Annotated in this window: 111 protein-coding genes, 3 tRNA genes, 1 pseudogene and 1 riboswitch (1 of these 116 only partly in view); of the genes and pseudogenes, 42 read left to right on the top strand and 73 right to left on the bottom strand. The window is 70.8% G+C overall.

The window, feature by feature from the left end; all coding sequences use genetic code 11:
• A protein-coding gene (locus SACE_RS07695) for a saccharopine dehydrogenase family protein (RefSeq protein WP_009948169.1) crosses the window boundary here: on the bottom strand, window positions 1-453 show its beginning. 597 nt of this gene lie to the left of the window's left edge; only the first 453 of its 1,050 coding nucleotides appear in the window; it begins with the start codon at window positions 451-453; its stop codon lies beyond the left edge, outside the window.
• A gap of 611 nt (window positions 454-1,064) precedes the next feature.
• Window positions 1,065-1,811: an IclR family transcriptional regulator gene (locus tag SACE_RS07690; RefSeq protein WP_009948170.1), complete on the bottom strand. Its 747-nt coding sequence runs from the start codon at window positions 1,809-1,811 to the stop codon at window positions 1,065-1,067.
• A gap of 424 nt (window positions 1,812-2,235) precedes the next feature.
• Here SACE_RS07690 and SACE_RS07685 point away from each other — a divergent pair, with 424 nt between their 5' ends.
• The 6 genes from SACE_RS07685 to SACE_RS07660 all read left to right on the top strand — a co-directional run bounded on the left by SACE_RS07685 (window position 2,236) and on the right by SACE_RS07660 (window position 11,588).
• Window positions 2,236-3,738 (top strand): ATP-binding protein, encoded by a 1,503-nt coding sequence (locus SACE_RS07685; RefSeq protein ID WP_009948171.1) that lies wholly within the window; start codon window positions 2,236-2,238, stop codon window positions 3,736-3,738.
• A gap of 86 nt (window positions 3,739-3,824) precedes the next feature.
• Window positions 3,825-4,715, top strand: coding sequence for a PD-(D/E)XK motif protein (locus SACE_RS07680; protein ID WP_009948172.1), 891 nt, complete (start codon window positions 3,825-3,827; stop codon window positions 4,713-4,715).
• On the top strand, window positions 4,712-7,612 hold the full coding sequence (locus SACE_RS07675; protein ID WP_011873399.1) for a Z1 domain-containing protein: 2,901 nt from the start codon (window positions 4,712-4,714) through the stop codon (window positions 7,610-7,612). Before SACE_RS07680 ends, SACE_RS07675 begins: the two co-directional genes overlap by 4 nt.
• 81 nt (window positions 7,613-7,693) lie before the next feature.
• The gene (locus SACE_RS07670) at window positions 7,694-9,760 is read left to right on the top strand and encodes a helix-turn-helix domain-containing protein (protein ID WP_009948174.1); all 2,067 of its coding nucleotides are present in this window, start codon (window positions 7,694-7,696) and stop codon (window positions 9,758-9,760) included.
• 56 nt (window positions 9,761-9,816) lie between these two features.
• Window positions 9,817-10,704, top strand: a complete 888-nt coding sequence (locus SACE_RS07665; protein WP_011873398.1) for a hypothetical protein — start codon at window positions 9,817-9,819, stop codon at window positions 10,702-10,704.
• Window positions 10,701-11,588 carry a DUF6339 family protein gene (locus tag SACE_RS07660; protein WP_011873397.1) on the top strand — a complete coding sequence of 296 codons (888 nt, stop codon included), beginning with the start codon at window positions 10,701-10,703 and terminating at the stop codon, window positions 11,586-11,588. The genes SACE_RS07665 and SACE_RS07660 overlap by 4 nt, the downstream gene beginning before the upstream one ends.
• A gap of 5 nt (window positions 11,589-11,593) precedes the next feature.
• On the opposite strand, the gene SACE_RS07655 is transcribed toward SACE_RS07660, so the two are convergent.
• Window positions 11,594-12,850 carry a DNA cytosine methyltransferase gene (locus SACE_RS07655; protein WP_009948178.1) on the bottom strand — a complete coding sequence of 419 codons (1,257 nt, stop codon included), beginning with the start codon at window positions 12,848-12,850 and terminating at the stop codon, window positions 11,594-11,596.
• Window positions 12,851-12,927: 77 nt separating this feature from the next.
• Window positions 12,928-13,959, bottom strand: coding sequence for a DNA cytosine methyltransferase (locus tag SACE_RS07650; protein WP_081468348.1), 1,032 nt, complete (start codon window positions 13,957-13,959; stop codon window positions 12,928-12,930).
• A 41-nt stretch (window positions 13,960-14,000) separates the two neighbouring features.
• Between SACE_RS07650 and SACE_RS07645 the strand changes: the two genes are divergently transcribed.
• A complete protein-coding gene (locus tag SACE_RS07645) occupies window positions 14,001-14,426 on the top strand; it encodes a very short patch repair endonuclease (RefSeq protein WP_081468349.1) in 426 nt (141 codons plus the stop codon).
• Window positions 14,427-14,916: 490 nt separating this feature from the next.
• On the opposite strand, the gene SACE_RS07640 is transcribed toward SACE_RS07645, so the two are convergent.
• The 7 genes from SACE_RS07640 to SACE_RS07610 all read right to left on the bottom strand — a co-directional run bounded on the left by SACE_RS07640 (window position 14,917) and on the right by SACE_RS07610 (window position 21,577).
• Complete coding sequence (locus SACE_RS07640) at window positions 14,917-15,495, bottom strand: TMEM165/GDT1 family protein (protein WP_009948182.1); 579 nt, start codon at window positions 15,493-15,495, stop codon at window positions 14,917-14,919.
• Between the two features lie 394 nt (window positions 15,496-15,889).
• Window positions 15,890-16,615 carry a RodZ family helix-turn-helix domain-containing protein gene (locus SACE_RS07635; RefSeq protein ID WP_011873393.1) on the bottom strand — a complete coding sequence of 242 codons (726 nt, stop codon included), beginning with the start codon at window positions 16,613-16,615 and terminating at the stop codon, window positions 15,890-15,892.
• Window positions 16,616-17,172: 557 nt separating this feature from the next.
• Window positions 17,173-18,003 carry a putative hydro-lyase gene (locus SACE_RS07630; RefSeq protein WP_269453543.1) on the bottom strand — a complete coding sequence of 277 codons (831 nt, stop codon included), beginning with the start codon at window positions 18,001-18,003 and terminating at the stop codon, window positions 17,173-17,175.
• 86 nt (window positions 18,004-18,089) lie between these two features.
• Window positions 18,090-18,959: a 5-oxoprolinase subunit C family protein gene (locus SACE_RS07625; RefSeq protein ID WP_009948186.1), complete on the bottom strand. Its 870-nt coding sequence runs from the start codon at window positions 18,957-18,959 to the stop codon at window positions 18,090-18,092.
• 2 nt (window positions 18,960-18,961) lie between these two features.
• Window positions 18,962-19,573, bottom strand: coding sequence for a 5-oxoprolinase subunit B family protein (locus SACE_RS07620; RefSeq protein ID WP_009948187.1), 612 nt, complete (start codon window positions 19,571-19,573; stop codon window positions 18,962-18,964).
• 6 nt (window positions 19,574-19,579) lie between these two features.
• A complete protein-coding gene (locus SACE_RS07615) occupies window positions 19,580-20,344 on the bottom strand; it encodes a LamB/YcsF family protein (protein WP_009948188.1) in 765 nt (254 codons plus the stop codon).
• Between the two features lie 12 nt (window positions 20,345-20,356).
• Window positions 20,357-21,577 carry an NRAMP family divalent metal transporter gene (locus SACE_RS07610; RefSeq protein ID WP_009948189.1) on the bottom strand — a complete coding sequence of 407 codons (1,221 nt, stop codon included), beginning with the start codon at window positions 21,575-21,577 and terminating at the stop codon, window positions 20,357-20,359.
• Window positions 21,578-21,737: 160 nt separating this feature from the next.
• On the opposite strand from SACE_RS07610, the gene SACE_RS07605 reads away from it, so the two are divergent.
• Complete coding sequence (locus SACE_RS07605) at window positions 21,738-22,460, top strand: GntR family transcriptional regulator (RefSeq protein WP_009948191.1); 723 nt, start codon at window positions 21,738-21,740, stop codon at window positions 22,458-22,460.
• Window positions 22,461-22,496: 36 nt separating this feature from the next.
• Here the strand turns inward: SACE_RS07605 and SACE_RS07600 are convergent, their stop codons facing one another.
• Complete coding sequence (locus SACE_RS07600; protein WP_009948192.1) at window positions 22,497-22,709, bottom strand: hypothetical protein; 213 nt, start codon at window positions 22,707-22,709, stop codon at window positions 22,497-22,499.
• Window positions 22,710-22,881: 172 nt separating this feature from the next.
• Here SACE_RS07600 and SACE_RS07595 point away from each other — a divergent pair, with 172 nt between their 5' ends.
• On the top strand, window positions 22,882-23,712 hold the full coding sequence (locus SACE_RS07595) for a helix-turn-helix domain-containing protein (RefSeq protein ID WP_009948193.1): 831 nt from the start codon (window positions 22,882-22,884) through the stop codon (window positions 23,710-23,712).
• Between the two features lie 17 nt (window positions 23,713-23,729).
• Complete coding sequence (locus SACE_RS07590) at window positions 23,730-23,915, top strand: DUF397 domain-containing protein (RefSeq protein WP_009948194.1); 186 nt, start codon at window positions 23,730-23,732, stop codon at window positions 23,913-23,915.
• Here the strand turns inward: SACE_RS07590 and SACE_RS07585 are convergent.
• Window positions 23,905-24,717 carry a phosphatidylinositol-specific phospholipase C/glycerophosphodiester phosphodiesterase family protein gene (locus SACE_RS07585; RefSeq protein ID WP_009948196.1) on the bottom strand — a complete coding sequence of 271 codons (813 nt, stop codon included), beginning with the start codon at window positions 24,715-24,717 and terminating at the stop codon, window positions 23,905-23,907. The genes SACE_RS07590 and SACE_RS07585 overlap by 11 nt on opposite strands.
• 143 nt (window positions 24,718-24,860) lie before the next feature.
• Window positions 24,861-25,685, bottom strand: a complete 825-nt coding sequence (gene mshB / locus SACE_RS07580; protein WP_009948198.1) for an N-acetyl-1-D-myo-inositol-2-amino-2-deoxy-alpha-D-glucopyranoside deacetylase — start codon at window positions 25,683-25,685, stop codon at window positions 24,861-24,863.
• A gap of 164 nt (window positions 25,686-25,849) precedes the next feature.
• Between mshB and SACE_RS07575 the strand changes: the two genes are divergently transcribed.
• Together SACE_RS07575 and SACE_RS07570 are read left to right on the top strand one after the other, a co-directional pair.
• On the top strand, window positions 25,850-26,752 hold the full coding sequence (locus SACE_RS07575; protein WP_231849941.1) for an endonuclease/exonuclease/phosphatase family protein: 903 nt from the start codon (window positions 25,850-25,852) through the stop codon (window positions 26,750-26,752).
• 49 nt (window positions 26,753-26,801) lie between these two features.
• Window positions 26,802-28,349: pseudogene (locus SACE_RS07570) on the top strand (amidohydrolase).
• Window positions 28,350-28,497: 148 nt separating this feature from the next.
• On the opposite strand, the gene SACE_RS07560 reads toward SACE_RS07570, so the two are convergent.
• From SACE_RS07560 to SACE_RS07550, 3 genes are all read right to left on the bottom strand, one after another.
• A complete protein-coding gene (locus SACE_RS07560) occupies window positions 28,498-29,445 on the bottom strand; it encodes a DUF3048 domain-containing protein (RefSeq protein ID WP_011873390.1) in 948 nt (315 codons plus the stop codon).
• A gap of 369 nt (window positions 29,446-29,814) precedes the next feature.
• Window positions 29,815-30,387 carry an NADPH-dependent FMN reductase gene (locus SACE_RS07555; protein ID WP_009947978.1) on the bottom strand — a complete coding sequence of 191 codons (573 nt, stop codon included), beginning with the start codon at window positions 30,385-30,387 and terminating at the stop codon, window positions 29,815-29,817.
• A 121-nt stretch (window positions 30,388-30,508) separates the two neighbouring features.
• Window positions 30,509-31,435: an NAD-dependent epimerase/dehydratase family protein gene (locus SACE_RS07550; RefSeq protein ID WP_029621775.1), complete on the bottom strand. Its 927-nt coding sequence runs from the start codon at window positions 31,433-31,435 to the stop codon at window positions 30,509-30,511.
• 203 nt (window positions 31,436-31,638) lie between these two features.
• Between SACE_RS07550 and SACE_RS07545 the strand changes: the two genes are divergently transcribed.
• Window positions 31,639-31,941 carry a putative quinol monooxygenase gene (locus tag SACE_RS07545; protein WP_009947980.1) on the top strand — a complete coding sequence of 101 codons (303 nt, stop codon included), beginning with the start codon at window positions 31,639-31,641 and terminating at the stop codon, window positions 31,939-31,941.
• Window positions 31,941-33,065: a zinc-dependent alcohol dehydrogenase family protein gene (locus SACE_RS07540; protein WP_143538089.1), complete on the top strand. Its 1,125-nt coding sequence runs from the start codon at window positions 31,941-31,943 to the stop codon at window positions 33,063-33,065. Before SACE_RS07545 ends, SACE_RS07540 begins: the two co-directional genes overlap by 1 nt.
• Before the next feature lie 65 nt (window positions 33,066-33,130).
• Here the strand turns inward: SACE_RS07540 and SACE_RS07535 are convergent, their stop codons facing one another.
• From SACE_RS07535 to SACE_RS07520, 4 genes are all read right to left on the bottom strand, one after another.
• Window positions 33,131-33,292, bottom strand: a complete 162-nt coding sequence (locus tag SACE_RS07535) for a hypothetical protein (protein WP_157355948.1) — start codon at window positions 33,290-33,292, stop codon at window positions 33,131-33,133.
• A gap of 258 nt (window positions 33,293-33,550) precedes the next feature.
• A tRNA-Val gene (locus SACE_RS07530) sits at window positions 33,551-33,625 on the bottom strand.
• Between the two features lie 103 nt (window positions 33,626-33,728).
• Window positions 33,729-34,193: a peroxiredoxin gene (locus tag SACE_RS07525; protein ID WP_009947983.1), complete on the bottom strand. Its 465-nt coding sequence runs from the start codon at window positions 34,191-34,193 to the stop codon at window positions 33,729-33,731.
• A gap of 102 nt (window positions 34,194-34,295) precedes the next feature.
• A complete protein-coding gene (locus SACE_RS07520; protein ID WP_009947984.1) occupies window positions 34,296-34,730 on the bottom strand; it encodes a DUF3052 domain-containing protein in 435 nt (144 codons plus the stop codon).
• 237 nt (window positions 34,731-34,967) lie between these two features.
• On the opposite strand from SACE_RS07520, the gene aceE reads away from it, so the two are divergent.
• Window positions 34,968-37,808 carry a pyruvate dehydrogenase (acetyl-transferring), homodimeric type gene (gene aceE, locus SACE_RS07515; protein WP_009947985.1) on the top strand — a complete coding sequence of 947 codons (2,841 nt, stop codon included), beginning with the start codon at window positions 34,968-34,970 and terminating at the stop codon, window positions 37,806-37,808.
• Between the two features lie 286 nt (window positions 37,809-38,094).
• Here the strand turns inward: aceE and SACE_RS07510 are convergent, their stop codons facing one another.
• Together SACE_RS07510 and SACE_RS07505 are read right to left on the bottom strand one after the other, a co-directional pair.
• Window positions 38,095-39,348 (bottom strand): M14 family metallopeptidase, encoded by a 1,254-nt coding sequence (locus SACE_RS07510; protein ID WP_011873387.1) that lies wholly within the window; start codon window positions 39,346-39,348, stop codon window positions 38,095-38,097.
• Between the two features lie 55 nt (window positions 39,349-39,403).
• Window positions 39,404-40,051 carry a nicotinamide mononucleotide transporter family protein gene (locus SACE_RS07505; RefSeq protein ID WP_009947987.1) on the bottom strand — a complete coding sequence of 216 codons (648 nt, stop codon included), beginning with the start codon at window positions 40,049-40,051 and terminating at the stop codon, window positions 39,404-39,406.
• A 106-nt stretch (window positions 40,052-40,157) separates the two neighbouring features.
• Window positions 40,158-40,293, bottom strand: a riboswitch (FMN riboswitch).
• Between the two features lie 164 nt (window positions 40,294-40,457).
• Between SACE_RS07505 and SACE_RS07500 the strand changes: the two genes are divergently transcribed.
• Window positions 40,458-40,694 carry a DUF3263 domain-containing protein gene (locus tag SACE_RS07500; RefSeq protein WP_009947988.1) on the top strand — a complete coding sequence of 79 codons (237 nt, stop codon included), beginning with the start codon at window positions 40,458-40,460 and terminating at the stop codon, window positions 40,692-40,694.
• A gap of 9 nt (window positions 40,695-40,703) precedes the next feature.
• On the opposite strand, the gene SACE_RS07495 is transcribed toward SACE_RS07500, so the two are convergent.
• Window positions 40,704-41,666, bottom strand: coding sequence for a peptidoglycan recognition protein family protein (locus SACE_RS07495; RefSeq protein ID WP_031334513.1), 963 nt, complete (start codon window positions 41,664-41,666; stop codon window positions 40,704-40,706).
• Window positions 41,667-42,007: 341 nt separating this feature from the next.
• Here SACE_RS07495 and SACE_RS07490 point away from each other — a divergent pair, with 341 nt between their 5' ends.
• The 5 genes from SACE_RS07490 (at window position 42,008) to SACE_RS07470 (ending at window position 47,029) form a co-directional block, all read left to right on the top strand.
• Complete coding sequence (locus tag SACE_RS07490; RefSeq protein ID WP_029621777.1) at window positions 42,008-43,210, top strand: PucR family transcriptional regulator; 1,203 nt, start codon at window positions 42,008-42,010, stop codon at window positions 43,208-43,210.
• A 366-nt stretch (window positions 43,211-43,576) separates the two neighbouring features.
• On the top strand, window positions 43,577-44,506 hold the full coding sequence (locus SACE_RS07485; RefSeq protein WP_009947993.1) for an ACP S-malonyltransferase: 930 nt from the start codon (window positions 43,577-43,579) through the stop codon (window positions 44,504-44,506).
• The gene (locus SACE_RS07480; RefSeq protein WP_009947994.1) at window positions 44,503-45,486 is read left to right on the top strand and encodes a beta-ketoacyl-ACP synthase III; all 984 of its coding nucleotides are present in this window, start codon (window positions 44,503-44,505) and stop codon (window positions 45,484-45,486) included. Before SACE_RS07485 ends, SACE_RS07480 begins: the two co-directional genes overlap by 4 nt.
• 62 nt (window positions 45,487-45,548) lie before the next feature.
• Window positions 45,549-45,788: an acyl carrier protein gene (locus tag SACE_RS07475; protein WP_009947996.1), complete on the top strand. Its 240-nt coding sequence runs from the start codon at window positions 45,549-45,551 to the stop codon at window positions 45,786-45,788.
• Window positions 45,785-47,029, top strand: a complete 1,245-nt coding sequence (locus SACE_RS07470) for a beta-ketoacyl-[acyl-carrier-protein] synthase family protein (protein WP_011873384.1) — start codon at window positions 45,785-45,787, stop codon at window positions 47,027-47,029. Before SACE_RS07475 ends, SACE_RS07470 begins: the two co-directional genes overlap by 4 nt.
• Window positions 47,030-47,412: 383 nt before the next feature.
• Here the strand turns inward: SACE_RS07470 and SACE_RS07465 are convergent, their stop codons facing one another.
• Window positions 47,413-48,000: a hypothetical protein gene (locus SACE_RS07465; RefSeq protein ID WP_009948000.1), complete on the bottom strand. Its 588-nt coding sequence runs from the start codon at window positions 47,998-48,000 to the stop codon at window positions 47,413-47,415.
• 132 nt (window positions 48,001-48,132) lie between these two features.
• Window positions 48,133-48,621, bottom strand: coding sequence for a DUF3145 domain-containing protein (locus SACE_RS07460; RefSeq protein WP_029621779.1), 489 nt, complete (start codon window positions 48,619-48,621; stop codon window positions 48,133-48,135).
• A gap of 425 nt (window positions 48,622-49,046) precedes the next feature.
• Here SACE_RS07460 and SACE_RS07455 point away from each other — a divergent pair, with 425 nt between their 5' ends.
• Window positions 49,047-50,315, top strand: a complete 1,269-nt coding sequence (locus tag SACE_RS07455; RefSeq protein WP_009948002.1) for a hypothetical protein — start codon at window positions 49,047-49,049, stop codon at window positions 50,313-50,315.
• On the opposite strand, the gene SACE_RS07450 is transcribed toward SACE_RS07455, so the two are convergent.
• The 3 genes from SACE_RS07450 to SACE_RS07440 form a co-directional block, all read right to left on the bottom strand.
• Window positions 50,312-51,016, bottom strand: a complete 705-nt coding sequence (locus tag SACE_RS07450) for a hypothetical protein (RefSeq protein ID WP_009948003.1) — start codon at window positions 51,014-51,016, stop codon at window positions 50,312-50,314. The two genes, SACE_RS07455 and SACE_RS07450, sit on opposite strands and share 4 nt — an antisense overlap.
• A gap of 152 nt (window positions 51,017-51,168) precedes the next feature.
• Window positions 51,169-52,197, bottom strand: coding sequence for a hypothetical protein (locus SACE_RS07445; protein ID WP_009948005.1), 1,029 nt, complete (start codon window positions 52,195-52,197; stop codon window positions 51,169-51,171).
• Complete coding sequence (locus SACE_RS07440; RefSeq protein WP_009948007.1) at window positions 52,194-52,742, bottom strand: SigE family RNA polymerase sigma factor; 549 nt, start codon at window positions 52,740-52,742, stop codon at window positions 52,194-52,196. The genes SACE_RS07445 and SACE_RS07440 overlap by 4 nt, the downstream gene beginning before the upstream one ends.
• Before the next feature lie 330 nt (window positions 52,743-53,072).
• Here SACE_RS07440 and SACE_RS07435 point away from each other — a divergent pair, with 330 nt between their 5' ends.
• Both SACE_RS07435 and SACE_RS07430 read left to right on the top strand, forming a co-directional pair.
• A complete protein-coding gene (locus SACE_RS07435) occupies window positions 53,073-55,214 on the top strand; it encodes a carbon starvation CstA family protein (protein WP_037304125.1) in 2,142 nt (713 codons plus the stop codon).
• A complete protein-coding gene (locus tag SACE_RS07430; protein ID WP_009948009.1) occupies window positions 55,211-55,411 on the top strand; it encodes a YbdD/YjiX family protein in 201 nt (66 codons plus the stop codon). Before SACE_RS07435 ends, SACE_RS07430 begins: the two co-directional genes overlap by 4 nt.
• A 54-nt stretch (window positions 55,412-55,465) precedes the next feature.
• Here the strand turns inward: SACE_RS07430 and SACE_RS07425 are convergent, their stop codons facing one another.
• Together SACE_RS07425 and SACE_RS07420 are read right to left on the bottom strand one after the other, a co-directional pair.
• Window positions 55,466-56,428 (bottom strand): adenosine deaminase, encoded by a 963-nt coding sequence (locus SACE_RS07425; RefSeq protein ID WP_009948011.1) that lies wholly within the window; start codon window positions 56,426-56,428, stop codon window positions 55,466-55,468.
• 181 nt (window positions 56,429-56,609) lie between these two features.
• Window positions 56,610-57,512 (bottom strand): GNAT family N-acetyltransferase, encoded by a 903-nt coding sequence (locus SACE_RS07420; protein ID WP_009948013.1) that lies wholly within the window; start codon window positions 57,510-57,512, stop codon window positions 56,610-56,612.
• Window positions 57,513-57,886: 374 nt separating this feature from the next.
• Between SACE_RS07420 and SACE_RS07415 the strand changes: the two genes are divergently transcribed.
• A tRNA-Ile gene (locus SACE_RS07415) sits at window positions 57,887-57,964 on the top strand.
• Window positions 57,965-58,082: 118 nt separating this feature from the next.
• Here SACE_RS07415 and SACE_RS07410 read toward each other — a convergent pair.
• From SACE_RS07410 to dnaG, 7 genes are all read right to left on the bottom strand, one after another.
• The gene (locus SACE_RS07410; protein WP_197537727.1) at window positions 58,083-58,424 is read right to left on the bottom strand and encodes a hypothetical protein; all 342 of its coding nucleotides are present in this window, start codon (window positions 58,422-58,424) and stop codon (window positions 58,083-58,085) included.
• A 553-nt stretch (window positions 58,425-58,977) separates the two neighbouring features.
• The gene (locus SACE_RS07405) at window positions 58,978-59,172 is read right to left on the bottom strand and encodes a hypothetical protein (protein WP_011873378.1); all 195 of its coding nucleotides are present in this window, start codon (window positions 59,170-59,172) and stop codon (window positions 58,978-58,980) included.
• 477 nt (window positions 59,173-59,649) lie between these two features.
• Window positions 59,650-60,081 (bottom strand): hypothetical protein, encoded by a 432-nt coding sequence (locus SACE_RS07400; protein ID WP_009948018.1) that lies wholly within the window; start codon window positions 60,079-60,081, stop codon window positions 59,650-59,652.
• A 176-nt stretch (window positions 60,082-60,257) separates the two neighbouring features.
• A tRNA-Asn gene (locus SACE_RS07395) sits at window positions 60,258-60,330 on the bottom strand.
• Between the two features lie 121 nt (window positions 60,331-60,451).
• The gene (locus tag SACE_RS07390; protein ID WP_009948019.1) at window positions 60,452-61,213 is read right to left on the bottom strand and encodes a trans-aconitate 2-methyltransferase; all 762 of its coding nucleotides are present in this window, start codon (window positions 61,211-61,213) and stop codon (window positions 60,452-60,454) included.
• Window positions 61,214-61,243: 30 nt separating this feature from the next.
• On the bottom strand, window positions 61,244-61,765 hold the full coding sequence (locus tag SACE_RS07385; RefSeq protein WP_011873377.1) for a hypothetical protein: 522 nt from the start codon (window positions 61,763-61,765) through the stop codon (window positions 61,244-61,246).
• 20 nt (window positions 61,766-61,785) lie between these two features.
• Complete coding sequence (dnaG, locus tag SACE_RS07380; RefSeq protein WP_009948021.1) at window positions 61,786-63,678, bottom strand: DNA primase; 1,893 nt, start codon at window positions 63,676-63,678, stop codon at window positions 61,786-61,788.
• 117 nt (window positions 63,679-63,795) lie between these two features.
• Between dnaG and SACE_RS07375 the strand changes: the two genes are divergently transcribed.
• The gene (locus tag SACE_RS07375) at window positions 63,796-64,683 is read left to right on the top strand and encodes a sigma-70 family RNA polymerase sigma factor (RefSeq protein WP_011873376.1); all 888 of its coding nucleotides are present in this window, start codon (window positions 63,796-63,798) and stop codon (window positions 64,681-64,683) included.
• 10 nt (window positions 64,684-64,693) lie between these two features.
• Here SACE_RS07375 and SACE_RS07370 read toward each other — a convergent pair whose 3' ends face one another.
• The 5 genes from SACE_RS07370 to SACE_RS07350 form a co-directional block, all read right to left on the bottom strand.
• The gene (locus SACE_RS07370) at window positions 64,694-65,800 is read right to left on the bottom strand and encodes a serpin family protein (protein WP_009948023.1); all 1,107 of its coding nucleotides are present in this window, start codon (window positions 65,798-65,800) and stop codon (window positions 64,694-64,696) included.
• Between the two features lie 90 nt (window positions 65,801-65,890).
• The gene (locus SACE_RS07365) at window positions 65,891-66,076 is read right to left on the bottom strand and encodes a hypothetical protein (protein ID WP_009948025.1); all 186 of its coding nucleotides are present in this window, start codon (window positions 66,074-66,076) and stop codon (window positions 65,891-65,893) included.
• Between the two features lie 227 nt (window positions 66,077-66,303).
• Entirely contained in the window at window positions 66,304-67,611 is a 1,308-nt protein-coding gene (locus SACE_RS07360; RefSeq protein WP_011873375.1) for a deoxyguanosinetriphosphate triphosphohydrolase, read from the bottom strand.
• 77 nt (window positions 67,612-67,688) lie between these two features.
• The gene (locus SACE_RS07355) at window positions 67,689-68,303 is read right to left on the bottom strand and encodes a YdcF family protein (RefSeq protein ID WP_009948028.1); all 615 of its coding nucleotides are present in this window, start codon (window positions 68,301-68,303) and stop codon (window positions 67,689-67,691) included.
• 136 nt (window positions 68,304-68,439) lie between these two features.
• On the bottom strand, window positions 68,440-69,825 hold the full coding sequence (locus SACE_RS07350; RefSeq protein WP_009948029.1) for a glycine--tRNA ligase: 1,386 nt from the start codon (window positions 69,823-69,825) through the stop codon (window positions 68,440-68,442).
• A 276-nt stretch (window positions 69,826-70,101) separates the two neighbouring features.
• Between SACE_RS07350 and SACE_RS07345 the strand changes: the two genes are divergently transcribed.
• Window positions 70,102-70,584: an ArsR/SmtB family transcription factor gene (locus tag SACE_RS07345; protein ID WP_009948030.1), complete on the top strand. Its 483-nt coding sequence runs from the start codon at window positions 70,102-70,104 to the stop codon at window positions 70,582-70,584.
• Window positions 70,581-71,003 (top strand): Fur family transcriptional regulator, encoded by a 423-nt coding sequence (locus tag SACE_RS07340; protein ID WP_009948031.1) that lies wholly within the window; start codon window positions 70,581-70,583, stop codon window positions 71,001-71,003. The genes SACE_RS07345 and SACE_RS07340 overlap by 4 nt, the downstream gene beginning before the upstream one ends.
• An 81-nt stretch (window positions 71,004-71,084) precedes the next feature.
• Here the strand turns inward: SACE_RS07340 and SACE_RS07335 are convergent, their stop codons facing one another.
• From SACE_RS07335 to recO, 6 genes are all read right to left on the bottom strand, one after another.
• The gene (locus SACE_RS07335; protein WP_009948032.1) at window positions 71,085-71,801 is read right to left on the bottom strand and encodes a TIGR03943 family putative permease subunit; all 717 of its coding nucleotides are present in this window, start codon (window positions 71,799-71,801) and stop codon (window positions 71,085-71,087) included.
• Window positions 71,801-72,811 carry a permease gene (locus SACE_RS07330; protein WP_009948033.1) on the bottom strand — a complete coding sequence of 337 codons (1,011 nt, stop codon included), beginning with the start codon at window positions 72,809-72,811 and terminating at the stop codon, window positions 71,801-71,803. The genes SACE_RS07335 and SACE_RS07330 overlap by 1 nt, the downstream gene beginning before the upstream one ends.
• 285 nt (window positions 72,812-73,096) lie before the next feature.
• Entirely contained in the window at window positions 73,097-73,528 is a 432-nt protein-coding gene (locus tag SACE_RS07325; RefSeq protein WP_009948034.1) for a hypothetical protein, read from the bottom strand.
• Window positions 73,525-74,397 (bottom strand): isoprenyl transferase, encoded by an 873-nt coding sequence (locus SACE_RS07320; protein ID WP_009948035.1) that lies wholly within the window; start codon window positions 74,395-74,397, stop codon window positions 73,525-73,527. Before SACE_RS07320 ends, SACE_RS07325 begins: the two co-directional genes overlap by 4 nt.
• Window positions 74,398-74,501: 104 nt before the next feature.
• Entirely contained in the window at window positions 74,502-75,107 is a 606-nt protein-coding gene (locus tag SACE_RS07315) for a GNAT family N-acetyltransferase (RefSeq protein ID WP_231849940.1), read from the bottom strand.
• Window positions 75,104-75,925 carry a DNA repair protein RecO gene (gene recO, locus SACE_RS07310; RefSeq protein WP_009948039.1) on the bottom strand — a complete coding sequence of 274 codons (822 nt, stop codon included), beginning with the start codon at window positions 75,923-75,925 and terminating at the stop codon, window positions 75,104-75,106. Before recO ends, SACE_RS07315 begins: the two co-directional genes overlap by 4 nt.
• Window positions 75,926-76,132: 207 nt before the next feature.
• Here recO and SACE_RS07305 point away from each other — a divergent pair, with 207 nt between their 5' ends.
• Window positions 76,133-76,534: a DUF4190 domain-containing protein gene (locus tag SACE_RS07305; protein ID WP_009948040.1), complete on the top strand. Its 402-nt coding sequence runs from the start codon at window positions 76,133-76,135 to the stop codon at window positions 76,532-76,534.
• 37 nt (window positions 76,535-76,571) lie between these two features.
• On the opposite strand, the gene SACE_RS07300 is transcribed toward SACE_RS07305, so the two are convergent.
• From SACE_RS07300 to hrcA, 12 genes are all read right to left on the bottom strand, one after another.
• Entirely contained in the window at window positions 76,572-77,015 is a 444-nt protein-coding gene (locus tag SACE_RS07300; protein WP_011873374.1) for a DUF2752 domain-containing protein, read from the bottom strand.
• Window positions 77,016-77,022: 7 nt separating this feature from the next.
• On the bottom strand, window positions 77,023-77,556 hold the full coding sequence (locus SACE_RS07295) for a CD225/dispanin family protein (protein ID WP_009948042.1): 534 nt from the start codon (window positions 77,554-77,556) through the stop codon (window positions 77,023-77,025).
• Window positions 77,557-77,654: 98 nt separating this feature from the next.
• Window positions 77,655-78,080, bottom strand: coding sequence for a CD225/dispanin family protein (locus SACE_RS07290; protein WP_009948043.1), 426 nt, complete (start codon window positions 78,078-78,080; stop codon window positions 77,655-77,657).
• Between the two features lie 128 nt (window positions 78,081-78,208).
• Window positions 78,209-79,114, bottom strand: a complete 906-nt coding sequence (gene era, locus SACE_RS07285; RefSeq protein WP_009948045.1) for a GTPase Era — start codon at window positions 79,112-79,114, stop codon at window positions 78,209-78,211.
• A 255-nt stretch (window positions 79,115-79,369) separates the two neighbouring features.
• The gene (locus SACE_RS07280; protein ID WP_009948046.1) at window positions 79,370-79,735 is read right to left on the bottom strand and encodes a cytidine/deoxycytidylate deaminase family protein; all 366 of its coding nucleotides are present in this window, start codon (window positions 79,733-79,735) and stop codon (window positions 79,370-79,372) included.
• 57 nt (window positions 79,736-79,792) lie between these two features.
• Window positions 79,793-81,100: a hemolysin family protein gene (locus SACE_RS07275; protein WP_009948047.1), complete on the bottom strand. Its 1,308-nt coding sequence runs from the start codon at window positions 81,098-81,100 to the stop codon at window positions 79,793-79,795.
• A gap of 84 nt (window positions 81,101-81,184) precedes the next feature.
• Complete coding sequence (ybeY, locus tag SACE_RS07270) at window positions 81,185-81,736, bottom strand: rRNA maturation RNase YbeY (RefSeq protein ID WP_009948048.1); 552 nt, start codon at window positions 81,734-81,736, stop codon at window positions 81,185-81,187.
• Window positions 81,733-82,797 carry a PhoH family protein gene (locus SACE_RS07265; RefSeq protein ID WP_009948050.1) on the bottom strand — a complete coding sequence of 355 codons (1,065 nt, stop codon included), beginning with the start codon at window positions 82,795-82,797 and terminating at the stop codon, window positions 81,733-81,735. The genes ybeY and SACE_RS07265 overlap by 4 nt, the downstream gene beginning before the upstream one ends.
• A 168-nt stretch (window positions 82,798-82,965) precedes the next feature.
• Window positions 82,966-83,337, bottom strand: a complete 372-nt coding sequence (locus SACE_RS07260; protein ID WP_009948052.1) for a histidine triad nucleotide-binding protein — start codon at window positions 83,335-83,337, stop codon at window positions 82,966-82,968.
• Between the two features lie 281 nt (window positions 83,338-83,618).
• Window positions 83,619-84,356 carry a 16S rRNA (uracil(1498)-N(3))-methyltransferase gene (locus SACE_RS07255; RefSeq protein ID WP_009948053.1) on the bottom strand — a complete coding sequence of 246 codons (738 nt, stop codon included), beginning with the start codon at window positions 84,354-84,356 and terminating at the stop codon, window positions 83,619-83,621.
• 1 nt (window position 84,357) lies between these two features.
• Window positions 84,358-85,527, bottom strand: a complete 1,170-nt coding sequence (gene dnaJ / locus SACE_RS07250) for a molecular chaperone DnaJ (protein WP_009948055.1) — start codon at window positions 85,525-85,527, stop codon at window positions 84,358-84,360.
• Between the two features lie 54 nt (window positions 85,528-85,581).
• On the bottom strand, window positions 85,582-86,613 hold the full coding sequence (gene hrcA / locus SACE_RS07245) for a heat-inducible transcriptional repressor HrcA (protein WP_009948056.1): 1,032 nt from the start codon (window positions 86,611-86,613) through the stop codon (window positions 85,582-85,584).
• A gap of 179 nt (window positions 86,614-86,792) precedes the next feature.
• Here hrcA and SACE_RS07240 point away from each other — a divergent pair, with 179 nt between their 5' ends.
• The gene (locus tag SACE_RS07240) at window positions 86,793-87,098 is read left to right on the top strand and encodes a type II toxin-antitoxin system VapB family antitoxin (RefSeq protein WP_009948057.1); all 306 of its coding nucleotides are present in this window, start codon (window positions 86,793-86,795) and stop codon (window positions 87,096-87,098) included.
• A gap of 78 nt (window positions 87,099-87,176) precedes the next feature.
• On the opposite strand, the gene hemW is transcribed toward SACE_RS07240, so the two are convergent.
• Entirely contained in the window at window positions 87,177-88,406 is a 1,230-nt protein-coding gene (gene hemW / locus SACE_RS07235; RefSeq protein ID WP_011873371.1) for a radical SAM family heme chaperone HemW, read from the bottom strand.
• Window positions 88,407-88,551: 145 nt separating this feature from the next.
• Here hemW and SACE_RS39900 point away from each other — a divergent pair, with 145 nt between their 5' ends.
• The 11 genes from SACE_RS39900 (at window position 88,552) to SACE_RS07185 (ending at window position 103,580) form a co-directional block, all read left to right on the top strand.
• Complete coding sequence (locus SACE_RS39900) at window positions 88,552-88,641, top strand: putative leader peptide (protein ID WP_021341786.1); 90 nt, start codon at window positions 88,552-88,554, stop codon at window positions 88,639-88,641.
• Between the two features lie 123 nt (window positions 88,642-88,764).
• Window positions 88,765-90,477 (top strand): nitrite/sulfite reductase, encoded by a 1,713-nt coding sequence (locus tag SACE_RS07230; protein WP_009948061.1) that lies wholly within the window; start codon window positions 88,765-88,767, stop codon window positions 90,475-90,477.
• A gap of 160 nt (window positions 90,478-90,637) precedes the next feature.
• Window positions 90,638-91,363, top strand: coding sequence for a phosphoadenylyl-sulfate reductase (locus SACE_RS07225; protein ID WP_009948062.1), 726 nt, complete (start codon window positions 90,638-90,640; stop codon window positions 91,361-91,363).
• A gap of 37 nt (window positions 91,364-91,400) precedes the next feature.
• Window positions 91,401-92,351, top strand: coding sequence for a sulfate adenylyltransferase subunit CysD (cysD, locus tag SACE_RS07220; RefSeq protein ID WP_009948063.1), 951 nt, complete (start codon window positions 91,401-91,403; stop codon window positions 92,349-92,351).
• A gap of 2 nt (window positions 92,352-92,353) precedes the next feature.
• Window positions 92,354-93,700: a sulfate adenylyltransferase subunit 1 gene (locus SACE_RS07215; protein ID WP_009948064.1), complete on the top strand. Its 1,347-nt coding sequence runs from the start codon at window positions 92,354-92,356 to the stop codon at window positions 93,698-93,700.
• Between the two features lie 147 nt (window positions 93,701-93,847).
• A complete protein-coding gene (locus SACE_RS07210; RefSeq protein WP_011873370.1) occupies window positions 93,848-94,612 on the top strand; it encodes a sirohydrochlorin chelatase in 765 nt (254 codons plus the stop codon).
• Window positions 94,613-94,626: 14 nt separating this feature from the next.
• Window positions 94,627-94,860: a hypothetical protein gene (locus SACE_RS07205; protein ID WP_009947682.1), complete on the top strand. Its 234-nt coding sequence runs from the start codon at window positions 94,627-94,629 to the stop codon at window positions 94,858-94,860.
• Entirely contained in the window at window positions 94,844-95,266 is a 423-nt protein-coding gene (locus tag SACE_RS36180; RefSeq protein WP_081468338.1) for a type II toxin-antitoxin system VapC family toxin, read from the top strand. Before SACE_RS07205 ends, SACE_RS36180 begins: the two co-directional genes overlap by 17 nt.
• A gap of 270 nt (window positions 95,267-95,536) precedes the next feature.
• Window positions 95,537-95,761 (top strand): hypothetical protein, encoded by a 225-nt coding sequence (locus SACE_RS07195; protein ID WP_009947685.1) that lies wholly within the window; start codon window positions 95,537-95,539, stop codon window positions 95,759-95,761.
• A 217-nt stretch (window positions 95,762-95,978) separates the two neighbouring features.
• The gene (locus SACE_RS07190) at window positions 95,979-101,171 is read left to right on the top strand and encodes a type VII secretion system-associated protein (RefSeq protein ID WP_009947686.1); all 5,193 of its coding nucleotides are present in this window, start codon (window positions 95,979-95,981) and stop codon (window positions 101,169-101,171) included.
• Window positions 101,172-101,177: 6 nt separating this feature from the next.
• Complete coding sequence (locus SACE_RS07185) at window positions 101,178-103,580, top strand: ADP-ribosylglycohydrolase family protein (RefSeq protein WP_009947687.1); 2,403 nt, start codon at window positions 101,178-101,180, stop codon at window positions 103,578-103,580.
• A 22-nt stretch (window positions 103,581-103,602) separates the two neighbouring features.
• On the opposite strand, the gene SACE_RS07180 is transcribed toward SACE_RS07185, so the two are convergent.
• The gene (locus tag SACE_RS07180; RefSeq protein ID WP_009947688.1) at window positions 103,603-104,166 is read right to left on the bottom strand and encodes a TetR/AcrR family transcriptional regulator; all 564 of its coding nucleotides are present in this window, start codon (window positions 104,164-104,166) and stop codon (window positions 103,603-103,605) included.
• A complete protein-coding gene (locus SACE_RS07175) occupies window positions 104,163-104,486 on the bottom strand; it encodes a DMT family transporter (RefSeq protein ID WP_009947689.1) in 324 nt (107 codons plus the stop codon). Before SACE_RS07175 ends, SACE_RS07180 begins: the two co-directional genes overlap by 4 nt.
• A gap of 128 nt (window positions 104,487-104,614) precedes the next feature.
• Here SACE_RS07175 and SACE_RS07170 point away from each other — a divergent pair, with 128 nt between their 5' ends.
• Complete coding sequence (locus SACE_RS07170) at window positions 104,615-105,388, top strand: enoyl-CoA hydratase-related protein (RefSeq protein ID WP_009947690.1); 774 nt, start codon at window positions 104,615-104,617, stop codon at window positions 105,386-105,388.
• A 100-nt stretch (window positions 105,389-105,488) separates the two neighbouring features.
• Here SACE_RS07170 and SACE_RS07165 read toward each other — a convergent pair whose 3' ends face one another.
• The 9 genes from SACE_RS07165 to SACE_RS07130 form a co-directional block, all read right to left on the bottom strand.
• Window positions 105,489-106,097 carry a Uma2 family endonuclease gene (locus SACE_RS07165; RefSeq protein WP_011873368.1) on the bottom strand — a complete coding sequence of 203 codons (609 nt, stop codon included), beginning with the start codon at window positions 106,095-106,097 and terminating at the stop codon, window positions 105,489-105,491.
• Between the two features lie 57 nt (window positions 106,098-106,154).
• Complete coding sequence (locus SACE_RS07160) at window positions 106,155-106,523, bottom strand: barstar family protein (protein WP_011873367.1); 369 nt, start codon at window positions 106,521-106,523, stop codon at window positions 106,155-106,157.
• 53 nt (window positions 106,524-106,576) lie between these two features.
• On the bottom strand, window positions 106,577-106,987 hold the full coding sequence (locus SACE_RS07155) for a guanyl-specific ribonuclease (protein ID WP_009947693.1): 411 nt from the start codon (window positions 106,985-106,987) through the stop codon (window positions 106,577-106,579).
• A 21-nt stretch (window positions 106,988-107,008) separates the two neighbouring features.
• Window positions 107,009-107,239, bottom strand: a complete 231-nt coding sequence (locus tag SACE_RS07150; RefSeq protein WP_037303737.1) for a hypothetical protein — start codon at window positions 107,237-107,239, stop codon at window positions 107,009-107,011.
• 156 nt (window positions 107,240-107,395) lie between these two features.
• Window positions 107,396-108,289 (bottom strand): 3-hydroxyisobutyrate dehydrogenase, encoded by an 894-nt coding sequence (gene mmsB, locus SACE_RS07145; protein ID WP_308196704.1) that lies wholly within the window; start codon window positions 108,287-108,289, stop codon window positions 107,396-107,398.
• Window positions 108,290-108,379: 90 nt separating this feature from the next.
• The gene (locus SACE_RS07140) at window positions 108,380-109,420 is read right to left on the bottom strand and encodes an enoyl-CoA hydratase/isomerase family protein (protein WP_009947696.1); all 1,041 of its coding nucleotides are present in this window, start codon (window positions 109,418-109,420) and stop codon (window positions 108,380-108,382) included.
• Window positions 109,417-109,542 carry a hypothetical protein gene (locus SACE_RS39685; protein WP_269453532.1) on the bottom strand — a complete coding sequence of 42 codons (126 nt, stop codon included), beginning with the start codon at window positions 109,540-109,542 and terminating at the stop codon, window positions 109,417-109,419. The genes SACE_RS07140 and SACE_RS39685 overlap by 4 nt, the downstream gene beginning before the upstream one ends.
• A complete protein-coding gene (locus SACE_RS07135; RefSeq protein WP_009947697.1) occupies window positions 109,539-110,708 on the bottom strand; it encodes an isobutyryl-CoA dehydrogenase in 1,170 nt (389 codons plus the stop codon). Before SACE_RS07135 ends, SACE_RS39685 begins: the two co-directional genes overlap by 4 nt.
• Window positions 110,709-110,925: 217 nt before the next feature.
• Entirely contained in the window at window positions 110,926-112,425 is a 1,500-nt protein-coding gene (locus SACE_RS07130; RefSeq protein ID WP_009947698.1) for a CoA-acylating methylmalonate-semialdehyde dehydrogenase, read from the bottom strand.
• Window positions 112,426-112,660 lie beyond the last annotated feature (235 nt).

Raw genomic sequence — 112,660 nt, 5'->3', positions numbered from 1 at the left:
CAGGTCGAGCTGCGTGGCGTCGGGCAGTGCCGCGGCGACCATGGCCGCGAGGCAGTCGGTCGGCACGACGTCGAAGCCCGCGCCCGGCAACAGCACGACCCCCGCGCGCCGCGCGTCTTCGTGCCTGGCGAACACGGCTTCGAAGACGTCGATCTCACCGGTGATGTCGACGTAGTGCACGCCACCGCGCAGGCACCCTTCGACCACCGGCGCGGAGGTCGCGGAGAAGGGACCGGCGCAGTGCGCCACCACCTCGATGTCGCGCAGCCCGGCGTCAACGGCGTCAGGGTCGCTCAGATCGAACGTCCGATACGGCAGGCCGCGCGGAGTGGCGAACGCGGCGATCTTCTCCGCGTCGCGACCCGCGAGCACGGGCCGCTCCCCACGGCTGAGCGCGAGCTCCGCGACGAGCCGCCCCGTGTAGCCGTTCGCGCCGTAGATCATCCAGGCCATCGCGATCCTCCTCGTCCGCCGCGGTCCGAGAGCGTCTTCGGTCTCCACCCCGTCCAGGCCCCTGCACGAACCCCGCCCGGGCCCTGCGCGGTCCAGGGCCCTGGGCGCTGGACCCGCACGCATGGGTGCACATCCACGTGCAGCGGCGGCACACCCGGACGTCGGCGAGACACCCTAGTAACGAAAACCGCCGGCACCGGTCACGGGTTGCCCCGCCAAGCCGATCAACCCCCGCCTCCCTCGGTTGGAGGAGCGATCAGCTTCGGACAGCCTCCCACCGGAAGCGAGGCGGCACCGCGCGGACTCCCGGAACGGGCGTACGCCGCTGACCACACCTGCCGCTCGCCGGCCGTCCTCCGCACCCTCGCCTTCCGCTCCCCGCACCCGCCACTCCCGCGCCCTCCGCTCTCCGCTCTCCGCTCTCCGGTCGTCGGCCGTCGGCCGTCGGCCGTCAGCCTTCGGTCGTCGGTCGTCGACACCGAGCGCCAGTCGTTGTCAGGCGCTGAGCGCCCGTCGCGCGTCGCTAATCGCTCGTCGGTAGTCGCTCACCGGTCGGCGCTAGTCGCTCATGGCTCCTCGGCCATCGGCAACCTAGGGGCGGCCTGCCCAGGTCAAGATGGCTGGTGGCCCAGGTCGGCGGCGATCGCCATGGCGGTGTTGCGCACGTGCGGTGCGAGTCGTCGGAGTTCGCCTGGCTCGCGGGATGCCCGGACCGTCGTGAGCGATACCGCCGCGCCGACTCGTCCGCTGATGTCCGGGATTCCGACGCCGACGCAGTGCACCAGCGGCTCGAACTCCGCCTCGTCGGTGGCGTAACCACGGCGCGCGACCTCGGCCAGGCACTCGTCGAGCTGATCCGGGTCGGTGATCGTGTGCTCGGTGTAGCGGGTGAACTCGTGCCCGGCGAGCAGCCGCTTGCGGCGCTCCGGCGGCAAGGCCGCCATGATCACCTTGCCGGCCGCCGCGGTGTGCAACGGCACCGATCGTCCGATCCGCGAGTACGTGCGGATCGTCGCCGCTCCCTCGATCTTGTCGACGTAGACGATCCGGTCGTCGACGAGCTGCGAGAGGTGCACGGTCGCCCGGGTCGCCTCCGCGAGCGCGATCAGGTGCGGGCGCGCGATCGACCGCAGGTCGATGCCCTCCAGCACCTGCTGCCCCAGCTCCGCGAGCCGAAGCCCGAGGCGGTACCGCCCGTCGGAACCCCGCGCGAGCAGCCCGGCGTCGAGCATCGGTTGCAGCATCCGTAGCGCGGTCGACGCGTGCACCCCGAGCCCGCGCGCCAGCTCCGAGACGGTTCGCGGTCCTTCGGCGACGGTGTCGAGCACCTGCACAGCCTTGGCGACGGTCTTCGACATCGGCCCCTCGTCCCGGACGACAGCAACACTGCGCGCGCGACGTTAACAGCTCACTTGCACATGTTGCATGCCTCCAGGCACTGCCGGTGTCGGCGATGGGATATCAGCCTTCGCGATGAGCTGAAGAGCGCCGCCTGCGGATATCTCCGCCACCACGCGCATGCGGCCCACTGATAACTGAACGTGTCTATGGTGCTTCACTCGTAACCCGATCACATCAGAGCCAATCGGCCATTCGGAGCTGCCTATCGGCGGTCTACATCAAAAACGAGCGCCAAGATCGGCCTGGGCCCTAGACTCACGAACAATGTCGCCTCGTCCTTCCCAGCCCTTCGACTCGATGTCGCAAGCAGCAGCGCGCAGCCGCACCGGAACAGGCGCGGAACGACTGGGACCGCACCCCCGCGCATCGGGCGAGCGTGGGATGCCGGGCTGGGCCGAGGACATCCCGACCGTCGGCACAGTGCCTCTCAGCCCCGACCCACGGGCGTTGGAAAGCCTCGGCCGCAACCATTCGCTCGCCACCGCGCTCTCCGATCTGGTCGACAACTCCGTGGACGCGGGCGCCGACCACGTGCTGATCCGATTCATCCGCCACCGCGGGCGGATCTGCTCGCTGTACGTGGTCGACGACGGACGCGGGATGTCGGCGGCCGCCATCGACAATGCCATGACCATCGGCGGGCGTCGCACCTACCACGAGCGTGATCTCGGGCATTTCGGAATGGGACTACAGAGCGCGTCCTTCAGCCAGGCAAGGACACTCACGGTGTTCTCGAGGGCGGTCGGGTGCGAAGCGGTCGGCAGACGGCTCGCCCTGCACCGGCGTTCGGACTTCCACGCCGACATGGTGCCCAGCGACTTCGCGGGGCACGAACTGGGCCGAGACTGGTCTATGAACCTCGCAAGGCACGGCACCGTAATCAGGTGGGACGAGGTCACCGGATTCCCTGTGACGACCGACGATGCCCGCGTCGAGGAATTCATCTCAGAGGCCCTGCGCTCCGTTAGCGGCCACCTCGGGCTCATCTTCCATCGCATCCTCGCAGCGAACCGGGTCACTATCCACCTGGATGTCGAAGACGTGGACACCCAGCAGGTCGGCGGTCGGTTCGAGGTGAGCCCTCTGGACCCGTTCGGCTACCGCAGAACGGGTCGTTCCGGATACCCCAAGGAGATCACTGCGACGGATTTCAGCACGCGGCTCACCTTCCGCTGCCACATCTGGCCGGGCCGATCCGCAATGCCGCAATTCCGACTTTCTTCCGATCCCGCACACCACCAGGGCCTCTACATCTACCGGCGGGAGCGGCTGATCCAGGCGGGCGGTGAGTGGGGCGGGCTCGCGATTCTGGGAAGGCGGCTGCAACTGGCCCGGGTCGAGGTCGACATCGACGACGACGTCTCCGGGCTCCTCCGCATGAACCCCGAGAAGTCGAAGGTGCAAGCGGGCCCCGAATTCGTCCGGCTGGTCGAGACGGCGAGGGCCGCGGACGGCACTACCTTCGCGGATTACCTCGAAACTGCGGAACAGGCTTTCCGCGAATCGCGCAAGCGCACGCGGGCTCGACGCCCGATGCTCCCGCCGGGAAGAGGATTCACGCCCGCCTTGCGCCGGACTCTCGGTGCGGAGGTTCCGTTCACCGACGACGACCGCCCCATCGAGATCCGGTGGCGTAGGTTCGAGGACGACGACTTCTTCGAGGTCGACCGCGACAACCGCACGCTGTGGCTGAACGACCTCTACCGGTCCCGAGTACTCGGCGGCAGGCGCGGCGGGCTCAACGACTCCCCGATCCTGAAGGCGACGTTGTACCTGCTCGTCGAAGAGGTGTTCCAGGGCGAATACCTCGGCCCCCGTGACAAGGACAACATCAACCTTTGGCAAGAGGTCCTGACCGCTGCCGCCAAGAGCGAGAAGGAATGACGGGAAGACATCTAAGCACGGCCGCGTTCGACGAATACCTTCGACAGGCCGTCCCGGTCGAGTACACGATCGACGGGAAACCACCCTTGTCGCTGTTCATCGACCCGGCGCGACCGGCGATCGGCATCCGGATGCCGATCGCGGAGGCATCCGGGCTTACCGACAGCGGCTGGCGGAACATCTCGCTCCGGCGGATCTACCGGGACGGACGTCGGCAGGCCGAAATCTACGTCGACGATGACCCCCTCTTCCTCGACGCCTATCCGGTGCTGCTGTCGATCGCGGACCGCATGCAGCTCGACGGGCGATCCCTCGAGGAGGCGCTGGCGATCACCATGCGAGTGCTCGGGCGGCTGCTGCTGCGTCAGGATGCGCTCCCGATCGAGCGTGAGATCGGGCTCTTCGGCGAGTTGCTTCTGTTCGCTGGCCTCTGCGACACGCTCGGACCAACAGCCGCGCTGGCGTCCTGGCTCGGACCGACCGGCGGGGAGCACGACTTCGTCCTCCCAACCTTCGACCTCGAGGTGAAGACGACCGCCGCGGAACGCCGCAGACACCACATCGGTTCGACCGAGCAGCTACAGCCCTCCCCGGAACGTCCGCTGCTGCTCGTGTCCTACCAGTTGACCGGGACCGCACACGGCGGACGAACGTTGCCGGACCAGATTCAATACGTCCGGGAAAAGGTCAAGACCTCCGAGCGAGGGCGGTTCGACTCGCTTCTGGAGCAGGCGGGTTGGTTGGAACCGCGGTCTGGGGCCTACCCGACACAGTGGCGAAAGCGCTCGGCCGGACTGGCCTTGGAGGTCGGCGGCGCGGATTTCCCGGCCATCACCACGGATGCCCTGATCAGGGCCGAGGTCGATCTCAGTCGCATTTCGAACGTCCGCTACGAGATCGACCTCACCGGTCTGTCCTCATCGGACGGACTCCCCAACTTCCTCACCGACGCACTTGGCACGAAGGGCTTCGCATGAGCAGTTCCGCCTTCACGGACGCCTACCTCGCAGCGCTCTCGGCGATGGAGGGCAAGCGACGTCCAGTGCCGCTGCACGACACGGCGCGCTTTATGGGCGCTGACGAGGGTGTGATGGCGACCGACGACACGCTGCGCGCCCACCTCGAGACCGTTGACCGGGAGGACCCGCTGCGCAAACGCCTGCACCAGGCGCTACTCACCTGGGACGCAGTCGACAAGGCCGCGTGGACGGAGGACACGGAGCGACAAAGCGAGGAACGACGTGCACTCGTGCTGCAGCTGTTGAAGGTCGATAAGGAGATGGCCGCGTTCCTTTCGGACAAGTTTCGCGTGGTGGCGAGAGACGAGGTGCTGATCGCGGATGATGACGACTGGCAGCCTTGGTACACCCCTGAGATCCGCGCGTCGCGGGACTTCTACTGGAGCAGCTACAAGACGCTGCTCACGGGCAAGGGCTGGGACGCCGATGCCGTCACCGCGTTGGACCGGACGACCGACCAGGTGATCGAGCGGCTGTCGGACCCATCGCGCCCGGAGGCGTTCCAGGCGAAGGGACTCGTCGTCGGACACGTGCAGAGCGGGAAAACAGCCAACTTCACCGGCGTGGTCGCAAAGGCGATCGATGCGGGCTACCGGCTGATCATCGTGCTGACCGGCACCACCGACATGCTGCGCAGCCAGACCCAACGGCGGCTGGACATGGAACTGATCGGGGTCGAGAACATCCTAGGCGGGATCGATCCCGATGACGCCGACTTGCTCGACGAAGTCGACTACCAGGACGACCCGGACTGGATCGAGGGCAAGTTCCTCAGCCACGGAGTGCAGCCGAACGACATGGACCGCCCGGCGATCCATCGGCTCACCACGTACGCCGGCGACTACAAAAGTCTCAAGCAGGGGATCGAGGCACTCAACTTTCCCAAGGCGGACCGGCGGAAGCGCTTCTTCGAACTGGAGAACCTGCTCCCGGCGGATACCAAGGTGGCGATAGTGAAGAAGAACGGCACGGTGCTGAGGAAGCTGGCGTCGGACCTGCACCGGATCAAGAAGAAGACCAACCTCGGCGAGATTCCCACACTGATCGTCGACGACGAGTCCGACCAGGCCTCCGTGAATACCAGCAATCCGAAGAACTGGACGAACGGTGAAGTTGAGCGCACGGCGATCAACGGTCTCATCTCGGATCTGCTGGACGCCCTTCCGCGCGCTCAGTACGTCGGCTACAGCGCAACACCGTTCGCCAACGTGTTCATCGATCCGAGTGATACTGAAGACATCTTCCCGAAGGACTTCATCCTCTCCCTTGACCCGCCGCCTGGTTACACCGGAGCCGCCGCCTTCCACGATCTCGAAAGTGATCTCGATGAGGCGGACCGCACATACGCCAACTCGAACCGAAATTCCTTTATCAGGTTCGTGCGCGAACCGAGCGGTGAGGACGACGAGACACTTCGCAAGGCGATCGATACGTTCGTACTGACCGGAGCCATAAAGCTGTACAGGCAGGAACACGGCGCGCGCACGTTCCGGCACCACACCATGCTCGTGCACGAGACCATGCGCACGGCCGACCACAGCATGCAGGCCGGACGTATACGTGCCATGTGGAAGAGTGCCGGCTACTACTCGACGGGCTCGGAGCAGCGACTTCACCGGGTGTTCGAGGGGGACGTCAAGCCGGTGTCGTTGGCCCGCTCGGAAAGCTCAGCCGCGGTTCCCGAGTTCGACGAGCTCCGGCCGTACATCGCGAAAGCCGTATCTCGCGTGGGACGGTTCGACCCGGTCCTGGTCGTGAACAGCGACAAGGACGCCGTAACCGAGCAGCTGGACTTCGACCGCGACGACGTGTGGCGAATCCTGGTCGGCGGCAACAAGTTGGCACGAGGGTTCACCGTCGAAGGACTCACCGTTGCCTACTTCCTCCGCAAGACCAAGATGGCCGATGCCATGATGCAGATGGGACGCTGGTTCGGATTTCGCCGCTCCTACGCCGACCTCATGCGCCTGTTCCTCACCGAGGAGCTGTACGAGGCGTTCGAAGCGATCGCGCTCGACGAGCAGTACTTCCGGAAAGAGCTCAAGCGCTACGCGAGGCCGGTCCACGGACAGAAGCAGATCACTCCGAAACAGGTGCCCCCGCTGGTGGCACAGCGCCTTCCCTGGTTGAAACCGACCTCAGCGAACAAGATGTACAACGCCCGCCTGGTCGAACGCCGTTCTCCAGGTGGAGCGGTCGAGCCTGGGGCTTATCCGGCGAAGAAGGACCTTCGAGCTCTCCGCGTCAACACCGAAGCCATGCTGCCCATCCTGGACTGCGCCACAGAGCTGGTGCCGATGCGGACCGAAAAGCAGTCGTTCATCGCCTACTTCGGCGCCGCCTCGCACTCGCTCGTCATCGGTTCACTGGCGCAACTCAAATGGAAGGTGCCCGAAAGCTTCCTACCCGATCTTCGCTGGCTCGAAGGCTTGAATCGGGACCAAGTCCCACTATGGCACATCGTTCTTCCGCAACGCGGCCGTGACGCGAGCTCAGTCGCGACGATCTTGGGGCGTGGACCGTTCAGCCTCTTCGGCCGTACGCGCCGCCCTGACCGTGACGATCATTACGGTTTCATCAGCGATCCGAAGCACCGCGAATGTCGACCGGCGGCGAACGCCGATGAGACCGCCACGCCGACAGCCCGCATGCTGATCTACCCGATTCCGCAGTGTGATATCAATTCCGTGCCGAAGGGGGCTGCGATCGATCCGGAGCAGGTGGTACTCGCTTTCCGGCTGGAACTGCCGATGACGGCCGCACCCACCGACGGACGTCTCATCACCTTCACCACGATCAACCGACAGCAGCAGAAAAGGGCGATCATCGAGAGGACTCAGGCGGAAGTCGACTGACCTACGCCGTATGCTGCCTGCGCGAACCGCGGGCACTGATCTCCCAATCGACCGCAGACAACGAACGGACAGGTTTCGTCGATGTGTTCCACCAAGGACTTCGGCTCGACGCTGGAGGCCCGTATGCGGATCCGCGGGTTGAGTCGGAAGCAGTTCGCCGATCTCGTCGGTGTCACTGCAGCCGCCGTCTCGTCATGGACGACGGGCCGGGTGACACCAGGCACCGAGACGATGCGGAGGATCGAGGAAGTCCTGGGGAGTTCGAACGAATCGGATGGCGCCGACGGTGGAACGCTCACCGCCGGCCCCGGAACCCTGGCGTGGTACCACCGCCCGGCGCACCGGGATGGTGGCCGGGAACTCGGGAACGCCGCTGCGTTCGCTTTCGACACCGACCTCGCCGTGCTCGCCAGGGAGGCGACGCAGAACAGCTTGGACGAGCGGTTCGACGGGTCCGAGCCGGTGCGGGTCCGCTACGCGCTGCACGAGATCACCGACGAGCGACTGCGGAGCTTCCTGGAAGCGCTGCGTTGGGACGAGATTGAACCGCACGTCGAAGCCGCTGCATCCCCCTCCAACAAGGTCGGCCGAATCCTCGAGCGAGGTCTGGCGGACCTACGTGAGAACGATCGCTTGGTCCTGCTACGCATCGACGACCACAACGCGTGCGGGTTGACCGGCCCGGATTACGACGACGGGCGGTTCTCCGCAGTCATCCGGCGCCAGCTGGACAGCCGGAAGGAGTCCCCGAACGCAGGCGGGTCTTACGGCCTGGGTAAAGCGGTGCTGTGGGCCACGAGCAAGCTCGGGCTCGTGCTGGTCAACAGCCATCTCTCCGAGCCGCACGAGGGACTGCGGGGCAACCGCATGATCGGGCGCTTGGAACTGCCGTGGCGGCGCGCCGAAGGTGGGGAGTGGGCAGGCCCAGCATGGTTCGGCGAACCCGACCCGGAGCGGGGCGGAGCCACCCGGTCGTGGTGGGGGGACACCGCCACGGCACGGCGGCTTCACCTCGAGCGGACCGACGAGTCGCCAGGTACGTCCTTCCTTATCGTCGGCGCCCACGATCCAAGCGGCGAGGCCGACGCATTGGAGGAAATGCACGACGCGCTGGTCAAGGCCCTGGCGAACAACTTTTGGGCCTCGATGGTCGCGCGCACCAGTCAGGCTCCGATGCTCGAAGCGTCCGTAGTGGCAGAAAGGGACGGCGAGGTGGTGGTCCCCGAACAGCGCGTCGACCCGTACCTGTTCGAGCCCACGATGACGCGGGCATTGCAAGCCTTCCTCGACGGCCGGACGACGTCTGAGCTCACCGCGAAGCACGACGTGGCTCGGGTGGATGTGCCGCTCGCCGTTCCGCGGCGGAAGGACGAGGACAGCGGCTCTGCGCACTCTCACGCGGCCGTGCTGCTGGTCGCTCTCGCCGACGTCGTCGGCGGGACACCGAACCGCCTCGTCGGCATGCGTGGAAACCGGATGGTCGTCGTCGAGGGCAAGATTCCGGATATGCCGCTTGGCGCGCCTCCGGTGCAGGCCGTGCTCCTCGCCGGCCGGGCAGCGGGCGGAGAGGGCGCCGACGCCGCCGAGGGCTTCCTCCGCGCCGCGGAACCTCCCGAGCACAACGACTGGAAGCGCACCGACGACCTGACCTCCACCTATGCGCGCGGTGCCGCCACCCGAATTACCGAGTTCCGCAGGGCATGGAAAGAGGCCGTCCACCGGCTGATCCGGCCAACGGAGGAAGCCAAGGACGACGTTCCCCCTGCGTTGGCCGGCCTCCTCGATCTGGACGCCCCGCCAGCGCGGCGGAGTCCCGGGTACCCGACCGTCAACGACATTGACGGCGCGGTACAGAGGGACGGCTCCTGGCGCATCCAGGTGGACGTCCAGCTACCCGTGCGCGAGGACTCGTGGGTTCTCGAACCGATTCTGCGGTTTGCCACCCGCTCGGGGCCGAAACCCGTGGTGAAGTGGTTGCTGGAGCCGACGCTCAACTGCGAGCTGGCGGAGTCCGGTGCGCTCGTTTTCAGCAAGGGCGCGCGCCACGCCGGCTTCGTCGGTACCAGCGACCCATCCTCGCACCCGGTGACCGCGGATATGGCTGTCGTGGAGGTTGAACTGCGTCGAACGAGCGAGGTTTCGCCGTGAACAGGCTTTTCCCGTACCCGACCTTGGTCGGCAGGAGCGAGCTGGAGGTTGTCGGGGTGCGACTCGACGGCAGGCCCCTGCCTGCGCCCCTGATCTCCGCGAGCAACCGCGTCATCGCGCTCAACCAGGCCGAACGTCCGGATTGGGAGGAGGTGAAGATCGAGGTCAGGTTCAGGACGCCGCGTGAGCTGCGCACCGGCGGGTGGCAGGTCGTCGGCTGTTACTCCTCTCTTTCCGAACGGCGCACAAACACCCGCTCGTTGACACGACTGGTACAGGAGTCCGACGACGTCTGGGCCGGCGTCGTCCTCGCTCACCACGACGACCACCGAAGGCGTATCGACCTCGATGCGCTGATCACCGCCACCGTTCGGGAGGTTCCCGGCCGGATCATCGGGCGCGCGGCGGACATGTGGACCATCGATCTGGAGGCCAGGACTCCCGCCCGCAAGAACACCGTGAAGGCGGTCTGGTCCGACTTCACCGCTGCGGACAAGCCCTTCCTGAATCCTTACCGGGACGATCCTTGGACGATCGAGGCTTCCGGCGAGGAACCGACCCTCTACCTCAACTCCGCTTTCGAAGGACTGCGGCAACTTATGAGGACGAGTGATCGGACGACCCGCGATGTGGTCGGCGCCCAAGTTGCCTCGGACATGTGGGTCGCGCTGTTCAACGCCGCTGCCGCCTCCGTCGAAACCGACGCGGACGGTCAGCCGGAGTGGCCGTCCGGGTGGCGCGCGGCCGTGCTGCGGCGAATGCTGCCGGACGTCTTCCCGGAGCACTCACCGGACGACGCCCTCATCGAGATCCACTCGCGCCGAGAGCAGGGCGAGGAATCCGATCTACAAGCCCGATTGCTGCATGCCGCAAGCCGGCAGGCACAACTGCCCAAGCGCCTCAGCGGTTTCATCAGGATCTTGGCGAAGAAGGAGAACTTATGAGCGAGCCGATCCTCCCGCCACCCCCACCATCTGTGCTCGGTTCGTTGCCCGACACCGAGGTGGGCAAACACCTGAACGCGGACCTGCTGGCGGGACAAGCCTACCCTCCTGCCGAGGCGATCGATGCGAGCGCGACATTGCTCAGCGATCACGAGCGCCACCAGGCGGACGATGTCCGCGATCTCATCGAGGAGGCGATGGAGCGGTTCGCCGACACGCGGACAGCGTCCGATGCGTGGCTAGCACCGCGGTTGCACGCCACGCTGCGGCTGACCAGGCGCGAGGCGGCCGACTCCGGGATATGGAACTACCTCGCGCTACGGCTCGCACCGGACTACGTACTGTGGCGCTTCCCACCTCGGAAGGCGAAGGAGCCCTCCAAAGAAGAGGTCAACGCGGCCCGGTTCAGCGGCCAGTACCACACGCAGGCATTCGCACGGCTGTGGTGGGCGGCCGAGCTTTTCCGCGATGGTCCGGATTACAGGCCCGTCGAAATATTCTGCAGCAACCAGGACATGCTGGGAACGACACTGCGCCTGGACATCGCGCTGCACCGGGCCACTGCGCAGGCCCTGACTCTGCTGCTCGAGCGCGGAGTCGTGCATACCGGTCGTGAGGTGAACGCCCTGGCGAAGGCCGTCAACTCGGCGGGCACCACATTGCTTTTCGAGGTACTGGCCGAGACCGCACCGTCGGAGACGGGTGCCTACCGCGACTGGGTCGACCGGGTCGGCGTACACGTCCCGTACGAACGGCTCCCGGAAGGACCACCGGACGGATCGGTGCCGCCGGAGTCCGTCGAGCGCCTTCTGGTGCTCTTCGAGAAGCTGTTCAAGGAGGCCCCGGTGCGCGGCAAAGCGAGCAGCGACGAGGGGGTGGCCTGAACTGGTCAGGCCGTGTCCCGGAGTCCCCGCTCGGCTTGCTGACCGGACACCTCGAGAAGGTAGCGGTAGACCTGCCCCGCGATGGCCCGCGCCAGCCCGACCGGGACTGCGTTGCCGATCTGACGCGCGATCTCGATCTTGCTGCCGCACCACTTGAAATCCATGGGGAAGTCCTGCAGGAGTGCCGCCTCCATGTGCGTGATGGGACGGTCTGCCTCCGGGTGCAGGTACCGACCCTTCTCCGGCTTGTAGAACTCGGTGCGGATCGTCACGGCGGGCCGGTCCCAGTGCAGCCGTCCCATAACATCAGCCGAGCCGCTGCGGTGCCGCATCCAGCTTTCCGTGGAAAGCCACTCCGGCAAGTCGTGGCGGTTGCCGCCCGGTGGAATGGCCGCATATCGATCCAACGAATGTTGCGTCGGCTGTCGACCGATGTGCAGCTGCTGGGTTAGAAATACTCCGGGAAGCTCTTTACCCAGCAGGTTCTCGCGGTCTTTCGGAAGGCTCGTGTCCTCCACCTCCCGATCTCGCTGGAAGAGAACATCGCGCACTGAAACCCACGGCTTGAGCACCGCTTCCCGTGACGGGAGCGGAAGATCAAGAGTGTGGACCGCGTTCCTGACGTGCGTCGGCTCAGGGTACTGCACACCGACGCGCTCCGGGTGTTCACTGATCAGATCCCGACGGGTGGCGAGGATGATGGCCCGTCGACGCGCCTGTGGGACACCGTAGTCCGCAGCGTTGAGGATTCTTGGTGGCTCCAACACGTAATCCCGGAGCTCGCCCCCTCGCTTGGTAGCGCCTTGGAGACTCGTATAGAAATCCTGGTAGGCGCGCGAGGTGAGAAAGCGGTCGACGTTCTCAATGACGAAGACCTTCGGATTCAGGACGTTGACCACCCGCATGTATTGCTGCCAAAGCGTATTCCGCGGGTCGTCGGAGTCTTCTTTGCCCAGGCTAGAAAACCCCTGGCACGGCGGACCGCCGAGGATGACATCGACATCATCCTTGATCTGCCCCGGGTTCCAGTGGATGATATCACCATCCTCCCGGCCAGCGTAAATATGGTCCGTGCCACCAGCCTCTTCCGCGAAATTGGCTGCATAGGTCGAGGCTGCGGCGATGTCCCACTCGACAGCTCCCACCGTCCGGAAGGGGGACGTCGTGCCACCAGGTGGGCGGAACTCCCGGAACCCCTGCGTGAATCCACCACAACCGGCGAAGAGGTCGATCATGTTGATGCGGTCGGGGTTCGCGGTCATGGCGATCACTTTATCGAGTGGCCGGGTCCGGTCGGGCCGCACATGCCGAGATCCGCACGACATTTCCCGGCGTCAGGTCATGCGGTGGCCAAGGCGACCGCGATCGACTTCCCGACCGCCTCCGCGAGGGCGGGCGGCACGGCATGCCCGACCTGCCGGAAGCGGGACGTCTTCCGCCCGGAGAAGGACCACTCGGCGGGGAATCCCTGTAGGTCCGCAGCCTGCTCCACCGTCAGTTTCGGGAAGGTCTTGCGGTCGTTCGGGTCGACGATGTGGTCGGGCCCTGGGGGTTGGTCCGCGACGCTCGCACCGTTCACACACAGGCGCGCCCAGATGTCCTTCGTCCGAGAGGGCCCTAGATCGGCGCCGCCTCTCCCTTTGGCGCCTCCGACGATCGTCGGAGCGATCTCGTTCGCCTGCCTGCCCCACTCCTCGGCGCCGGGCCATCCACGACTCGCCATGGATTTCCGGAGCACATCGCCGACCGTCGGAGCTCCGTGATCATTGCCGACCGGCCATGAGAAGCGGGCGAGATGCTCCGGTGCCATTCCCACGATCAGACCGTGCGGCCTGCGCTGCGGAACGCCGAACCGCTGGGCGTCGAGGACCACCCATTCCACCTCGTATCCGCAGTTCCCCAGTTCGTCACGGATGAAGTCGCGCTCGCCCCGAAAAGCATCCTCTTTGACCAACGCGGGCACGTTGTCCAGCAGGATCGCCTTCGGTTGAATTTCCGCCGCAAGCCAGACCGCTGCGCGGAAGGGGTCACGTGTCCGCTCCACCGCCCGCCGGTTTCCCGCCACCGAGTACGGAACTCTGGGCGGTGCACCGGCAAAGAGGTCAACGTCCAGGACCTGGGGGTGATCGTTACCGATGAACTCAAACAGATCGTACTCTCGCACGTCCCAGGTCGGACGATTGATCCGAAGAGTGGCGCAGGCATCGGTGTCCTCATCGAAGAGCATGACCGGATCGAAACCCGCTGCCTCCAGTCCGATCGCCATGCCACCGGCACCCGCGCAGATGTTCAGACTCGTGAAACGCCTCAACGATCCTCCGATCGGCCTGGCTGTGCAAAGACGACGGAATACCCACCCGCGTTCAGCCATCCGATTAAACTACGCATGGCCTGTGACGTACAGTAGCGACCATGGCTTCGAGGCGGCCGGTGGGGGCTTCCAGCGAGGGCGTGCGGAAGAGTATGCAGGCCAACAAGGGGCGGGACACGAAGCCGGAGTTGGCGCTCCGGCGCGCCGTGCACGCGCTGGGGTTGCGCTACCGGGTGTCGACGCGCCCGCTCCCCGCGATCCGCCGAACCGCCGACCTTACGTTCAGCCGGGCCAAGGTCGCGGTGTTCCTGGACGGGTGCTTTTGGCACGGCTGTCCGGAGCACCACACGCAGTCGGCGACGAACGCCGAATTTTGGGCGGAGAAGGTGCGGCGCAACCGCGAGCGCGACCGGGAGATCGACCGTCTACTGGCCGAGGCGGGTTGGTCGGTCATTCGGATCTGGGAACACGAGGACCCGCAGGTCGGCGCAGCCCTCGTCGCGCAAGAGGTCCGGTCCCGTCGGTAACAAGCGCAGATGGCGGGTGTCCCGAACAGGGCGGAGGCCGTCTTGTCTTCGTAGGGGGTTTCGAAAGGAGGAGCCCCAGAATCAAGTCTCACCGCAAAGCCACCGCCCACATCGGCACCCTTCCGATGTCGCGTATTGAAAAACGACCCTTTTCGCGCGATGAGCCTCCTTGCTTCGGGCGGCTGCGAGACTGCCAGGCGTCCAGTAGCGTGGGCACAGACATTCGATAGCAGTGCCCGCTCAGGGAGACCCGAGGCTTGGCCGCCCGATCACATCCGACATCGACAAGTGCTGTTTTTGGTTTAACCGCCAGGGCGCGAGCCGAGACCTTCACAGAACCGAAAACCTGCCGACGGTAGTCGAACCCGACTGGGGCAAGCCCTGTTGAAAACCATCGCTGAAGGGCCGCCTTTGGCACAGTCCTCGGCGCTGGCCAAGCTATGCGTCAGCGCAGGCCGACCAGACCGCACAGCGAGGTCGGCCCAGCGGGTCAGAACAGGTCGAGCAGGGCGTCGACGGTGAGCCAGAGACCGAACACCGCGAACAGCGTCGCCGCGCCGTAGCGGATGAGCCGTTCGGGCAGGTGCTTTCCCAGCATCAGGCCGACGCCGATCGCGAGCGCGTCCGCCAGGACCATGCCGATGGTCGAGCCGATCCACGTGCCGAGCCAGTCGTGCTGCGCTGCCAGCGTGACGGTGGCGAGCATCGTCTTGTCGCCGAGCTCGGCGAGGAAGAACGCCACGGTCACGGCCAGCACCGCGGAGCCGGCCAGGCGCCCGGCCTTGCTCTTCTCCTTCTCGGTGAGGTGGTCTCCGCGCAGGGTCCACGCGGCGAAGCCGAGGAACGCCAAGCCCGCGACCAACCCGATCCAGTCGGTGGGCAGCGCGCTGCCCATACCGAACCCGAGCAGGACCGAGACCGCGTGCACGACGGTGGTCGCCAGCGTGATGCCGAGCAGGACCTGCCATGCCCGGTACCGGGTCGCGAAGGTCATCGCCATCAACTGGGACTTGTCGCCCAGCTCAGCCACGAAGATCGCAGCGGAACTCACCGCGAAACCGGTCAACATTCTTCTGGTCACCTCTCGGTCACGGCCGGACCGGAAGCGCGCAGCCTTCGGCCCGGCTACGGATGCCGGGTCCGAAGGTCTCGCCCACCCCGGAACCGAGGCTCCGCGACCGGGTTCCGGGCAACGCCGGAACCAGTGTGTCGACCGCGAAATTGAGGACTACTCCCCTTCTGCCACCAAACCATACCGCCTTTCATCCGGTTATCAACAACCATGTGCTTCGCCGCACATTTCACTTCGGAAATGCGGAAGATCCAAACACTCCTTTCGGTGCGCCACAATCCCACCATTCGCCTTTGCGGAAGAATGGTATTCAGCGCACGAATTCCCAATAGCCGATCGCGGAAACCCGCCCACCGGCCACCCGTCCAGGTGGTTGCCGACCGATGCTTGTTCAGGTGTCGGGCGCGGTGACCGGGACTGAGGCAGCGTCAGCCGTTGCCGGCGTTGCCATCTCGGACCCCGAGGTACCAGCGCGGGCAGCGGGGGAAGCACTGCCCGAACCGGCGCCCGAAGGTGCGGGTACCGCGGGAAAGCCAACGGCGGAGCGGCCACCGCCAGCGGTTGGTTCGCCGTCAGTGGCGCGTCCGCCAGCGCTGGAGGGGCCGCCGGAGAGGGCGTGACCGTCGTCGGGGGCTGGGTCCGGCGTCGGTCTGAGCGCCAGGACGCGGCCGGGCACGTCGGGGTCGCACTCGAGTCTTGCGAGCTGCGCCCGGATGGCGCTTCGGGTGCGGCCGAGTTCGGCTGCGAGGTCGCCGGTCAGCTCGCTGCCGGAGGTGGCGCCGCTTCCGTTGTGCATCCAGGTGGTCCGGAGGCGTTCGTTGTCCTGCTCCGTCCACGGCTGGCCCGCATTGGGTGCTCGCGCCGAACGGCCTCGCGGTGCGCGTTTCGGCTTGCCGTGCAGGGTCGCCAGGCCCTCCAGGGTCCGCCCGAGGAAGGCTGCCGTGTCGGCGAGTCCGCCCACCGCCACCAGGAGGTTGCCCTCGGCGACGATCGTGCCGTCCTGGTCGGCACCGGTGAACTCGACGGCCACCGACGCCGGTTGGTCGTCGTCGGCCGAGCTCATGGCGTTGATGCCGTAGATGTGCTTGCCCACTCGTACTTCGTCGCGAAAGTCCATGGCGGTGACGCTAGAGGTGGGCGAGAAGGATCACGGGTAGTCAAGCACCGCTTGCGCACCTGTGTCGGGCAACTCGAACGGGTGATGTTGATACGACACCGGGAGCTGTCAGGGGTGGCGGCCTGCGGCAAGGGGAGGCGATGGTCGCAGACGGGGGCGGGTGGTGCGTGACACAAGGCCGGGGCGGGCGCCCAACGCAGGGGCGGGCGGCGCAGACAGACGGCCTGATGGCGCAAGGCAGGTCCGGTGGCTCATGTCACCGGCGGAGGCGGAAGAGTGCGGGGTCCTCGTGGCGTTGGAGGAACTGGTCGATGCGCCCCGTGTCCCCCGGGCCGCAACTATTCGCCTTCGCGGAATACCGTCCGGCTGGAGCCGCGTCGCGCCATTCGCCGAGAGGCGACCGGGCGCATCGATCCGGACGCCGATCCCCACCCTTCTCCTCGGGTGGGGATCGTCCTGTACCAGAGCTGCGGGCGGAAAAGCGCAGCGGTGACGAACCCTCGTACCTGGGCGGAACCCGCTCGGGGCACCAAGAACCTCAGGGCATCAAGAATCGCTCAGGGCACCAGGAACTCGCTGTCGCGGGCGTCGGTGATGGCCATGTGGCCTGGCGCGTGGCCGATGGCGAAGGGCGGCCTGGACTGCATCACAGCCGCCTGCGGGGTCACGCCGCAGGCCCAGAACACGGGGATCTCACCAGGCCTGATCTCCACCGGCTCACCGAAGTCCGGGCTGTCGATGTCGCCGATGCCCAGGTCCGCGGGCTCGCCGATGTGCACCGGTGCGCCGTGGACCGCCGGGTAGCGGGACGTGATCCGCACGGCCGTCGCCACCATAGAAGCCGGCACCGGACGCATGGACACGACCAGCGGACCGGACATCCTGCCCGCCGGCCTGCAATCGCGGTTCGTCCGGTACATCGGCACGTTGCCGCCGGTCTCGATGTGCCGCACCGGCACGCCCGCCTCCAGCAGCGCGGCTTCGAAGGTGAAGCTGCATCCGACGAGGAACGACACGAGGTCGTCGCGCCAGAGCCCCGTCACGTCGCCGACCTCCTCGACCAGCTCCCCATCGCGGTAGACGCGGTATGCGGGCAGGTCGGTGCGGAGGTCGCCGGCGAAGATCGAGGCGCTGGTCTCGCCGGGTTCGGTCACGTCCAGCACCGGGCACGACTTCGGGTTGCGTTGGGCGAACAGCAGGAAGTCGTAGGCGTAGTCGCGCGGCAGCGCGATCAGGTTGGCCTGCGTCCATCCGGCGCTGTATCCGGAGGTGGGGACTCGCAGGCCCGCGCGGAACGCGGCACGGGCGGCGGCGGGTGACATGGCAGAGGTGGGATTTCGCTGCTCAGCGGCGGTGTTCCCGGCGGTATCGGGGCTCGCGCAGGCGATGCCGGGCGCAGGAGCGTCACCCGACGCACCCACCGCGTCCGGGCCGCCTGCAGCGTGGACGTGGGGAAGGGACTCGGAAGAACCGCTCATCGCTTCGCACTCCTGTCCTGGGCGCGGCGGAACCGGACGCGCTGTCCGGGCCTGGCCTGCGCCGCCCTGTCGACGTCCGCCGAGGTCACCACCGCGATGACGGGATACCCGCCGGTGACGGGGTGGTCGGCGAGGAACAGCGTCGGCCTGCTCGCCGGCGGCACCTGCAACGCACCGGCGACCATGCCCTCGCTCGGCAACTCCTCGTTCCTGCGGCGGGTCAGCGCGGGGCCGTCCAGCCGCATGCCGACCCGGTTGCTCTCCGTCGTGACCTCGTAAACCGAGGTCAGCAGCACGTCGAGCGCTTCGTCGGTGAACCAGTCGTCCCGGGGCCCTGGCACGACCTCGAGCATCAGCTCCTCCGGCGGCTGGGCCACCGGCGCGAGCTCGATCACCGGGAACGCCGCGGGTGCCGGTCCCACCGGCAGCGTGTCGCCGACCCGCAGCGGCGCGGGGCCGAGACCCGCCATGACGTCGGTGGACCGCGATCCCAGCACGGGTTCGACGGAGATCCCGCCGCGCACCGCCAAGTAGCTGCGCAGGCCGCACGGCGGGGTGCCGAGCCGCACCTCCACTCCCGCCGCGACCCGCAGCACCGCGTGGGCCCCCTCCCCGCGTCCGCCCACGGTGATCGGGCACGGTGCCCCGGTTACGGCGATGGTCAGCTCGCGCCCGGCCCGCACCGCCAGGCCGCCGAAGGTGACCTCGATCGCCGCCGCACCCTCGGCGTTGCCCAGCAGCCGGTTCGCCAGCCGCAGCGAGCCCCGGTCGGCGGCACCCGACACGCCGACGCCGATGTCGGCGAGCCCGGGCCTGCCGAGGTCCTGGACCGTGGCCAGCGGACCGGTTTCCAGCACTTCCAGCACGGCTACCCGACCTCCTCGAACCGCACCCGCACCCCGGGTCGCAGCAGTGCGGGCGGATCGCGGTCGACCCGCCAGATCTCCAGGTCGGTGCGACCGATCAACTGCCACCCGCCGGGCGACTCGCGCGGGTAGACGCCGCTGAACTCGCCCGCCAGCCCGACGGCACCGGCGGGTACGCGAGTCCGGGATTCCGACCGCCTGGGCACCTCGAGCTTCGGCGAGCCGCCCGAGAGGTAGCCGAAGCCCGGCGCGAAGCCGCCGAACGCGACGGTCCACTCCGACGAGGTGTGCTCGTGCACGACCTCGCGTTCGGAAAGCCCGGTCAGCTTCGCGACCGCGGCCAAGTCCTCGCCGTTGTAGACCACCGGCACGCGCACCAGCCCCCCACGTCGCCGCGAGTTGCGCCCCGGACGCGTCGAGCGGACCACGCGCTCGACCTCGGCCGGGTCGGTCCGCGTCGGATCCAGCCGCAGCAGCAGCGTCCGCGCCGCGGGCACCAGGTCGGTGACGCCCTCCGGCAGCGACGACGACAGCGCGGCGTAGAGCGCCTGGACGGCGTCGAGGTCGTCGAGCTCGACGAGCAGTCCCGAGTCGCCGCAGTACAGCACCCGCATCACCGATCACCCGCTCCGCGGCGCGGCGAACGCCGCCAGCCGCACTCCCTCGGCGGTGAGCCGGTCGCGCACCGCCTCCGCAACGCGCACCGCCCCGGGGCTGTCGCCGTGCACGCAGATCGAGTCCGCGCGCACGGTGATGAGCGATCCGTCCACGGCTTCGATGGGCTCGCCGCGCGCGATGCGCACGCACCGGTCGGCGATGGTCTGCTCGTCGTGCACCATCGCGCCCGGTTCCCGGCGCGGCACCAGCGTCCCCTCCGAGGTGTAGGCGCGGTCTGCGAACGCCTCGCGGAAGGTCCGCAGCCCCGCTTTCTCAGCCAGTTCCAGCCACGCCGAATCGGGAAGGCCGAGTACCACCAGGTCCGGGTCGTAGTCGCGCACCGCCTCGACGACCGCAGCGGCCTGCTCGCGATGGTGCACGATCGCGTTGTACAGGGCACCGTGCGGTTTGACGTAGCTGACGTCGGCGCCCGCTGTGCGCGCCAGCGCCCGCAGCGCACCGATCTGGTAGATCACGTCGTTGGTCAGCTCGCGCGGGGCGATGTCGATGAACCGCCGCCCGAAGCCCGCCAGGTCGTTGTAGCCGACCTGTGCGCCGACGGCCACGCCCCGCGTGGCGGCGTGCTCGCACGCGTCGCGGATGACGGTGGCGTCTCCGGCGTGGTAGCCGCAGGCGACGTTGGCGCTGGTGACGATGCCCAGCAGGGCGGCATCGTCACCCAGTTCCCACCGGCCGAAGCCTTCCGCCAGGTCCGAGTTGAGATCCACCGCAAACCCTCCTCACTGCCACAGAGCGACGATGCCGCTCACCGAGTTCACCCCTAGGTAGAGCGTGAGCAGCCAGGCGACCACGCCGATCAAGAGCAGCCAGCGCGGGTAGCGGTACCCGCCGAGCAGGTCCCGGCGGCGCAGCGCCACCCACAGCAGCACGCCGAACCCGACCGGCAGGATCAGGCCGTTGAGCGCGCCGGCCAGCACCAGCAGCGTCGTCGGCGCCTGGTCCAGCAGCAGGAACACCGCCGCCGAGACCGCCACGAAGGCCACGACCAGCCAGTTGCGCGAGCGCTCCAGCTTCGGCGAGAACGTCACCAGGAACGACACCGACGTGTAGGCGGCTCCGACGACCGAGGTGATGCTGGCGGCCCACAGGATGAATCCGAACATCCGCAGGCCGATCTCGCCCGCCGCGTGCTGGAACGCGTCGGCGGTCGGATTCGCACCCGAAAGGGCGACACCACCCGCGACGACGCCGAGGACCGCGAGGAACAGCACCAGCCGCATCACGCCGGTCACCAGCAACGACAGCACGGAGCTGTTGCTGACCGACTTCACCTGCTCGGGGCCGGTGATACCGGCGTCCACCAGACGATGGGCACCCGCGTAGGTGATGTAGCCACCGACGGTGCCGCCGATCAGCGTGGTGATCGCCAGGAAGTCGATCGTGTCCGGCCAGACCATCTGGCGCATGGCGTTGCCGACCGGCGGCCCGGAGACGACCGCGACGTAGAGGGTCAGTCCGATCATGACCACGCCGAGCACGACGACGATCCGGTCCATCGCCACCCCGGCCCGCTTGCTCAGGAAGATCCCGATGGCGATCAGCGCCGAGACGGTGCCGCCGATCTTGGCGTCCAGCCCCACCAGCGCGTCCAGGCCGAGCGAGGTGCCTGCGACGTTGCCGATGTTGAACACCAGCCCACCGAACAGCACCAGCGCGGCCATCACGTAGCCGAGGCCGGGCAACACCTTGTTGCCGAGATCCTGGGCCCGCATGCCGGAGACGCCGATGACCCGCCAGACGTTGAGCTGGACGGCGATGTCGATCAGGATCGACAGCAGGATCGCGAAGGCGAAGGCAGCGCCGAGCTGCACCGTGAACTGCGTCGTCTGCGTGATGAAGCCCGGCCCGATGGCGCTGGTGGCCATCAGGAACACCGCGCCCAGCAGGGCGCCCCGCTTGGCCGTTCCGGATCTGGGCACTTGCTCGGTCTGCTCCGCCATTGGAACTCCGCTCCCTCATCAACCAGCACCTTCGCCGGTGCTGTGGCCTACCTCCCACCGCGGTTCTGGCAAAGATAGGAATTGTTGAACAATCCTGCAATACCCTTCGCCGAACTTTCTCGTTAAGCTGCTCCGGAGAGACCAACCACCAGGGAGCTCGATGACCGCCACGGACCAGTGGACCGACCTGCTCGCCGCCGACCGGGGGCTGCTGGACCGGACGAGCGCGGCGGAGCAGGTGGCCGGCGTGCTGCGGCAGCGGATCATCGAGGGCAAGCTCGAACCCGGCACCCAGCTCTCGGAGAAGGGCGCCGCCGAGGCGCTGGCGGTCTCGCGCAACACGCTGCGCGAGGCGTTCCGGCTGCTGGTGCACGAGAGGCTGCTGGTGCACGAGTTCAACCGCGGCGTGTTCGTCCGGGTGCCGTCGGTGGACGACGTCGAGGACCTCTACCGCTCGCGCCGCATCCTCGAGGTGGGCGCCGTCCGCCGCGCCTCGGACGCCCCGGACGAACTCGTCGCCGACATCGACGCGGCGGTCTCGGAGGGCGAGCGGGCGGCGCGACGGCAGCGCTGGAAGGATGTCGGCACCGCGAACATGCACTTCCACCGCGCCCTGGCGGCGCTGGAAGGGAGCACGCGCCTCAACGAGACGATGGACCAGCTGCTCGCCGAACTCCGGCTGGCGTTCCACGTCATGGAGCACCCCCGCGAGTTCTACGAGCCGTACCTGGAGCTGAACCGCGACATCGCCGACCTGATCGCGGAAGGCCGGCTGGAGACGGCGGTCGTGCGGCTGGACGACTACTTCGACAAGGCGCAGACGCAGCTCGTCCACGCCTACACGCTCAAGCACCGGCAGCGGACGCACGTCGCCGAGGGATGACGCCGGTAGCGGCAACACCCCTCGGGTCGCGTGCCGTCAGGGGCGGTGCAGAACCAGGTTGAAGGCGCGGCCGTAGCGGGCGGCCGCCCTCTCGACGGACTCGAAAACGGCGAACTGGCTGCGCCCGTTGTCGTCCTGCCAGTACAGGACGGCGCTCTCGGGCAGCTCCATGCCCCAGATGCAAACGTTGTCGGCGTCCGGTTCGCCGTTCTCGTCCGGCCACGCCAGTCCGAAGACGCGCGGTGTCATCGGCAAAACCTCCCTGGAATCGGTAGCGGTACCGGCGAGTGTCCACACGGGAACCCAGAAGCGGGAACACGGAATCGGGAACGGTCCGATCGGGAACACCGGAATCGGGAATCCCGATCCTGGTTTCCCGCGTGGATCATTGGACGATCACCGTTGATCGGAGGTCGGTCCCGTGGTCACGACGACCATCCCGTTCCGGCGCCGTCGCCTGGCGCGCCGCATCCGCCGGCTCCGCGAGGCCGCCGGGATGACGCAGGAGCAGGCCGCGGCCGGACTGGACATGTCCACCAGCGCTCTGAGCCGCAAGGAAACCGGGGAGGTGGCCACGTCGGTGCACGAAGTGCGCTCGATGATGGACCTCTACGACACCTACGACGAGGACCTGCTCGAACTGGCCCGCGCGGCCAAGGAGAAACCCTGGTGGCACGCGTATGGGATCAAGAACAGGGGGTACTTCGACCTGGAGGAGGACGCCATCTCCATCCGGGAGTGGCAACTGTCGTACGTGCCAGGACTGTTGCAGGCCGAGGAATACACGCGGGCGATCTTCAAGAACAGCAAGGAACTGACCGCCGCGGAAGTCGAGAATGCCATCGCAGCGCGGATGCGGCGGGGGCAACGCCTGACCGACGCGGAGTCACCACTCGGTCTCACCGCGATCGTGGAGGAACGGGTGTTGACCCGGCCGGTGGGCGGAGCGGAGGTCATGCGGCGGCAGCTCCGCAAGATCCTGGAGATCAACGAGCTGCCCAACGTCTCGTTTCAGGTCGTCCCGCACGCGAGGGAGTCGCATCACGGTCTGGAAGGCTCGTTCACGCTGCTCAGCTACCCAGAGCATGACGAGCCTGACATCCTGTACATCGAGCACACGGTCGGTGCCATGCACGTCGAGAAGGACCACGCCATCTCCATGGCTACCCGGGTTTTCGAACGACTGCGTGCCGAGGCACTGAACACCAGTGACTCCGCCAAGCTGGTGCATCGCCTGGCTGGCGGGCACTAGGCGAAGGGATGGCAGGTATGGATCTCGCTGACGCCCACTGGCGGAAGAGCAGCCGGACCGGTGTCGGGGGCAACGGCAACTGCGTCGAGGTCGCCTTCGTCGGGGCCGCTGTCGCCGTCCGGGACTCCAAGGACCCGGACGGCGCAGCGTTGGCGTTCACGCACGAGGCGTGGGCGGCGTTCCTCGACCGCCTCAGCTCTTGAGGAACTTCGCCAGGCCGTCGAGGTCGTCGGTGTTGATGTGGTCGACACCCGCGTCGACCAGCTCGCGCCACACCGCTTCGCGGTTGGGCAGCGCCGCGTCCGGCGTCGCCCAGAACCGCACGCGCTGACCGGCGGCGTGCGCGTCGTCGACGATCTTGTGCAGCTTCGCGCGCTGGTCCTCGGGCATGCCGCCGATGCCGACCCACGAGAACTCGTTCGTCCAGTTCTGCGAGACCAGCGGCACCAGCTTCGCGTCCGCGCCGATGCCGAGATCGCCGTCGGCATTGATGCGGCCGTCGTAGAACGCGTAGCGGTCGTCCTGGCCTTCCATGACGTCGCGCGGGCGGTCGCCGGAGAGCACGATCGTCACCGGCCCCCGCTTGACCTCGCCCCCGGCGTAGTGGGTGAAAACACCTGCATACGCCGGGTCGCGCACGATCTTGTCCAGCAGCTCGTACGCCGCCGCGCCATCGGCCTTGATGTCGACGAGGAGCTGGAACCCGCCTTCGTAGCCGGGGAAGACCGATCCGCCGTTGGCCTTGACCAGGTCGCGCAGCGGGTCCAGGTAGAGCGCCCGGAGGTTGCGCTCGGGCGTGGTGTCGGGGCGGTCGTGGGCGACCAGCAGCGCGCCGTCGACCAGGTGGATGTCGGCTTCGACGCTGGTGAAACCGCGGTCGAGGGCGTCGAAGAGCGGCCGGTCGTGCTCGTAGTCGTTGTGCGCGTGCGCCTGCGGCAGCGGTGTGACGGCGCTCGGCGCGCCCGCCGACGCCGGTAGCGCGCCGACCAGCAAGGCCAGCGACATGGCTAACAGGGGGACAATCCGGCGCACGGCAAACCTCCCGGCGGATCGGGGTGATCAACGCCGGGAGGTTATCCGCGGTCGGCTACTCGTGGGTGAACTTCGGCCGTCCGCCGATGACCTCTGAGGCGAACGGCGCAGCCGGGTCAGTCCAGACCGGCGAAGAGGTCGTTCTCCCAGTTGTGCGGCCCGGAACCGGGGCCGCGTTCACCGCGCACGAGCACGTAGTGCTCGATGGCGAAGCGCGGGTCCTGCACCAACGTGGCGAAGAAGTCGCCGTCGTCGAGGCTGACCTGGCTGCGGTAGGTGCGCAGCGCGGCGAGCTTCTTCGCGTGGTGGTCGCGGCCGTCGAGCACGGCGGTGATGTCCTCGTCCGGGACGGTGAAGGGCTCGAAGCCCTCGATCCCGGCCGCCTGGACGTCCTTGACGAACGAGCGCGGCAGGGTCATCCAGTAGACCTTCGGCACGTCCCAGGGTTCGCCGAGCTCGGGCAGGTAGGCGGGGTCGGCGGCCGGGCCCAGCGCGTACATCAGCGCGTGGTTGGCGGCGATGTGGTCGGGGTGGCCGTAGCCGCCGGTGTCGTCGTAGGTGACCACGACGTGCGGGCGTTCGGCGCGCAGGATCTCGACCATCGCGCGGGTCACGTCGTCGCGGTCGGCCTTGGCGAAGCACTCGGCCGCGTCGTTGGTGTCCTCACCGGCCATGCCGCTGTCGCGGAAGCGTCCGGGGCCGCCCAGCCAGTGGTGCCGGATGTCGCCCAGCTCGCGCAGCGCCTCGGCGATCTCGCCGCGCCGGTGCTCGCCGAGCGCGTCGGGATTTCCGCGCAGGTGCGCGAGATCGTCGGCCACGACCTCTCCCAGCTCGCCGCTGGTGCAGGTCACCAGGGACACCGTCGCGCCCTCGTTCGCGTAGCGCGCCATCGTGGCGCCGGTCCCGGTCGACTCGTCGTCGGGGTGGGCGTGGACCAGCAAAAGGCGCCGTTCACTCATATGTACGAGCGTAGCGAAGTTCCGCCTGCTGCTCCGGAGTTTTCCGCCACTGTTCCCCTCGGCGTCAACGCCGGGCACGCTGGTGCGGCGAGACTCCGCCGGTGAGTTCGCAGGACTGGAGGGAGACGTTGTTGTCCCGATCTCGGGTGACCAGACGAGGTGTGCTCGGCATGGCGGGCCTGGCGGGCGTCGCCGGGGTCGTCGGCGCCGGGCACGCGATGGCCCGCGCGAAGGGCCCGCTCATCGGCCCCGCCCAGGGCGAGCGGCTGCACGTTATGAGCTTCAACATCCGCTACGACTCCAAGGCCGTGCCGCCCAGCCCCGACGCGTGGAGCACGCGCCGCCCGATCCTGGCCGAGCTGCTCAACGCCGAGTCGCCGACGCTGCTCGGCGTGCAGGAAGCGCTTTACCGCCAGGTCAAGCAGGTCCACGCCGACATCCCGGCGCACTACGACTGGATCGGGCTCGGCCGCGAGGGCGGCGGGCGCGGCGAGTTCATGTCGATCTACTACGACACCCGCCGCGTGGAGCCGCTGGACTACGACCACTTCTGGCTCTCGGACACGCCGAACGTCATCGGGTCGGCGAGCTGGGGCAACACCGTGGTCCGGATGGTCACCTGGGTGCGGTTCCGCGACCTGCGCACCGGTCGCGAGTTCACCCACGTCAACACGCACTTCGACCACCAGTCGGAGAACTCGCGGCAGCGCAGCGCGGCCCTGGTCCGCGACCGCATCGCGGGTTTCGACGCCGGGCTGCCGGTGCTGCTGACGGGCGACTTCAACACGCGGGCCGGGGACTCGGAGTCCTACCGGATCCTCACCTCGGGCGGGCTCGCCGACGGCTGGGAGACGGCGGCCGAGCGGCTGACGCCGGCGTGGGGCACCTTCGGCGGGTACGAGGAGCCGGTCGAGGGCGGCGACCGGATCGACTGGCTGCTCGCCAACGACCGGGTGCGGGTGCTCAAGGCCGCGATCAACCCGTTCCGCAAGGACGGCTGGTTCCCGTCGGACCACCTGCCGGTCCACGCGCTGGTCGAGCTCGCGTGAGGCTGCCGTGAACGACGAACTGGTCCTCACCGGCGGACCGATCGTCACCATGGACCCGGCGAACCCCACCGCCGAAGCCGTCGCCGTCTCCGGCGGCGTGATCACGGCGGTGGGGACGCGGGCGGCGGTCCTCGGCCTCGCGGGCCCGTCGGCGGAGGTCGTCGACCTCGGCGGGAACGCGCTGCTGCCCGGCTTCGTGGAGGCGCACGGGCATCCGAGCCTGGGCATGTCGTTCCGCGGTCGCGGTGTCATCGACGTCCGGGCGCCGGTCTGCCCGACCTCGGAGCAGGTGCTGGCCAAGGTGCGAGCGGCCGTCGCGACGGCCCAACCCGGCGAGGCGCTGACCATCGTCGGGTGGGAGGAACTGCTGCGGCCGGAACTGCCGGAGCCGACGCGCGAGTACCTGGATCACCTCGCACCGCGCAACCCGCTGGCCGTCCTGCACAACAGCGCCCACTCCGCCTGGGGCAACACGCTCGCCATGGCGGCAGCCGGCATCAACCGCGACACACCCGACCCGGCGGGCTCGTGGTTCGTGCGCGACGAGAACGGCGATCCGACCGGCCGCGCCGAGGAGATCCCGGCGACGATCATGATGGCCGGTGCGCCGCTGGCGGTGACGCCGGAGGAGGTACCGGTGCTGCTCGCCCGCGAGTACGCCGCCTACGCCGCGGCGGGCGTGACGACGGTCGGCGAGCTCGCGCTCGACCCGTCGAGCCGCCCGCTCTTCCACGCGCAAGCTCACCCGGCGGTGCGGGTGCGGGCCTACCGGATGTCCAATTGGCCGGACGTGGACGGACCGGCCGGTGGGCCGCTGTTCCGGGACGTCGGGGTGAAGCTGTGGGCGGACGGCTCGCCGTGGGTGGGCACGTTCGCGGCGTCGTTCCCGTACCAGGACACCGAGGTCTCGCGGCGGCTCGGCGTCGCCGGCAAGCGCGGCTGCTGCAACTACACGCAGGCGCAGGTGCGCGCGCTGTGCCTCGAAGCGCTGGCCGCCGGAGAGCAGATCGCCGTGCACGCCCAGGGCGACACCGCGATCGACCTGGTGCTCGACGCGATCGAAGCGGCGCTGCGGGAGGTGCCGCGCGAGGACCACCGGACCCGGCTGGAGCACTGCTGCCTCATGACCGGCCGGCAGTACCGGCGGGCGGCGGAGCTGGGCGTGACGTGCAGCCTCTTCCTCGCCCACGTGCGGTATTGGGGCGATGTGATGGGCGAGCTTTTCGGGGAACGCGCGCAGGGGTGGACGGCCGCCCGCAGCGCGCTGGACGCCGGAATCCGGGTCTCGCTGCACAACGACGTCCCGGTCACACCCAGCTAGCCGCTGCGCAACATCGAGGTCGCGGTGACGCGGCGCACCGCCGGCCGCGGGGTGGTGCTGGGCGCGGCGGAGCGCATCACGGTCGAGGAGGCTCTGCGGGCGGTGACGATCGACGCGGCGTGGCAGCTCCGGTCCGAGCACGAGGTCGGATCGGTGGAGGTGGGCAAGCAGGCCGACTTCGTCGTCCTGAGCGCCGACCCGCGAGCCGTCGAGCCGGAGGAGATCGGCGACATCGAGGTCCTGCGCACCTACCTCTCCGGCCGCCCGACCTCGTAGGAGGCGAGTTTGCGGCTCCACTCGCCGGTCAGCTATTTCTGCCTTTGCAGACACCAAATCTCCACGATCCCACACCGTCTGCGAGTTCAGCAGCGTGCGTTCTGGCGCGCGTTGGGATCCGCCATTGGTCGTTCGCCCGGCGGCCCCGTCAGGCTGGGACGAGCACGATCCAGACCTGCCCCGGGGCGAGCGGAATCGGCTCGCCGGTCGGCGTGGTGTACGTGGTGCCGACATCGGGCGCCGGACGCGACCACGTCGCCTCCCACGCCATGCCGTCACGCAGCACCGTCGCCCGGTCGGCACCGACGGTCTCGGCGAACGGCGAAACGTTGCCGACGCTGTCTTCGAGAGCCGAGTCGCGCACGGGAACATGTTGCAGCACAACGGTACTCACGGCTGTCCGTCCACTATCGACGGACGCATGCGGACGCCCGTCCATCGACACCAGCCACCGCCCGTCCGACCACTGGAAGGACATCGACGCGGCGCGGTAGCGCACCTCCTGGCCGGTGGTCGGCACCCCTCCGGGCGGAGGCGGCCCGAACACCAGCGGCGCACGCGGCGACCAGCCGTCACCCGGCGGCAGGCGATCGGGGCGCACGTACATGTTGTGCGGGGCTTTCCGGTCGCCGCTGCGGAAGTAGGCGTTCGGCGACGCGATGGCGGACGCGTTGTGCACCGACGCCTGGTCGATCGCCGGTTGCAGCTCGGGCGCGGCACCGGAGAACGCCAGCGTCGGACGGCCGAACTGCGGAAGCAGGCGCAGGTCCGTCTCACGCGCGCTGCGCACCGGCCCGACGACGGGCGGACGGGCGGAGGCGAACACGGCGATCAGCCGGGTGATGCCGGCCTCCACGGGTTCGACGAACACGACGTCGGCGGCGCCGAGCCCGGTCGGCGGACGGGCAGCGGGAGCGTTGTCGACCTTCACGGCGAGGACCGGCGGCCCCAGCGGCGGAGGCGGCGGAGGCGGCGCCGGCTGCGCCGCCGGGGCCGGCGGCGGAGCGGCGGGCGCGACGCGCGGGAGCGTGGCGGTGCGCTGGGCGACCACGCCGCCGACGAGCAGCAGCGCGGTCGCCGTCAGGACACCCAGCACTCGCGAAAGCCATGGCCGCCGCATAAGCCCTCCCCAGCGCCCCGGCGGATCAGCGTGATCGCAGTAGCTTCCCTCCGGAGCGGTCCGCCTGGATAGGTCCGGTTGGGCGCAAGGGTGAAGGAGCGGCGGCGACTTGTCCGGGATATCCGGTTCGGCGGCGCTGCGCCTGCGTGACCGGGTCCGGAGCCGGAGGTGGCATGGCGGCTGACCGGCGAGCCGGCGCGGTGCCGGGACCGGTTTTGCGTCCGCCCAAGCACTCCGATCCGCCCCAGCCCGCAGGTCCGCCCGGCCCGCAGGTCCGCCCCTGCCCGCCTCCGCTCCGGAGTCGATCCCCCTCGGGCCGGACTCCGCGCCCGGCCCGAGGACTCCCTACGCGGCATAGGGCCGTTCGGTGCGGGCGTCCCGCGTCGCCCTACCCCACCAGACCAGCTGGTCGAGCATCTTCTTCGCGGCCTGGTTCACGCCTTCCGCATCGACCGGATCGCCGTCCTCGCCGAACTGCCCCCAGACACCGTGGAAGCTCACCGTGTCGCGGACCGTGACGGTGTGCAGCTCGGCGAAGATCTGCCGCAGCTGCTCGACCGCCCGCAGCCCGCCCGAGATACCGCCGTAGGAGACGAACCCGACGGGTTTGGCGTTCCACTCCCGGTACGCCGAGTCGATGGCGAACTTCAGCGACGCCGGGTAGCCGTGGTTGTACTCCGGCGTCACGATCACGAACGCGTCGGCGGCGTCGAGGCGCGCGGCGAAGTCCTGCAACGGGGGTGTGGCCTCGGCTGGATGCACGGCGGGCAGCCCGGCGTCGGCGAGGTCGACGACGTCGACGTCCATGTCGTTGTGCATGTGGGCCTGCTCGGCGAACCAAGCGGACACGGTCTCGGCGAATCGGCCTTCACGGGTGCTACCGACGATGACGGCAAGGCGCAGCGCGGTCTCGGACATCACGAATTCCCTTCGACGTAGCCCCTTTTCGGGACTGCTTGCGACGGGAAGAATCCTGAGATCTCTAGTTATGTAGAGGTCAACACCCTGTTGCGCAGACCACTCCGGCCGGTTCCTCCAGTCACCGCGTCGGGTTCCACTGGTCGGCGATGAGCTGCCGGAGAGCGGAACGCCGGGGCTCCCAACCGAGCCCGCGCAGCTTGGTGGTGTCGGCCCGGAGTTCCGGCGATTCAGCCGGATTCGCGGGTTTGCGCACCACCGGAACCCTGCGGCCGGTCACCGCCTCGGCCGCGTCGATGATGTCGGCCACGCTCGCCGGCGTCGCCCCCACGTTGAACACCTCGTGCCGTCCCTCGCGGCTGCGAGTCAGGACGGTGACGATCGCGGTCGCGATGTCGGCGACGTGCACGTAGTCGCGCACCGCCGAACCGTCGCCGTACACCTCGAGGTGCGGAATGTGCCCCGCCGCCGCGGCAAGGGCACGCGGGATGATGCGCGTGTCGTCGGCATCCGCGTGGCCACCGACCGACCCAGCGGCGTTGAAGATCCGGACGGTCGCCGCCGCGATCCCACCCGTCTTCGCAGCGGCGTCCAGCAACTGCTCCGCGGCCAACTTCGTCGCGGCGTAAGGACTCTGCGGATGCGGCATCGCGTCTTCGCCGATCGGCTGCTTCTTCGGCGTCCCGTACACGGCCCCGGTCGAAGCGAGGACGAACCGCGGCACGGCCCCCGTGGCCGCCGCCGTGCTCATCAGCGCCTCGACCACCGTCGCGGTGCCCCCGACGTTCACCCGGTAGAACCGCCCCGGGTGCTCCACCGACTCACGCACCCGCGTCAGCCCCGCCAGGTGCACAACGGCATCGGCACCCCGCACCGCAGCCGCAACCGCGTCCTCATCGAGCAGGTCCCCGTGGTGCAGCTCCACCTCCCCGAGGTCCGCCGTCGGCGCCCGCCGCACCAACGCCCCCACCTCATGCCCGGCACCCAGCAGCTCCCCAACCACCGCCCGCCCGACGTACCCCGCGGCTCCCGTGACAACAACACGCATACCCCCATGCAAGCAGGTCTTCGCGTGGGCGGTCGCGCCTGACACGGAACACCTCGATCGGCAATGCCCTGTGTCCACTTGCGGGTGGTACCCGAACACGTAGCGTGACCCTCTGTGGGAGCCCTGGCGCCCGCTACCTCCGACACCGCACCCTGGTCGCTGAGCCGGAGCCACCGGGGCTGCGGTTGCTGGGAACGGAGAGCATGGGTTTCGTCGTGGTCGCGCGGTACGTCACCAAGCCGGGTGAGCGGGCGCGGGTGCTCGAACTGCTGGAACCGATGGTGCCTGCGTCGCTGGCCGAGCCCGGGTGTCGTCGCTACGACGTGCACGCCGCGACAGACAGCGACGATGTCGTCGTCCTGGTCGAGGAGTACGACACCGAGGACGACTTCGCCCGGCACTGCGAGACGGAGCACTTCACGCGGATCGTGGTCGGCGAGGTGATTCCGCTGTTGGTGGAGCGGCAGGTGACCCGGTGTGCGCCGGTCGCCGGATCGGAGGCGTGATGATGCAGGTGCGTGCGGCCGTACTGCGCGAGTCCGGAGCTGAGAAGCCCTACGGGACCTCCCAGCCGATCGACGTCACGACACTCCAGCTCGACCCGCCAGGTCCGGGCGAGTTGCTGGTCAGGGTGCGGGCGGCCGGGCTCTGCCACTCGGACCTCTCGGTGATCAACGGTTCGCGTCCCCGGCCGCTGCCGCTCGCGCTGGGGCACGAGGCGGCGGGTGAGGTCCTAGAGGCCGAACAGGGCAGCGGCTTCGAGCCCGGCGATCACGTCGTGCTCGCGTTCGTCCCGTCGTGCGGGGAGTGCGAGCGCTGCGTGGCGGGCCGCCCCGCGCTGTGCGGGCCTGCCGCGGCGGCCAACACGAAGGGCGCGCTGCTCGGCGGCGGCATGCGGTTCACCGAGGAGGACGGCTCGCGACCCTACCACCACCTCGGCGTGTCGGCCTTCGCCGAACACATCGTGGTGTCGTCCCGGTCGGCGGTGAAGGTCGATCCGGAGGTGCCTTTCGAGATCGCCGCGCTGTTCGGCTGCGCGGTCCTGACCGGGGCCGGCGCCGCCCTGTACTCGGCGCAGATCCGGCCGGGCGACAGCGTGGCGGTGTTCGGCCTCGGAGGGGTGGGCCTTGCCGCGCTGCTCGCGGCGAAGGCGGCCGGAGCCTCCACAGTGGTCGCCGTGGACGTCGTCGAGCACAAACGGAAACTCGCCTCGGAACTCGGTGCCACCCACACCGTCGAGGGCGGCCCGGACGCCGTCCAGCGCGTCCGCGAGCTCACAAGCGGCGGCGCGGAGAAGGTGCTCGACACGACCGGTGTGGTGCACGTGCTGCAACAGGCGTACGACGCGACCCGCAGCGGCGGCACCACCGTCACGGTCGGGCTGCCCGATCCCGAGGCCCGCCTGACCCTGCCCGCGCTCAGCATCGTCGCCGAGGAGCGGACGCTGCGCGGCAGCTACCTCGGCTCGTGCGTGCCGCGGCGCGACGTCCCGAGGTTCATCCAGATGTACCAGTCGGGCGCCTTGCCGGTCGACGCGCTGCTGTCCCACCGGCTCGGGCTCGACGAGATCAACGCCGGGTTCGATCGACTGGACGACGGAACAGCAGTGCGCCAGGTCGTGCTGATGTAACTCAGATGTCGTGAGCGGCGGGTGCCGAGAAGCCGCTCACTCCTCGACGATGCTGGTGCCGGCGATCAGTCAGCACCACCACCGCCGCCCCCACCCGAATCCCAGTAGCTCGACGCCCCACCGCCACCGCTACCACCACCGTCCCGGTCGCGCCCCTGCCAGGCAGTGAAGCCGAGGAGCAGCAGGACCCCGCCCACCAGGACTAGGCCCCACATCCAGTCCGCCATCCGAACCCCCATCCTCTGCGCCATGTGCACTTACGCACGCCGCAGCGGCACGTTCGGTTGCCAGGGCGACTCGGCGCGACAGAGAAATGAACCGCCCGGAAAAGTCCGCGGGGCGAATTCCGCGGGAAGAATACTGCTACGGACCTGGCGCAATTCTCGGGCTGGACGCGATTGCGAATCGCGCGCCAGCGCCGACCGCATCAAAGCGGAAGCGGCGAACCCCGAAGCGAACGCCGTTCCACCTGGTCAAGTGAGTTCTGGTGGGCGCAGTAGGGTTCGAACCTACGACCCCTTGCTTGTAAGGCAAGTGCTCTTCCGCTGAGCTATGCGCCCGGGATGGCGGCCGACCGACGCACCGACCGGGACCCCCAGAGCCGTTCCTCGCGGTCCGGCTGGAGACACTGTACCGGTCGACCACCACGCGACATCAGCGACGTCAGGCGGAGAGGTCGGCCAGGGCCTTCTTCCACACGCCCTGGTCGCGCGCCTCGCCCGGCTGGTTCACCTCGGCGAAGCGGACCTCGCCCTCCTTGTCGATCAGGAAGGTGCCGCGGTTGGCCATGCCGGCCTTCTCGTTGAACACACCGTAGGCCTTGGCGATCTCACCGTGCGGCCAGAAGTCCGACAGCAGCGGGAAGGTGTAGCCCTCCTGCTCCGCCCACGCCTTCAGCGCGAACGGGGAGTCGACGGACACGCCGAGCACCTGCACGTCGTCGTTCTGGAAGTCGCCAAGGTCGTCGCGGACCTGGCACAGCTCGCCCTGGCAGATACCGCTGAAGGCGAAGGGGTAGAAGACCAGAAGCACGTTCTTCTTGCCCCGGAAACCGGACAGGGAGACCTGCTCCTTGTTGTAGTCCGGCAACGTGAAGTCCGGTGCCTGCGCACCGACCTCGACCGTCATAAGCGCACCCTTCCGTACGGCATGAGCGTTTGCACGCCGAACCTACACCGATGCGGGCCGTGTGGGCACCGACAGCCTTACCGCGCCGCCGGTGCCCGCACCTCAGCGCTTGGACTTGGTCTTCCGGTACGCCAGCCTCGTGCCCATCCACGCGTCCCCGACGCCGGCGTTGGCCGTCTGGGCGAGGTTGGACGTCGAAGCGGCCTCGGCGATGTCACTGGGCTCGACGTAGCCGTCCCGGCCGGTCTTCGGGGTCAGCACCCAGATGACCCCCTCGTCGGCCAGCGGTGTCATCACGTCGAGGAGCGTGTCCGTCAGGTCACCATCATCGTCGCGCCACCACAGCAGCACGACATCGACCACTTCGTCGGCGTCCTCGTCGAGCAGCTCGCTCCCGCAACGCTCCTCGATCGCGGCGCGGACGTCGTCGTCGACGTCCTCGTCCCAACCGAACTCCTGGACAACCATCTCCGGCTCGATGTCGAGCTTGTCGGCGACGTCGACATCGCCTTTGCCGGCGTCTCCCGCGGCGACCACGGTTTTCTCACTCCTCCAATACCACCGGTGCGGCGCGGGCGTCGCGCCCGCCGCACACCACTTCCACGATCTGGCCGTTAGCGAACACCGCCAAGGGCCACCGGCGCAACTGCTGGCGCTACGACACGCCGGAACTGCGCGTTAGGGAACGACTGTAGCCCGAGCGCGGCTGGACGGGTACGGCGTACTGACCGGTAGTGATGACGGCGTACGCATCCGGGACGATGATGGGGGACGATGGAGGTGTCGGACATCACTCCGGCGCGCAAAGGCCACGACGTAGTCGAGGAGTACCTCTTGTCCCCGCTCAACAACGACGTCGGCAGCAACGGAGCCCCGCAGCACCGCGTGCGGGTCATCCGCGACGGCCTCGCCTCCCACCTCCCGGACATCGACCCGGAGGAGACCGAGGAGTGGCTGCAGTCGTTCGACTCCGTGCTGTCGGCGACCGGCCAGCAACGTGCGCGATACCTGATGCTGCGCCTGCTGCAGCGGGCGCGGGAGAGCGGCGTGGGCGTCCCGTCGCTGACCAGCACCGACTACGTGAACACCATCCCCACCGAGCTCGAGCCGTGGTTCCCCGGCGACGAGGAGACCGAGCGCCGCTACCGCGCCTGGACCCGCTGGAACGCCGCGATGATGGTGCACCGCGCGCAGCGCCCGGGCATCGGCGTCGGCGGGCACATCTCCTCCTACGCCTCCTCGGCGAGCCTCTACGAGGTCGGCTTCAACTGGTTCTTCAAGGGCAAGGACCACCCCGGCGGCGGTGACCACCTCTACATCCAGGGCCACGCCTCCCCCGGCATCTACGCGCGGGCGTTCCTGGAGGGACGGCTGTCCACCGGCCAGCTCGACGGGTTCCGCCAGGAGTACTCCCACGCCGGCCCCGGCGGCGGCCTGCCTTCCTACCCGCACCCGCGGCTGATGCCCGACTTCTGGGAGTTCCCGACGGTCTCGATGGGCCTTGGCCCGATGAACGCGATCTTCCAGGCCCGCTTCGACCGCTACCTGCGCGACCGGGGCATCAAGGACACCAGCCAGCAGCGGGTGTGGGCCTTCCTCGGCGACGGCGAGATGAACGAGCCGGAGTCGCGCGGCCTGCTGCACGTGGCGGCCAACGAGGGCCTGGACAACCTGACCTTCGTCGTCAACTGCAACCTCCAGCAGCTCGACGGCCCGGTCCGGGGCAACGGCAAGATCATCCAGGAGCTGGAGGCGTTCTTCCGCGGCGCGGGCTGGAACGTCATCAAGGTGATCTGGGGCCGGGAGTGGGACGCCCTGCTGCACGCCGACCGCGACGGCGCGCTGGTCAACCTGATGAACACCACGCCCGACGGCGACTACCAGACCTACAAGGCCAACGACGGCGCCTTCGTGCGGGAGCACTTCTTCGGCCGCGACCCGCGCACAAAGGACATCGTCCGCGACCTCAGCGACGAGGAGATCTGGGGCCTGCGCCGCGGCGGCCACGACTACCGCAAGGTCTACGCCGCCTACAAGGCCGCGACCGAGCACCACGGCCAGCCCACGGTCATCCTGGCCAAGACGATCAAGGGCTACGGCCTCGGACCGCACTTCGAGGGCCGCAACGCGACCCACCAGATGAAGAAGATGACCCTGGACGACCTGAAGCTGTTCCGGGACAGCCTGCGGATCCCGATCTCCGACGAGCAGCTCGAGCAGGACCCGTACCTGCCGCCGTACTACCACCCCGGCCAGGAGTCGGCGGAGATCCAGTACCTGCAGGAGCGGCGGCAGCGGCTCGGCGGCTACCTGCCGGAGCGGCGGGTCAAGTCCAAGGCGCTGGTGCTGCCCGGCGACAAGGTCTACGACGTGGTCCGGCGCGGCTCGGGCAAGCAGGAGGTGGCCACCACGATGGCCTTCGTCCGGCTGCTCAAGGACCTGGCCAAGGACCCCGAGATCGGGCCCCGGATCGTGCCGATCATCCCGGACGAGGCGCGGACCTTCGGGATGGACTCGATGTTCCCGTCCCAGAAGATCTACAACCCGCTCGGCCAGTCCTACACACCGGTCGACTACCAGCTCATGCTGGCCTACCGGGAGAGCGAGCAGGGCCAGATCCTGCACGAGGGCATCAACGAGGCCGGCTCGACGGCGTCGTTCACCGCCGCGGGCACCAGCTACGCCACGCACGGCGAGCCGATGATCCCGGTCTACATCTTCTACTCGATGTTCGGCTTCCAGCGCACCGGCGACAGTCTGTGGGCGGCGGCCGACCAGATGACGCGGGGCTTCCTGCTCGGCGCCACGGCCGGGCGGACCACGCTGACCGGCGAGGGGCTGCAGCACGCCGACGGCCACTCGCTGCTGCTGGCGGCGACGAACCCGGCGGTGGTGTCCTACGACCCGGCGTGGGCCTTCGAGGTCGCCCACATCGTCAAGGACGGCCTGCGGCGGATGTACGGGGAGGACGCCGAGAACGTCTTCTACTACCTCACGGTCTACAACGAGCCGTACCAGCAGCCCGCGGAGCCGGAGGGCCTGGACGTCGACGGGCTGCTGCGGGGCCTCTACCGGTACCGGGAGGCGTCCTCCGGGTCGGGCCCGCGGGCGCAGATCCTGGCCTCCGGGGTGATCATGCCGGAGGCGCTGCGCGCGCAGGAGCTGCTGGCCGAGGACTGGGGCGTGCGGGCCGACGTCTGGTCCGCGACGTCGTGGTCGGAGCTGAAGCGCGAGGCCGAGGCCGCCGACCGGCACAACCTGCTGCACCCGGAGGGCGAGCGGCGCGTGCCTCACGTGACGCGGGCGCTGGCCGACGCGGGCGGCCCGGTGGTGGCGGTCAGCGACTGGATGCGTGCCGTGCCGGACATGATCCGGCCCTGGGTGCGCGGCGACATGGTCAGCCTCGGCACCGACGGCTTCGGGTTCTCCGACACGCGTCCCGCGGCGCGGCGGGTGTTCCTGGTCGACGCCGAGTCGACCGTGGTCGCCACCCTGTCGGCGCTGGCCCGGCAGGGCGAGGTCGAGGAGGCCAAGGTCGCCGAGGCGGCGCGGAAGTACCAGATCGACGACGTCAAGGCGGCCGGTCCGCAGACGTCGGACCCCGGCGTCGCCTGACGACGCCGCGGCGGCCCGGAGGACGATCTCGCTGACGGCTTTGATGACGGCCATGTGGACCGCCTTGCGGACGCTGCGGCGGCCTCCGCACCCCTGAGGTGAGGGCTCGCGGCTCAAGGTGCCCGACACGCTTCGGCGTGTCGGGCACCGGTGTTTTCGGGGGCCTGCGGACCGTCGGGCGGAAAGCCGACGAGCCGTACTTGCACGCAGGCACCACCAGCCTCCGCCGGAAAGCTGTTCGCCCGCCCCACGTCAGCAGGGCGGGCGAACGGGCAGATGGCGTGGGTCAGCGGCAGGCGACCGGCTCCGCTTCGGTCAGGCGGTATTCGCCGCGGGCGTCGAGCAGCAGCGCCGCCAGGGAGCGCGCGGGCTGGTGCATCGGCACGATGCGGCCCTCGCCCGCCGGGACGCTGTGCACGCCGTGCAGGTCGAGGACCTCGCCGAAGCGCGCGGCCTGCTCGCCGGTGAGCCGGTAGGCGCAGGCCGGGGACTTCTCGACGTCCTCGGGCGCGGGCGGCTCGTTGTCGGCGCCGCCGAAGTAGAGCGGTCCCCGGTTCGCCATGCCGTCCATGCGGGCCTTGGTGATGGCCGACTCGATCTGGTCGCGGCGCTCGGTGGACATCCGCAGGGTCGCCTCCACCGAGGTGAGGTGCGAGCCGACGCGCCGCCGGTTGTTGGTCGCCTCGTCCTCGCCCGCCAGCGGCTCGACGCGGCTCTCCACCAGCAGGCCGACCGCGTTCTTCACGCCGACGGTGTTGCGCAGGATGCGTTCCTGCCCGTCGCCCGCGACCTGCTTGATCGGCTCGCCGGTCTCCGGGTCGGTCCAGATGCCGTAGACGCCGGTCGAGAGGCCGGTTTCCTCCACCGCGGGCCGGACGTAGCGCTCCGAGAGCCGCTCGGACTCCGAACGCACCTGCTCGCCGGCGTTGAGGTTGCGAGGCCAGAGCGCGAGGAAGTCCTTGACGTAGTACGGCGGCTGCGCGCCGAACTCGTGCAGGTCGTGCACGACGGCGGGACGCTCGTCGCGCATCACCCGCGCGACGGCCCGCGCCTCGGGCGAGGCCAGCGCGAGGTGGTCGCGGTTGATGTCGATGCCGTCGGCGTTCTCGCGGGTGTTCGCCACGTGCCCGTCGGGGTTGGCGTTGGGCATGAACAGGACCGTCGTGGAGCGCAGCAAGCGCCGCACGCGCTCGTCCTGCGAGTAGCCGAGGTCGCGGATGGTGCTCAGGCACGCCTCGCGGCCCGCCGGCTCGTCACCGTGCTGCGAGCAGACGAACAGCACCTTCGACCGGCCCGATCCGACGCGGGCCAGCCGCAGCGGCCGGTCCTGGACGCTGGCGCCGATCGTCTCTACCTCGACGTCGGGCTGCGCGCGGTCGACCTCGGACAGGAAGGCGGCTTCCTCCCCGGGTGTCGTCCACCGCGCGCCCCGCGAATCCTCGAAACCGGTGCTCGGTGCAACCTCTGCGATCGCGGGCGCGGGAGCCACCAGCGCTGTGCACAGCGCGGCGACGGCGACCCAGCGGAACCGACGGACCATGGCCGGACCCCTTTCGTATTCGATCATCCGAATCCACCAGGGGGTCCGGGGCAAGTCAAGGCTTGACCGCGGCGGGCCGCTGCGCTCGCTGCCTTCGGGCGGTGCGGTTCCAGCTCCACCAGCCGTGGATCACCAGCGCGGCGAACACCACGTAGATCGCGGCGCTGAACCACAGCCCGGAGGCGATCTGCAGCGGCACCCCGACGGCGTCGACGGCCAGCCACACCAGCCAGAACTCGACCAGTCCGCGACCCTGCGCCCAGAAGGCGACCAGCGTGCCGACGAAGATCCAGGCGTCGGGCCACGGCGCCCACGACGCGTCGAGCTCGGTCAGCAGCAGCGCGAACGCCGCCGTGCCGACGAGCAGCGCCGCCAGCAGCGCCAGCCGCTCCGACACGCGCGCCTTGCGCACGACGACGCCGTAGACCGGGTCGGTGCGCCGGCTCCACGCCCACCAGCCGTAGACGGAGATCAGCAGGATCATGACCTGCCGGATGGCCAGGCCGCCGAGGTGGGCGCTGGCGTAGACCGCGAACAGCAGCACGGTCGCCGACACCTGGACCGGCCAGGTGGCCAGGGTGCGCCGCTGCGCGAGGAAGACCACGGCGAGGGCGCAGACCTGCCCCACCAGTTCCGCCCAGGAGATCTGCTGACCGAGCACGGTGATCCCGTTGCCGAGCACCCACTCCGCGAAGTTCTGCACGCCCACTCCTCCCGCCGGTCATGACCACCGGGTGGGCGGCGAGCGCGGCCGACGGGGACGCGGACGGAGCCGTGGGCACAGCGCGCCACGGCGGCTTCCGGCACCCGTGCGCTGCCTCCCATCCGGACTGTCACCGTCGGTTCCGGAGTTCCACCGGATCGGCCGGGCCGTTCCCGCTGGAACGGCGCCGGTTCGCGGACTTTCACCGCCGGTTCGGAATCGCACCGAGCCCCGGAGCGCACGACGTTTCGTACTCGTGTGAACATCTTGCGCTGGTGACCTTGTTCCGGCATCCGGCAGTGCGGTGGATCACAGGAAGCGAAGGTCTCCGATCAGCCGATCGAACAGCAGTGCGCACGCGGGTAAACTCGGCCTGGCCGAAGATCGAAGCGAGGGGGACCGCCGGGTGAACGACACCGACCACGCCATCCTCGCCTTCGAGAACGAGTGGTGGCACCACGCGGGCAACAAGGAACGGGTCATCCAGGAGCGCTTCGGCATCTCCCCGACCCGCTACTACCAGCGGCTCAACCGCCTGCTGGACCGGCCGGAGGCGCTCGCGCAGCAGCCGACCCTGGTCAAGCGGCTGCAACGGTTACGCGAGGAGCGGGATCAGCGGCGGGCCGCCGCGCCCCGCCGCTGATCTCAGAGCTCACCGGCTCTGCTGGGCCGCCTGCGCCTGCTGCTCCGGCGTGAGCTGACGGGCTTGCTGGACGCGCACCAGTTCGGCGAGCAGCGGAGCCGCCTGCTCCGGCGGCAGCGCCTGGAAGGCCGTCTTGATCGCTTCGGGGTCCATCGACCGCTGCTGCGGCACCTGGGCCGCGGCCTGCCCGTCCCGCTGCGGGCCGAGGAGACCGTTGACCAGGTCCACGAGCATCGCCACGAGCGTGCGCGGACCGAGGTCGGTGTCCCAGCCCACGATCTCGCCCTTCGGACCCCTGGGACCCAGCAGCTCGTTCTCGATCCGGCGCAGGATCGCCTCCTGCTCGGACCCGCCGGGCTGTTCCGGCCGCGGCGCCGGCGCGGGTGCGACCGGCTGTCCGGGCCGCGCGGGGCCATCGTGGTTCTTCCTCCCCGACAGGTCCGCGCGGAACCGGTCCATGTCGACGTGACCGGGGTCGATCTTGCCGGTCACGCTGGTCTCCTTGTGACCACGCGCGGCCTCGGCGGGGCGGCCGATGTGGGCCAGCACGGCCGAGGTCGCCGTCAGCGCCGCGTCGTACTGCTCGGGGCTCGGCCCCTGGTCGACGCCCTGGTAGTCCCACTCGAAACCGACGTAGAGGAAGTTGCCGTCGCCTGCCGGGTTCGGCCCGGACGCCTTGGCCTGGCCCGCGTGGTTGGCGCGGCCCGCGGCGATCAGGTGCACGACGCCGTCGAAGCCGATCAGGCCGTGGCACAGCGGGCCCCGCAGGTCGGGCCTGCCGTCGATGCAAAGCTGCACGCTCGGCGCCGGGTCCTCGTAGGACGCGGGGGTGGCGGTGTGGTGTTCGAGCACTCCCACCGGGCTCGGCTGCGGACCGGACGTCGCCGTCCGCTCCTTCCACCCGGGCGTCTCGACGACCCGCAGGCCGGCCGCCCTGAGCACGTCCGCGAGCCATACCAGAGGCAATGTCACGGCTGATCACTCCCTGCCGTAGGCGTCGTCCCATCGTCTCCCGATGCCGAGCGGGCAACCACGGCCAACCGCGTGAAAACAGCGGTAACCGCCCGATCGAGTTCCGCGGAATTGATCCAGAAGCCGAACCCGGTGAAAACCGGCGCGGGTGTCGTGAATTCCGCATCGCGTTCTCGGCCTGTTCCGCCCCATTTCCGACGCATTCCGCGGGTCTCGCAATGACCCCTCGTGGCGAATTCGACGCGCACCGGAGTCCGCCCGGTCAGGCACCGATGTGACCTGGCACCGACTCCGACCGCTCCCCGCCCGATGGCGATCAGGCCGCGTGCGATTCTGGAACCATGGCTACCGAACGCGCAGGTGATGGACCACGTGAGGTCTCAGCCGCCACGCTTCGCCGACTCGAACGGGCGTCGGGCGGGCTGGCGACCGCCAGCATCAGCGCGATGGAACAGCGGTTGCCGTGGTTCCGCCGGATGCCCGCCGACCAGCGCGCGAGCGTGCTGCTGGTCACCCAGACCGGCGTGTCCAACTTCGTGGCGTGGTTGCAGGACCCCACCGAGGCGATCCGGCTGACCGCCGAGGCGTTCCGCTCCGCTCCGCGCGACCTCTCCCGCTGGGTCAGCCTCCGGCAGACGCTGGAACTGGTGCGCGCCGCCATCGACGTCTTCGAGCGACAGCTGCCCGAGCTGGCCGACGAACCGGACGAGCGCACGCTGCTGCGCGAGTGGATCCTGCGCTACACCCGCGAGATCGCCTTCGCCGCCGCGACCTCCTACGCGGCGGCGGCCGAGGCGCGCGGCGCCTGGGACGCGCGGCTGGAAGCGCTGGTCGTCGACGGCATCGTCCGCGGTGACGCCGAGGAGTCGCTGCTCTCCCGCGCCGCCGCGCTCGGGTGGGAGCCCTCGTCGGAGGCGACGGTCCTGGTCGGCACGGCTCCGTCGGACGATCCGCCGACGATCGTCTACCAGGTCCGCAGCCGCGCAGCCCGCGTCGGGCGGCCGGTGCTGCTGGGTGTGCAGGGGACGCGGCTCGTCGTGGTCTTCGGCGGCCCGGCCGACGACCGCACCGAGAACGAGGCCGCCTCGCGGCTGGCCGAGGCGTTCGACGACGGTCCGGTGGTCGTCGGCCCGACGGTGCCGAGCCTGGCCGAGGCGCACCGGTCCGCATCCGACGCGATGTCGGCGCTGCGCTCGGTGGTGGCGTGGCCGACCGCGCCGCGGCCGGTGGCCTCCGCGGACCTGCTGCCGGAGCGGGCGCTGGCCGGCGACCCGGAGGCCGAGCGGCAGCTCGTCGAGCGGATCGTGCTGCCGCTGGTCGACGCGGGCGGCGCGCTGATGGAGACCGTCGACACCTACCTGGAGGTCGGCGGGGTGCTGGAGAACTGCGCCCGTCAGCTCTACGTGCACCCCAACACCGTGCGGTACCGGCTGCGCAGGGTCGCCGAGCTGACCGGCCGCACCCCGTCGAACCCGCGCGACGCGCACGTGCTGCGCGTCGGGCTGGCGGTGGGCAGGCTGGCCAAGGCCCACGGGCTCTGGTGAGTCCCCGGCCCCGGCGCGCCTCGGCCGTCCCGGCGCACCGTTCGCACGGCGCCCCGGCGCGCTGATCGGACCGACACCCGGCCGAACGCCCACGCGGCAACGGGAACAGCCGGCGGGACGACTTCCGGCGGAACGCGTTGCGCCGTCACGCTGCGTCCCGACCATGGCACATGCAGGTGAAATCCGTCCCTACCAGGCGGTAGCGGCGCGCGCTGAACGATCACCGGACAGTCACGACCGACAACGTTTCCGCTCGGCGGCATGACCCACCACCAGCCCGGTTGTAGATGCTCCACAACTTTGGTCGCCGGACTTCGTCCCTGTCGACATCACGGGGAGCACCCCCGGGCGTGTTCAGTAGCAAGAGTGATCGCGCTGCTCGCACCCGGCCAGGGGTCCCAAGCCCCCGGCATGCTCAGTCCGTGGCTCGAACTCGACGGCGTCGAGGAGACCCTCGCGTCGTGGTCCGAGGTCGCGAGCCTGGACCTGATCCGGCTGGGCACCACCGCCGACGCCGACGAGATCAAGGACACCGCCGTCACCCAGCCGCTGGTCGTCGCGCTGTCGCTGGTCGCGGCCACCGAGCTCGGCAAGCGGGTGAGCATCCCCGCGGGCACCCCGGTGGCCGGGCACTCCGTCGGTGAGCTCGCCGCCGCCGCCGTGGTCGGCGCCCTCAGCTTCGACGACGCCGTGGCGCTCGCCGCGGTGCGCGGCCGCGAGATGGCCGCGGCCTGCGGCCTCGAGCCCACCGGCATGACCGCCGTGCTGGGCGGTGACCCCGAAGCCGTCGTCGCGCACCTGGAGCAGGTCGGGCTCGACCCGGCCAACCGCAACGGCGCGGGCCAGATCGTCGCCGCCGGGCGCCTTCCCGCGCTGGAGGCGCTGGCCGAGGAACCGCCGGAAGGTGCGCGCGTGCGCCCGCTGGCGGTGGCCGGTGCGTTCCACACCCGGTTCATGGAGTCCGCCCGCGAGGCGCTGGGCGTGCACGCCGAGAAGGTCGCGACCGCCGAGCCGACGCTGCCGCTGCTCTCCAACGCCGACGGCGCCTTCGTCAGCGAACCCGCCGACATCATGCGGCGGCTGGTCGCCCAGGTGACCAGCCCGGTGCGCTGGGACCTGTGCATGGCGGCGCTGGCCGAGCGCGGTGTCGCGGCCACCGTGGAGCTGGCGCCGGCCGGCACGCTGTCCGGACTGGTCAAGCGCGAGCTCAAGGGCACCAAGGCGATCGCCCTGAAGACCCCCGCCGATCTGGACAAGGCCGGCGAACTACTTGACGACTCCGGGAGCAACACGTGACCAACCCGCCGACGATCCGGCCGGCAGCCGGGCCCCCCGCCACGAAGCTGCTCGGTTTCGGCAGCACGCAGGGCAACCGGGTGGTCACCAACGACGACCTCGCAAAGATCGTCGACACCAACGACGAGTGGATCCGCCAGCGGGTCGGCATCATCAGCCGCCGGCTCGGCGACGAAGACCAGACCGTCGTCTCGATGGCCGTGGAGGCCGGTTCGAAGGCGATCGCCAACGCCGGGCTCTCCCCCGCCGACGTGGACCAGGTGATCGTGGCCACCTGCACGATGCCCGGCCAGATCCCCAACGCGGCCGCCCAGGTCTCCGACCAGATCGGCATCAAGGCCAAGAGCGCCTACGACATCAACGCCGCCTGCGCGGGCTTCGTCTACGCGCTGTCGGCCGCCGCCGACGCGGTCAAGGCCGGTTCGGCGCGCAACGTGCTGGTGATCGGCTCGGAGCGGTTCCAGGAGTGGATCGACTGGCAGGACCGCGCCAACTGCATCATCTTCGCCGACGCCGCGGGTGCGGCGGTGGTCGGTCCGGCCGACACCCCGGGCATCGGCCCGGCCGCGCTGGGCAGCGCGGGCGACCTGGTCGACACCATCTACCTGCGCGAGGGCAAGTACATCTACCAGGAGGGCCAGTCGGTCTTCCGCTGGGCGACCACCCAGATCGCGCCGGTGGCCGCGCAGGCCGTGGAGCTGGCCGGGCTGAAGCTGTCCGATGTGGACGTGCTCGTCCCGCACCAGGCGAACCTGCGCATCGTGGAGGCCATCGCCAAGAAGCTGCAGAGCCAGGGTGCGCGTGACGACCTCGTGTTGGCACGTGACATCGTCTACTCCGGCAACACCTCCTCCGCCTCCATCCCGCTCGCCATCGACCACATGCGGTCGGCGGGCGAGATCTCCAGCGGGGACGTGATGCTGCTGGTCGGCTTCGGGGCGGGGCTGTCCTACGCCGGCCAGGTCGCGGTCTGCCCCTGACCAACGACCACCGCGGCGCGCCCGCGGTAGAGATCCCAGCAACCGAGGAAGGAACGACAACCGTGTCGAACGAGGAAATCACTACTGGTCTGGCCGCCATCGTCGAAGAGGTCGCCGGTGTCGACGCGGACGACGTGACCGTCGACAAGTCCTTCGTGGACGACCTGGACATCGACTCGCTGTCGATGGTCGAGATCGCCGTGCAGGCCGAGGACAAGTTCGGGGTCAAGATTCCCGACGACGAACTGGCCAACCTCAAGACCGTCGGGGATGCGGTGAACTACATCTCCTCGAACGCATGACGACCGATGTCGTGATCACCGGGCTGGGCGCGACGACACCGCTCGGCGGTGACGTCGCGTCCACCTGGGACGGTGTGATCAACGGACGCAGCGGCGTGCGCAGGCTGGAGGCGGACTGGATCGACCGCTTCGACCTGCCCGCCAAGATCGGCGCGCCGCTGGCGGTGGAGCCGTCCGAGGTCCTGCCGCGGGTGCAGCTGCGGCGGATGGACCGCTGCGAGCAGATCGCGGTCATCGCGGCCCGTGAGGCGTGGGCCGACGCGGGCTACGAGCTGCCGACCGACGACTCGGAGTCGGTCGACCCCGACCGGCTCGGCATCGCCATCGGCACCGGCATCGGCGGGCCGGTGACGCTGTTGCAGCAGGACGACCTCCTCGAGGAGCACGGCCTGCGCAAGGTCTCGCCGCTGACCGTGCCGATGCTGATGCCCAACGGCCCGGCCGCCTACGTCAGCCTCGACCTGCGGGCCCGCGCCGGTGTGCACTCCCCCGCCTCGGCTTGCGCCTCCGGCGCCGAGGGCCTGGCCAAGGGCTGGGAGATGATCCGCTCCGGGCAGGCCGACGTGGTGGTCGCCGGTGGCGCCGAGGCGTGCATCCACCCGATCACGATCGCCGGTTTCGCCCAGGCCAGGACGCTGAGCACGCGCAACGACGACCCCGAGGCGGCCTCGCGGCCCTTCGACGTCGACCGCGACGGCTTCGTCATGGGCGAGGGCGCCGGTGTGATGGTGCTGGAGAGCGCCGAGCACGCCAGGGCGCGCGGGGCACGCATCTACGGGCGTCTGGCCGGTATCGGCATCACCTCCGACGCCTACCACATCACCGGCAGCCACCCGGACGGCATCGGGCAGACCTCCGCCATCCGGAAGGCGCTGCGCAGCGGTGAGCTGTCGGCGTCGGACATCGGCCACGTCAACGCGCACGCCACCTCCACGGTGGTCGGCGACATCGGCGAGGCCAACTCGGTGCGCAAGGCGCTGGGTACCGACGCGGTGCTGACCGCGCCCAAGGGCGCGCTCGGCCACCTGGTCGGCGGTGCCGGTGCGGTGGAGAGCATCGTGACGGTGCTGTCGCTGCGCGACGGCGTCATCCCGGCGACCCGCAACCTCGAGAACGTCGACCCCAAGATCGAGCTCGACGTCGTGGCCGACAAGCCGCGCCACGTCGAGCAGACCGCGGCGGTCAACGACGCCTTCGGCTTCGGCGGGCACAACGTCGCGCTCGCCTTCGCCCGGTCCTGACCGGCTCCAGGCGTTTCCACCGAACGGGCCACCCCCTCGGGGGTGGCCCGTTCGTCGTGAGCGGAACTCCCTGGCCCGCGCAAGATCGACTTGGTAGGAATGGTGGCGGCCGATGATCGTTACCGGGGAGCGGTGCACACGTGATCGAACGCCTGGTGCGGATCCAGGACTTCCGCGGCTTCCGGAGCTCGCGGCCTGATCTCGCGTTATCGGCGTTCGCCGGGGTCGACCTCGTCCGCGGCGACAGCGGCGAATCCACGCTCGCGACCCTTGTGCAGGAAGCGGGCACCGCGCGGGCGACCGGGCTCGCCCTGGAAGTCACCGACGGGCAAGGCCGCGGCAGCACCGTGGACGCCGCGCCGCACGCGTTCCTGACGCACCGCTCAGCAGGGCCGGTACTGCGCGCTGCCCGGCAGCCGGGCGGTGTCCAGCCGCAGCCCGCGCGACTCCGGCACCAGCGGGTAGACCACTGTCCATTTGAGACAGCCCGAGCGCGCGTCCGGGGGCGCGTCGTCGGGGTCCTGGTTGCTGGTGAACGTGAGCATCACGCGCAACGACTCGTCGGGGCCCGGCTCGATGCGGTGCACCCGGACGTCGCGGTCGTCGGTGGTGGCGTACTCCCGCTCCCACCGCAGCTTCGGCTTCTCCTGCTGCCGGGCGGGGACCACGGTGGCCTTCCACGCCTCGTACTGCTTGAAGTTGATGGCGTTGAAGTGGGTTTCGAGCAGCCAGCGGACCGTGGCCTGGTCCGGATGCGCCGCAGCGTCCGCGCTGAAGGCCACCGACACCGGACCGGCACGTCCGGCAGGCGCGGGCTGCCCCGCCGGACCCGCCGCAGGGGCCGCCCCGCTGCCGCTGCCGTAGACGGCGCGGGCCGCCCACCCCGCGGCACCCGCGAGCAGCACGACGACGACAGCGACCGGGACACCCCACCTCAGCCACGAACGGCCGGGAACGAACGAAGACGACACCCGTCGAGCTTCCCACAGCACCCGCACGCGGTTGTGAGCTTCGGGGCGAATTCGGCGACGGCCGCCTCGCCCCGCGGCCCAGCCGGCCCCCGCGGCCCAGCCGACCCGCACCGGTCGGCCGACCCCGGCGGATCAGCCGACGCGGTGCAGCCAGGTCACCGGCGCGCCGTCGCCGGCGCGGCGGAACGGTTCCAGCGCGTCGTCCCACGCCGCGCCGAGGAGCTGTTCCACCCGGTGGCTGAACGACTCGTGCCCCCTGCTGTTGGCCGCGAGGGTGCGCAACTGGTCCTCGCTGACCATGATGTCGCCGTTCGCGCCGGTGCAGGCGCGCCACAGACCAAGCCCCGGCACGTGGCAGAACCGCTGGCCGTCGATGCCCGGGCTGGGATCCTCGGTCACCTCGAACCGCAGCATCGGCCACGCGCGCAGCGCGGTGACCAGAGTGGAGCCGGTCCCCGGCTCACCCGACCAGTTGCATTCCGCGCGCAACTGACCGGGCGCTGCCGGCTGCGCTGTCCAGCGGAGCTCCGTCCGGACTCCCAGCGCGCCGGAAATGGCCCACTCGACGTGCGGACATACCGCGGACGGCGACGAGTGGACGTAGACAACACCGTTTGTCAGACCGCATGTTGGGCCACGGGCGCTCACTGCTGACCTCCGCTGTTCGACGAGGGACGTCTTCCCCTACGACCTCGTCGGTGACGAAGCGATCACCAGCTCGCGGCGTCATTCTGCACGGCGGGTGTTGAGGTCCGCCACAAGAGCGCAACGAGTCGACGGGCTCTCGCCACGTGGGAACCAGAACCGGGCGGGACCGGCCGGCTCGCCGCCCGGATGTCGATATCCGCTGATCCAGGCCTTGCCGGACCGGCTTCGGGGTCCCACGAATGCAGCAGCGGGACGCTGACGAACGAGTGGCGTATAACACTCGAAAGGACGAACGGAGCAACAGTGGGGCGGCGCAGGCGCATCCCCGCTACCGTTCTTGCCCGGAGGAGCCCTGATCGGCGGGCTCGCCGGACCCCGTGCGGGCGGAGGAGGTCGTCATGCGGCTGGTGCGGCTCGGTCCCGAGCCGACCGAGGTCGGCGCCGACATCCGGGCGGCGCTGGCCGCCTGGGGCGAGGGTACCGGGGTTTCCGGTGGTGTGGCGGTGTTCGGCTGCCGGCCGCCGGGCAGCCCGCGAATGCTGGACGCGGTGGTCGTCCTGCCCCGCGGCGTCATCGTCGTGGTCGGTGTGGATCTGCCCGAACCCGTGCTGAAGCTCGAAGCTGCGATACAGACGCCGTGGTCGGTCGACGGCTGGCCGATGGTGCGCACCGAGGGCGCGGTGAACCCGGCGCTGGAGGCGCTGGAGTCGGCTTCGGCGCTGGCGCGCAGCCTGCAGACCCGGGGCGTCGAACCGTTGCCGGTGACCACGATCGTCGCGGTCGGGCCCTACGTCGAGCAGGTCACGCAGCCGACCAGCGACCTGCACCGCGGTCTCCGGGTCCTGCACCCGACGACCACCTCGATGCTCGCCGCGGCCCGCGAGCTCGCGACCTACGAACGCGACTGCTCGGTGGAGAAGGCGCGGCAGCTGCTGGCCGTCCTCGGCGAGGAGGCGGGCGCGCTCGGGGTCGCCGAGCTCGCGGCGGAAGGCTTTTCCGACGACGTCGCACCGGATCTGGCCGTCATCGACACCATGCTGATCCCGAAGGTCGGCGGTGAGCCTGCGCGGGCTCCGGCGCCGCAGCCCCCGGCCGCCCGCGCGATCGGTCCGCGCCACAAGCTGATCGCGCTGGTGGCGGGCGTCGTGGTCGTCCTGGGCGTGGTCCTGGCGCTGCTGCTCGGCGGGGGCTCCGACGGGTCGGACGCCCAGCAGGACGAAGCCGCGTCCCAGCGGGTCGACGGGGTCTCCTTCACCGAGCGGGCGGTGCGGCGGGAGACCGACTGCGCCCGCGCTTCCTACGGCGACGTGCAAGCGTGGTTCCAGAGCCGTCCGTGCACCGCGCTGACCCGGCTCGTCTTCGACACCGAGGTCTCGCAGCGCGGTGCGGCGGTCGCCGTGGCGATCGTCGAGCTGCCCGACGAGGGTGGCGCGACCGAACTGCGGAAGCTGCTCAACACCGCGGGGACCGGTGGGGTGACCGACCTGGTCGCCGCCGGGCAGCGCTGGCCCGGGGTGCCGGACGGCTTCGACAGCGCGGCGCAGGCGGTCGAGCAGACCGGCAAGCAGGTGCGGATCGTGCAGGCCGTCTGGTCGCGCGGGTACAGCGACCCCGACGACGTGGCGCTGCGCTCGCTCGCCGAACGCGGGCTCCGGCTGCGTCCCTAGTCCTCGGATCGCCGTCCGAGCGGCGGACCGTCGTGCCGCGCGCGGCCGGGCTCGACGGGGGCGGTCGCACCGGGTACCACCGACCAGCCCCCGCGGCCGCCGACCCCGCTCTCCGGCGGCAGCAGCCGCGGCGCCCGCGTCAGGTAGGGGCTGGCGATCCGGCTGAGCACGGCCAGCGGCGCGAACAGCGGCACGACGACGGTCAGCGACGCCGCCGTGACTCCCGCCCCCAGCACGTCGCCGGGCAGCAGCTTGGAGTGCCGGTCGACGAAGCGGCCGCCGGTCAGCGCGACCAGCCAGAGCGCGGACACGAGGCCGACCATCGCGGTGATCGCCGTCAGGACGGCGGGCCGGTAGCCGATCCCCTCGGCGGCGAGCATGACCGCGACCCAGCCGACCAGCGCGGTGGCCTGCCCGCGCTCGCTGGTGGCCGCCCAGAGCAGGCCGCCGACCATCGCGAGCCACGATCCCGCCTGCGCCCACACGGTTCCGAGCCTGCCGGTCCAGGCCGAGCCGTCGAGGCCGAGCAGCGCGGCGAGCCAGTCGAGCACGCCGAGCGCCGTCGGCGCGTGACCGGTGAACTGACCGCCGATCCACAGCAGCGTCCAGGCCGACACCGCGAACGCCGCGGCCGTCTGCCACCTCGGGCGGTCGAGCGCGGTTCGCAACAGCCGGACGAGCTCCTGTCGATGCGAGTCCACATCTCACCTCGGTCCTGGTCGCCTGCTGCGATGATGCGGCGTGGGAGGAGTGCCGGACCGGCATTGCGCGGATCAGGGGCGTGTCCGGACGTGTGACACCAGGCCCGCGGATACGGGTGGAGCCTCGGACTCGCTCAGCTCCGGCGCTCGGTTCAGCCCCAGAAGGTCGCAGGCACGACCGCGCACTGCCCGGCGGGCGCGCACGCGGGTGGCAAGGCGCGCACGTCGGACCCGTCGACCAGCCACTGCCGCTGACCCGCGACCGAGACGAGGAACCGCCCGAGCCGGTCCACCGACAGCTGTACGTCCTCACCGTCGAAGGAACCGGTGTCGAACGGAGCCCCGGCTCCGATCTGGTCCCCGCTTCGGCCGTCGAGGGTCGTCACGCGCACCCGCCCGCTGCCGCAGTCTGTCGGCCGCAGCGCAGCGAGCTCCTGACCGGACCAGGCGATCGCGAGCGGACCGCACGCTCCGGTCGCCGCGATGCCTGGCTGCTCGGTCAGCGAGACAGCGTCCGGCGCGACGATGCGGATCACGCCCGCCTGCGAGCCCTCCCGCGTGGTCAGCACCGCGAGCCTGCCGTCCGAGGCCAGGGCCAGGTCCAGCACCCGCTCCCCGCGCGGGATGGGCAGCCGCCGCTCGGCGCCGCCGCGCACGACCACGGACGGACCGTCGAGGTAGGCCACGTGCCCGCCGCCCGCGGCCAGCACCGGAGCGTGCGAGAGGGCCTCGGTGACCACCCGCTGACCGCCGTCGGCGGAGATCTCGACGATCCGCCGGTGCGGGCCGGTGGCCACGATGGCGTAGATGCGCTCCCGGTCGGTGGCCAGTGCCTCGGCCGGTTCCCCGCCGATGGTGGCCACCTGGCGCACCTGGCGTCCGGAGACCACGTCGAAGGCCGCGATCACGCCCCGCCCCGGCGCCGCGAGGTAGCTGTTGGGCTGCACGCTCGCGGGCTCGGTCTGGTTGCTCGGCAGCGACAGCAGTGCCACGAGGAACACCGCTGTCGCGGCGACCGCCGCACCGGCGGCCAGGAACAGGGGGCGCCGCGGTGAGCGCCTGCGGCGTGCCGCCGACAGCAGCTTCGGCAGGGTGTCGCCGCGGGGCTCGACATCGTCGACGAGCCGGTGCAGCTGCGCCCGCAGCAGCGCCTCTTCGCGCGTGTCGTCTGGATGTGTCACACCCGCTCCCGCAGCAGATCCGAAAGCCGCGCGACGCCGCGCGAGCAGTACGACTTCACCGCGCCCTGGCTGCACCCCATCAGCTCCGCGGTGCGCGCCTCGCTGAGGTCGGCGTAGTAGCGCAGCACCACCGCCTCGCGCTGCCTTCGCGGCAGGCGGGCCAGCGCGGCCGCCAGCACCGCGCGGTCCACGCCCCGGCCGGTGTCGTCGGGTTGCGAGTCGCTGGTGGCCAGCCTCGGCTGGTACTTCTTGGCCACCATCCGGCGGCGCAGGATCGATCGGGCCCGGTTGAGCACCGCCTGGCGCAGGAACGCCAGCGCCTTGTCCGGGTCCCGCAGTCTGCTGCGGGAGTCGAAGACCCGCACGAAGGCGTCCTGGACGATGTCCTCGGCCGAGGCGCGGTCGTCGACCAGCAGCACCGCGATGCGCAGCAGCTGCCGGTAGTTCTCCTGGTAGAGCTCGGTCAGCCTGGCCGTCAGATCATCCATCGCGGCCAGCCCGCCGTCCGTCCAGGCGGTCGCGGGCAATGCGATCGAAACCGTCACATCCCTGCACGACGCCCGAGACCCCCTCCGCGGTTGTGGCCGGATCGGATTTTTCGTCGCCGCCGCTGCGGCGGGTGGCCACGGCGGCGAAGCTTACCGCCGCCGTCGACCAAGATCGTCGGGTACGGCGGAATCCGGACACTCCGCCGGCGTCCGACCGGTGCTTACATCATGGTTACTTCGCCGCCGCGCTCTGGACATGACCGGCCATTCCGGAAGATCCTCGGAAACTGCCGCGCTCACACGCACGGCCCCACGTGAGAACGGAGATCGCAGACGGTGGCGAGCACGACGACAGCGCCGAGCGGCACCTCGGCGCCCAAACGGAAGATGAGCCCCAAGGAGATGGCGGTCTGGGCGCTCGTGGCGATCGTCGGCGCGATCGCCTGGGGCATCATCGCCCTCCTGCGGGGTGAGGAGATATCGGCGGCCTGGCTGGTGTTCGCCGCACTGGCCTCCTACGCGATCGGCTACCGCTTCTACGCGCGGTTCATCTCCTACCGCGTGCTGCGGGTCGACGACACGCGGGCCACCCCGGCCGAGCGCATGAACAACGGCATCGACTTCCACCCGACCGACCGCCGGGTGCTCTTCGGCCACCACTTCGCGGCCATCGCGGGCGCGGGCCCGCTGGTGGGTCCGGTGCTGGCGGCTCAGATGGGCTACCTGCCGGGCACGATCTGGATCATCCTCGGCGTCATCTTCGCCGGTGCGGTCCAGGACATGGTGGTGCTGTTCTTCTCCACCCGCCGCAACGGCCGCAGCCTCGGCCAGATGGCGCGGGAGGAGATCGGCCCGGTGGGCGGCATCGCGGCCCTGATCGCGGTGCTGGCCATCATGATCATCCTGCTGGCGGTGCTGGCGCTGGTGGTCGTGGGCGCGCTGAAGGGCTCGCCGTGGGGCACCTTCTCCATCGGCATGACGATCCCGATCGCGCTGTTCATGGGCTTCTACCTGCGCTACCTGCGGCCCGGGCGGATCATCGAGACCTCGGTCATCGGCGTGGCGCTCCTGCTGCTGAGCATCGTCGGCGGCGGCTGGGTGGCCGAGTCCGGCCTGGCCGACACGTTCACCCTCACCGGCAACCAGCTCACCTTCGCGCTGATCATCTACGGCTTCGTCGCCTCGGTGCTGCCGGTGTGGATGCTGCTGGCCCCGCGCGACTACCTCAGCACCTTCATGAAGGTCGGCGTCGTGGTGATGCTGGCGGCGTCGATCCTCATCGCCTGGCCGATGATGAAGACCGAGGCGGTCACCGACTTCGCGCTCAACGCCCAGGGCCCGGTGTTCTCCGGCGCGCTGTTCCCGTTCGTGTTCATCACGATCGCCTGCGGTGCGCTCTCCGGCTTCCACGCGCTGGTCTCCTCCGGGACCACGCCCAAGATGCTGGAGAAGGAGTCGCAGGTCCGGGTCATCGGCTACGGCGGGATGCTCACCGAGTCGTTCGTGGCGATCATGGCGCTGGCCGCGGCCTGCATCATCGATCCGGGCATCTACTTCGCGATGAACATGCCGGCGACCATGCTCGGCGACACCCTCCAGTCGGCCTCGCAGGCGGTGGCCGGGATCGGCTTCCAGGTCACCCCCGAACAGCTCGCGGCGGCGGCAGCGGCCGTGGGCGAGGAGAGCCTGGTGGGCCGCACCGGCGGCGCCCCCACCCTCGCCTTCGGCCTGTCGGAGGTGTTCTCGCAGGTCATCGGCGGGGACGCGATGAAGGCGTTCTGGTACCACTTCGCGGTCATGTTCGAGGCGCTGTTCATCCTGACCACGGTCGACGCCGGTACCCGGGTCGGGCGGTTCATGCTCCAGGACACCGTCGGCAACGTCTGGAAGCGCTTCGGCGACGTGAGCTGGAAGCCCGGCATCTGGATCTCCAGCGCGGTCATCGTCGGCGGCTGGGGCTACTTCCTGTGGGCCGGCGTCAACGACCCGCTGGGTGGCATCAACCAGCTCTTCCCGCTGTTCGGCATCGCCAACCAGCTGCTGGCGGCGGTCGCGCTGGCGGTGGCCACCACGATCCTGATCAAGTCCGGCCGCGCCAAGTACGCGTGGGTCACCCTCGTGCCGCTGGCGTGGGACGCGATCGTGACGCTGACGGCGAGCTGGCAGAAGGTCTTCTCCGACGACCCCAAGATCGGCTTCTTCGCGCAGCGGGCGTCCTACCAGGCGGCCATCGACGCGGGGCAGACGAGCAAGGGCGCGGCGAGCACGGTCGAGGAGATGCACAAGGTGGTGCTCAACTCGACGGTGGACGGCGTGCTCAGCATCCTGTTCGCGGTGCTGATCGTCATCGTGCTGGTCGACGCCGTGCGGGTGTGGATCAAGGCGCTGCGGGCGACCGGGCCGATGCCCAGCACCGAGGCGCCCCACGTCGAGTCGAAGCTGTGGGCGCCCTCCGGGCTCATCCCGACCCGCGAGGAGCGCCGCATCCAGCAGGAGCCGGAGCAGGAGAAGGCCGGGGCGGGCACGTGACAGCCCTGACCAGGCTGCACCGGTCCTTCCGGGCGGCGTGGCAGGTCGTGCGCGGGGTGGTCGGCGAGACCGCCTACGAGCGCTACGTCGAGCACCAGCGGGCCCACCACCCGGGCGAGCCGGTGCTGGCGGAGCGGGAGTTCTGGCGCCGCCACGTCGACCGCGGAGACACCAACCCCGGCTCCCGCTGCTGCTGAGCCGGACCGGACCGAGAAGCGCACCAGGCGATCCGCCTGGTGCGCTTCTCGCTGTCAGAGCTCGCCCAGCAACCGAGCCCGCTCGTCCTCCTCGACGAACGAGGCCCGGAAGGAGTTCGCCGCCAGCTCGCGCAGGACGTCGTCGCCGAAGCCCAGCTCCCGCTTGAGCGCCTGGAAGTTGTCGTCGACGTAGCCGCCGAAGTAGGCGGGGTCGTCGGAGTTGATCGTCACCAGCAAACCGGCGTCGACCAGCTCCGGCAGGCGGTGCTCGGCCAGCGACGGCACGCAGCGCAGCCGGACGTTGGACAGCGGGCACACCGTCAGCGGCGTGCGGTCCCTGGCCAGCCGGGCGAGCAGCGCGGGGTCCTCGATCGCCCGGATGCCGTGGTCGACCCGTTCGACGCCGAGCACGTCGAGCGCCTGCCAGATGTAGTCCGGCGGGCCCTCCTCCCCCGCGTGCGCGACCAGGTGCAGGCCCGCCTGGCGGGCGCGCGCGAACACCGGCTCGAAGGCGTCCGGCGGGTGGCCGACCTCGGCGGAGTCCAGCCCGACGCCGTGCAGGCGGGCGGTGTGCGGCTCCAGCGCCTCCCAGGTCTCCATCGCCTCCCGGGGACCGCGGTCGCGCAGGAAGCAGGCGATCAGCCGGGTGCTGATCCCGAACCGCTCGGGCGCGGTGGACAGCGACGCCTCCAGGCCGTCGAGCACCACCTCCAGCGGCACTCCCCTGGACACGTGCGCCTGCGGGTCGAAGAAGATCTCGGCGTGCCGGACGCCCTGCTCGCGGGCCCTGGCCAGGTAGGCGTCGGCGAGCTCGGTGAAGTCGCGCTCCGTCCGCAGCACACCCATCGCCAGGTAGTAGAGGTCGAGGAACGACTGGAGGTCGTCGAAGACGTAGCGGCGGCGCAGCTCCTCCACGTCGGCGAACGGCAGCTGCACCCCGTTGCGGCGAGCGCAGGCGAAGACCAGCTCGGGTTCCAGCGTCCCCTCGATGTGGAGATGGAGTTCGGCCTTGGGCAACGGCGTCGTCGCACCGCCCGCGCCAGGGTGCACAGTTCCTCCCGGATGGACGCGCCCGTGCCGCGCCACGTCGGCGGCACCTGGGCGAAGCGCCCAGGATATGCGGCCGGGTGCGGGACGGACGCAGGATCACCGCCCGCACGTGATCGCGGTTACCGGTCTTCGCGGCCGGCTGGAGCCGCTAGTACAGGATGGAGGGGAGGTAGGCGCCGAAGGGCTCGTTGTAGAGGCCCACCGTCATCAGCGTCGTCACCATCCGGATGCGCATGCCGTGGCGAAGGCACCAGCCGACGAGCTGGTCGTTGCGGCCGGGCACCAGGAGCCCGGGACCGGAGAACTCGTCCGCGGTGGCGATGAGGGCCTCCAGCCCCTCGTTCGTCATGGCGACGGAGTGGCCGAAGAAGCCCACGTTCGTCGTGTAGCCGGTGATCCGCCCGTCGTGCTCGACCACCCTGGCGGCCCCGTGCGCCACCGCGTCGCGCAGCTCGCCCGCCCGGTCGTGGCCGTGCACGGCGCGGCACACGCGGTTGCACTCGCGGAGGTCCTCGGTCGTCGCGCGGCGCACGAAATGGCCGAGGGGTGCGCCGCCTGGCGGCTCTCCCTGCATGTTGAGCACCGTTTCGCGGATCTGGAAACCGAGCTTGGCGTACAGGCTCAGCGAACGGTTGTGGTAGGCCGCCTGCAGGAGCCGCACACCCGGGAAGCCGCGCTGCTCGGCACGCCGCATCACGTCGACCATCAGCGCCCTGCCGACACCGGCGTCCTGCACGTTCTGCGCCACGGTCACCGGCCCCACACCGGCGACGGCCGAACGCTCGTCCAGGAAGTTGCTCCCGACGACCCGCCCGTCCAGCTCGGCCACCACCGAGTAGATGCCGGGGTGCGCCAGCAGCGCCGCGACCGCGGCCACCGCGACCTCCGGCGACGGGAAGTCGGCGGGGAACCCGTGCCGGTCGGCCAGCGTGGCGAAGGCCTGGTAGCAGACCCGGCCGCACACCTCGGCGTCGACGGGAACGCCCGGCCGCAGCACGGCTTTGGTGGCGTGGCCGGGCAGCTCGTGCTCCGGCGGCAGGAACGTCGACATGGCCACCTCCCCCTCGGTTGGCCCCGACGCAGGCGCTGACGTTGCCGGGCGCTGTCCTGCTTCGTCGGGTGTTGCCCAGGCATCGTCGAACTTCGCCGGGCGTTGCCCCGGACGCACCAAGACCTACGGCAGCCCGGCGCCGCCCCGGCAGAGGCTTTCGGCCCGCGGGCACTGGTCGCCGGCCTGCGACGACCCGGAAACCATTCGGCGATTCGGCACCACTTGGCACCGATCGGCCGATCGCGGAGTGCGCCGAACGCGGATCTTCCGCCGCACAGAGCGAAGATCGCCGACAACGATGATCGACCCGCACGCCCGCACACGCCGCGGGCTCGCTACGATCGCCGCGACGGCGCGTGTCGCGCCGACCACCCGGGGCAGTAGCTCAGCAGGTCAGAGCAGCGGACTCATAATCCGTCAGGTCGTGGGTTCAAATCCCACCTGCCCCACCATCATCTTTCGGCGCAGAACCGCGCCGGGGGGCTGGATTCGTGCACCTATCGGGTTCCGGGAAGCTGATAGGTATCACAGCCCAACCGCCTCACCCGGCACAACAGCACCCGGCTGCGGCTAGGCCTCCTCGAGGGCCTCTCCGAACGACCGGAGCAACCGCATGTGCTTGTTGTGCGCCAGCAAATGGCCTGCGCCGATGGTCAGAGTCACCGGCCAGGTGATCAGCCCCGCAGTGGCCAAGGCAACCATCCCGGCGAGGAAAGCGAGCTCGTCTGGTGGCGGGAGGGAAACCGTTCCCGCCACGGGCAGTCGCACACGTACTTCGTGCTGGTCCATGGCGACGTCGGCTGGGCCCATAGCGGCACCACTCGCCTGGCCGTTCGCGTGACCACCGGTCGCGCCGGCCGTGGCCTGTTCCGGTGGCGGCGCCACCGGTCGTGCGGTCGCTGAGTCGGCCATCGCGTTCCTCATCGTCGATCATGGGAGCTCCGCCGTCTGCTGGCCCCTACGGTCGAGCAGATGGGCTCCAACGCCCAGAGGCCAAAGTCCAGGAGGTCGCCGCCGCCTCCACGGCGGCCGTGCTGTTGCCGGAATCCGCTGCGGGACAGGCGTTCCCGATTCCGGAAACGTCCACTCGCGGCGACGTTCATGGACTGCGTCAGCGTCCCGGGAACGGTTCTCCAACGGCACGCCGCCTGCCCGAGGGGTGAGCACCGGGGTCGAGGGGCAGCCGAGCGGAGACGGATGGCCGCCCGCAACGGAGACCCCGCCGGCTCGCATCCGGCAGGCCCCGGATCTTTCCCCGGCCCGACATCCGGATGTTTCAAGGACTTTCCCCCATATTCGCGGACCCGCGAATCCTGTGGATTCGGCGGCTATTGCGAAAAAGGTGAATCATCAATTAACCCGCGGCGCCGGGTTTGCGAATCCGGTACGGCCCGGCCGCGCCCTCGACGCGAAAAGGCCAGCGCACCCGTGCGGTGCGCCGGCCTGTTGCGTGTCGGGGCGGACCTCAGAGCAGCGAGAACGCTCCCGTGAGCTGCCCCAGGATCACGATCGTCGCAGCGAGCGCGCCGAGCGCCGCGACGGTCATCACCGACAGGATGAGCAGATACACGAGCGCTTTCACCGGCTTCGGCAGCCTGGTGACCGCCGACAAATCCGGCAGAGTGAGGTGTGATTCCTTGCCGATCCCTGGTGCGGACATTCCTACTTCCCCCGTCCTGTTGTGTCCCCGTTCGGATCTTCGGCTACTCCTAGGACGGAGGTAACCGAAGTCCGGTTGTGCCAAACCGCGTCACGACTTGATCTCGCCGGCGCGGCGCCCCGCACTGCTCGGCGATCTTCACCGCCGAAGTCATCCTGACCTGCACAGATACCCGCGAAACAAAAGTGGGGCCGCCAACGTCCAAGCACCACTCGGATCGGAGTCCGAGCTGAGATCGTTACCAGAACCTGACCGTGTCGACACTTAATCGCCCGAACAGGTGAAAGAGGGATGTCGATCTCCGAGGAGCGACACCGGATCGCCGGTGCCCCTCCGCGCTCGAGCGCCTCCGACTGGAGTCGAACCAGCAGCCCTTCGGCCAGCTGGCCCCGCCGAAAGAATAGCAGAACCGATCATGCCCCCGCCGCCGACCGCCCTGCCGTGCAAGGAAGTCCGGAGTCGCACCCGATGGTCGGCTCAGCGCTCCTGAGCGGCGGAGGACAGCGGCTCGACCGGCCACCGGCCGGTCGCCGCGCGCCACGCGAAGAACGCGCCGGCGACGAGCCAGAGGAACCCGAGAGTCCCGTCCTCGAGGTTGCCTTGCGGACCGCCGCGGTGGGCCGGCAGCGAGACGAGGGCGGCGATGATCGTGCTGGCGAAGTACCCGGCGCCCGCGAGCCCGATCCCCGCGCCGATCCGCCCGGGCAGCGGCCCGTGGAAAGCTCCCGCGACGTACAACGCGAGAGCGAACATGCCGGTGATCGTTCCCCACCCGCCGAACTCGGTCAGCTCCGGCACGTACTCGCTGGTGCCGAAGTACACGACGACCATGACCACGAGCGCCGCTCCACCGATGATCGTGAGCGCCGACAGCACCCCGAGCACCACCCGGCTGACCGCCACCGACATCGCGCTCCCCGCCCCTTCGGGTGATCCGGATGTCCCAAAGTATCGGGATGGACGGTCCCGGCACATGGTTTTCGTTCATTCGGACGCATTCGCCGACACCCGATGCGGGAGATGCGAGCGCGAGGCGGCTCAGCCCGGAAAAGAAAAACCCCAGGCCATCCGACCTGGGGTGGAAGCTCCTCCGACTGGACTCGAACCAGTAACCCTTCGGTTAACAGCCGAATGCTCTGCCAATTGAGCTACGGAGGAATGTTGTACAGCTTTCGCGCCACCTGGCGCTTCGTCAGCCCTCGTCGCGCTGACAGGAACTACTCTAGCCCATGCGCTCCAGCGCTTTCACGCACCCCCCACTTGTGCCGTGACCCGCGTGTCACCGCAGGTGGGCGACGCAGAAGATCCGCCGGAACGGAAACCACGTCGTGCCGTCGGGGCGCTGGGGATAGGCCGCGCGCAGCCGCGGCGCCAGCTCGGCGCGGAAGTGTTCCCACTCGCTGTCGTCCAAGGCGGCCCGGACAGGCCGCAGCGAGCTGCCGCTGAGCCATTCCAGCACCGGGTCCTCCCCGCTGAGCGCGTGCACGTAGGTGGTCTCCCACGCGTCGACGCCCACGCCGACGTCGGCGAACACGTCGGCGTAGCCGATGGGCGGCAGGACGCTGTCCGGGGTCAGCAGGAGTCCCGAGAGCCGGTCCCGCCACCGCGGCTCGGCGATCAGCGCGTGGGTCGCCGCGTAGGACGGCGACTCGAAGTTGCCCGGCACCTGGAAGGCGAACCAGGCACCCGCGGGCAGCTCGGTCATCCACCGCCGCAGCAGGTCGACGTGCTCGGGCACCCAGTGCAGGACCGCGTTGCACAGCACGACGTCGGTGTCGGGCCGCGGTCGCCAGTCCCGGACGTCCTCGACGCGGGCGTCGACACCCCGCGAGCGGGCCGCGTCCACCATTTCCGGCGACGAGTCCAGGGCCTCCACGACCGCCTCCGGCCAACGGCCGGTCAGCATCGGCGTGAGGTTGCCCGGCCCGCAGCCGAGGTCGACCACGCGCCGTGCGGTCCGGGCGCCGACCGCGGCCAGCAGGTCACCGGCGGGCCGGTTGCGCTGCTCGCCGAACTCCAGGTACCGCCGCTGATCCCACACCCACGCCTCCCGAGCCCGGGCAGCGACCTGTCAGTCGCGGCCCTTCCTGGCTTCCTCGATGCGCCGGGCGATCTCGGCGGCGACCTCGGCGACCGCCGTCTCGTCGGCGTCGGTGTCGGCCCGCACCTGCAGCACGATCCCGTCCCGGCCCGGCACCTTGCGCTGCACGAACCACGCACCGCCGCCGGCGAGGTCGCGGTGCTGGCTGGACTTGATCGACGACGTGACGCGCGTGTGCACGACGTCGGGCAACCGGCCGGCCGAGGTCAGCGCGAGGCGCCTGCGCGGCAGGTCGCGCAGCAGGACCGCACCACCGGCATCACCGGTCTCCTCCGCCTCGACGAGCCCCAGTTCCCCGCCGTTCCAGATGGCCTTGCTGAGCAGGTGCCAGCCGATCCGCCGCGTGTCGTCGCCCTCGGGAACCCACAGCCCGAGGTGCGTCGCGACCACCGGCCCGTCCTGGCTGTCCGCGACTGCCAGCACGTGCTCGTCGGTCTCGAGGCGACCGGCGAACCCCTCCGGCAACGCGGCCGTGCCGCTGAGCCTGGCCATGAACCGGCGGAGCCAGGAGCTCACAGCGCCCCCAGCGCGTGGGCCTGGTCCAGCAGCGACTTGCGGTAGCCCTCCAGGGCCACCAGGTCGCCGAACAGCGCGTTGTACTCGTCGGGGTCCTCCAGCGGCGACATCCGCTGGACCCTGGACTTGATGTCCGCGATCTGCCTGCTGACCAGGCACTCCTGCAACCGGGCGATCACGCCGCCGACGTAGCGGGGATCCTCCTCGGACTTGGTGTCGGGCGTCTCCACCGCCAGCTCGGTGAGCAGGCTACGGGTCACCGAGCTCTCGCAGTGCCTGCCGACCGCATCCACCAGCGCGACACCGGCCAGGCCGCTGGAGGTGCCCCCGGCGGCCAGCACGGCGCGGTGCAGCTCGGCGTAGGCGGGCTCGGTGAACGCCTCCTCCGGCAGCGAGTCGTACAGCGGCCCGGCCAGCGCGGGCACCTGCAACGCGGCTTTGAGCGTCTCGCGCTCCAGCCAGCGCGGGTCGTGCCGGGGCGGCCGCTTGGGCAGGTCGACCTCGATGCCCAGCGGCTCCTGCCCGCGGGGCGCGCGCCTGCGGGGCTTGGCAGGGGCCGTGCCCGCGGCCTCCCGGACCCGGCGCACCACCTGGTTCTCGTCGGTCCAGCCCGCCCACCAGGCGAGCTTGGCGGCGAAGCCGTCGCGGCGCTCGACGTCCTTGATGCGGGCCACCAGCGGCACCGTCTCCTGCAGGGCCGCGACCCGGCCGTCGACGGAGTCCAGGTCGAAACCCTTGAGCTTGCTGCGGATGGCGAACTCGAACAGCTCCCGGCGGCGGGCGACCACGTCCTTGACCGCGGTGTCGCCCCTGGCCTCGCGCAGCTCGCACGGGTCCATGCCGTCCGGGGTGATGGCGATGTAGGTGTGGGTGGTGAACTGCTGGTCGCCCTCGAAGGCCTTCAGCGCCGCCTTCTGCCCGGCCTCGTCGCCGTCGAAGGTGAAGATGACCTCGCCACTGAAGCGGTCGTTGTCCATCATCAGTCTGCGCAGCACCGAGATGTGCTCGTCGCCGAAGGCCGTGCCGCAGGAGGCGATCGCGGTCGGCACACCGGCCAGGTGCATCGCCATCACGTCGGTGTAGCCCTCGACCACGACGGCCTGGCGGCGCTTGGCGATCTCCCGCTTGGCCAGGTCGATGCCGAACAGCACCTGGGACTTGTTGAACAGCGGGGTGGCCGAGGTGTTGACGTATTTGGCCTCGATCGGGTCGTCGTCGAAGATCCGCCGGGCGCCGAAGCCGACCACGTCGCCGCCGAGGTCCTTCAGCGGCCACAGCAGCCGCCGGTGGAACCGGTCGATCGGGCCGCGCCTGCCCTCCTTGGCCAGTCCGCACTTGTACAGCTCGTCGAGCTCGAAACCCTTGCCCAGCAGCAGCTTCGTCAGCTTGTCCCAGCCGCCGGGGGCGAAGCCGCAGCCGAACTTGGTGGCGGCGGCCTCGTCGAACCCGCGCCGGGCGAGGTACTCGCGGGCGGGCTGGGCCTCGGGCGAGCGGAGCTGCTCGGCGTAGAACTCCGCGGCGATGCGGTGCGCCTCGACCATCCGGGTGCGGGTGCCGCGGTCGCGCTTGGACGGCGCGACGCCGCCCTCGTACTGGAGCTGGATGCCCACCCGGTCGGCCAGCCGCTCGACGGACTCGACGAAGCCGAGGTGCTCGCTCTTCATCAGGAAGGCGATGACGTCGCCGCCCTCACCGCAGCCGAAGCAGTGGAACGTGCCGTGGCCGGGGCGCACGTTGAACGACGGGGTCTTCTCGTCGTGGAACGGGCACAGGCCCTTCAGCGCGCCCCCGCCGGCGTTGCGCAACGCGACGTACTCGCCGACGACGTCGTCGATCCGGTTGCGTTCGCGTACCTCGGCGATGTCGCTTTCCCGGATCCTGCCAGCCACGTCGTTCAGTCTAGGGGCTGCCGATCGGGCGCCGAGCCCGGGCGGGCGGTGCCGGCGGTGGTGTCCTGGACCGCACACCGATCGGTGAATCCGGCCGGCTGCGGCAGAATCGGCCGCGTGCTCAGCGACGACACCGCCCTCGCGGCCGAGTTCGACGGCCATCGCGGCCGGCTGGTCGGGATCGCCTACCGGCTCACCGGCCGGCTCGACGACGCCGAGGACGCCGTGCAGGAGGCGTGGTTGCGGCTGGCGGCGGAGAAGTCGCCGGTCCGCGAGCTGGGCGCCTGGCTGACGACGGTGGTGAGCCGGATCTGCCTGGACCGCCTGCGGTCGGCGGCGGTGCGCCGCGAGCAGTACGTCGGGCCGTGGCTGCCCGAGCCGGTGGTCACAGAGCTCGACTCGCACGACCCGCAGAACATCGTCGTGACCAGGGAAGACATGCGGATGGCGGCGTTGCGCGTGCTGCACGAGCTGCCTGCGGAGCAGCGGCTGGCGTTCGTGCTCCACGACGGTTTCGACGTCCCGTTCACCGAGATCGCCGAGATCGCCGGGTGCGCGGTGGCCACCGCCCGCCAGCACGCTTCGCGGGCGCGGCGGGCGCTGGCCGCGGCCGAGCCCGCGCCCCGCGTGCCGTTGCCCGAGCAGCGCCGGATGCTCGACCGGTTCCTCATCGCGCTCGCCTCGGGCGACATCACCGAGATCACCCGCGCGCTGCACCCGCGGGCCGCCCTGTTCGGTGACAGCGACGGCAGGGCCCGCACCGCCCGCAGGCCGATCCTGGGCCGGGAGAAGATCGCGCGCTTCCTCGCCGGGTTGCTCGAGAAGTACGGCGAGGCCCTGTACTCGGGCTTGCGCCCGGTGCTGGTCAACGGCGACCTGGGCCTGGTGTTCCCGGCCCTGCCCGAACGGCAGGGCCGGGTGGTCACCTTCGCCTACCGCGACGGCGCGGTCAGCGAGGTGTTCGACATCGTCAACCCGGACAAGCTCGTCCGCGCTCCGCTCTGAGCCCGGGACTTCAGGCGGGGTCGACCACGCGGGCCAGGAAGTAGACCGCGCCGGTCTTGCGGTGGCGCACCAGGAACAGGAACGGCCGGTCGACCTCGACGCGGATCGGCTCCTCCTCGCGGACGATCGCGGTGAGCCGCATCATCGCCGCCGTGGCGGCGGCCCCTTCCAGCCCGTTCTCGTCGACGCGCAGCACCGAACGGTGCACGACGGTCGAGACGCGCAGCGTGCGGTCGGTCAGCGGCGAGAAGTCCGCTCCCGGCGTGAACACCGTGCGCACGCCCAGCGCGCCGAGCGGCCGTTGCAGCTCCGCCGCACCGCGCACGTCGAACTTCGGCAGAAGCAGCTCCACCCGCTGCTGCTCGGCCGACGACAGCAGGGACTCCAGCCGGTCGGCGTCGAGCGCGGGCTCGGCCTGGTCCAGCCCCTCGTCGGGCAGCAGCACGACGCCGTCGACACCGCCCGCCGCCGGGATCGTCACGGCCTGCCAGCCGCCGGCGGCGGCGTAGCCGAAGCGCCGGGTGACGTGCATCGTCGGCACGTCCCGGTCGCCCCGCGGCGCGTGGAACACCCGCGGCGCGGTGGCCTTGTCGTCGAACGCCTCCTGCCACGAGGTCCGCAGGTAGAGGGCGTTGACCAGCGCCGCGACGGTCTCCGGGTCGACGCTGCCCTCGGGGAGCAGCTCCGGGATCAGGCCGCGGGTGGTCTCCTCGACGTCGGAGTTGATCAGTTGCCGCGCGGTCTCCGGCCGCTCCCGGAACGGTGCGGTGCGCACGTCGCTGCCCGGCCAGCTCTTCAGCTCGCGCAGGAACGACTCGTGGACCAGCAGGTCGTCGTAGGCCCAGAGGGTGTTGGCGACCGCGAGCACCGGCTCCTCACCGGAGCGCCCGGTACCGCCGAGCTCGGCCGAACCGGCGAGCAGGTCGAGCAGGCCGCCGAGGTCGTCGGGGCCGATCCGCAACGCCGCCGCGAGCTCGTCCCTGGTGCTGCCGCCGACGGCGGCGGTCACCAGGCCGAGCGCGCTGGCCACCGAGTACGGGGACCAGCAGAACGGCTGCTCCGGTGGCGGAGCGAGGTGCTTGTGCAGGCTGAGGCTGAAGTCGAGGTGCTCGCTCATGGCCGCGCTGGACTCCAATCGGTCGACGGGACTGTCGCGTGGGCGTACCCGGCTGCTGCCGAGTCTGCCAGTCCAGCGCGTGCCCGGCCGTCAGCGAAGCGACTCTTCGACGTCGGACAAGCCCATCAGGCGCAGTTCCTGGGCGATGTAGGAGGCCGCCTGCCTGGCCGCGGGGTCGCTCCAGCGCAGGTCGTTGATCCAGTCCGCCAGGTTGTCGGTGTTGACGTAGGGCTCACCGCCGGCGACGAGCTTCTGGATGTAGTGCCGGTTGGGCATGTCGGGGATCTCCTGTGGGCACGTTGGCGGCGGCGCGGGGACTTCGGGGACCGCGCCGCGGGTGAGCGCACAGGTCCCTGGCGCGCTGGTCGCCGGGGGAAGGACCAGCGCAGCACCCGTCACGCTCCAGGCGCTCACCCATTCCAGCGAAGGCTAGGAACCGCGAACACCCTGAGTAAAGAGTGTGCCGAAAAAACACCCCTGATCGCCGTCCATTCGGACGTACCTCACACCGGTTTCGTGCCGCTGCGTGTATGAGAGCGGTGCCACTGGACGGCCTGCGCGTCGGTCAGCGAGGCGACCTGGTCGACCACCACCCGCAGCCGCGCGGTGTCATCGGCCGCCCGCTTCCACGCCGCCGCCATCGCCGGGTCCAGCGACTCCGGCGCCCGGTCCGCGAGCGCCTCGACCAGCTCGGTGAGCAACGCGCGCTGGCGCTCCTGCATCCGCAGGCGTTCCGGATCGCTCATCACGTAGCGCACCGCGACGGCCTTGAGCACCGCGACCTCGGCCACCACCCGCTCCGGCACCACCAGGTCGGCGGCGTAGCGGGTGAGCACGCCCGCGCCGTGCTCGGCGACGGTGCCGCTCACCGCCGCCGAGGCGAAGCGGCCGACGAGCTCGCTGGTCAGGCGCTTCAGCGCGACCTGCGAGCGAAGCGAACCGTCGTAGTCGAGCACGCCGGCCACGGCGGGCAGCTCGACCAGCCCCTCGGCCACGTCTTCCAGCAGCGCCAGCGCGTCGCCCGCCGAGCGGCCGTCGCGCCAGAAGTGCTTGGCCGCCATCCGCACGATCTCGGCGCGCTCGTCGGGCCTGGTCAGCGCACGCAGCGAGATGCGCTGCGAGTGCACTCCGTCCTCCACGTCGTGCACGGAGTAGGCGACGTCGTCGGACCAGTCCATGATCTGGGCCTCCAGGCACCGGCGGCGCTCCGGCGCGCCCCGGCGAATCCACCGGAAGACCTCCAGGTCGTCGGCGTAGACGCCGAACTTCGGGTTGCCCGGCTGCTTGGGCCACGGGTACTTGGTGGCCGCGTCCAGGCAGGCCCGGGTCAGGTTGAGGCCGCGCCCGGAGCCGTCGTCGGCGACCAGCTTCGGCTCCAGCCGGACCAGGATGCGCAGGGTCTGGGCGTTGCCCTCGAAGCCGCCGAGGTGCTCGGAGAGGTCGTCGAGCGCGCGTTCACCGTTGTGCCCGAACGGCGGGTGGCCGATGTCGTGGGCCAGCCCGGCGGTGTCGACCAGGTCCGGGTCGGCGCCGAGCGCCTCGGCGATGCCGCGGCCGATCTGGGCGACTTCCAGGGAGTGGGTCAGCCGGGTCCGCGGCACGTCGCCCTCGCCCGGCCCCATGACCTGGGTCTTGCCCGCCAGCCGCCGCAGCGCGGCGGAGTGCAGGACCCGCGCGCGGTCGCGGGAGAACGGGGTGCGGTCCTCGCGGGCCGAGCCGGGCAGCGCGGCCTCCTTCGGCTGCTCGGGAAGCAGGCGCCGAAGGTCGTGTTCGCGGTAGCCGGGCAGTGCTGCGCCCACTCGGTCGCTCATCGCCCCAAGACTACGGGTGCGTGCCGACAGATCGGGCACTTCGCGGGGCCGGATCACCCGCGACCAGGACGGCCGCGTCAGCCCAGGCCGTCACCGGTGAGCTCGGCCGGGGCGTGGGTGAGCCGGTAGTACAGCAGCGCCCCGGTCTCGCGGAAGATGTACTGGAACTGGATCTCGCGCGTCTGCACGATCGGCCCGGACCGCGTCGGCGACGCCCAGGTCTCCAGCCCGAAGTCGTTTGCCATCGTCCTGGCGCGCAGCGAGTGCCACGGGTCGCTGACGATCAGCGCGCTGCTCCAGCCGTGCTGACCGGCCAGCGCCGCCACGGCCCGCACGCTGCCCAGGGTGTCGCTGCCGACGTCGACGTCGGTTATCCGGTCGGCCGGTACGCCCTCCTCGACCAGCCACTTCTTGCCGGCCTGCGCCTCGGTGTACTTGTCACCGGTCTGCCTGCCCCCGACCGTGACGATGTGGTCGGTCATGCCCTCGCGGTAGAGCTCGAGCGCCTGCTTCAGCCTCGCCTCGAGCACGTCCGAGGGCTTGCCGTGGTACTGGGCGGCGCCGAGCACGACCACCATGTCAACCGGACGGCGCTCGTCGGCGCGGGCGACCTGCCACACCCGGAACGCGGTACCGCCACCCACCAGCAGTGCGACCAGCAGCGCGCCGAGGATCACGCGCCGCAGGACCACGGCTAACCGGGGCCCTCCGGAACGACCGGCTCGAGAAGTACTCACATCGCGCATGATCCCAGATCCCCGATCCAAGGTCCGGTGGTGAGCGATCGGGCCCGCCGCCGTGCGCGGCAGGCCCGATCCGCCCGCGGGTTCAGCAGCCGAGCAACCGGACGGCCAGGTAGTCCTCCAGCTTGTCCATCGCCACCCGCTCCTGGGCCATCGTGTCGCGCTCGCGGACCGTGACGGCGTGGTCGGTCAGCGAGTCGAAGTCGACCGTGACGCAGAACGGCGTGCCGATCTCGTCGTGGCGGCGGTAGCGGCGGCCGATCGCACCGGCGTCGTCGAACTCGATGTTCCAGTGCTTGCGCAGGCCGGTGGCCAGGTCGCGCGCCTTCGGCGACAGCTCGGCGTTGCGCGAGAGCGGGAGCACGGCCACCTTGACCGGCGCCAGCCTGCGGTCGAGCTTGAGCACCGTCCGCTCGTCCACGCCGCCCTTGGCGTTGGGGGCCTGGTCCTCGTGGAAGGCGTCGATCAGGAACGCCATCATCGGACGGCCCACACCCGCCGCGGGCTCGATCACGTAGGGCCGGTACCGCGACTTGCTGGCCTGGTCGAAGTAGGACAGGTCGACACCGGAGTGGTTGGAGTGGGTGGTGAGGTCGAAGTCGGTGCGGTTGGCGATGCCTTCCAGCTCGCCCCACTCACCGCCGCCGAAGCCGAACCGGTACTCGATGTCGACGGTCCGCTTGGAGTAGTGCGAGAGCTTGTCCTTCGGGTGCTCGTAGAGCCGCAGGTTCTCCGGCTCGATGCCGAGGTCGGTGTACCAGGACATGCGCTGGTCGATCCAGTACTGGTGCCACGACTCGTCCTCGCCCGGCTCGACGAAGTACTCCATCTCCATCTGCTCGAACTCGCGGGTGCGGAAGATGAAGTTGCCCGGCGTGATCTCGTTGCGGAACGACTTGCCGATCTGGCCGATGCCGAACGGCGGCTTGCGGCGCGCGGTGGTCATCACGTTGGCGAAGTTGACGAAGATGCCCTGCGCGGTCTCGGGCCGCAGGTAGTGCAGGCCCTCCTCGCTCTCCACCGGGCCGAGGAAGGTCTTGAGCATCATGTTGAACTCGCGCGGCTCGGTGAACTGGCCGCGGTTGCCGCAGTTCGGGCACGGGACCTCGGAGAGGTCGCCCTCGGCGAGCTCCTTGCCGGTGCGCTCGGCGTACTCCTCGGCGAGGTGGTCGCCGCGGAACCGGTGGTGGCACGAGGTGCACTCGACCAGCGGGTCGTGGAAGGCGCCGACGTGGCCGGAGGCCTCCCAGACCTGGCGGGGCAGGATCACCGAGGAGTCCAGGCCGACGACGTCCTCGCGGCCCTGCACGACGGCCTTCCACCACTGCCGCTTGATGTTGTCCTTCAGCTCGACTCCGAGCGGGCCGTAGTCCCAAGCCGACCGGGTACCGCCGTAGATCTCACCCGACGGGTAGACGAAACCACGGCGCTTGCAGAGATTGACGATCGTGTCGATCTTGTCGGCGGGCACGTTCACTCCGGAAATATCAGATGGTGTGGCCGAACGGGCTGGTCAAGCACGATGAGTGCTGAGTTTCCCAGCGTACCCATGCGTGCGACCGCATTGTCCGCCCCACCCCGCACACCGCCGCAGGTACCCCGGGGTCGATGTGACGAAGCGCGGCCGGGCTACCCGTAGGATGGTGTGGGCAGAGCGCGTCGCGTTCGAGGCGGGTGCCCGACCGCGGACCGAGCCGTCGTGCGGCCGCTTCGATGACAGGCGCGAGACAACGCCGGGAAGGACACCATGCCCGCTGCCACTCCGGACTCCGTCCCGCAGCCGGCCGGGCCGGCCGCCGGCACCGGGCATCCCGACCGCGCCGAGGAGCACGTGCACTCACCGGAGCGCCGGACTCGGCGTCCCGTGCCGCTGCGTGACCAGCAGATCCTGGTGGAGGCCGGTGAGCTGCTGCGAGCGCTGGCCGCGCCGGTCCGCATCGCGATCGTGCTCCAGCTGCGCTCGGGCGAGCGCTGCGTGCACGAGCTCGTCGAGGCGCTGGGGGTCACCCAGCCGCTGATCAGCCAGCACCTGCGGGTGCTGAAGTCGGCGGGCGTCGTGCACGGCGAGCGGCACGGCAGGGAGGTCGTCTACCGGCTGGTCGACGAGCACCTGGCGCACATCGTGGTGGACGCCGCGGCGCACGCCGAGGAGATCTCGGGCAATCGGCCGCGTCCCGCCGCCACGACCCGGACCATCGAACCGCACCGACAGGAGACGGAGACAGCGTGACCACCGGCGAGCGCTCCGCAGCCGGCGTACCGGGACTGCGGGCCACCAGGCAACGAGCGGCCGTCGCCAAGCTGCTAAGCGAGGTCGAGGACTTCCGCTCGGCGCAGGAGCTGCACGAACAGCTGCGGCGGCAGGGCGAGGGCATCGGGCTGACCACCGTCTACCGCACCCTGCAGACCCTGGCCGACGCCGGCGAGATCGACGTGCTGCGCACCGACTCCGGTGAGGCGGTCTACCGCCGCTGCTCCACCGATCACCACCACCACCTGGTGTGCAGGCACTGCGGGCGGACCGTCGAGGTCGCCGACCCGCCGGTGGAGAACTGGGCGGAGCGCATCGCCCAGGAGCACGGGTTCTCCGAGGTCAACCACACCGTGGAGATCATCGGCACCTGCCGGGAGTGCGCCGCCGCGCGCTGAGTTCCTGTCTTTGATCTCCCGGAGCCCGAGGACACCTGAGGTTCCGCCACGCAAGGCGAGTTCGCAGACAGCCTCGATGCGTCAGTACTCGTACGGGTCGGCCGGGGCCGGGATGGTCCGGACGCCGGTGATGTCGACCGTCGGCACGTGCCCGTTGGCCTCGGTGGCGCTGCCGGGCCGGAGCACGCCGGTCACCTCGATCCAGGTGTCCGACGGCAGCGCGGCGGCCCGCTCGGCCGCCGGGCCCGCGAGGTCGGCCCGCACCGGCGCCGCGTCGGCCGCGCAGCAGCTGATCCGCATCCGGGCCAGCCGCACCGGCTCGCCCTCCTCGTGCACGACGAAGCCCTGCAGGCGCACCGACCGGCCGTTGAGCGCGCCGCTGTCGTCCCACACCACCCGCGTGACGAACTCCGAGAGGCTCAGCAGCGGCGAAGGGGCCGCGGGCAGGTCCTCGAACAGCGACTCGCGCGGCTTCTGCGGTGCGACGTCCCCGGCGCGGTCGACCGAGTCCGAGCCCAGCGCGGGCGGGGCGACCAGGAAGATCGCGAAGACCGGCAGCAACAGCATCCACGGGCTGCGCGAGCCGTGGTCGTGGTCGTGCTCGTCGTGCTGGGCGCCGCCCGCGCGGATGTCGCGCACGATCGCGAACACCGCCAGCAGGACGATCACGCCGCCGGCCGCCACCAACCACGGGAACAGGCCGGGCTTGACGTAGCGCAGGTAGGTGCCGCCGAGCGCGATCTTCAGCAGAGCACCGCCCAGCAGCAGCAACAGCAGGTTCTGGGTCTCGCGCCGCATCAGGCACCTCCGAGCAGCAACGCGCCGACGGCCACCGAGCAGCCGATCGCCACCACGAACGTCGCGGGGGCGAACCGGGCCGCGAACCGGCGGCCGAAGGTGCCCGACTGCAGGGCGATCAGCTTGATGTCGACCGCCGGACCGACCACCAGGAAGACCAGCTTCGGGATGAGCGGCAGGCCCGACAGCGACGCCGCGACGAAGGCGTCGGCCTCGCTGCACAGCGCGAGCACGACCGCCAGCACGGCCATCACCAGCACGCCGAGCACGAGCTGCCCGCCCAGCGAGCGCATCCACTCCGCGGGCACCAGCACGTTGAACACCGCCGAGGTCAGGCCGCCCAGCACCAGGAACCCGCCCGCCTCGACGAGGTCGTGGCGGGCGGTCTCGGCGAACACCACCCACCGGCTGCCCGAGGGGTGGTGGCTCTCCATCCGACGCAGCGCACGCTCGGCGATCCACTCGGCCTTGCCCAGGCGGACCCACAGCCAGCCCATCACGCAGGCGGTGAGCATCGCGGCGAGGAAGCGCGCCAGCACCATCCGCGGCTCGGACGGGAAGGCCACGGCGGTCGAGACCAGCACGATCGGGTTCACCGCGGGCGCGGCAAGCAGGAACGCCAGCGCCGCGGCGGGCGCGACGCCCTGCTGCATCAGGCGGCGGGCGACGGGCACCGACGCGCACTCGCAGCCGGGCAGCGCGAGCCCGGCGACGCCCGCGACGGGCACCGCCGCCGCTGTGTTGGCGGGCAGCAACCGCCGCAGCGCGCCCGGTGGGACGAACGCCGCGATGAGACCGCTGATCAGCACCCCGAGTACCAGGAACGGCAGCGCCTGCACGCAGACGGCGACGAACACGGTCGAGCCGGTGCGCACGGCGGGCACGTCCAGCACCGAAGCCAGCGGCGCCTGGAACACCACCGCGGCCACGAGCAGCACGCAGAGCACTTCGAGGGAGGTGATCGCGCGGCGCGGGCGCGCGCGGTCCGGTGGCCGGGCGGTCGTGGTCACCGGACCATCCTGCCAGTTCGAACTGATAATCGTTCGCACTAGGGCGGATAAGGTCCCGAGCCGCGCGGCACCACCGCACGACCAGCGCCGGTGGGACCCAGCCGACGCCGCCGCGGGTTCTCAGAAGCCTTCTGGCGAGGACAGCGCCGACGTGGTGAATTGGACATTCATGATGTCGGCAATTCCGGAGCCAGCAGGCTTCTGAGGTTCCGCTACCGGCACCGCTATGCAAACCACGTCTGGAATGTTCTGGCAGGCGTGGGTTGCCCGGCGGCTCTCCCCTCGCTACTTGGCTGCGGGCCCCTCGGTCTCTGCCAGCAGCTCACCGCGGAGCTGCGAAGCGGTCGAGACGACGAGCATCAGCAGCGTGCCGAGCGGCGTCGGGTCCATGCCCTGCGCGGGGAACGCGTAGCGCAGGGTGACGTCCATCCCGCGCTCGGTGCGGACCACGCCCAGCGTGCCGAACAGGCCCTGCCCGGCGCGTTCGGCCGCGGACTGGGCGAGCTGGTCGCTGTGCGGCAGGTCCCAGGCCACCACGCAGGTCAGGCTCAGCACGGTCAGCCCCTCGGCGAGCTGCATCGCCTGCACCGCGCACGGCACCTCGGCGTGCCGGAAGGTCAGCGCGCCGTCGTCGTCGACTTGGACGTCGTGGTAGGTCTCCAGCGCCTCCTTGGCCGCGGTCATCAGCTCCGCGGTGGTGGCGGCCTCCTGGGTCATCGGGTGCCCTCCTGGGCGGTCTCGGTCGTGGGCGGGGTGTCCTCCGCCCCTTCACCGGCCCCCTGCGCGGCGCGGTCGATCGCGCCGCCGAAGCGCCGGTCCCGCCGCGCGTACTGCTCGCAGGCGCGCCACAGGTGCGTCCGGTCGACGTCGGGGAACAGCGTGTCCTGGAAGACCAGCTCGGCGTAGGCGGACTGCCAGAGCAGGAAGTTCGACGTCCGCTGCTCCCCCGACGGCCGGATGAACAGGTCGACGTCGGGCATCTCCGGCTGGTACAGGTACTTGGCCACCGTCTGCTCGTCCACCTTCTCCGGGTTGATCTTGCCCTGGGCGGCGAGCCTTGCGATCTCCCGGGCAGCGTCACCGACCTCGGCGCGTCCACCGTAGTTCACGCACATGGTCAGGTTCATGACCTCGTTGTTCCGCGTGCGGACCTCGGCGTCCTGGAGCTGCTTGACCACGCTGCGCCACAGCTTGGGCTTGCGGCCAGCCCAGCGCACCCGGACGCCGAGCCCGTCGAGCTCGTCGACGCGGCGGGCGATGACGTCGCGGTTGAAGCCCATCAGGAAGCGCACCTCCTCCGGGCTGCGCTTCCAGTTCTCGGTGGAGAAGGCGTAGAGCGAGAGCCACTTCACGCCGATCTCGATCGCGCCGCGCGCCAGCTCCAGCACCACCGCCTCGCCGCGCTTGTGGCCCTCGATCCGGGGCAGCCCGCGCTCGTTGGCCCAGCGCCCGTTGCCGTCCATGACGATGGCGACGTGCTGGGGCACGAGCTCCGGCGGCAGCGCGGGCGGACGCGCCCCCGACGGGTGCGGATCCGGCGGCCGCACGCTCGGGTCGTCCTTGCCTCGGCCACGGCGTCGCAGCATGTGTTCGTTCTCCTTCGTCGCCTCGCCCTCTCCGCGGGCGAGGCGGGGTTGCGGTGTGCCGGACTGGGTCCTACCGGTCCGACATTGTCCCGGACGGCTCCGGTTCAGCCGTTCAGTGGTAGCCCGAAGCGGACCTCCGCGCGGTCGTCGGAGGCGAGCCTGCTCATGCCGGTCGCCCGGTAGAAAGCCTGGGCCCTGGTGTTGCTGACCCGCACCCCGAGCTGTACGCCGGGCGAGCCCGCGCGGGCCAGCTGGCGGAACAGCGCGTGCATCAGCTGCTTGCCCGCGCCCCGCCTCCGGGCGCCGGGGAGCAGGTTGATGTGCAGGTGGGAGGGGTAGCGGTCCAGGTGCGGCGGCAGCATCAGCCGGGGCCGGTGCAGGAATGCCCGGAGCTGGCTGTCGGCGCTGCCCGCGTCGACCCGGCGGCTCGCCGGATGCGTCGCGGCGAACCTGGGCGCCCACTCGAACTGCCACCGGGCGTAGAACTCCTCGGTGTGCAGCGCGGCGACCACGTAGCCCAGCACCGCGCCTCCGGACTCGGCCACGAACGCCAGCTCGGGCTGCAGCAGCAGGTACGGATCGGCGAAGACGTAAGCCACCAGGTCCGGGTCGTCCAGGATCGGGTGCACCGGTTCGCCCGCGTCGCCGGTCTGGACGCAGATCCGGTGCACTGCTTCGGCATCACCCGGTCGCCAGCTCCGGACGATCAACCGTCCTCCCCGGCAGGCGATGCCACCGGGTCCTGGGTCGCTCCCAGCTCCGCGGCGCGCTCGCGGATGATCTCGGGCACCTTCCACTCCGACCGCTCGACCAGCGGCAGCGAGCGGAGCTGGCGTTCCATGTGCCACTGCAGGTGCGCGGCGATCAGGCCGCTGCCCTCCCGCCGAACCGGTGTGGTGGCCGCCTCGGCCACCGCCCAGTCACCGTGCAGCAGCGCCTCCAGCAGCGGCAGCGTCGCCGCCGACGGGCGCACCGATCCGGCAGGCCTGCACTCCGCGCAGACCGCGCCGCCCGCGGCGACGTTGAAGGCGGCGTGCGGGCCCCGCGCGTTGCACCGGGCGCACTCGTCCAGCGCCGGGGCCCAGCCCGCGAAGGACATCGCCCGCAGCAGGAAGGCGTCGAGCACCAGCGACGAGTCCCGCTCCCGGCCGGCCAGCGCCCGCAGGGCGCCGGTGGCCAGCAGGTAGAGCCGCAGGACGGGCTCGCCCTCCTCGGCGGCGAGCCGGTCGACGGTCTCCAGCACCGCGCACGCCGAGGTGTAGCGCTGGTAGTCGTCGACGATGTGCGCGCCGAAGGCGTCCAGCGTCTGCACCTGGGTGATGACGTCGAGGGTGCGGCCGGTGTAGAGCTGCACGTCGATGTGGCAGAACGGCTCCACGCGCGCACCGAAGCGCGAGGTCGTCCGGCGCACGCCCTTGGCGACGGCGCGCACCTTGCCGTAGCGCCTGGTCAGCAGCGTGATGATCCGGTCGGCCTCACCCAGCTTCTGCACCCGCAGCACGACCGCGGAATCCCGGTAGAGGCTCACCTGCGCATCGTCTCACCTCTTCGGGCGTTGACGGGAGGCAAGGCGCCGGACCTGCGGCGGCGGCCTTCCGGGGTATGCGCGGTCTCAATTCGGTCTTGGCGCACATGCGGGGACCGCCATGCAGCAGAATCCAAGGGATCTGACAGCGGCTCGCATTCGTCCAACCGCCGACGCACGCTGCCTCGAAGTGCCCCCGAGAGGACCCCGATGACCTACCCCCAGGACCCGCAGCCACAGGACCAGCCCGGATATCCGCAGCCCTATCCGCAGCCGGGGTACGCGCAGAACCCCTACTACCAGCCCGGATATCCGCAGCCGTACCTGATGCCCCGGTACAACGGCCTCGCGATCGCTTCGATGGTGGTGTCGCTGGTCGGGGTCATCAGCTGCTACGGCGCGATCCTCATGGGGCCGGTCGGCGCCATCCTCGGGCACGTCGCCCACGGCAAGATCAAGAGGGATCCGCAGCAGAACCTCGGCGGCGGCATGGCCATCACCGGGATCATCGTCGGCTGGATCACCTTCGGGCTCTGGGTGCTGCTGATCACCTTCGTGATCCTGGCCGCCTCCGGCGTGCTCGGCCCGGAAATCCAGGAGGAGTTCGACTGAGTCGGCTCTGAGCCGGTGTCGCCCTGGTGGTACCGGCTCAGACGTACAGCCATTCGAAGGGCGGGAACGGCAGGTTGCGCACCACCGACCACACGGCGATGACGATCAGCGCCACCAGCGGCGACCAGCGCCAGTGCTCCCAGGTGATGACCCTGCGTCCCCGCCACCGGCCCAGCACCCACGCTCCCCAGGTCCACAGGAAGAACGGGATGAACGCCAAGGCCACCGCGTTGTAGTGCAGCGCGGAGAGCACGTCACCGTGCAGCAGGCTGTAGACCATCCTGGTCGCGCCGCACCCGGGGCAGTCCAGGCCGAACAGCAACTTGACGGGGCAGGGCGGCAACGGGAACCCGGCGTCGGAGGTCGGGTCGGCGAACCAGACGACCGCGGCGGCCGCGCACCCCGCCAGCGCCGTCGCCGCCGGGAACAGCAGCGACCGCAAGCCACCTGGCCGCGGCGCGTGGCCCGCCGCGTCCGTCATCGGTGCCTCACAAGCCGCCACTGACGCCGACGCCGATCACGCCGATGATGACGACGAAGTAGACGATGATGAAGAGCAGGTAGGCGCCCAGCAGGCCGGCTCCGACGATGACGCCGATCTTGCCCCACTTCTTGGCCTCGGCGGCGCTGAACTCGGCCTGCTGGTAGAGCCCGCGCGCCCAGAGGGTGTTCACCTCCAGCGCCTTGATGAGCGCCGGGATGCCGAACGGCCAGCAGGTCAGCAGACCGCCGATCGCCCAGCCGAGGTTGTTGACGATCGGCACCGGCCCGTAACCGGGCATCCCGTGGGGCGGCACCGGGTAGGGCGGCTGCGGCGGATACGGCTGCTGCGCCGGATACGGCGCCTGCACGTACTGCTGCGCGGGGTAGGGCTCCGGCAGGTAGGCGGGCGCCTGCGCCTCCGACTGCGCTGGGGACTCCCCCGATGGCGTCGGCTCGGCGGAAGGGGTCTGCGAAGGCTCCGCCGACGGTGTCGACGACGGCTGCGCCGGTGGTTCGACGGGATCGGACGAGGAGGTCATCTCGTGCTCTTTCGATGAGGACGAACCTGGCGGACCGGTAACCGGTCGGCCCGGGCGCGCGAGGGCGCGACGAGCCGACCGGTGAAACCGGGGTACTCCTAGTAGCTGCTCGCGGCGCCGAGGGCGACCACGAAGACGATGACGTAGAAGAGGATGAGCAGGGCCCAGCCGGAGGCACCGACGATGATGCCGATCTTGCCCCACTTCTTGGCCTCGTCAGCGGCTTCCTGCGCCTGCTGGAACTGCCCCTGGGCCCAGAGGTTCTGCACCGAGGTGGCCTTGATGAGCGACGGGATGGCGAACGGCCAGCACAGGAAGATCGAGCCGATGCCCCAGCCGATGTTGTTGTTCGGCGGGGCGGCGCCGTAGCCGGGCTGTCCGTAGGGAGCGGGCTGGCCGTAGCCGGGCTGTCCGTAGGGCTGCTGCGGCTGCGGGCCCGAAGCCGGGTTGTAGCCGCCGGGCTGCTGGCCGTACGGCTGCTGCGGGTTGGGTCCGGACGGCGGACCGCCGTAGGGGGTAGTCACTGATGCTTCCTTCGACTCTCACGTTGAAAGACCGGTGGCCGGCCGGGGTTCGAGCACAGCCGGATCGGAACCGTACCTGAGACGAAGCGCTTTCACGTGCGGTTCCCGATATCTGCACCGAACCGGAGCTAGAACCCGAGACGCCGCAGCTGCTTGGGGTCGCGCTGCCAGTCCTTGGCCACCTTGACGTGGAGGTCGAGGTAGATCTTGCTGCCCAACAGGGCCTGGATGTGCTTGCGGGCCTGGGAGCCCACCGCGCGCAGGCGCTCGCCGCCGCGGCCGATCACGATCGCCTTCTGGCTCTGCCGCTCGACGTAGATCACAGCGTGCACGTCGATGAGGTCGTCGCGGCCCTCGCGCGGCACCATCTCCTCGATGCCGACCGCCAGCGAGTGCGGCAGCTCGTCGCGCACCCCCTCCAGCGCGGCCTCGCGGATCAGCTCGGCGATGAGTGTGGTCTCGGGCTCGTCGGTCAGCTCCCCGTCCGGGTAGAGCTGCGGGCCTTCGGGCAGGCGGCCGACGAGCAGGTCGGCGAGCACGTCCATCTGGTAGGAGTCGACCGCCGAGCACGGCACCAGGTCGGCGAACTCCATCACCTGCTGCAGGGCGAGCAACTGCTCGGCGACCTGCTGCTTGCCGACCAGGTCGGTCTTGGTGACGACGCCGATCACCGGCGTGCGCTTCGCGACCTTGGCCAGCTGCTCGGCGATGTAGCGGTCACCGGGCCCGATCTTCTGGTCGGCGGGCACGCAGAAGCCGACCACGTCGACCTCCGACCAGGTCTCGTAGACCAGGTCGTTGAGCCGCTGGCCGAGCAGCGTGCGCGGGCGGTGCAGGCCGGGGGTGTCGACGATGATCAGCTGGGCGTCCGGACGGTGCACGATGCCCCGGATCGCGTGCCGCGTCGTCTGCGGCTTGCTGGAGGTGATCGCCACCTTCGAGCCGACGAGGGCGTTCGTCAGCGTGGACTTGCCGGCGTTGGGCCGGCCGACGAAGCAGGCGAATCCGGAGCGGTGCGCGTCAAGACTGGTCACCGCACCATTGTGACCGTCCGGCGGCCGGCGGCGCCCACGGGTGCGGCCACCGGCCGCGCGGCGGGAGACCGAGACCGGCCACGCGTGGGCACGCTCCTGCGGTCGGGGCCCCGCCGCGGACCGGGCGGGCGCCACCGTCCGCCCTGCGGTCGGGTCCCGCCTCGGACCGGACCGACAGCCGCGGCTCGGCCGCCCCGCGGTCAGATCCCGCCGCGGGCCGGACGGACAGCCGCGGCCCGGCCGTCTGGAACCCCGTCAGGCCTCCACGACGCCGACGACGTCGCCGCGCGCGTCCGCGCGCAGGACCGGCGCCTTCGCGCCGACGTCGCGGACCGCCGCGACCGACTCCGCGCCGACGGCGTCCGCGTCGGTCACGACCGCCGCGGCCTCCAGGCCCTCCGCGCCGCTGGCGACCGCCATCGCCACCGCCACCTGCAGCGCCGTCAGGCGCAGCGAAGGCAGCTCGACGGTGCACGCGGCGTAGGTGCGGCCGTCGGTGTCGCGCACCGCCGCTCCCTCCGCCGCGCCGGTGCGGGCGCGCGCCGAGCGGGCCAGCGTCACGATCTTGGCGTCCTCGGGGTCGATGTCCTGCGGGGCAGCCGACTCGACGTGCTCAGCCACTGGTTGGGGTCCTTCCTGTGGGTCGTTCCGATCGCCCGTGCCGGAGGCAGGGCGTGCCTACTCGGCGCCGCGCAGCGGTGCGTGGTCGCCGTAGGAGCGCCGCACCAGCAGCGCGTTGATGCGGATGCGGCCGCGGTGGTCCTTGCCTCCCTCGGCGCGCAGCCGCAGCCCGGCGATCTCGGCCTCCGCACCCGGCAGCGGCACCCTGCCGAGCCGCTGGGCGAGCAGGCCGCCGACGGTCTCGACCTCCGAGCCGTCGAGCTCGACCTCGAACAGCTCGCCGAGGTCCTCCACCGGCAGCCGCGAGCTGACCCGGACCGTCTCGTCGTCGATCCGCTCGATCGGCCGGTGCTCCTCCAGGTCGGACTCGTCGGTGATCTCGCCGACGATCTCCTCGATGATGTCCTCGATGGTCAGCAGGCCGGCCGTGCCTCCGTACTCGTCGACGGCGATGGCCAGGTGGCTGCGCGACTTCTGCATCTCCTTGAGCAGCTCGTCGAGGCGCTTGGTGTCGGGCACGAAGCTGGCCGGGCGCATCAGCTCGGCGACCGCGGGCCCGGCCTCGTTCGGTCCGCCGTGCTCGACGACCACCCTGGACAGGTCCTTGAGCGTGACCACGCCGACGATGTCGTCGACGCTCTCGCCGATCACCGGCACTCGCGAGAAGCCCGACCGCAGGCACAGCGCCAGCGCCTGGCGGACCGACTTGGTGCGCTCGATCCAGATGATCTCGGTGCGCGGCACCATCACCTCGCGGGCGATGGTGTCGCCGAGCTCGAACACCGAGTGGATCATCTCGCGCTCGCCCGGCTCGACCACGCCGCGCTCGCCTGCGAGGTCGACCAGCTCGCGCAGCTCGACCTCGGAGGAGAACGGGCCCTCCCGGAAGCCGCGGCCCGGGGTGATCATGTTGCCGATCAGGATCAGCAGCCGGGTCAGCGGGTTGAGCACCCTGGCCAGCGCCCGCACCGGGCCCGCCACCAGCAGGCCCACCCCGTACGGGTGCTGGCGGCCGATGGTGCGCGGGCCGACCCCGATCAGCACGTAGGACACCACGAGCATGATCAGGATCGCGACCGCGACGGCGCGCGCGTCGGAGTTGGCGATGCGCAGCGCGACGACGGTGACCAGCACCGCCGCCCCCATCTCGCACGCCAGCCGCAGGAGCAGCAGCAGGTTCACGTGCCGGGGCCGGTCGGCCAGCACCAGCGCGAGCTGCCTGGCACCGCCCCTGCCCTCGCGCACCAGCTCGTCGACCCGCGCCCGCGACGCGGCGCCGATGGCCGAGTCCGACGCGGCGAACACACCCGCGGCCAGCACCAGCAGAACCGCCCAGACCATCAGCGCGATGGAACCGGAGAACACGACTACCGCCCTAGTGGAATTCCGTCACGACAACGCCTCGGAGCCTGTTCCGCCATCTGGACCGCTACGCACGGTGAGTTCATCTCAGTGCGTGCCGGGGCCGTCCTGCTCCTCCAGGCCGACCGCGCCGAGGACCGCGGAGTCGGCGCTGCGCTGCGCCTGCTCGCGCTCGGCCGCGGCCTTGGCCGCCCGGAAGTCGGCCAGGATCTGGTTCTGCAGACCGAACATCTCCCGCTCCTCCTCCGGCTCGGCGTGGTCGTACCCGAGCAGGTGCAGGACACCGTGCACGGTCAGCAGGTGCAGCTCGTCGAGCAGGCTGTGCCCGGCCTTGCGGGCCTGGTCCTTTGCGAACGCCGGGCAGAGCACGATGTCGCCGAGCAGCGCGGGACCCGCACCGGCGGAGTCCGGGCGCCGGGACGAGTCGTACTCGTCCATCGGGAAGGCCATCACGTCGGTCGGGCCGGGCAGGTCCATCCAGCGCTCGTGCAGGTCGGACATGACGTCGAGCTCGACCAGCACGATGGAGAGCTCGGCGAGCTGGCTGACGCTCATCTTGTCGAGCGCGAAGCGGGCGACCGAGACGATCGAGGGCTCAGGCACCTCGACGCCGGACTCGTTGGCGATCTCGATGCTCATGCGCGTCCCCGTCGCTGGCCGTTGCGCCTGCCGCCGGCCTCCTCGGCCTCGTTCTGGGCGTGCCAGCGGTCGTAGGCGTTGACGATGTCGGTGACCAGGCGGTGGCGCACCACGTCCTGGCTCTCCAGCATGGAGAAGTGCACGTCCTCGACGCCCTCCAGGATCTCGCGGACGACCTTCAGGCCGCTGCGCTGACCCCCGGGCAGGTCGATCTGGGTGATGTCGCCGGTGACCACGATCTTGGAGCCGAAGCCGAGCCGGGTCAGGAACATCTTCATCTGCTCCGGCGTGGTGTTCTGCGCCTCGTCGAGGATGATGAACGCGTCGTTGAGCGTCCGGCCGCGCATGTAGGCCAGCGGGGCGATCTCGATCGTGCCCGCCTGGGTGAGCTTGGGCACCGACTCCGGGTCGACCATGTCGTGCAGGGCGTCGTAGAGGGGGCGCAGGTACGGGTCGATCTTCTCGTAGAGGGTGCCCGGCAGGTAGCCGAGCCGCTCCCCCGCCTCGACGGCGGGCCGGGTGAGGATGATCCGGTTGACCTGCTTGGCCTGCAGCGCCTGCACCGCCTTGGCCATCGCCAGGTAGGTCTTGCCGGTACCGGCGGGGCCGATGCCGAAGACCACGGTGTGCTTGTCGATGGAGTCGACGTAGCGCTTCTGGTTGAGGGTCTTGGGGCGGATCGTGCGTCCGCGCCGGGAGACGATGTCCAGGCTGAGCACGTCGGCGGGTGACTCGGAGTGGTCGGCCGAGAGCATCGCCACGCTGCGCCGGACGCTGTCCGGGGTGAGCGAGCCGCCCTTGGACACCAGCGTGATGAGTTCGGCGAACACCCGCTCGGCGAAGGCGACCTCCGCGGGCTCGCCGGACAACGTCACCTCGTTGCCGCGGACATGGACATCGGCAGTCAGCAGATCCTCGATGACCCGGAGGTTCTCGTCCCTGGTCCCCACCAGTGCCAGCACCGCCGTGTCCGGCACGGTGATCCTGGACTGCGCGCTGGCGGTCTGCGTCGGCTGCTCTCCGGACTGGGCGGCGGCTCCACCCGCTGCGATTCCGGCCACGTGTATTCGGGCCCGCTTTCTGCGCGTACGCGCGAGTAGTTCTGGTCAGGTCTGCTGGTTCCGATGGTAGAGCAATCCGCAGTCCGGTTGCGCCGACAACCGTCGACCGCACGCGCGCCCGCGGCGGTGCGGACGGTTCCGGCGCCGCCGCAGGCCCACCCGGCGGTCTCAGCCGTGCGCGGGGCCTCCGGTAAGGCCGCCCATCCGCTCGCCGCCCAGCAGGTGCAGGTGCACGTGGAAGATGGTCTGCCCGGCGTCGGAGTTGGTGTTGAACAGCAGCCGGTACCCGGACTCGGCGATACCTTCGCTCTCGGCGACCTCACCGGCCACGCGCACCACCTCGGCCAGCAGGTCGGGGTCCTTGGCCGCGAGTTCGGCGGCGTTGCGGTAGCGCGTCTTGGGCACGACCAGCACGTGCGTGGGGGCCTGCGGGTTGATGTCGCGGATCGCGATGACGCGGTCGGTCTCGCGCACCACGTCGGCGGAGATCTCGCCCGCGATGATGCGGAGGAACAGGTCGTCCATGTCGCTGTCGCTCATGCCCGCAGGTTATCCCGTCCGGCCCGGAGGAGTTGATCGGTTCGCCGCGGGACGCCGCGCCGCAGCTGGGGCTGGGGGTTGCCCAGCTGCGGCGCGACCCTCACCGGGCCGAGGGGGGAGGTGCCCGGCGAGGTGTCCAGGACCGCGTGCGTCACGCCGCGAAGCTGCGCACCGCAGTCCTACCGCAACTGAGAGTATCGCTCTGTCACACGAACGCGCTACCGTTTTGCGTGATCTTTTTTCCGAAACCGCAAAAAAGTTGTCAAAAGCTGACGATCCGCTCAGACATCCCAACGGTGGGTGAGGACGCCGAGCGCGCCCAACGCGACCGCGGCGGCGGTCGACGCCCGCAGCACCGACGGCCCCAGCCGCACCGCCTGAGCACCCGCCTCGGTCAGCACCGCGAGCTCGTCCTCGCCGACGCCTCCCTCCGGCCCGACCACCAGCACGAGCTCGCCCTCGGCCGGCAGGTCCACCGACGCCAGCGGGGTCGACGCCGACTCGTGCAGGACCACCGCCGCATCGGCCTCGGCCACCACCCGCGACAGCTGCCGGGTGGTGACCGGCTCACCGACCTCGGGAGTCCACGGCCGCCGGGCCTGCTTGGCGGCCTGCGCCACCGTGCTGCGCCAGCGCCCCAGCGCCTTCGCACCGCGCGGGCCGTCGTCCCAGCGGGCGACGCAGCGTGCGGCCTTCCACGGCAGCACGCCGTCGACGCCCGCCTCGGTCGCCAGCTCCACGGCCAGCTCGCCGCGGTCGCCCTTGACCAGCGCCTGGGCCAGCCTCACGCGCAGGGCAGGGCGCGGCACCAGCCAGGACTCCTCGACGTCCAGCTCCAGCGAGTCCCGCGCGGTGGAAGTCACCGAGCACCGCGCCATGCCGCCACGGCCGTCCGAGAGCAGCAGCTGCTCACCGACGCCGATGCGCCGCACCGTCGCCGCGTGCCTGCCCTCGGGACCCGACAGCGCGGTCCTTCCGGCTGCGGGCACCTCGTCGACGGAGAAGACCGGCAGCGACACCTCAGCGGTGCCCGAAGGAGCGGAACCGGGAGAACAGCCCGTGCCGCTGCCCGTTGCCGTTGGCGGTGACGGTCGGCTCCGGCTGCTCCTCGCCGCGGATGGTGGCGAGCTGGCGCAGCAGCTCGCTCTGCTGCTCGTCGAGCCTGGTCGGCACCACCACGTCGAGGTGGACGTGCAGGTCGCCGTGGCCGCTCACGCGGCCGTTGGACCGCAGCTTCGGCAGCCCGTGCCCGGTGAGCACGTGCTCGGTGCCCGGCTGGGTCCCCGGCTCGACCGTCAGCTCCTCCTCGCCGCTGAGCGTGTGCAGCCTGATCACGGTGCCCAGCGCGGCGGCGGTCATCGGGACCTCGACGTTGCAGTGCAGGTCGGCGCCGTCGCGGGTGAACCGCTCGTGCGGCAGCTCCTCGACCTCGACGAACAGGTCGCCGGGCGGGCCGCCGCCGGGGCCGACCTCGCCCTCGCCCGCCAGCCGCACCCGCATTCCGTCGCCGACACCGGCCGGGATCTTGACCGTGATCGTGCGCCGGGCGCGGACCCGGCCGTCGCCGCTGCACTGCTGGCACGGGTCGGTGATGACCTCGCCGAAGCCGCGGCACACCGGGCACGGGCGAGAGGTCATGACCTGGCCGAGGAACGAGCGCTGCACCGACTGCACCTCACCGCGGCCACCGCAGGTGTCGCAGGTCGACGGCGCGCTGCCGGCGCGGGAACCGCCACCGTCGCAGGAGTCGCACAGCACCGCCGTGTCGACGGTGATGTCGCGGTTGACGCCGCTGGCGCACTCCTCCAGCGTCAGCTCCAGGCGCAGCAGCGCGTCGGAGCCGGGCTGCACGCGGCTGCGCGGACCGCGGCCGCCGCCGGCCGCACCGCCGCCGAAGAAAGCGTCCATGATGTCGCCGAGCCCGCCGAAACCGGCGAACGGGTCGCCGCCGCCGGCTCCGCCGCCACCACCGTTGGACAGCGGGTCGCCGCCGAGGTCGACGATCTGGCGCTTCTTCGGGTCCGACAGCACCTCGTAGGCGGTCGTCACCTCGCGGAAGCGCTCCTGCGCGCCGTCGTCGGGGTTGACGTCGGGGTGCAACTCCCTGGCGAGCTTGCGGTAAGCCCGCTTGATCTGCTCCGGCGTAGCGTCCTTGGCCACCCCGAGGGTCCCGTAATAGTCCCTGGCCACCTTCTGAGTCTTCCTCTGCTCGATCGACGAGTTGCGGGCGAGTCCGGCCGCGAGTCACCGGCCGGCCAGGATCTCCCCCACATATGCTGCAACGGCGCGCACCGCCGCCATCGTTCCCGGGTAGTCCATCCGCGTGGGGCCGACCACGCCCATGCCACCAAGCACCATCCCATGCGAACCGTATCCGGTGGACACCACCGAGGTCGTCTGCATCTCCTCGGCCTCGTTCTCCATGCCGATGCGCACCGTGACGGTACGCGAGTCGCGCGCCGCGGCCAGCAGCTTGAGCACCACGACCTGCTCCTCGAGCGCTTCGAGGACCTGGCGCAGCGAGTTGGGGAAGTCGGTCACGTTGCGGGTCAGGTTCGGCGTGCCGCCGAGCACCATCCGTTCCTCGGGGTGCTCGACCAGCGACTCGATGAGCACGCTGCACACCCTGGTCATGGCGTCCCGCAGCTCCGACGGTGCCTGCTCGGGCAGTTCGGCGACGGCGGCGGAGGCGTCGGCCAGCCGCTTCTCGGCCATGGCCGAGTTGAGCACGGTGCGCATGCGCCCGACCTCGTCGTCGCCGATGACGTCGCCGAGGTCGACCATCCGCTGGTCGACGCGGCCGGTGTCGGTGATCAGCACCAGCATCAGCCGGGCCGGGGTGATCGGGACCACCTCGACGTGGCGGACCGTCGAGCGGGTCAGCGTCGGGTACTGCACCACCGCGACCTGCTGGGTCAGCTGGGCCAGCAGGCGCACGCTGCGGCGCATCACGTCGTCGAGGTCGAGCGCACCGTCGAGGAACGCCTGGATGGCCCTGCGCTCGGCGCCGGTGAGCGGCTTGATCTCGTGCAGCCGGTCCACGAAGAGCCGGTAGCCCTTGTCGGTCGGGATCCGGCCCGCGCTGGTGTGCGGCTGGGCGATCAGGCCCTCCTCCTCCAGAGTCGCCATGTCGTTGCGCACGGTGGCGCTCGACACACCGAGGTTGTGGCGGTCGACGAGTGCCTTCGAACCGACCGGCTCGTTCGTGGACACGTAGTCGGCCACGATCGCACGCAGCACCTCGAAGCGGCGCTGGTCCGCGTTCACCGTCGTCACCTCCTGACCTCCTGCCGAGCACCGGTCACCGCGCACCGTCACCGGTGCCCCGCCTGTCGAGTTTACGGTGCTCGCGCACCGTGGCCGAGCACCGCGGCGCGCGGCCGGTAGCCTCCGCGGCGACGACCGGACCGACGACCCCGCCGCGGCCCCGCCGTGCCCGGGAGGTGCCACCAGCCGTGATCTTCAAAGACGTCCGCGAGGGGCGGCCCTACCCGGAGCACCACCTGACCACCAACGACTGGTCCAAGATCCCACCCCGCCAGGTGCGGATGGAAGAGCTGGTCACCACGACCAAGGTCCTCAAGCTCGACCGGCTGCTCAGCCCGGACTCGACCTTCTTCGGCGACCTCTTCCCGCACGCCGTGCAGTGGCGTGGAGAGCTGTACCTGGAGGACGGCCTGCACCGCGCCCTGCGCGCGGCCCTGCACCAGCGCACGGTCCTGCACGTCCGGGTGCTGGAGCTGGACGCCTTTCGGCGCTGAGGGGCGGATCAGCTCGGCTGACGGCCGCCCGGCGCGCCTGCCCCGGCCAGGGCCAGGGTGCCGCGCCCGTCAGCGACTTCAGGTGATCAGGCGCTGGATCACGCCGTCGGCGAGGAGGCGGCCGCGGTCGGTGAGCACGCAGCGGTCCGCCGCGAGGGCGTCGGCGCGCAGCAGGCCGTCGGCGACGGCCTCCTTCGCCGCCAGCCGGCCGGCTTCGTCGAGGACCGCCAGGGGCAGCCCGGATGCCAGCCGCAGCTCCAGCATCACGCGCTCGATCCGCTGGTCCTCGGCGTCGAGGACCTCGCGCGCCAGCGCCGGTGAGGCGCCCTCGGCCAGCAGCGCCGAGTACCGCGCCGGGTGCTTGACGTTCCACCACCGCACGCCGCCGACGTGGCTGTGCGCGCCGGGGCCGGCGCCCCACCAGTCGCCGCCCCTCCAGTAACCGATGTTGTGCATGCAGCGGGCGGCGTCGTCGCGCGCCCAGTTCGACACCTCGTACCAGTGCAGCCCCGCGCCGCCGAGGACCCCGTCCAGCAGCTCGTAGCGGTCGGCCAGCACGTCCTCGTCGGGCATCGGCAGGTCGCCGCGCCGCACCTTGCGCGCCATCGCGGTGCCGTCCTCCACGATCAGCGAGTACGCCGAGACGTGGTCGACACCGGCTTCGAGCACCGCGTCGAGCGATGCGCGCAGGTCGTCGTCGGTCTCCCCGGGCGTGCCGTAGATCAAGTCCAGGTTGACGTGGCCGAACCCGGCGGCGCGCGCCTCCCGGGCGGCCTCGACCGCGCGTCCCGGGGTGTGCCTGCGCTCCAGCACCCGCAGCACGTGCTGGGCGGCGGACTGCATGCCCAGCGAGACCCGCGTGTAGCCCGCCGCGGCGATCCCCTCGAAGAACTCCGGGGAGGTCGACTCCGGGTTCGACTCCGTGGTCACCTCGGCGCCGTCGGCCAGCCCGAACGACGAGCGCACCGCGTCGAGGACCTCGCCGAGGCGCTCCGCTCCGAGCAGCGACGGCGTGCCGCCGCCCGCGAACACCGTTCCGGCCGCAGGGACCGGCTCGCCGCCGGCGGCGAGCACCCGGGCCCCGAGGTCGAGCTCCGCGCGCAGGCCCTCCAGCCAGCTGCCGAAACCGGCCGAGGAGCCCAGCTCGTCGGCGGTGTAGGTGTTGAAGTCGCAGTAGCCGCACCTGGTGGCGCAGAACGGCACGTGGACGTACACGCCGAACGGCCGCGAACCGAGGCCCGCCAGGGCGCTCGGCGGCAGGGCGCCGTCGCGGGGAGCCGGCTCGCCAGGAGGTGGTTGAGAGGGCACGGCTCCAGTGTTCCAGAGCCCGGCAGAACCGGTTTCCGCAGCGTTGCGCCACTGTTCCGGCACAAAAAATGTGACCGAACTCAAGGCCGTCCCACCATGCGGATGCGCTTTGTCCAGCCGCTGAGCACGTGTCACGCTTACCTGCATGGTGACCGTGACGGAGGTGCTGCTGACCTCCCGCCGCTACGTGGACCTGCGGCGGGTCTCCAGCGCCCTGTGCCGTTGCACGGACTGATCCCGCCGCCGCGATTCGCACTGTCCAGTCGGCGCCGGGTCGCCGACCGCGAGGACGTCCGTCACCGCCGACGGGGTTCGAAGCGGGCGTCACCGCGCCAATCCACCCCCCGGAGGTCCGACGATGGTCCCCCCGACGGAAGCTCCCGCCACCACCACCGGTCGCCGCGTCCCCGCCCGCAAGGGAAAGAAGCGCGGTGAAGGGCAGTGGGCGCTGGGCTACCGCGAACCGCTCAACCCCAACGAGCGCTCGAAGAAGGACGACAACCCGCTCAACGTGCGGCAGCGGATCGAGACGATCTACGCCCACGGCGGGTTCGACTCCATCGACCCGGCCGACCTGCGCGGACGGTTCCGCTGGTGGGGTCTCTACACCCAGCGCGCCCCGGGCATCCCGGGCGCGCGCACCGGGACCATCGAGCCCGAGGACCTCGACGACCGCTACTTCATGATGCGGATCCGCATCGACGGCGGCGCGATGACCACCGAGCAGCTGCGCGTGGTCGGTGAGATCGCCCAGACCTACGCGCGCGACACCGCCGACATCACCGACCGGCAGAACGTCCAGCTGCACTGGGTCCGGGTCGAGGACGTGCCGACGATCTGGGAGAAGCTGGAGTCGGTCGGCCTCTACACCACCGAGGCCTGCGGGGACTGCCCGCGCGTGCTGCTGGGCTCGCCGGTGGCCGGGATCGCCGCGGACGAGATCATCGACGCCACGCCGGCGATCAAGGAGATCTCCGAGCGCTACATCGGCGACAAGTCGCTGTCGAACCTGCCGCGCAAGTTCAAGACCGCGATCAGCGGCTCCCCGCGCTGGGACACCGTGCCCGAGATCAACGACGTGTCGCTGGTCGGCGTGGTGCACCCCGAGCACGGGCCGGGCTTCGACGTGTGGGTCGGCGGCGGGCTGTCGACAAACCCGAAGCTGGCGGTCCGGCTGGGCGCCTGGGTCCCGCTGGAGGAGGCCGCCGAGGTCTGGCTCGGCGTGGTGCAGATCTTCCGCGACTACGGCTACCGCAGGCTGCGCAACCGCGCGCGGCTGAAGTTCCTGGTCAACGACTGGGGCGCGGAGAAGTTCCGGCAGGTGCTGGAGGACGAGTACCTCGGCCGCAAGCTGGTCGACGGCCCGGCGCCGGAGACCCCGGCCGCCCGCGACCACATCGGCGTGCACAAGCAGAAGGACGGCAACTTCTACGTCGGCGTCAAGTCGCAGGCCGGGCGGGTCACCGGCTCGACGCTGGTGGAGGTGGCCAAGGCCGCCGAGCGCGTCGGCTCGTCCCGGGTGCGCACCACCGTCGAGCAGAACCTGCTGGTGCTCGACGTGGCCGGGTCCGATGTGGACGGCCTGGTCGGCGACCTCGGCAAGCTCGGGCTGCAGGCCGACCCGTCGCCGTGGCGGCGCAGCGTCATGGCCTGCACCGGCATCGAGTTCTGCAAGCTGGCCATCGTCGAGACCAAGCAGCGCGCGATCGACCTGATCAACGAGCTGGAGGAGCGGCTGGCCGACATCCAGGGCGATGTCGACAACCCGGTCACGGTCAACCTCAACGGCTGCCCGAACGCCTGCGCCCGCACCCAGGTCGCCGACATCGGGCTGAAGGGCCAGATGGTGCCCGACGGCGAGGGCAACCAGGTCGAGGGCTTCCAGGTGCACCTGGGCGGCGGGCTCGGGCTCGACGCCGGTTTCGGCCGCAAGATCCGCGGCCACAAGGTGACCTCCGCCGAGCTCGGCGACTACGTCGAGCGGCTGGTGCGCCGCTATCTCGCCCAGCGCGGCGAGGGCGAGCGGTTCGCGCAGTGGGTCGCCAGGGCCGAGGAAGACGACCTGAAGTGAGCGCACCCGAAGGCAGGGCGGTGCCGTTCTACTGCCCGTACTGCGGTGACGAGGACCTCACTCCGGAGCCGGAACCGGCCGGGGCGTGGAAATGTCGGTCGTGCCTGCGGGTCTTCAAGGTGAGCCTCGTAGGACTGTCCCTCGGAGGAACCGAAGAGTCATGACTGCCGAAACCACCACGAACGTCGGCGTCCGGCGCAGCGACGAGGAGCTGCGCGCCCTGGCCGAGGAGGCCGCGCCGCGGCTGGCCGAGGCCACCGCCGAGGAGGCGCTGCGCTGGGCCGCGGACACCTTCGGCGAGAACCTCATCGTCGCCTCGAACATGCAGGACGCCGTCCTGGTCGACCTGGCCGCCAAGGCCAGCCCGGGTGTGGACGTGCTGTTCCTGGAGACCGGCTACCACTTCGCCGAGACGATCGGCACCCGTGACGCCGTGGCGCAGGTCTACGACGTCTCGATCGTCAACGCCGTTCCCGAGCAGTCGGTCGCCGAGCAGGACGCCGGCGAGGGGCCGAACCTGTTCGAGCGTGACCCGAACCGGTGCTGCTTCCTGCGCAAGGTGGTGCCGCTGCGCAACACGCTGGCCCGCTACGAGGCGTGGGTGACCGGCGTGCGGCGCGTGGAGGCGCCGACCAGGGCGAACACTCCGGTCGTGACCTGGGACGACCGCAACGGCCTGGTCAAGATCAACCCGCTGGCGGCGTGGAGCGACGAGGAGATGGACGCCTACATCGCCGAGCACGGGGTGCTGGTCAACCCGCTGGTCCCGGCAGGTTATCCGTCGATCGGGTGCCGGCCGTGCACGGCGAAGCCCGCCCCGGGCGCGGACCCGCGCAGCGGGCGCTGGGCCGGAAACTCGAAGACCGAATGCGGCCTGCACGGCTGATTCGTGAGTCGGGGACTCACGAGGGAGGAATCAGGGCATGACCACCGACCATGAGATCGAGCTGCCGGACACCCCGGCGCCGAGCGAGGCACCACCCCAGGTCGACAACCTGGACGCGCTGGAGTCCGAGGCGATCCACATCTTCCGCGAGGTGGCCGGCGAGTTCGACCGGCCGGTGATCCTGTTCTCCGGCGGCAAGGACTCCACGGTGCTGGTGCACCTGGCGCTCAAGGCGTTCTGGCCCGCGCCGGTGCCGTTCCCGCTGCTGCACGTCGACACCGGCCACAACTTCGGCGAGGTCATCGACTTCCGCGACGAGCTGGTCGCCCGCCACGACCTGCGGCTGGTGGTCGCCTCGGTGCAGGACTACATCGACGACGGGCGGCTGCAGGAGCGGCCGGACGGCACCCGCAACCCGCTGCAGACCCAGCCGCTGCTGGACGGCATCAGCGAGAACCGCTTCGACGCGGTCTTCGGCGGCGGCCGCCGGGACGAGGAGCGCGCCCGCGCCAAGGAGCGCATCTTCAGCCTGCGCAACGCCTTCGGCCAGTGGGACCCGCGCCGCCAGCGGCCGGAGCTGTGGAACCTCTACAACGGCAAGCACCGGCCGGGCGAGCACGTCCGGGTGTTCCCGCTGTCGAACTGGACCGAGCTGGACATCTGGCGCTACATCCAGCGGGAGAAGATCGAGCTACCCGACATCTACTTCGCCCACCGCCGCGAGGTCTACCAGCGCGACGGCATGTGGCTGACGTCGGGCCCGTGGGGCGGGCCGCGCGAGGGCGAGGCCGTCGAGGAGAAGACGGTCCGCTACCGCACCGTGGGCGACGGTTCGTGCACCGGCGCCGTGGAGTCCGAGGCCTACACGGTGGACGACGTGATCGCCGAGGTCGCCGCCAGCCGGCTCACCGAGCGCGGCGCGACCAGGGCCGACGACCGGATGTCGGAGGCCGCGATGGAGGACCGCAAGCGGGAGGGCTACTTCTAGAGATGACCGAGACCACTACCCGCACGGCGCCGGACTCCGGCACCGAGGTGACGTTGCCGGTGCACACCGACCAGCTGCGGCTGGCGACCGCGGGCTCCGTCGACGACGGCAAGAGCACGCTGGTCGGGCGGCTGCTGCACGACACCAAGTCGGTGCTGGCAGACCAGCTCGACGCGGTGCAGCGCGCCAGCGCCGACCGCGGTCTGCAGACACCTGACCTGTCGCTGCTGGTCGACGGCCTGCGCGCGGAGCGCGAGCAGGGCATCACCATCGACGTCGCCTACCGGTACTTCGCCACGCCGAAGCGCTCGTTCGTGCTCGCCGACACCCCGGGGCACGTGCAGTACACCCGCAACACCGTGACCGGTGCCTCCACCGCGCAGCTCGCGGTGCTGCTGGTCGACGCCCGCAAGGGCGTGCTCGAGCAGACCCGGCGGCACGCGGCCGTGCTGGCGCTGCTGGGCGTGCCGCGGCTGGTGCTGGCGGTGAACAAGATCGACATGGTGGACTACGACGAGGCGACCTACCGGCGCATCGCCGAGGAGTTCACCTCGCACGCCACGGCGCTCGGCTATGCCGAAGGCACCGTGGTGACCATCCCGGTCTCGGCGCTGCACGGCGACAACGTCGTGGAGAAGTCGGAGCAGACGCCCTGGTACGAGGGCCCGGCGCTGCTGGAGCACCTGGAGAGCGTGCCGGTCGCCCCGGACCCGCACGACGTGCCGTTCCGGATGCCGGTGCAGTACGTCATCCGCCCGCGCACCGCGGACCACCCGGACTACCGGGGCTACGCGGGGCAGGTGGCCGCCGGTGTGGTCGCCGAGGGCGACGAGGTCGTGGTGCTGCCGGCAGGCGTGCGCACCCGGGTGTCCAAGGTGGACACTCCTGACGGCGCGGCGCCGCGGGCCGCGGCGGGCCGTTCGGTGACCGTGCTGCTGGAGGACGACGTCGACATCTCGCGCGGTGACCTGATCGCCGCCGCGGACTCGGCGCCCACCGTCACCGACGAGGTCGACGCCACGGTGTGCTGGCTGGCGGAGAAGCCGCTGCGGCCGGGCGCCCGCGTGCTGGTCAAGCACGGCACCCGCACGGTGCAGGCGATCGTGACCGAGCTGACGGCCCGCTTCGACGAGCAGCAGCTCTCGAGCGTGGAGACCCCGGAGTCGTTGGAGCTCAACGAGATCGGCCGGGTGTCGCTGCGCACCTCGGAGCCGCTGCCGGTCGACGAGTACGCCGCGAGCAGGCGGACGGGTTCGTTCCTGGTGATCGACCCCTCCGACGGCACCACGCTGGCCGCCGGGCTCGTCGGCCTGCCGCTGGCGCCGCTGCGGGGCGAGTCCGCGTCCTGACGCGGCTCCTGCCCTGAGGCGCCGGATGGTGCCTCCAGCGGCGCGAATCGCCACGTGCGGAAGGCGGATTCATCCGCCGGCACGACAGCAAGAGGGGTTCGGCGGCCACGGCCGCCGGACCCCGCACCACGCCCGAGAGCCAGGAAGATGAACGCACCCCTAGTCGCCGTCGCGCACGGCAGTCGTGACCCGCGTTCGGCGGCGACGATCCACGCCCTGATGGACGTCGTCCGCGCGATGCGCCCGGATCTCGACGTGCGCACCGCGTTCCTCGACCTGTCCGCGCCGCGCCTGGGCGACGTGCTCGGCGCGGTGCACGGCGACGGGCACCGGGAAGCGGTGGTGGTGCCGCTGCTGCTCGGTCGCGCGTTCCACGCCCGCGTGGACGTGCCCGCGGCCGTCGCCGACGTGCAGCAGCGGTTGCCCCGGTTCCGGGTGCACACCTCCGACGTCCTCGGACCCGACAGCAGGCTCGACGAGGCCGCGTGGGAACGGTTGGCGCAGACCGGCGTCCGCGCCGACGACCCGGAGCTGGGAGTGGTCCTGGCGGGCGCGGGCTCCTCGCACGACCCGGCCAACCGGCTCGTCGCCGACGTCGCCGCCCGCTGGCAGGCCCGCACGTCGTGGGCCGGTGCCGTCGCCGCGTTCGCGGCGGCGGCCGACCCGGACGTGCCCGCGGCCGTCGCCGACCTGCGCGCCCGCGGCGCGCGGCGCTTCGCGGTCGCGTCGTGGTTCCTGGCCCCCGGTCTGCTGCCGGACCGGATCATCCGCCTCGCCCGCGAGCACACCGGCGAGCCGGTGCTGGCCGAGCCGATGGCCGACCACCCCGGCGTGGCGGAGCTGGTACTCCAGCGCTACGCCGACGCCCTCGCCGCCGCATCGCATCCCGCGGAGTACCCCCGGGCGCAGTGAGAGGAAGGCGGCTCATGAGCGTCACGCACGAGGATCTTCACCAGCTGGTGGAGCGGCTGCCGAGCGACAAGCTGGACGATGCCGCTTCCGCGCTGGCGCACCTCGTCACGCAGGATGTCGAGTTGGCCGATGAACCAGTTCGCGACCTGAGCGCGTACACAGGGTCTTTTTCCGCCGAACCCGACCTCGCTCAACGCACCGAGGAGTTCCTCCGGGACCGTTTCCGCGGCGATGGCGACACCGCGTGATCATTGTCGACACGGTCCCCTCGTAGCGCTTGGCAACAACCGCGACAACTTCCACTCGGCATCGGTGCGCCTCCTGTCGCGTTACCCGGGGCGCCTTCTCGTTCCTTCGCCGGTGCTCGCCGAGACGTGCTGGATGCTCGAAAGCCGGGTGGGAACGGACGCGGAGTTGAAGTTCCTCGATCCGGTGCGCACGGGGATGTTCGAACTCGTGGAGCCAACTGTCGAAGATGTCGACCGGATCCACGAGCTGGTAGCCGGATACGCCGATCTTCCGCTCGGTGCCACCGACGCGTCCGTGGTCAGCATCGCCGAACGCCTGGGAGTCCCTGCACTCGCCGCACTCGACCGGCTTCACTTCTCGGTTGTCCGTCCCCGCCACATTCCTGCGTTCACACTGCTGCCCTGACACCACACCCCGATCCCGGTATTCGGACACCTCCGGCGACGCGTGGTGCGCTTGGACCACGCGCTCGGAGCCGGTGGGATCAAGCGCTGCCTGCCGTCGGCGGCGTCGGCTGGTCCGATCTTGCGAGATTTGGCCAATCCCTCCCCGCGGCACAACCTTGCGGGCATGATGCGTCACGTGCGGCCCGACTGGGCGCACGACCACCGGCAGCGACGCGGAACAACCCCGACGGTCCCGCTCGCTGCCGGACCCGAACCCGCAGGTGGCCACATGAACGCCCGACCGCACCTGATCGCCAGGGTCCGACCGGAGCTCGCGCGGACCGAGCGGGAGCTGTCCTGCCACCTGTTCCCGCTGCCCGCCGACGGGCCGCTGCCCGCATCGCTGCGCGCGTACTGCGGTTTCGACATCGTCCCAGGGCAGGCCGAGCGGCTCGACGGGCCGGCGGGCATGCCGTGCATGCCGTGCCTGCTGCAGGCAGCGCTGGCGAGCTGAACAGCGATCACGCGCTGACTCAGAGTGTTTTGGGAGAACACTAAACTTCACACCAAGTGGTCATGAGAGAGTTCTTCCCTAGCGCGTAGCGACGGAACCGGGCGCGAACCCACCGCGTCCGACCATCAACCGCACTGTCGAGTGAATACCATCTAGGGTTGATCACTGGGCTGCGGAGATCAAGGGCTGGACGAGAAGTCGGGGGCAACAGCGGGAGATGAACACGCAGCAGCCGAACCGGCCGGTCATCACGCCGGCGATGCGGGAACAGGCCACCAAGCAGCCCAACACCTGGCTGTACGTGGTCGACCCGATTTTCACCGACCCGAACGCCGAGGTACCGCCGTGGGGTTTCATCGGCGGCTACCGGGTCGACGAGCGCGGTGAGCTGACCGAGGACTTCTCCCCCAACCCGAACTACCGGCCATCGCCCGTCGCGCTCCGGCTACCCGCCCCGACCAACGACGTCGAACGCGCGCTGCAGCTCAGCACCACCGGTTACGCCCCCGGCCAGGCGCTGCTCGCCGCGCTGCTGGACGCCGAGCTGATCCTGTTCGCCCAGCCGCAGGGCAGCGGGCTGTTCACCATGGAGCACGAGTCGGGCCGCAGGCAGCTCCAGCTGTTCACCTCCGAGGCGTACCTGCCCGCGAACTGGACGACCTGGCAGCGCATGACCGGGCGCAAGCTGGCCGGGCTCAAGGTCACCGGGATGGACCTGCAGATCAACCCGACCAGCCAGGTCAAGGCCCGCATCCCCGCCGAGGACCTGGTCAAGGCCGCCGCCGCGATCCCGCCGAAGGCTCCGGCGGTCGCCCCGGCAGGCCCCGCGGCAAACGGCGTCCCGCCCACGGCCAACGGTGCCGCTCTCCCGCCCGCGCCGGGTGCGCCGAAGGTCGCCGAGCCGGACCCGGCCGAGACCGACTTCGGCCGCCGCTTCATGGGCTCGATGCTGGCAGGCGCGATCGGTGACGCGCTGGGTGCGGCGGTGGAGTTCTACCCCGTCGACCAGATCCGCAGCCGCTACGGCGCGCAGGGCGTCAGCGACTACGACCGCGGCAGCGAGCGGCCGGGCGAATTCACCGACGACACCCAGATGGCGCTGTTCACGCTCGAGGGGCTGATCCGCGGGCACATCGCCGTCCGCACCGGCGACGCCGAGAGCCCGCTGTCGGCGGTCCAGCTCGCCTACCAGCGCTGGCTGCACACCCAGGGCTACGCCTGGCCGCGCGCGGCGGGCCCGTTCGTCGACGAGCACCCCGAGCCGAGCGGCTGGCTGGTCCAGCAGCGCGAGCTGTTCGCGGTGCGCTCGCCCAACAGCAGCTGCATAACCGCGTTGCGCGAGTTCGCCTCCGTCGGTGCTCCCGGCACCTTCGAGCGGGCGATCAACGACTCGCAGGACTGCGGTGGCGTCGTGCGCGCGGCGCCGGTCGCGCTGTGGTCGCAGGACCCCAGGGAGGTCTTCGAGCTCGCCGCCGCGACCGCCGCCCTCACCTACTCCAGGCCCAGCGGCTACCTGCCCGCGGGTGTGCTGGCGGTCATCGTGCACCGGCTGCTGCGCGGCGAGAAGCTGCCCGCCGCCGTGGCCGAGGCGCGCGCGCTGCTCGTGCGGTACCGGGGCTACCGGGAGACCGACCGCGCGCTGCAGGCTGCGATCGACCTGGCCTCGCGCGGCAAGCCGAGCCCCGAGGAGCTCAAGGACACCCTCGGCGGCGGCTGGGCCGGGCACGAGGCGCTGGCGATCGCGGTGTGCGCGGCGCTGAGCACCGACGGCATCGCGGCCGCGGTGATGGTGGCGGTCAACCACTCCGGCGACAGCGACTCGACCGGCGCGATCTGCGGCAACATCGTCGGCGCCCTCTACGGCGCCACCGCGCTGCCGGGTGTGTGGCTGCGCGACCTCCAGCACCGCGCGCTGGTGGAGGTGCTGGCCAAGGACGCGCTGATGGAGTTCGGCCCGCAGCCGCCGTCCAGCCCCGGCTGGGCGCAGCGCTACCCGGCCGAGCACGACATCTCCGAGCTGGTCTTCACCTCGGTCCTGCCCGCGGCGGGAGACGAGGAACCCGAGGAAGAGCCCGAGCAGGCGTCGGCTCCGGAACCGGAGGAGGAGCCCGACGACCCGGACCGGCCCGTCATCGAGGTGCCGACCGAGAAGCGGACGGTGGCCAGGGAGAGCGCGCAGGCCCGCCTCGACCCCGACGCGGCCGCGGAAGCGCACCCGCCGGCCGGCGAGGAAGACGAGGGCGCGACGCAGGTCGTCTCCGGCGCCGCCGTGGCCGCGGCAGGCGCGTCTCCGGCGGAGCCCGAAGCTCCGGCCCGCGCCGAGCAGGTTCCGCCTGACGGCGCTGAGCAGGATTCGGCCGAGTCCCCGCAGGTTCCGGCTGAGCCCGAGGTACCGGCCGAGCCCGAGGACGACGCCGAGTCGGCCGAGGCCTCGACACCGCAGACCGCGCCCGCGCCGCCGGCGTCTCCCGCCGACGCCCAGGCGACGGCCGAAGCCGAGCCGCAGGCAGACGCCGATGACGCGGCGCCGGAGGCCGCCGCGGCCCAGGCCGAGCCCGCGACGGACGTCACCCAGCGCACCACCGTCACCGTCGTCAAGCCCGAACGGGCTCCCGAGATCGCGGTCCCCTCCCCCGACCGCGAAGCCAGGATCAGCGGCTTCCTGCTCGGCGGTGCGGTCGGTGACGCCCTCGGCTACCCGATCGAGGACGAGCCGCTGGAGTCGATCCGGCGCAAGTACGGTCCGGCGGGCCTGACCGACTTCGTCGACGCCCACCGGCCCGGCGGGTCGATCAGCGACGACACCCAGATGACCCTGTTCACCCTGGACGGGCTCATCCGGGCCGGCATCCGCCGCAGGCTCTACGGCGAGACCGAGCCCGGCACCCAGGTCCAGCACGCCTACCAGCGCTGGCTGCACACCCAGGGCTTCGACTGGCGGGAGGCGGGCGGTCCGCTGGCGGGCAGCCCGCCGGACGGCTGGCTGATCAGGCAGAAGGGCCTGTTCGTCCGCCGCGCTCCCGGTGCCACCTCCATACAGGCCCTGCACGGCTACGCGACCGGCCGCGAGCAGGGTTCCTTCGACAACCTGCTCAACGACTCCAAGGGCTGCGGCGGGGTGATGCGGGCGGCGCCCGCGGGCCTGTGGTCGCAGGACCCGGCCGAGGTGTTCCGGGTCGGCGCGCTGACCGCGGTGCTCACCCACGGCCACCCGAGCGGGTTCCTGCCCGCGGGCGCGCTGGCCGTCATCGTCCAGCAGCTCGTGCTCGGCGGCTCCCTGCCGGTGGCCGTCGACCGCGCGCTCACCGAGCTGTCCACTTGGGACGGTTCGGAGGAGACGACCCGCGTGCTGCGGCTCTCGATCGAGCTGGCCACCGAGGGAACCCCGACGCCGGAGCGCATCCACGAGCGCCTGGGTGAGGGCAACGTGGGCGAGCAGGCGCTGGCCATCGCGGTGTGCGCGGCGCTGTCGCACCCGGGCTCGTTCGCCGACGCGGTGGTGCTGGCGGCCAACCACTCCGGCGACAGCGACTCGACCGCCGCGATCTGCGGCAACATCATGGGCGCCGCGCAGGGCTCGGCGGCGGTGCCCGAACGGTGGCTCGGCAGGCTGGAGCTGCGGGAAGTCATAGAGCAGCTCGCGCGGGACGCCTCGCGGGAGTTCAGCCCGAACCCGCCGACCGACGGCGAGTGGCTCCAGCGCTATCCCATCGGCCCGGCCGGTGAAGCCGTTCATCAAGCTCCGGCTGAGCCCGCCGAGGCGCCGGCCGAGGCAGCCGACGAGCAGGACGCCGTGGTCGCCGAGCAGTCGGTGGTCGGGGTATCGGCGGCCGAGCAACCGGAAGCCGAGCACTCGGCTCCCGAACAACCGGCGGACGAGCAGTCGGCGCCCGAGCGGACCGCTGCCCAGTCGGCCGACGCCGACACGACCCCGGAGCAGCCTGAGGTCGTCTCCGCCGGGGACGCTGAGCTCCCCGCCGAAGACCAGACCGACGCTGTCGAGGAAGTCGCGGAGCAGCCCGCCGATGCGGCCGCGGACACCAACGGTGCCGCGAGTTCCGCCGCGGAGGTCGTGCCTTCCGAGACCACTCCCGCCGAGGCACCGTCCTCCGACGACACCGCCGGCGACGACAGCGACGACGGCCTGTCCGACGAGGAGCTGCGTCTGCTCGCCGCCTGGCGCAAGTTCCGCGACGGGGACGAGGACACCCCCTCGGACCTCTCGCAGGGCCTGCACAAGCTGCTGGTCGAGGCGTTCGGCGCCGAGCGCGCTGCGCAGCTCGTGGGCGAGGTGTCGGAGGAGGAGCCGACCGGAGGTGCGCTCGCCGAGGAGACGCCGGTCCAGCTCAGCACGCAGGAGCGCTTCGCGGGCTGCGTCCTGGGCACGGCCGCCGGCGACGCGCTCGGTGCGCCCTGGATGTTCACCGGGCTGGCCGCGCTCCTGCGGGAGAACCCCGACGGCGTCCACGAGTTCGCCGAGCTGTTCGGGCGCCGGGGCACCGCGACCGCCGCGGCGCAGCAGTCGGTGTTCCTGCTGGACGGCCTGATCCGCACGCGCATCCGGGAGCGTTCGCGCGGTATCGGCGGCTCGGTGCCCGCGACGGTGCTCGCCACGTTGCAGCACTGGCTTTGCGCGCAGGGGGCTCGGTTCCGGCCGAAGCTGCCCTTGGGCGAACTGGCCGAGGCCGAGGCCCTGCGCGCCCAGCGGTTCCCCGACGAGCCGAGCCTGATCGCGCTGGCCCGGCTGGAGGGGCGCGGTGACGTCCCGACCGCGGCCACGCCGCTGAACTCGGCCAGCACCACCGCCGCCACGGTGCGCGGCGCGGTCCTCGGCTTCCACGCCGGCACCCCGGAGAACGCCGTCTCCCTCGGCGCCGACGTCGCGGTGATCACCCACGGCCACCCCGACGGCTACCTGCCCGCGGGCGCGCTCGCCGGTCTGGTCGCCGCGCTCGACAGCGGTCGGACGCTCGCCGACAGCGTGCAGACCGTGCTGGCGGAGCTGGACCGGCGCGAGGGCGCCGAGGTCACCGCCACCGGACTGCGGTCGGCGGTCGAGCTGGCGGGCAGCGGCAAGGTCTCGCCGGTCGCGCTGGAGGAGCTGGGCTTCGGGTGGAACGCGCCGGAAGCGCTGGCCATCGCGGTCGCGGCGGCGCTGTCGCACCCGAACTCGTTCGCCGACGCGGTGTCGCTGGCGGCCACGCACTCCGGCAACAGCGCCGCGACCGCGGCGATCTGCGGCAGCCTCATGGGCGCGGCGCGCGGCGTGCGGGCGGTGCCGGACGAATGGTCGCGGCAGCTGGAGCTGCGCGAGGTCCTGGAACCGCTCATCGACGACTTCGGCAGGATCGAGGAGGAGATCGTCACCGACCGCGCGTTGCCCGACTGGGCTCGTCGCTACACCGGATAGGACTACGTGGACCGAACAGGCAGGGACAACGGGTCGCAGGGCCGGCTGACCGAGGCCGAACTCGCGCTGCTGGCCACCTGGCGGGAGGTCAGGGGCGGTGGGCGGCCCGCGTCGCGTCCGCGCCTCGACCCGGTCGAGGAGGCGTTGCTCGGCACCTGGCGCGCCTGGCGCGACTCCCCCGCCTCCCGGCCGCCGTGGGCGGCGCGGTTGCAGCACCGGCTCGCTGACGACGTGTCCGAACCCGCCCCTGCCACCGGCCTGGCCGACGGCTCCGGCTTCCTGCCGGAAGCGCCGAGCCGGTTCCTCGGCATGCTGCTGGGCGGTGCCGTCGGCGAGTTCGTCGCGCGGGGCGACCGGGGTGCGGGTCAGCGCGGCACCGCGACGATGTTCGCCCTCGAAGGGCTCATCCGCGCCCACACCCGGCTGCGCACCGCGGGCGACGGCGACCCGGTCGACGGCGTCCTGGAGGGCCTGCAGCGCTGGATGCACAGCCGCGGAGTGCCGTGGCAGGACTGCGGTTCGCCGCGGCCGAACCCGGACGGCTGGCTGGTCGAGCGCGGCCGCCTGCGTTCCCGGTCCACCGACGAGCCCACGCTGCTGACCGCGCTGGCGGCGATCGCGGCGGGCAAGCCCCGCGGCACCCGGCAGCAGCCGGTCAACGCCTCCGACGCGGCGACCGCGGTCCCGCTGGGCGCACTGGCCGCGCTGTGGTCCGGCGAGGCGGTGTTCCCGCTGGCCTGCGACCTTGCCGCGCTGACCCACGGCCACCCGCACGGCCACAACCCGGCGGGCGTGATCGGCGTGGCCGTCTCGGCGCTGCTGCGGGACGTGCCGCTCGCCGAGGCCATCCAGCGCGGGCTCGCCGCCTGGCACAGTCCGACGCTCGCGCACGCGCTGCGGCTGGGCCTGAGCAGCCCCGCCGGGGCGCTGCCCGCGCGCAGGCACCTGGACTCCATGGGCGAGGGCCGCAGCGGGCTCGGCGCGCTCGCCGTGGCGATCCGCGTCGCCACGGCCTGTCCCGACGACTTCGCCGCGGCGGTTCGCATCGCCGCCGACCACGGCGGGGACACCGCATCGTCGGCGATGCTCTGCGGGCAGCTGCTCGGCGCCCTGCACGGGCCGACGGCGATCCCTGCGGAGTGGCTGGCCGAGCTGCCGGAGTTCCGGCTGCTCGAACGACTGGCCACCGACGCCGCCGCCGAGTTCGGCCCGCACCCCGACGAGTCCGGGGAATGGGCACGCCGGTACCCCACCGAGGACCCGCACGAGTCGCAGGCCCCGGTGCCGACCGCGCTGACCTCGGTGCCGCGGCTCGCCGCGTCGCGGGACCGCTTCGTCGGCGCGGTGCTCGGCTGCGCGGTCGGCGAGGCGCTCGGCGGCCCGGTCGCCGGTGCGGGCTGGGACGAGATCCGCGACCGGCACGGCGCGAACGGGCTGCGTAGCTACGTGCCCGCCGGGCACCCCGCCGGCCGCCTCGGAAGCGACACCCAGCTCATGCTGTTCTCGCTGGAGGGCATGATCCGGGCCGGCGTGGCCCGCGAGCGCAGCGGCATCACCGACCCCTCGCGCCACGTCCAGCACGCCTACCAGCGCTGGCTGCACACCCAGCACCTGAGCTGGGCGCGCGCGGCCGGCGAGTTCCTGCGGCACACCCCCGAACCCGACGGCTGGCTGGTGCGGCAGCGCGCGCTGTTCCAGACGCGCAACCCCGGGCGCACGATGATGCGCACGCTCATCGCGTTCGCCAAGGGCCAGCAGGAGATGGGCACCCCGCAGAACCCGGTCAGCGACTCCAAGGGCAGCACGGCGGTCATGCGCGCCGTTCCGGCGGCGCTGTGGAGCGACGACCCGGCGGCGGTGTTCACCGTGGGCATGAACATCGCCGCGCTGACCCACGGCGACCCGCTGGCCTACCTCAGCGCGGGCACGCTGGCGTACCTGGTCGCCGCGCTGATGGACGGTGCCGAGCTGGCGGACGCCGCCGAGGCGGCCATGTCCCACCTCGGCCGGCGGCCCGGGCACGAGGAGGTCACCCGCAGGCTCTCGGCGGCGGTCCGGCTCGCCCGGTCGGGTCCCGCACCCGCCGAGACCGTCGAGGCGACCATCGGCAGCGGCTGGAACGCCCCGGAAGCCCTCGGCATCGGCCTGTACGCGGCGCTGGCTTCGGAAGGCGAGTTCGACGTCGCGCTGCCGATGGCGGTGAACCACTCCGGCAACAGCGCGACCACCGGAGCGGTCTGCGGCAGCCTCGTCGGGGCCGCGCGGGGCGCCGAGGCGATCCCGGACCGCTGGATCGCCGACCTGGAGCTGCATGAGGTGATCGAGCAGCTCGCGCAGGACGCGACCCTGGAGTTCGGTCCCCGTCCCCCGCGCGGCCCCGACTGGCTGGAGCGCTACCCCGCCACGTGAGCGCTGGCGGCTCCGGCCTGTGTCAGTCGAGACGTAGCGCGTGCCGCAGGGCCCCGCGGATCTCCTCGAACGTGACGGGTTCGGTGCCCACCAGCACCCGGGCGCAGATCCCGTCGGCCACATCGACCACGGTCCGGATCGTGCGGGCGTCGTCGGTGTGCTCGGCCGCCGCGTCGGCGACCTTCTCCCGCCAGTGCCGCGCGATCGGCCGCAGAGCCGGGCGCCTCGCGGCCAGCAGCGTCAGCTCCCGCTCGGCGACCGCCCGGGTGCGGCCCGGTCCGCCCGCGTCGGCGATGAGCCGGGCGATGCCGTCGATCCCGTCGGCCCCGCTGTCGACGATCTCCCGGAGCTGGCGCGCGTAGTCCTCCGCGGCGGCGCTGAGCGCGGCGACGAGCAGCTCGTCGAGCGTGGCGAAGTAGTAGACCGCCGAGCTGGCCGGGCAGCCCGCCTCCCTGGCCACCGCGCGGTGGGTGACCCCGGCGACGCCGTCGCGCTCCACGACCGCGAGGGTCGCCGCGATCAGCTCGGCACGTCTGCGCTGCCCCCTCGCCCGGCGACCGTCGGTCGCGGTTGCGGGTTCGGTCAATGCTGCCCTCCCAACTCCAGCGAGAGTACGCCGCCGATCACGAGCACGATGCCGATCATCTGCGCCCAGGTCAGGGTGTCACCGAGGAAGGCCGCCCCCACCAGCGCCACCGCTGTGACTCCCAGCGCCGCCCAGATGCCGTAGGCCACGCCCATGTCCATGCCCTGCTTGAGGGCGAGCGAGAGCAGGTAGTACGCCCCGACCACGCCGGTGATCGCCACCGCCGAGGGGACCAGCTTGGTGAACCCCGCGGAGAAGCGGGTGGCGAGCGCGGCGACGACCTCCGAGGCGACGGCACCGAGCAGCAGCAGGTAAGCCATTCCGGGTCCTCCCAGGCAGTTTAGTTGAACTTCTGTTCAACTACTTCATCCCGACTATGCCACAGCCGCGCGGCAGGCGGTATCGGTACGGCTGGATCACCACCGGGGGAACGGCTAACGTTCGCGCCATGGCCGAAGAACTCGTGCATCTCACCTCCGACGCCGGCATCGCGACGATCACGCTGGACTCGCCGCACAACCGCAACGCGCTGTCCGCGCAGCTGCGCCGCGAGCTGCGGGACCACCTGGAGAACGCGATCGCGGACGACGCGGTGCGCGTGATCGTCCTGGACCACACCGGGCCGGTGTTCTGCGCGGGCATGGACCTCAAGGAGTCCCGCGCGGCGGGCGCCGAGGACCAGGGCGTGAACGAGTTCCCCGCGCTGCTGGAGCGGATCTGGAACAGCCCGAAGCCGGTGGTGGCCAAGCTCGCCGGTCCGGCGCGCGCGGGCGGGGTCGGCATCGTGGCCGCCTGCGACATCGCCGTCTGCGCCGACACCGCGACCTTCGCGTTCTCCGAGGTCCGCATCGGCGTCGTCCCGGCGGTCATCTCGGTCACCGTCCTGCCGCGACTGCAGGCCAGGCAGGCCCACGAGCTGTTCCTGACCGGGGAGACCTTCAGCGCGCGGCGGGCGGTCGAGATCGGGCTGCTCAACTCCGCGGTCGCGGCCGAGGCGCTCGACGCCGAGACCCGGCGCTACACCGACATGCTCGCCCTAGGCGGCCCGAAGGCGCTCGCGGCCACCAAGGAGATGCTGCGCCGTCCCCGGCCCACCGACATGGGCGAGGACTTCACCGAGATGCTGGCGCTCTCGGCCGGCTTCTTCGCGAGCGAGGAGGGGCAGGAAGGCATCCGCGCCTTCGCCGAGAAGCGCAAGCCCTCGTGGGTGCCGCAGAGCTGACGCACGACGCCCGGTCGGCACGGCAGAGCTGACCGGGCTCGCCGTCCGGTCCGCCTACCCTGACCGGGCTTGTCCGGTCCGGCTCCCCTGGCAGGACGGCTCAGCCGCCGATGTGGGCCCGCCACGGCCCCGCGGCGAGCAGCCAGTGCGGGACGAGCTTGACTGGGAACGGGAAATCGGTCTCGAAGACGTCCTCACCGAAAGCCTGGCGACCCTCGCGGTACTCACCGCCGTCGAGCCGCAGCTCGGCGATCCCGGGCTTGTCGGCCGCGGGGCTGATGATCCAGTACGCCTCGATCCCGAACGCGGCGTACTCCCGCCGCTTGGTGTGGTGGTCGCGGAAGACGCTCTCCGGCGACACGACCTCGACCGCCAGCAACGGCGGCTTGGTCAGGTAGGGGTGGTCGTCGTCATCCTCGAGCACGACCGCCAAGTCCGGGATCCGGTGATGGGTCCGCTCGGCGTTGAAGTTGACGCCTGGACCTTGCAGCACCTCGTAACCGTCGGGAGCGACGTTCGACAGGTGCGTGCTCAGCCGCGTTTCGATGCGGGTGTGCACACGAACCGGTGCGGGGGACACGTCAAGTTCCCCGTCGACCAGCTCGTAGCGGCGCCCATCGTCGGGTAGCCGCTCCAGGTCCTCCACGGTCAGCGCCGCATCTGCCCGTGAGTCGCCCTCGCGTCCATCACGGTCGTACTGCCAGCCCACGGGAGCCAGTATCGAGGCCGGGCGCCGTTCACGAACGGGCGACCAAGATTCCCGGGGTCAGTTCCGGGTCAGGACCGCGGTGAAGGTCCGGCCGCAGAAGGAGGTCTCCGACGCCTCCTTCAGCACCGCGCTGATCTTCCGGTAGGCCTTCGGGTCGTAGTCGGCCAGTGCCTGGTAGCCGGACCAGATCAGCACGTGCTCGCCCTCGGGCAGCCAGGACAGGTCGGTGAGGCAGTCGTAGAGGGCGTCGAGGTTGCGGCCCGCCCACTCCGGGAAGTCCAGGACCGCGGCGATGCCGTCGAGCGCCGCGCGCTTGCTGAGCAGCTCCGAACCGTCCAGGACGTGCGCCGCCGCGCCGCGTCGCTCGGCGTCCTCGGCGGCTTTGACGGCGCTGACGTCAGCGGAGGGTTCCTCCAACCCGCTCACCGCCGGCTCCTTCCCCAGCACTGCGCTGGCCAACTTCGTCGCGAACATCGCACTCATCCGTCGGGGTCGACGACCACGAACGACTCGTAGTGGTCGCCGGTGTAGTAGATCTCGGAACCTTCGCCGGTGATCAGCCGCCGAGCACCCCGGTCCGGCGAGCCCGGGGTCGGCACCGTGTACTCGTGGTAGTAACCGGAGGGCCGCTCGGGAAGCCGTTCCTCCCGGTTGGAGAACACCGTGCCATCCCTGCCCGGATACCGGAAGGGGCCACCGTCGGCGATCGACTTCCAGGTGGCCCGGACCTCCGGCGGCAGGGCCGACATCGGGCTCACCTGGAGCCCGGACTCGGTCGCGCCGGGGACCTGCTGGTCGCCCGCACCGGTGTAGTCGCGCACGAACCACCCGATCACGACCAGCGCGATCAGCCCGACCAGGGCGACCGAGATGCGCTTGCGCGAACTCACCGCCCGCCTCCAGCGCCCGCCTCAGCCCGCACTGCGGCCTCCTGCCACTCCGTCGCGGCGGCCGACAGGCGGCTCGGCGTCGCGGACCCGGGTGAGCTTCGCGCCCAGCGCGTCGATCCCCCGGTCGATCAGCCAGCCCACGCCCCAGGCGAGGGGAACCAGCACCGCGAGCACCAGCATCACCTGCAGCGGGTACGGAAGCTGCACGAGCCACAGCTCGGCGGCGTCCCACCACTCGACCAGCCACTCCATCACGGAGCGCAAGCGTACGCCCGGCACCGGCGTCGCGTTCGGCACCCCGGGTGAGGCAGCGCGCGTCACCCACACGTGTCACGTGCACGCACCGCCAGCCGGACCCCGGACGGCGCCGCGCCCCTGCCCGGCGGCACCGGACAGGGGCGCGGTGGGTCAGTGACCGGAGTGCTCGCGGACCGACTTGATGATCGCGCCGAAGTCGAAGCCCGCGCCGCCCTCGTCGTTGAACCGCTGGTAGAGCTCCGTGGCCAGGCGGCCGATCGCGGCGTCGGTCCCGCTCTGCTCCGCCGCCGAGGCCGCCAGCTTGAGGTCCTTGAGCATCAGCGCGGCGGCGAAGCCCGGCTCGTAGTCGTGGTTGGCCCTGCTGGTCTCCACCAGCCCGGGCACCGGGCAGTTGGTGGTCAGCGACCAGCACTGGCCGGTGGAGATCGACACCACGTCGTAGAGCGCCTGGTGGGACACCCCGAGCCGCTCGCCCAGCACGAACGCCTCGCTCACGGCGATCATCGACGCGCCCAGGACGAGGTTGTTGCACATCTTGGTGACCTGGCCGTTGCCCGGACCGCCGCAGTGGATCACCTTGCGCGCCATCGGCTCAAGAACCGGCTGGGCGCGGTTGTAGTTCTCCTCGGTGCCGCCGACCATGAACGTCAGCGTGCCCGCCTCGGCACCCGCGGTACCGCCGGAGACCGGGGCGTCGACCGAGCCGAACCCGGCCTCGGCGGCCCGCTCGTGGGCCTTCCTCGCGTCGGCCACGTCGACCGTGGACGAGTCGATCAGCAGCGTCTCCGGCGAGGCGGCGCCGAGCACCTGGTCGTAGCACTCCAGCAGCTGCTTGCCGCCGGGCAGCATCGTGATCACCGCGTCGGCCCCGGCCACGGCCTCGGCGATCGAGCCCGCGGGCGTGACGCCGGTGGCCTCGGCGGCCTCCAGCGCTGCCGGCACCAGGTCGAAGCCGCGGACCTCGTGGCCTCCCTTGACCAGGTTCGCCGACATCGGCCCGCCCATGTGGCCGAGTCCGATGAAACCGATGACAGCCATTGTCATGTCCCCTTCCAGCACCACTCAGCCAGCACCGCCGGCACACACCGCCCGGACCGGGCGGGCGCCCGGTCCGCTTCTCCTGGCGCCGACGGCTCAGCCGTCGAGCCCGAGCTCCCCGGCGCCCCTCGGCTCGAAGAACTTCTCCACCAGCGCGCCGTCGACCTCGTCGAGCCACGCCGGCGACCACTTCGGGTCGCGGTCCTTGTCCACCAGCGTCGCCCGCACGCCCTCGACCAGGTCGCCGATCAGGATGCAGGCCATCGACACCCGGAACTCCTGGTCGAGGGCCTGTTCGAGCGAGCTGAAGCCGGTGCGCAACGACCGCAGTGTGACCTTCAGCGACGTCGGCGACTTGGTCTGGATGGTCTCGGCCGCGGTCCGCGCCGCCTCCTCCGGACGTTCCCGCAGCCGCCGCAGGATCTCCTCGACGGTTTCGGCGGAGTACGCCGCGTCGATCCACTCGCGCTCGGCCTCCAGCGGCGCCTGCGGCGGCTGCTGCGAGAGCTCCCCGAGCACCTGGTCCACCGCGCCTCCGGCCAGCCCCTCGACCAGCTCGCCCAGCCGGGAGCTGTCGACGTGGTGGTCGGCGAAGCCCGCCAGGACCGCGTCGGCACCGGTTACGGGCGCACCGGTCAGCGCCATGTGCGTGCCCAGTTCACCCGGCGCGCGGGACAGCAGGTAGGTGCCGCCGACGTCGGGCACGAAGCCGATGCCGACCTCCGGCATGCCGATCTTGGAGCGCTCGGTCACCACGCGGTGCGAACCGTGCGCGGTGACACCGACGCCACCGCCCATGGTGATGCCGTCCATCAGGCCCACGACCGGCTTCGGGTAGCGCGCCAGCGCGGAGTTCAGCCGGTACTCCTCGGCCCAGAACGTCGCGGGGAACTCCTCGTCACCCGCCTTGGCCGCGTCGTAGAGGGCGCGGATGTCGCCGCCCGCGCAAAGCCCGCGCTCCCCCGCCCCGTCGATCAGGACCGCCTCGATGTGCTCGGCGTCGCGCCACCGGCACAACGTCTCGCTCATCGTGCGCACCATGCCCAGGGTCAGGGCGTTAAGCGCCTTCGGGCGGTTGAGTGTGATCCGTCCGAGCGCACCCTGTTCGCTGACCAGGATCTCGGGCGAAGCTGTCATGATGCCGACTCCAGTTCCTTGCGGGACACCCGTCGTCCGCGGACGCGCCCGAGCGCGGCGCTCGTGACGACCGCGCCGCCGCCGGAGGGCGCCGCGGGCGCCTGCGAGCACTCGCCGCTCACGTGGCCTCCAGCAGTCCGCGGGAGATGATCAGCCGCATGATCTCGTTGGTACCTTCCAGGATCTGATGCACCCGCAGGTCGCGGACGATCTTCTCCAGGCCGTACTCGGCAAGGTATCCGTAACCACCGTGGATCTGAAGCGCCTCGTTGGCCACCGCGAAACCCGCGTCGGTGGCCAGCCGCTTCGCCATCGCGCACAGCCTGGTGGCCGAAGGGTCCTTCACGTCCAGCGCCCAGGCCGCGCGCCAGAGCAGCATCCGCGCCGCCTCCAGCTCGGTGGCCATGTCGGCGAGCTTGAACCGCAGCACCTGGAAGTCGCTGAGCTTGGAGCCGAACGCGCTGCGCTCGTGCACGTAGCCGAGGCTCTTGTCCAGCGCGGCCCGGCCGCCGCCCAGCGAACACGCGGCGATGCTGAGCCTGCCGCCGTCCAGCCCGGCCATGGCGATCCGGAAGCCGATGCCCTCCTCGCCGAGCCGGTGCGTGGCGGGCACCCGCACGCCCTGGAAGACGACCTGGCGCGTCGGCTGGGCGTTCCAGCCCATCTTCTTCTCGTTCGGACCGAACGACAGCCCGGGCGTGTCGCCCTCCACGACGAAGGTGGAGATGCCCTTCGGCCCCGGCTCGCCGGTCCTGGCCATCACGACGTAGACATCGGAGTTGCCGCCGCCGGAGATGAACTGCTTGACGCCGTCGAGCACGTAGTGGTCGCCGTCGCGGACCGCGCGGGTCTGCAGCGCCGCGGCGTCGGACCCGGCCTCCGGCTCGGTCAGGCAGTAGCTGCCCAGGCGCTCCATCGAGCACATCGCGGGCAGCCAGCGGCGGCGCTGCTCGTCGTCGCCGAAGCGGTCGATCATCCCGGCGACCATGTTGTGGATGGAGACGTAGGCGGCGATCGACGGATCGCCGGTGGCCAGCGCCTCGAAGATCAGCACCGAGTCGAACCTGCTGAGCCCGCTGCCGCCCACCAGCTCGTCGACGTAGACGCCGCCGAGACCCAGGGTGCCCGCCTCGCGCAGCACGTCGACCGGGAAGTGCTTCTGCTGGTCCCACTCGACGGCGTTGGGCGCGAGCCGCTCGGCGGCGAACTCCAGGACGGTCTCCTGGATGGTCCGCTGGTCCTCGGTCGGCTCGAAAGGCGAGGCCGGTGCGGATGCCGTGACCGACACGTCTCCTCCCTCCCCGGGCGGTGTCGCGGCCCGGATCGGCGGCACGGCCGGTGGGCCTGCCGCGCAGTGGTTGGCGAGCGGCCTGTTCGAGGCCGCCCGCGAGAGTGATCGGGCGGATGCGCAGCCGGTGATGCCCGCAGGCCGCGCATCCGCTTGCCTCTCATCCGGCCTCCGGCCGGATGGCGCTGCCGCTTGAAGCTCCATCTGGAGCTTCAAGTCAGTTCATCGTCGGAATGGTGAAGCTCGCGCCTTCCTTCAGGCCGGAGGGCCAGCGGGAGGTGACCGTCTTGGTCTTGGTGTAGAAGCGGATCGAGTCCGGGCCGTGCTGGTTGAGGTCGCCGAAGCCGGAGCGCTTCCAGCCGCCGAACGTGTGGTAGGCGATCGGCACCGGGATCGGCACGTTCACCCCGACCATGCCGGTGTTGACCCGCGAGGTGAACTCGCGCGCCGCGTCGCCGTCGCGGGTGAAGATCGCGACGCCGTTGCCGTACTCGTTCTCGGTGGGCAGCCGCAGCGCCTCCTCGTAGTCGGCGGCCCGCACCACCGACAGCACCGGGCCGAAGATCTCCTCGCGGTAGATCCGCATGTCCGGCTTGACCCGGTCGAACAGCGAGGCGCCCATGAAGAAGCCGTCCTCGTTGCCCTCGAGGCTGAAGTCGCGGCCGTCGACCAGCAGCTCCGCCCCCTCCTCGACACCCACGCCGACCAGGTCGTGCACCCGCTGCCACGCCTGCTTGGTGATCAGCGGGCCGAAGTCGGCGTCGGCGTCGAAGCTGGTGCCGATCTTGAGCTTGCGGACCCGCTCGACCAGCTTCTCCACCAGGGCGTCCGCGGTCGGCTCGCCGACCGGCACCGCCACCGAGATGGCCATGCAGCGCTCACCGGCCGAGCCGTAGCCCGCGCCGACCAGCGCGTCCACCGCCTGGTCGAGGTCGGCGTCGGGCATCACGATCATGTGGTTCTTGGCGCCGCCGAAGCACTGCGCGCGCTTCCCGTGGGCGGCGGCCGTCGAGTAGATGTACTCCGCGATCGGCGAGGAGCCGACGAAGCCCACCGCCTGGATGCGGGGGTCGGTCAGCACCGCGTCGACGGCGGTCTTGTCGCCGTTGACGACGTTGAAGATCCCCGCGGGCAGCCCGGCCTCGATGAACAGCTCGGCCAGCCGCAGCGGCACGGAAGGGTCGCGCTCGGAGGGCTTGAGCACGAAGGCGTTGCCGCACGCGATGGCCGGGGCGGCCTTCCACAGCGGAATCATGGCCGGGAAGTTGAACGGCGTGATGCCCGCGACCACGCCGAGCGGCTGGCGCATCGAGTAGACGTCGATGCCGGTGCCTGCGTTCTCGCTGTACTCGCCCTTGAGCAGGTGCGGGATGCCGGTGGCGAACTCGACGACCTCCAGGCCGCGCTGGATGTCGCCCTTGGCGTCGGCGACGGTCTTGCCGTGCTCGGAGGCCAGCAGTCGCGCCAGCGAGTCCATCTCGTCGTTGACCAGCTGCAGGAACCGCATCAGCACCCTGGCCCGCTTCTGCGGGTTCTGCGCGGCCCAGCCGGGCTGCGCCTCGGCGGCGTCGGCGACCGCCGCCTCGACCTCCTCCTTCGCGGCCAGCGCGACCCTGGCCTGCACCTTGCCGGAGTTCGGATCGAACACGTCACCGAAGGAACCCGACGTTCCCGCCACGCGCTTCCCGCCGATGAAGTGCCCAAGCTCGTTGGTCATAACGCAACGCACCCTTCGCCCGCCGTCACTTCCAGATACTCGGAAGCCAAACCTTTTGTACTCCAATCTTTCCCGGATTCCGAGCCATCGCAACAGGTGTCCTACGTCACATGATGCCCCTCCGGGCGGCGCATGCGCCCCGCCGATTCACCCGCGCGGGAACGCGAGCCGTTGCCGAGTCGATCAAGAGCGGCTAGGTTCACCGTATATAGTCAACTACCTATATAGGAGAATT

Origin of the sequence: Saccharopolyspora erythraea NRRL 2338 (assembly GCF_000062885.1) — a bacterium.
GTDB classification, from domain to species: domain Bacteria; phylum Actinomycetota; class Actinomycetes; order Mycobacteriales; family Pseudonocardiaceae; genus Saccharopolyspora_D; species Saccharopolyspora_D erythraea.
This window is presented reverse-complemented; position numbering and strand designations above follow the sequence as displayed.

Excerpts from the sequence above, each read along its gene's own strand:
- SACE_RS07690 (WP_009948170.1), bottom strand. The coding sequence starts at position 1,811 with ATGTCGAAGACCGTCGCCAAGGCTGTGCAGGTGCTCGACACCGTCGCC.
- SACE_RS07685 (WP_009948171.1), top strand. The coding sequence starts at position 2,236 with ATGCCGGGCTGGGCCGAGGACATCCCGACCGTCGGCACAGTGCCTCTC.
- SACE_RS07675 (WP_011873399.1), top strand. The coding sequence starts at position 4,712 with ATGAGCAGTTCCGCCTTCACGGACGCCTACCTCGCAGCGCTCTCGGCG.
- SACE_RS07670 (WP_009948174.1), top strand. The coding sequence starts at position 7,694 with ATGTGTTCCACCAAGGACTTCGGCTCGACGCTGGAGGCCCGTATGCGG.
- SACE_RS07660 (WP_011873397.1), top strand. The coding sequence starts at position 10,701 with ATGAGCGAGCCGATCCTCCCGCCACCCCCACCATCTGTGCTCGGTTCG.
- SACE_RS07655 (WP_009948178.1), bottom strand. The coding sequence starts at position 12,850 with ATGACCGCGAACCCCGACCGCATCAACATGATCGACCTCTTCGCCGGT.
- SACE_RS07650 (WP_081468348.1), bottom strand. The coding sequence starts at position 13,959 with ATGGCTGAACGCGGGTGGGTATTCCGTCGTCTTTGCACAGCCAGGCCG.
- SACE_RS07645 (WP_081468349.1), top strand. The coding sequence starts at position 14,001 with ATGGCTTCGAGGCGGCCGGTGGGGGCTTCCAGCGAGGGCGTGCGGAAG.
- SACE_RS07640 (WP_009948182.1), bottom strand. The coding sequence starts at position 15,495 with ATGTTGACCGGTTTCGCGGTGAGTTCCGCTGCGATCTTCGTGGCTGAG.
- SACE_RS07635 (WP_011873393.1), bottom strand. The coding sequence starts at position 16,615 with ATGGACTTTCGCGACGAAGTACGAGTGGGCAAGCACATCTACGGCATC.
- SACE_RS07620 (WP_009948187.1), bottom strand. The coding sequence starts at position 19,573 with ATGCGGGTGCTGTACTGCGGCGACTCGGGACTGCTCGTCGAGCTCGAC.
- SACE_RS07610 (WP_009948189.1), bottom strand. The coding sequence starts at position 21,577 with ATGGCGGAGCAGACCGAGCAAGTGCCCAGATCCGGAACGGCCAAGCGG.
- SACE_RS07605 (WP_009948191.1), top strand. The coding sequence starts at position 21,738 with ATGACCGCCACGGACCAGTGGACCGACCTGCTCGCCGCCGACCGGGGG.
- SACE_RS07600 (WP_009948192.1), bottom strand. The coding sequence starts at position 22,709 with ATGACACCGCGCGTCTTCGGACTGGCGTGGCCGGACGAGAACGGCGAA.
- SACE_RS07590 (WP_009948194.1), top strand. The coding sequence starts at position 23,730 with ATGGATCTCGCTGACGCCCACTGGCGGAAGAGCAGCCGGACCGGTGTC.
- SACE_RS07585 (WP_009948196.1), bottom strand. The coding sequence starts at position 24,717 with ATGTCGCTGGCCTTGCTGGTCGGCGCGCTACCGGCGTCGGCGGGCGCG.
- SACE_RS07555 (WP_009947978.1), bottom strand. The coding sequence starts at position 30,387 with ATGTCCGAGACCGCGCTGCGCCTTGCCGTCATCGTCGGTAGCACCCGT.
- SACE_RS07550 (WP_029621775.1), bottom strand. The coding sequence starts at position 31,435 with ATGCGTGTTGTTGTCACGGGAGCCGCGGGGTACGTCGGGCGGGCGGTG.
- SACE_RS07545 (WP_009947980.1), top strand. The coding sequence starts at position 31,639 with ATGGGTTTCGTCGTGGTCGCGCGGTACGTCACCAAGCCGGGTGAGCGG.
- SACE_RS07540 (WP_143538089.1), top strand. The coding sequence starts at position 31,941 with ATGATGCAGGTGCGTGCGGCCGTACTGCGCGAGTCCGGAGCTGAGAAG.
- SACE_RS07535 (WP_157355948.1), bottom strand. The coding sequence starts at position 33,292 with ATGGCGGACTGGATGTGGGGCCTAGTCCTGGTGGGCGGGGTCCTGCTG.
- SACE_RS07525 (WP_009947983.1), bottom strand. The coding sequence starts at position 34,193 with ATGACGGTCGAGGTCGGTGCGCAGGCACCGGACTTCACGTTGCCGGAC.
- aceE (WP_009947985.1), top strand. The coding sequence starts at position 34,968 with ATGGAGGTGTCGGACATCACTCCGGCGCGCAAAGGCCACGACGTAGTC.
- SACE_RS07510 (WP_011873387.1), bottom strand. The coding sequence starts at position 39,348 with ATGGTCCGTCGGTTCCGCTGGGTCGCCGTCGCCGCGCTGTGCACAGCG.
- SACE_RS07490 (WP_029621777.1), top strand. The coding sequence starts at position 42,008 with ATGGCTACCGAACGCGCAGGTGATGGACCACGTGAGGTCTCAGCCGCC.
- SACE_RS07470 (WP_011873384.1), top strand. The coding sequence starts at position 45,785 with ATGACGACCGATGTCGTGATCACCGGGCTGGGCGCGACGACACCGCTC.
- SACE_RS07455 (WP_009948002.1), top strand. The coding sequence starts at position 49,047 with ATGCGGCTGGTGCGGCTCGGTCCCGAGCCGACCGAGGTCGGCGCCGAC.
- SACE_RS07435 (WP_037304125.1), top strand. The coding sequence starts at position 53,073 with ATGAGCCCCAAGGAGATGGCGGTCTGGGCGCTCGTGGCGATCGTCGGC.
- SACE_RS07420 (WP_009948013.1), bottom strand. The coding sequence starts at position 57,512 with ATGTCGACGTTCCTGCCGCCGGAGCACGAGCTGCCCGGCCACGCCACC.
- SACE_RS07410 (WP_197537727.1), bottom strand. The coding sequence starts at position 58,424 with ATGGCCGACTCAGCGACCGCACGACCGGTGGCGCCGCCACCGGAACAG.
- SACE_RS07405 (WP_011873378.1), bottom strand. The coding sequence starts at position 59,172 with ATGTCCGCACCAGGGATCGGCAAGGAATCACACCTCACTCTGCCGGAT.
- SACE_RS07400 (WP_009948018.1), bottom strand. The coding sequence starts at position 60,081 with ATGTCGGTGGCGGTCAGCCGGGTGGTGCTCGGGGTGCTGTCGGCGCTC.
- SACE_RS07385 (WP_011873377.1), bottom strand. The coding sequence starts at position 61,765 with ATGGCCAGGCTCAGCGGCACGGCCGCGTTGCCGGAGGGGTTCGCCGGT.
- SACE_RS07370 (WP_009948023.1), bottom strand. The coding sequence starts at position 65,800 with ATGAGCGAGCACCTCGACTTCAGCCTCAGCCTGCACAAGCACCTCGCT.
- SACE_RS07365 (WP_009948025.1), bottom strand. The coding sequence starts at position 66,076 with ATGCCCAACCGGCACTACATCCAGAAGCTCGTCGCCGGCGGTGAGCCC.
- SACE_RS07360 (WP_011873375.1), bottom strand. The coding sequence starts at position 67,611 with ATGAGCGACCGAGTGGGCGCAGCACTGCCCGGCTACCGCGAACACGAC.
- SACE_RS07345 (WP_009948030.1), top strand. The coding sequence starts at position 70,102 with ATGCCCGCTGCCACTCCGGACTCCGTCCCGCAGCCGGCCGGGCCGGCC.
- SACE_RS07335 (WP_009948032.1), bottom strand. The coding sequence starts at position 71,801 with ATGCGGCGCGAGACCCAGAACCTGCTGTTGCTGCTGCTGGGCGGTGCT.
- SACE_RS07325 (WP_009948034.1), bottom strand. The coding sequence starts at position 73,528 with ATGACCCAGGAGGCCGCCACCACCGCGGAGCTGATGACCGCGGCCAAG.
- SACE_RS07320 (WP_009948035.1), bottom strand. The coding sequence starts at position 74,397 with ATGCTGCGACGCCGTGGCCGAGGCAAGGACGACCCGAGCGTGCGGCCG.
- SACE_RS07305 (WP_009948040.1), top strand. The coding sequence starts at position 76,133 with ATGACCTACCCCCAGGACCCGCAGCCACAGGACCAGCCCGGATATCCG.
- SACE_RS07300 (WP_011873374.1), bottom strand. The coding sequence starts at position 77,015 with ATGACGGACGCGGCGGGCCACGCGCCGCGGCCAGGTGGCTTGCGGTCG.
- SACE_RS07295 (WP_009948042.1), bottom strand. The coding sequence starts at position 77,556 with ATGACCTCCTCGTCCGATCCCGTCGAACCACCGGCGCAGCCGTCGTCG.
- ybeY (WP_009948048.1), bottom strand. The coding sequence starts at position 81,736 with ATGAGCATCGAGATCGCCAACGAGTCCGGCGTCGAGGTGCCTGAGCCC.
- SACE_RS07260 (WP_009948052.1), bottom strand. The coding sequence starts at position 83,337 with ATGAGCGACAGCGACATGGACGACCTGTTCCTCCGCATCATCGCGGGC.
- SACE_RS39900 (WP_021341786.1), top strand. The coding sequence starts at position 88,552 with ATGGTGACCGTGACGGAGGTGCTGCTGACCTCCCGCCGCTACGTGGAC.
- SACE_RS07230 (WP_009948061.1), top strand. The coding sequence starts at position 88,765 with ATGGTCCCCCCGACGGAAGCTCCCGCCACCACCACCGGTCGCCGCGTC.
- SACE_RS07225 (WP_009948062.1), top strand. The coding sequence starts at position 90,638 with ATGACTGCCGAAACCACCACGAACGTCGGCGTCCGGCGCAGCGACGAG.
- cysD (WP_009948063.1), top strand. The coding sequence starts at position 91,401 with ATGACCACCGACCATGAGATCGAGCTGCCGGACACCCCGGCGCCGAGC.
- SACE_RS07215 (WP_009948064.1), top strand. The coding sequence starts at position 92,354 with ATGACCGAGACCACTACCCGCACGGCGCCGGACTCCGGCACCGAGGTG.
- SACE_RS07210 (WP_011873370.1), top strand. The coding sequence starts at position 93,848 with ATGAACGCACCCCTAGTCGCCGTCGCGCACGGCAGTCGTGACCCGCGT.
- SACE_RS07205 (WP_009947682.1), top strand. The coding sequence starts at position 94,627 with ATGAGCGTCACGCACGAGGATCTTCACCAGCTGGTGGAGCGGCTGCCG.
- SACE_RS36180 (WP_081468338.1), top strand. The coding sequence starts at position 94,844 with ATGGCGACACCGCGTGATCATTGTCGACACGGTCCCCTCGTAGCGCTT.
- SACE_RS07195 (WP_009947685.1), top strand. The coding sequence starts at position 95,537 with ATGAACGCCCGACCGCACCTGATCGCCAGGGTCCGACCGGAGCTCGCG.
- SACE_RS07190 (WP_009947686.1), top strand. The coding sequence starts at position 95,979 with ATGAACACGCAGCAGCCGAACCGGCCGGTCATCACGCCGGCGATGCGG.
- SACE_RS07175 (WP_009947689.1), bottom strand. The coding sequence starts at position 104,486 with ATGGCTTACCTGCTGCTGCTCGGTGCCGTCGCCTCGGAGGTCGTCGCC.
- SACE_RS07170 (WP_009947690.1), top strand. The coding sequence starts at position 104,615 with ATGGCCGAAGAACTCGTGCATCTCACCTCCGACGCCGGCATCGCGACG.
- SACE_RS07150 (WP_037303737.1), bottom strand. The coding sequence starts at position 107,239 with ATGGAGTGGCTGGTCGAGTGGTGGGACGCCGCCGAGCTGTGGCTCGTG.
- mmsB (WP_308196704.1), bottom strand. The coding sequence starts at position 108,289 with ATGACAATGGCTGTCATCGGTTTCATCGGACTCGGCCACATGGGCGGG.
- SACE_RS07140 (WP_009947696.1), bottom strand. The coding sequence starts at position 109,420 with ATGACAGCTTCGCCCGAGATCCTGGTCAGCGAACAGGGTGCGCTCGGA.
- SACE_RS07130 (WP_009947698.1), bottom strand. The coding sequence starts at position 112,425 with ATGACCAACGAGCTTGGGCACTTCATCGGCGGGAAGCGCGTGGCGGGA.